An 81,076-nucleotide genomic window follows, 5' to 3' on the forward strand; every position below is an offset into this window, starting at 1 on the left:
GGTCTTCGGCGGCCCCGGTGCGGCCCGTACGGCCGCCGGAAGGACCGTCGACATCGCCCTCACCGCCCCCGTCAGCGTCACCACCGTGGGCCTCGCCGTCCTCCTCGCCCTCGGCGGCGGGCTCGTCGCGGGCGCCTTCGGCGCCTGGCGTGCCTCACGGCTGCGCCCCGCCGACGCGCTGCGCCGCGTCGAGTAGCAGCCGAACGACCGCACCCACTCACGGACCACAGGAGTCCCACCATGTACGAACTCATCGGCGTCACCAAGCAGTACCGGCGGGGGCAGCAGAGGGTCGACGCGCTCGCCAGGATCGACCTCACCCTCGCCCAGGGGGACCGGCTGGTCATCCAGGGGCCCACGGGCGGCGGCAAGTCGACCCTCCTCCAGATGCTCGGCGGGCTCGACCGTCCCACCTCGGGCCGGGTCCTGCTCGACGGCACCGACCTGGCCGCGCTCTCCGAGCGCCGGCTGACGGCCGTGCGCGGCGAGAACATCGGCTTCGTCTTCCAGAGCTTCAACCTCATCCCCACGCTCACCGCCCAGGAGAACGTGGAGACCGCGCTCGTCCCGCTCGGCGTCAGGGCGGCCGAGCGGCGTACCCGGGCCGCCGAGGCGCTGGAGTCGGTCGGGCTCGGCGAGCGCCTCGGGCACCTGCCGTCCGAGCTGTCCGGAGGACAGCAGCAGCGCGTGGCGATCGCCCGCGCCCTGGTGAAGCGGCCCAAGGTGCTCCTCGCCGACGAACCCACGGGCAACCTCGACGAGTCGATGCGCGACGAGATCGTGGACCTGCTCGAAGGGCTCTGCGCGGAGCACGGGCTGACCTTCGTCATGGTCACCCACGACAGCGCCGTCGCCCGCCGGGCCCCTCGTCTGGCCACGATCCGGAAGGGCCGGATCACGGTCAGGGAGAACCGGCGGACGACGGCGGACCGGAGCGTGGTCGAGGCCTGAGCGGTCCGAGGGGCGGCACGGACCTACACGGAGACTCCGTGGCTCCGCAGATAGGCCAGCGGGTTCACGTCCGAGCCGAAGTACGGCGTGGTCCGCACCTCGAAGTGCAGGTGTGGACCGGTCACCCGCCCGGTCGCCCCCGACCGCGCGATCCGCTGCCCGCCCGACACGCTCTGCCCGGGCCTCACGTCGATCCTGGAGAGGTGGGCGTACTGGGTGTAGCGGCCGTCCGGATGACGGATGACCACCTCGTAGCCGTACGAGCGGCCGTACCCGGCCGTCACCACCCGGCCGGGACCCACCGCGCGGACGGCCGTGCCCGACGGCACCGCGAAGTCCTGCCCCGTGTGGTAGCCCTTCGACCAGGAGCCCCGCTGTCCGTAGTGCCCCGTGTAGACGTACGAGGAGACGGGTGCCGTCCAGCCCCGCGAGGTGGGTGGCGTGGGGGCGGACGGCTGCGCGGGGCGGCCCGTCCGCTGCGCGTACGTCGAGGCGTGACTGGTCCAGTACCAGTGGCCGCGCGACGGGTACCAGTAGACGCGGCACCGCGGGTCCCAGCCCTGACGGCCGTGGAAGACGGGTTCCCGTGTGCGCGCACCGCCCCCGGAGGCGCCGGCGCGCTTTTGGTACGTGGCGTAGTGGCTGGTCCAGCGCCACTCGCCCGCCTCGTTCCGGAACCAGTACTTCGAGCCGTCCCAGCCGGCGTGCGCCGGGGCGGGTTCGGCGGCGGCCGTGCCCGTGCCCGCGCCGGTCAGGGCGACCACGCCGACGGTGGCCACGACCGCGCGGCGCACCCCGTGCAGGGCGCGCTGCCCGCCGGGTGTCCGGCCGGAGCGGGCCGCGTCCGCGCAGCCCGCGCACGCGCAGTCCCGGGGTGTCTCGTCGGCGAAGGCGGGCGCGTCGAATGCGGGGGTGCGGTCGTTCGGGTCCATGGTCCTCGTCACTCCTGGTTCGGGTCGGCCGGGCCGCCGCTCCGGGTGTAGAAGGCCACGGTCAAGTCCTTGACCAGGGCCTGGCGTTCGAAGTCGTCGAGCTCGACGAGCCCCCGGGTGGTCAGCCGGGTGACGGTGTCGTCCACGGCGTCGATCACGCCGGTCAGGACCGAGTCCCGGTGCTTGGCGTCCAGGACGGCGATCTGCCGCCGGCGCATGGCGGCGGCGACCTCGGGGGCGTACTCGATGCGGGTGGGCTGGGCGGAGAAGACGGCGACGCCGACCGGCCGGCACTCGGCCGCGAGCATCCGGGTCAGCGCGTCGCCGACCGCCTCGGCGTCCCGCAGGGTCGGCGCGTCACCCCGGAAGGCGTCCGCCGGCAGTTGGGACAGCACGCGCGCGGTGGCCGCCTCGACCTGCTCGCGCAGATAGCCGAGGTGGTCGTCGACCGCGAGCAGTGCGCGGGCCGTGTCCCGTACCGACCACACGACCAGGACCACCACGCGCAGCGCGGAGCCCTCGGCGTCGACGACGGCGATGGGTTCGCTGCGCCAGTGCCGCAGGCGTACGTCGATCCGGCGGCGCAGGACGAAGGGGCTGATCCAGACGAGGCCGGTGCGCCGGACGCTGCCCCGGTAGCGGCCGAAGAGCGAGAGGACCCAGGCGGAGCCCGTACGGCCGCGGGTCAGCCCGCCGAAGGCGACGACGGCGACGACCGCGCAGCCGGCGAGCGCGGCCCACTGCCACGGCGGCAGTTCGGCCGTGCGCAGGGGGCGGGCCCGCCACAGCGCCGCCGCCGCGCCCCCGAGGGCGGTGAGGCCGGTCAGGACGGCGACCCAGCCGGGGACGGCGGGACCCGGACGCTCCGTCAGGTCGGGCTCGGCGGGCGGCGGTCGGCGGGGGAGGGTGACGGCCGTGGCGGTTCCGGCGGCCGGTGTCGCGGACGTGGGTGCGGTCCGGGCGGGCCGGGCGGGCCGGGCGGGCCGGGCCGGGTCCGACCGGAAGAGGTCGTTCATCGGTATGCCGTCCGTGCTCCGGCGGATGCGGACGGGCAGGGGCCGCTTCTGCGTCTCGGTCATGAGGCCCTTCCGGCCGTTCCTGAGGTGACGGCTCGTCGGATGATCTTCACGCACCATCGTCACAGGGGTGAATGTCCGGAATGCCGCGGTGAAAGTCCCGAATGCCCGGGTCTTTGGTCCCTTGGTCACGGCTTCACCCCGGGCCGTTGTCAGTGGTGCCCCCTACCGTTTTCACCATGACGACGACGACCTATCTGGAGCTGTCGCAGGACGGCGGCGGTGCCCACAAGTTCTACGAAGTGACCGTCGAGGACCTCGCGGTGTCGGTCCGTTACGGCCGGATCGGCTCGGACGGACAGACCCAGCGCTCCACGTTCGCGACGGCGGCGAAGGCCCAGGCCGCCGCGGCGAAGAAGATCGGCGAGAAGGTCCGCAAGGGGTACGCCCCCGCGGTCAGGGGCCAGCGTGCCGCGCGCGCCGTCACGCGCCGCGAGGTCACCTCCGCGCCCTCCACCGCGCGGGCCGTCGCCCCCGTCCTCTGGCGCTTCCGCACCGGTTCGGCCGCCTTCGGCATCCACGTCGACGAGGAGCGCTGCTGGGTGGGCAACCAGGCGGGGGACGTCTTCACGCTCGACCGGGCGGGCGAGGTGCAGGCCCGGTTCAGCCTGCCCGACGGCGTCAAGTGCCTGGTCGCCGACGACTTCTGGATCTACGCGGGCTGCGACGACGGCAAGGTGTACGACCTGTCGTCCAAGCTCCCCTTCGCCGCGTACGACATCGCCACCGACGTCGACATCTTCTGGCTCGACATCCACGAGGGCGTCCTGCACGTCGCCGACCGCTCCGGCCGGCTCACCGTCATCGATCACGAGGACGAGCACCAGTGGGCGCGCTCCGGTGCCGGGGAGCACGCCTGGATGGTCCGCGCCGACGGGGACGCCGTCTACTACGGGGACACGAGGGGCGTAGCGGCCCACGCCCCGGACGGCGGCGGCGAGCTGTGGCACACGGCCACCGAGGGCGGGGTCCTCTTCGGCTGGCAGGAGGACACCGCGGTCTACGCGGGCACGTCCCGCAAGAAGGTGCATCGGCTCGCGAAGAAGGACGGGCGCGTGGAGGCGGTGTACTCCTGCGACAGCCCGGTCTACTCCTGCGCGACCTCGCCCGGCGGCCGGTTCGTCTTCGCGGCCGACTCGGCCTCCTCCGTCTACTGCTTCGCGGAGGACGGCACCCGGCTGTGGAAGCTGGGCACGGGCGGCGGTTCGGCGCTCTCCATGCAGTACCGGGACGAGCGGCTCTACCTGGTGACCACGGACGGTTCGCTGGTCTGCGTGGACGCGAGCGAGGCGGCGATCGAGGCCGCCAAGGAGGGCACGGTCCCGGTCGCGCGGGACATCAAGCTCGCCGCCGCGCTCCCGGTGTACGAGCCGGCGACGACCGTGACCGCGGTGACCGCCGTCAGCGACGCCCCGGCCGGCTCGGTGGTCGTGGAGTGCGTGACCGAGGGCGGCAGGACCCGGGTGCGGGTCGTCTCCCAGGGGTACGACTCCGGGTGGAACGTGCAGTTCCCGCGGGCGATCCGGGAGCCCGGAGCGCGGTACGTGGTGGACGCCCTGCACCCGGCGGCGGGCGGGTTCTACCGGGTCCGCGGCGACATCCGGCGGCTGCTGTGACCACCGGAGCGGGGGGAGCCCCGGGCGTCTTCGAGGCGGCCACGGGCGACGGGCCGCCGCTGTCCCCGGCCGAGGCCGAGCAGCGCTCGCGGGAGGTTCGCGCGGCCGTCGACGGACTGCTCCAGATCAGGCGGTTGACCCTGAGCCGGGGCGGCGACCCGAGGACCGTGCCCGCCGACTGGGAGCGGCGGAGACCGGTTCGGGCGGTGGCCCTCGCCCTGGAGTCCGGCGGGGTCACGCCCTCGTCGGTGGACGCCTCGGGGACACGGCTCTCCACCGGGTACCGCGTCACGGCGGGGGAGCGGCCCGGGACGGCCGTGGTGGAGTGGCTCGGCCCGCCGGGGGCGGGCGCCGCCCAGGAGGAGGCGGCGGCCCTGGGCGACTGCGTGCCGGCCCTGGCGCGGCTCGGCTGGGAGGCGCTGCTCTACAAGGGACCGCGCGGCCGCCGCTTCCTGGAGGTGGAGCCCGTGTCCCCGTGAGGCGCGGGCGTCAGGCGATCGAGGCGGAGACGATCGCCGAGACCGCGATGTTGCAGGAGGCCGTCACCCAGACCGCCGGGTGCGGCTCGGGATCGACGAGCGTGGCGCCGAGCTTCCCCGGCGTGACCAGGTCGACGACGAGGAAGGCCACCGCCATCATCACCAGGCCGAGCAGGCCGAACGCGGCGGTCGAGACGAGCCCCTTGCCGAAGTGGTCGTACGTCGTCCAGATCGAGGTGAAGACGATGCCGCCGATGCCGAGGAGCGCCGAGCTCAGCAGGATCGCGGCGTTGCGGTTGCGGTCCTCCCAGATCTGGCGGCCGAGCTTGCCGGGGGTCAGCAGGTCCACGAGCACGATGCCGAGGATCAGCAGGACCACGCCGAGTGCGCCGTAGGCACCCGCCCGGCCAAGGCCGTTGACGATGTCACTCATGAAGGGCCGGCTCCGAAGGGTTGCGATCGCGGGGATCGATGGTCAAGGACCGGCAAAATGTAGCGTACGGGTGAACGGGGTCCGCCGCCCGCCCGGAGCTCGGGCGGACGGCGGACGGAGGCGGTGCGCATCCGGCTAGGCGCCCGGCGGGAGGTCCTTGGCGCGGGAGCGGACCATGAAGGCCGTGACGAGCTCGACGACGCCGACGACGAGGAGCCAGATGCCGGCGAGGACCGTGAGCACCGTGGCCGACTCCAGCGGGGCGACGATCAGCACCACACCGGCGACCGCGCTGACGATGCCGAGGAAGATCTGCCAGCCGCGCGCCGGCATCGCCGGGTCGGAGGCGGCCGCCACAGTCTGTGTGATGCCGCGGAAGAGCCAGCCGATGCCGATCCACAGCGCGAGCAGCAGGGTCGACTGCGTCGCGCCCCGGAAGCAGAACAGGCCGAGCAGGATCGACAGCGCGCCGCTGATGAAGGCCATGACCCGCAGGGCCGTGGTGGCGTGCGTGCCGAACGCGGCGACCAGTTGCATCACACCGCTGAGCAGCAGGTACAGGCCGAAGAGCACCCCCACCACCCGCAGGGTGGCCTCCGGCCAGGCCAGCACCATGACGCCGAGGATCAGCGAGGCGAGGCCGGCGACGAGCAGGGCCTGCCAGGCGAAGCCCGCGAGGAGTCCCACGGGCCCGGGTGGCACGTCCCCGCGTGCGTCGCGGCCGTACGGACTGTCGTGAGTCTGTGTCATGGAACCGCACCGGTCCTTTCGTTGCGGTCGGGGGAGGGGAGAGCCGGGAAGGGGCGGGGTCAGAGGGGAGTGGCGTACGAGCTCAGGAAGAGGGCCTCGGCCAGCGCCATGTGCTCGATCTCGGAGGGGTCCACGCTCTCGTTCGGCGCGTGGATGAGGCAGCCCGGCTCCTCGACGCCGATCAGGGCGATCTCCGCCTCGGGGAACTGCGCGGCGAGGACGTTGCACAGCGGGATCGACCCGCCCTGCCCCGACTGGACCATGTCCTTTCCGTACGCCTCGCGCAGCGCCGAAGCCAGGGCCCGGTAGGCGGGTCCGTCGGTGCGGGCCCTGAAGGGCTGGCCGGCGCTCTCCGGCTCCACCTCCACCCGCGCGCCCCACGGGGCGGCCGAGGTCAGATGGTCGGTGAGGGCGCGCAGGGCGTCGTTCGCGTCGATCCCCGGCGGCACCCGCAGGCTGACCCTGGCCCGTACCTTCGCCTGGATCGCCGCCGAGGAACCCACCACCGGCGGGCAGTCGATGCCGAGGACGGTGACGGCGGGCCGGGCCCACAGCTCGTCGGCCACCGAGCCCGTGCCGACCAGGGACACCCCGTCGAGGACGCCCACATCGGTGCGGAACTGCTCGACGGGGTAGTCCACCCCGTCCCAGGTGCCGTCGCCGGCGAGCCCCTTGATCGTCGTGTTGCCGTGCTCGTCGCGGAGGCCGTCGAGGATCCGGACGAGCGCGGCCAGGGCGTCGGGCGCGGGGCCGCCGAACATGCCGGAGTGCATCTCGCCCTTGAGGGTGGAGACGGTCACGACGACGTTGGTGAGCCCGCGCAGCGAGGTGGTGGCGGTGGGCAGACCCAGCGCGAAGTTGCCGGTGTCGCAGACCAACAGGGTGTCGGCGGCGAACAGTTCGGGCTGGAGCGGCACGAGCTGTTCGAGCCCGCCCGTCCCCTGCTCCTCCGAACCCTCCGCCACGAACTTGATGTTCACGGGGAAGCCCCGGCCCTCCGGCCCGCCGAGCGCGCGCAGCGCCGTCAGGTGCATGGCGATGTTGCCCTTGCAGTCGGCGGCGCCGCGGCCGTACCAGCGCCCGTCGCGCTCGGTGAGCTCGAAGGGAGGGGTCTCCCAGGCGGCGTCGTCGAGCGGCGGCTGCACGTCGTAGTGGCAGTAGAGCAGCACCGTCGGCGCGCCCTCGGGACCCGGCGCGTGCCCCACCACCGCGTCCGTGCCGTCCGGGGTCGTCACCCGGCGCATGCCGCGGAGTCCGGCCTCCGTGAAGGCCCGTACGAGGAAGTCGGCCGTCTTCGCGCACTCCTCGGGCGGGAACTGGCGCGGGTCGGCGACGGAGCGCATCGCCACCAGAGCGGTCAGGTCCTCCTTCGCCCGGGGCATCAGTGCCCGGACCTTCTCCCGCAGGGCTGCGGTCTCGGTGGACTCGGCGGACATGCGCACCCACTTCCCTCGGGGACGAAAAGCATCCTCAGTCAAGCAACAGTGGGCAATCGCCGCAAAACATGACTCATATGGCCTATTCGGAAGGTGCTCCGGAGGGCGCCGGGGAGCGGGCGGGACGAGAGTGGACGGCGTACGTGTCCGCCTCCCGCACCTGGAGAACCCCATGGGCCACCCCAACCGACGCGATCTCGGACTGCTCGTGCTGAGAGTCGGCACCGGTGCCGTGCTCGCCGCGCACGGCACGCAGAAGCTCCTCGGCTGGTTCGGGGGAGGCGGCATCGAGGGCACCACCAAGGCGATGGAGGCCATGGGCTTCCATCCGGGCCGCGAGAGCGCGGTCGCCGCCGGCCTCGGCGAGGCCGGCGGCGGAGCCCTCCTCGCCCTCGGTCTCGCGACCCCGGCCGCCGGCGCCGCCGCGGCGGGTGCGATGGCGGGAGCCGTCGCCGTGCACGCCCCGGCCGGCTTCTTCGCCATGAAAGGCGGCTACGAGTACCCGGCGTTCCTCGGCTTCACGGCAGCCGCGATCGGCCTCACCGGTGCCGGGCGGTACTCCCTGGACCACGCCACCGGACACGTCCTCGACCGGCCCTGGGTGGTCGTCACCGCCTTCCTCGGCACCGCGATCGCCGCCGCGGCCGTCGTCAACCGCCGTGCCCAGTACCAGGCGTCGCCCGACCTCGACCCCGACTCCGGCCCCGACTCCGGCCCGGACTCCGACTCGGACTCCGGCCCGGAGCCGGAGTCGGATCCGGCGTAGGACGCGTCCCGCCGGGGTGCTCGAACGCGTTAGGCTCGCGGCAGAGGAAGGGACGGGCGCCGCACATGAAGATCGATCTGACGGACACCGACTCCAGCAAGATCAACAAGGCGATCCTGCAGGGCCGCCGGGCCGTCGGCACCCCCGCCGTCGGCGCCGTGCTCACCCTCGTCGTCGTCACCGACGAGGAGAACGCGTACGACTCCGTCAAGGCGGCCAACGAGGCCTCCCGGGAACACCCTTCCCGGACCCTCGTCGTCATCAAGCGGCACGCGCGCACTCCGCGCGACCGGCACGAGAACCGGCTCGACGCCGAGGTCCGGCTCGGCACCGACGCGGGCTCCGGCGAGACGGTCCTGCTCCGGTTGTACGGGGAAGTCGGCGCCCACACCGACTCGGTGGTCCTGCCGCTGCTCCTGCCGGACGCGCCCGTCGTCGTCTGGTGGCCCGTCGACGCGCCCGAGGTGCCCTCCCGGGATCCGCTGGGCTCGCTGGCGCAGCGACGCATCACCGACATGTACGCGGTCGAGGACCCGCTCGCCGCCCTGGCGAAGCGCGCCGCCTCGTACGCGCCCGGCGACACCGACCTCGCCTGGACCCGGCTCACCCCGTGGCGCTCGATGCTGGCCGCGGCGCTCGACCAGGCGCCGCTCACCGTCACCTCGGCCGCCGTCGAGAGCGAGGCGGAGAACCCGAGCGCCGAACTCCTGGCCCGCTGGTTCGAGGTGCGGCTCGGCGTCTCCGTCGACCGGGTCGTCACCGACGGGCCCGTCGTCACGGCCGTCCGCATGGGCACCGCGGACGGCGAGATCCGCATCGACCGGCCCGAGGGCCCGGTCGCGCGGCTCGCCATCCCCGGCCAGCCCAGCAGGGTCCTCGCCCTGAAGGTCCGGACCACCGCGGAGCTGATCGCCGAGGAACTCCGCCGCCTCGACCCCGACGAGGCCTACGCGGCGGCACTGCGCGGCGGCGCCTGACGGACCAGCGCCTGTCGCGGCGGCGCCTGACGGGTCGGCGCCTGACGGGTCCCCCCTTGCGGGTCCGCGCCGCCTGGCGGGTCCGCCCCTGACCGGTCGGTGCCTGACGGGCCCGGCCGGTCCGGCCGCCGGGCCTCGCGGGCCCGGCCGTCAGGTCTTCCGGGTGAAGACCAGGACGACGTCCGCCGCCTCCCTGACCCGGGGGACATCCGGGTCGGGGAGGGCGAGCAGCCGGGATCTCGTCTCGTCCACCAGGGCGGTGGCCTCGTCGCCCACCGCCCAGGCGCCGGTGAACAGGCCGCGCGTCAGCGACTCGGCCATCGCCCGGGGCGTCACCTGGAAGGACGTGGGGCGCTCCGACGCCGTCCCCTCGTAGACGAGACCCCGCGCCGCGGCGATCGGGGCCAGCCACTCCGGTCCGTCGCGGCGGCTGCCCTCCGGATCGAGGCGGTCCTCCAACGCTCCCACGAGGACGCCGACATCGTCCGCCGGGCGCGTGCCGCCCGCCGGGATCACCAGATAGCGCCCACCCGGCCGCAGCACCCGCGCGGCCTCGGCCAGGACGGCCCTGTTGTCCGGGCCCGCGTGCAGCAGCCAGGTCGAGACCGCCTGGTCCACCGACCCGCTCCGCACGGGCAGCCGGCAGGCGTCGCCCACGGCCACCCGCGCGCCGAGCCGGGCCTCCGCCCGTGCGAGCATCCCGGGCGAGAGGTCGACGCCGAACACGGTGTGCCCCCGCGCCGTCAGCTCGGCCGCCACGATGCCCGTACCGACGCCGATGTCGAGCACCGGCCGGGCCGGGTCGAGCAGCGGCGCGAGCTGCTCCGCGAAACCGGCGGCACGCGCCGTACCGCCGCGCGACTCGTCGTACCCCGGGGCGATCTCGTCGAAGTTCGCCGCTGTCACCGTCGTCCCCCTCACGCCTGCGGGGTGAAGGTCACGGGCAGCGTCGCCATGCCGCGCAGGATGCCCTCGCGCCGGCTCAGGTCGGCGTCCGGGTCGGCGAGCCGCAGGTCGGGGAAGCGCCGCAGCAGGGTGCCGATGGCGATCCTGGCCTCCGCGCGGGCCAGCGGAGCGCCCAGGCAGAAATGCACACCATGGCCGAAAGCGAGCTGTTGCGGGACCTCGCGGCGGGCCACGTCGAGGATGTCGGGTCGGTCGTAGCGCGCCGGGTCGCGGTTGGCCGCGGCGAGTCCGATGATGATCATCTCGCCGGGCGGGACGGTGACCCCGCCGATCTCGTACGCGTCGACCGTGAAGCGCGCGACGCCCCGGCTCACCGGTCCCTCGTAGCGCAGGAGTTCCTCGATCGCCCCGGGCAGCAGCGAGGGGTCGTCGCGCAGCGCGGCGAACTGCTCCGGGTGGCGCAGGAGGGCGTGGACGCCGTTCGCGATGAGGCTCGCCGTCGTCTCGTGGCCGGCGAGCGTGAGCAGGATGGCCATGGCCGTCAGCTCGCGGTCGCTGATCTTCTCCTCGGCCTGCGCGGCGCAGAGCGCGCTCAGCAGGTCGTCCTTCGGGTCCGCCTTGCGTGCGGCGATCAACGGCTCGAAGAACTCGGTGAGTTCGGCCCGGGCCCTGGCCCCCTTGGCGAGCCGCTCGGGAGTGTTGGGCGGCATGATGAGGCCGACCGCGAGGCGGGCGAAGTCCGGCTGCCCCTCGGCCGGGATGCCGATGAGCTCGCTGAGCACGGCCATCGGCAGCGGCAGCGCGAACTCGGAGACCAGATCGGCGGATCCGCGCGCGGCGATCGCGTCGAGGAAGGCGTCGGTGTGCGCCTGGACGCGGGGCGCGAGCGCCTCCACGCGGCGGAAGGTGAAGGCCTTCGAGACCAGGTTGCGCAGCCGGGTGTGGTCCTCGCCGTTGGCCACGAGCATGCTGGCCATCAGGACGTTGGTGCGCTCCTGGTGGGCCATCTCCTCCTCGAGGCCGTTGACCCCGACGGGGCTGCTGCTGAGGCGCGGGTCGGTGAGCGCGGCCACCGCCTCGTCGTAACCGGTGACCATCCAGACTTCAAGGGTGGGATTCAGCCGGACGCGCTGCACGACTCCGTGCTCGCGGATGCGTTCGAAGAGCGGGTAGGGGTTGGGCTGTTGAGCAACGTTTACCGGGACATCGTGGACGATTGTCTGGTCTTGACCGGTCATCTTCCGTAACTCCCCGAAGCTTTGTGAAAGATCTGTGGCAGGTAGTCATACCAGCCACCCCAGTTGCGTGGTAGCGTCACCGGCGCTCGGCTCGGATGATGTTCGAAGAAGCACCGACCAACAATCGGTGAAGCACCAACGAGGCGTTCCACCCACCGGTGATCCGGCGTCTCGTGCGCTCAACTCGGTCAGCAGCCAAGGCCTCAACCAGGCCCGATGCGCAGGGGGAGACGTTTCGTGGAGCAAGCGGCAGCCGTGGACCCGATTCTGGATCTGGCCCGTCCGTCGATCCTGCGGAACCCCTACCCGGCCTACGCCCGCATGCGGGAGGCGACGCCGGTCCTCTGGCACGAACTGCTCGGTTCCTGGGTCCTGACCCGCCATGCCGACTGCCTCGCGGTGCTCACCGACAGCAACCGTTTCGCCTCCGACTGGCGCCGCGCCGGCGAGGACATCCCCGCACCGCTGCTGAGCGTCCAGACCCTCGACCCGCCGGAGCACACCGCCATCCGGCACCTGCTGCTCGACGGCTTCCGCGCCCAGGACCGGCAGGCCCTGCACGACGGCCTGGAGCTCCAGATCGCGGACCTGCTCGCCGAGCTGGCCCGGCGGCCCTCCTTCGACTTCGTCGGAGAGCTCGCCGAGCCGGTCGCCCTCCGCTTCGTGACCGCGTTCCTCGGCGTCCCGGCGCCCGAGCTCGACTGGTTCGTGCCCATGTCCCGTACCGTCGTCGACGGCATGGACGCCGGGCTCTGGCCCGAGAAGCACGAGCCCGCCGTCGCGGCCCGGGCCCGGCTCGCGGAGTACGCCGGCGGCTGGCTCGCGGACCCGCCCAAGGAAGGCCTCATCGCGTACGTGGCCGAGCACGCGGCGGACAGCGGAGTGGCAGAAACGGTTCTTCGGAACAGTCTGCGCGCCGTCCTCCACGCCGGCTACGAATCCGCCTCGCGGCTCCTCGGCAACGCCGCGGCCGCCCTCCTCACCACCCCCGGCGCGCTCGACGCGTTCCGGGCGAGCCCGGGCGCGGCCGTGGACGAACTCATCCGGTACGACGCACCGGTCCAGGCGGACGCCCGGGTCTGCGTCACCGACACCGAACTGGGTGGCGTCACCATCAAGGCGGGTGATCCGGTCACGCTCTTCCTGGGCGCGGCCAACCACGACCCGCTGCGCTTCGACCACCCCACAGAGCTGCGACTCGACCGCGCCCCGAACCCACACCTCGGGTTCGGACGCGGGGCCCATGCCTGTCTGGGCGCGTCCATGGCGATCCGGCTCGCCGGATCGGTCCTCGGGGCCTTGGCCAGGGACTACCCGGACGCACGGGCGGTCGCGGAACCGGACCACCGGCGCAATCTGACCCTCCGCGGTCTCGACCGCTTCGAGGTCACCCTGCGCCCACGAGCGGGGGAGGAGGTTCGACCATGAAGTACTGGCACTGAAACCCATGAGCGTGACGCCCGTCCGGGAGGCGGGCACCACGCCGGTGTACGCCTGACGTGCACCCCCGCCGGAGCCCGAGCCCGCTGCACGGCTCGGGCTCCGGCCCATCCCGGACACGAAGGCCTCGGCCACGTCGCCATGTCCGGCGCCCTGCCATGTCCGGCGCCCCGGCATGACCGCCGCCCCGCCACGGCCGGCACCCCGGCATGTCCGCCACCCCGGCGCGGCTGGCACGCGGCAGGGCCGCCGCCCCGCCACGGCCGCCGCCCCGGCGCGGCCGGCACCCCGGCGCGGCCGGCACCCCGGCATGCCTGCCGTGCCGGTAGAGCGGGGCCGCCTCCTGTGACGTGCCACCGACACTCCGCGCGGTGAACGCCCCGAGAACGCCCTCGGGCCACCACTCGTGACATCCTCGGACGAACCGCCCACACCGACCGTCCGGCCGTGGGCCTCCTCGTCCTGCGCGGAGGGACACCTTGCTCATCAGCCACGCCGTACGCCACGACGCCCTGCACGTCACGCTCCACCGCGACCTGGACGTCACCAACCGCGCCGCGGCGGCGCTCCAGATCCAGGCCCTCGTCCAGGAGCACCGGCCCGTCCGGGTCGTCATCGCGGTCCCGGCCGCCGACCCCAGCCCCGCGACCCTCAGTGCCCTGGCCCGCGCCCACCGCATGTGCGCCGGCATCGGCGTCCCCCTCACCCTCAGCGGCGCGAGCGACCGCACGCGCCGCCTGCTGGACGCCAACAGCGTCTGAAACGGGTACGACGCCCTGCACGGCATCCCCGGCGGCCCGCACGACACGGCCCGACGGCGTCCTGGGCCACCTGCTGCGCGTCGGCGACGCGGCCGGCCTCACCGTCCGCGACGCCCCCCGGCCTGCAGACCGCCTTCCTCACCCGCTGCCGTCCCGCCGCGCCGCCTGGCACGCCTACCGCACGCGACCTCCACATCCTGGGGCGCAACCTTCCCGCGCTGCTCGTCCAAGTCGGGCTCCAGTCACGGCTGTTCACGTCCGGGGCGTGGTCGGGAGCGTGTACCGGGGTAACATCTGCCCTCGCGATCAAGCGGCTTGGGGGAACTTACGTTGAGCATCCGGGTGTTACTTGCCGAGGACATGCACATGGTGCGAGGCGCCCTGGTGGCGCTCCTCGAGTTGGAAGAGGACATCGACGTCGTCGCGGAGCTGGCGAACGGCGACGAGATCGTCCCCACGGCCCTGGAGAAGCGGCCGGACGTCGCGGTCCTCGACATCGATCTGGCGGGCATGGACGGACTCACCGCGGCGGCCCAGCTGCGCGACGTGCTGCCGGAGTGCCAGACGCTGATCCTCACCAGCCTCGGCCGGCCGGGAACGTTCCGGCGGGCGCTGCGCGCAGGGGTGCGCGGGTTCATCCTGAAGGACGCGCCGCCGCGTCAACTCGCCCAGGCCATACGCAGGGTGGCGCAGGGCGAACGGGTCGTGGACCCGGATCTCATGGTGGCCGCGTGGGACAGCGGGGACAGTCCGCTGACCGAGCGGGAGACGGAGGTGCTGCGGCTGGCGGCAGACGGCGCCGAGGTCGCGGAGATCGCGGGCCGGCTCTACCTGTCGGTGGGCACCGTGCGGAACTACCTCACCGCGACCTCGGTCAAGCTGAACGCCCGCAACCGGCTGGACGCGGTACGGATCGCGCGCGAGGCCGGCTGGCTCTAGGTGTATTGACCTGCAGCGTTGTTGACGCGGGTGATGGGTGGGTGTCCGTCGAGTGCGGTGTGGCAGCGGTGGTGGTTGTAGGTGTGGAGGAAGTCTGCCAGGGCGTCGGTCCGCTCGGTGTTGGAGGTGTAGGGCCGCAGATAGGCCCACTCGTCGAGGAGGGTGCGGTTGAAGCGTTCGACCTTGCCGTTGGTCTGGGGCCGGTAGGCGCGGGTGAGTTTGCCCGTGGCGCCGAGTTCCGCGAGGGCGGCCTTCCAGGCCAGGCCCTTGCGGTAGGCCCGGGCGTTGTCGGTCAAGACCCGCTCGATCCGGTCGATGCCCTGGGAGTGGAAGAAGGCGGCCGCGCGGATCAGGAAGCCCGCGCAGGTCGCGACCTTCTCGTCGCCGTGGATCTCGCTGTAGGCCGGACGGGAGTGGTCGTCGACGGCGGAGTGGATGTAGTCGAAGCCCATGTTGCTGCGGGTGGCCCGGCCGGCCTGGCGGCCCAGGGTCCTGTGGCCGCCGCCGTCGGGGATCCGGCCGAGCTTCTTCACGTCCACGTGGATCAGCTCGCCGGGACGGTCGCGTTCGTAGCGGCGGATCACCGTGCCGGTCGACCGGTCGTGCAGACCCGCCTCGCCCTCGGCCCGCCACCGGCGGATCCATTTGTGGGCCGTGGCCCGGGAGATACCCATCTCGGCGGCCACATGCGCGACCGGACGGCCTGAGCAGACACGTTCGACCAGCAGTCTCCTACCGAAGACGGTCAGCCGGGCATTACGGTGGGCCACGAAGACCTCCGGGCGGTGAGTTCCTAGACGGCTCCCACCACACCGGAGGTCTTCGCGATGTTCAAGAGCACGGCCGTGTCAACAACGCTCGTGATCAATACACCTAGGCGGTGTGTCGCCGGTCGGGCCGGGCGTCGCGAGCCCGGCCCGATCGGCAGGCCCCCAGGGGCGCTCGCCCCGATCGCGTCGGGCTCGGAAGCCCGGGGCCGCTCGACCGGATCACGTCCTCCGGCCCGGCGGGGTCCCGGAGCAGGACCCCGTGCTCACCCCACCAGGCTCTCGTCGTCGGAGGCGTCCGCGTCCGGCGCCGGCGTCTCGTGGGCGTCCGCCGCGGCCGAGGCCTCCAGGTGGAACCAGCCGTCCTCGCGCACCTCGGCGGAGAAGGTGCCGCCGACCTCGGAGAGCCGCAGGGCGAGGTTGGACAGGCCGCCGTTGTCCCGGGCGAGCTGCTCCGGGCGGCACCGGCCGAGCTCGCGCAGCCGCGGCGGCACGCCGTCGTTCGCCAGGCGCAGGCTGATCACGCCTTCCTGGGCGACCGCGTCGATGGTGCAGCGGGAAGCCTTGCTGTGCCGTATCACGTTGGTGACACCCTCACGCAGCACCGTCGCCAGCACGGTGTCGGCGCTCCCCGACAACCGGCCGCAGTCCACCCGTAGATGGGCGTCTATGCCGGCCGCCGACAGCACGGAGCGGGCCGAGGACAGTTCCGTCAGGAGCGACATCGAACGGTAGCTCCGGGCCACCTCGCGGACGTCCCGCAGGGCTTGGCGCGACAGCTCGACGATGCTCTCCAGCTCCGTCCTGGCCCGCTCGGGCGAGCGGTTGACCATGGTGTGGGCCAGTTCGCTCTTCAGCGTGATCGCCGACAGGGTGAAGCCCAGGAGGTCGTGCAGGTCCCGGGCGAACCGCAGCCGTTCCTTGATGACGGCGACGCGGGTGATGTCCTCCTGTGCCTCGTGCACGGCCAGCGTGAGGTCGGACAGCAGGGTGAGGCTGTACACGATGATGCCGGTGACCAGCGTCGACATCATCATGTACAGAACGTTGACGACGGTGCCCTGCTCGGTGTGGGCGGTGCCCACGCCGATGGCCACGATCAGCGCGCCGAACGCCGGGAGCGCCACTCGGCGGGGCAGCAGGATCAACATGGACGCGCCGGTGAAGCCGCCCATCCCGCCCCACGGCCCGCCGAGTAACAGCACGGGCACGACCGTGAGCAGTGCCTGCCCGAGCAGCGTCCAGCGTCCGTATCTGGCGCGCAGCCGGCGGAACCGCGGGAGGGTGTGGACCAGTTGGAGCCCGAGGATCGCGGGCAGCACGGTGGCGCTGCAGGCGACGGTGACCGCGGTGATCCCTTCGTTGAGGATGTCGACGACCTGCATCGTCAGGAACGCCGCGATGACCGTCCAGACCACGACCAGTGCGAACCGCGGCGCCGGAGCCTCGATGCCGAGGACCCGGACTCCGGGTTCCTGCCTGACGGGGCTCTCCGTGTAACGGTCTGTCATGGCTCTCCCTCTGGTCACACCGGACGGGGGCAACGGTCGATGGTAATGCCGTACCTTGACGTTGCAGCCAACTATGCGTGGTGTGACGGTTGTCGGTCAGTCCCTTGAGGACACTTCGCGTTCCTCCGGGAGGGCACCGAGGATGAACTCGCCGACCGCCGACTCTTCCCGCCAGTCAAGACCGAACGCCTCCGCCGACAGCTGGGTGGTGCCGGTGCCCAGCGCACACGGTGCCAGACCCATGCCGGTCGCCAGCAGATACAGCGTCTGCTGCACCACGCCGGCGTGCTTCAGCGTCAGCGCGTACGCGAGCCCGCTGTACTTCCAGGAGACCCGGGCGAACCTGGCCGTCAAGGTGAGCAGCAGCGCGGGCTGGGCACTCATGCCCGTACCGGCCTGTGCCTCGTCGAGGAGCGCGGTGGTCAGCTGTGCGCGGGCGGGCAGCCGGATCAGCGCGTGGTCGAGGGGGTCGTAGTAGTAGGCGCCGGGTTCGAGGCCGGCGCATCGGCCCACGGTCAGATAGCACTCCAGCTCGTAGCGCGCGCCGCCGCTCGGGTACGGGCGGCGCTGCGGCTCGTGCGGGGCGCCGGGCACGGCGGGCTCCCGGACCCGCAGGGAGCGGTGGAGGACCTCACCGAGCTGGTGGAGCGTCAGACCGGTGGATCCGTGGTCGCGAACCGAACGCCGCCGCTCCAGGACCTCGGTCAGGGAGGTGTCCCAGTCGGGGACGCCGGGGCCCGGCCGGGGCAGCTTGATCCGGGGCCCGCTCGGTGGCTGCTTGAGCCGGGGCGGCTCTTCCTGGCGGCCCCGCAGGGGGTAGGTGGCGCCGAAGTCGCCGTCGCGGCCGCCGGGGCGGCTGCTCCAGTGGAAGCGCAGGTCGTCGGCGGACCACGGGAGCAGCGCGGGGTCGTGGTCCTCGGGGAAGACGGCGTCGTGGGGCGCCGTGGGCTGTTCCGCGACCTCCACCATGCCGGTGGCGACGAGGTGGGAGACGAGCGCTCCGACCACCGGTGCGGCCAACGGCATCCGTGCGGCTGCTCGTTCGAGGGTGACGGGCCGGCTGAGCGAGCTGATCAGCCAGCCCGCCTCGGGCCGGGCGAAGACGGCGCGGAACTGCGACAGCGGCGACTCCAGCACCATGTCGTGGCCGCTGGAACGCAGCGCGGCGAACCGCGACAGCCGCATCATGTGCCCGGCCGGCACCGGAACCGGATCGAGCCGGGCGCCGGTGACCGTCGGCACCACGGACAGCAGGGGCCGCTCGCCGTCCGGCGCGCCGACGGAGCGTACGACGAGCCCGGTCAGCTGCCGCAGCGCTTGCAACAGGCGGAGCCGGGCGGCGAGTTCGTCGACACCGGGCACGTTGTCCAGCTGGACGGGGCCGAGCAGCATGCGGCGCAGCGTCTCGGTGAGCACCGTGCCGGGGCGCGGGATGCGCAGGGCACCCCACCGGGAGTGCAGCACCAGGGCGGAACCCTCCGGGAGTTCCTCCAGCAGGGTCTCCTCCCGCAGTGACCACAGTTCGATGGAGGGGGTGGGCGCTGAACTGCCCTGGGGTTGCACGGGTGGCACGATCGCTCCTGCTCGGGCTCGGCGTTACGCGGCTCGGCATTGCTCAGACAAACAGCGGTATCGGGTTCAGCTCCTCGTACGGCGTCGGCTCGGGCAGTCTGCCGAGGGACACCGGGACGTCGTAGAGCCTCCCCGGGGCGAACCGGGGCCAGAAGTGCCGCAGACCGGGAACCAGGATCCGCACCACGGGCAGGCCCAGGTCGGGACGGGTCTGGTCCAGTATGCACACCTCCAACCCCTTGCCCTCGATGGTTCGGCGCAGGTTCTGGAACTCCTCGAGCACGCCTCCGACACCGCTCAAGGCGTAGTCGAGCGGGGTGCGGGCGGGGACGCCGGGATCGGGGGCGAGGTAGGGCATGGCGTCCCGGGCGGCGGTGCGCCACCAGTGCAGGGCGACCGGGTCGGTACAGGCGTACCCGGTGCCGTCCGGGTGGGAGTCGAGGACCGGCGGGAGCATCTGGTTCAGTTCGGTGACCGCCCGGGAGAGGGCGATCGCCGGGTCCGGGTGGGCGCCGAAACCGAAGACGATGTCCTCGGGGGCGCCGACGCCCCGGTCGGTGCGCCGGGACAGCGCGGCGAACACCGGCACGCCGAGGTCCGAAGTGAGGTCCAACGCCCATACCTCGCGGTGGAGTTCCCGGTGCGTCCGGAGCACCTCGGCGGTCCAGTGGTCGTCGAAGGCGGTCAGGTCGACGCCCGGCTGGCGGGTGCGGTTGTACCACCACAGGGCGACGGCGTCGCGTTCGACGAGTTCGAGGAGGCCCTGCAGGGCCGCGTCCTCCAGCGAGCTGCCGGCCGCGCAGCCGTTGGAGTCCGCGCGGACCATCCGCCGGCCGGCCGCGTCGGGGGCGTGGTAGTAGAGCAGCGCGGCCGGCAACAGCACGTGTCGTTCCCGGGTGAGGGACCAGACCGGCGACCAGTCCAGCTCCGCGTCCGGGTCGAACGCCTCGGCCACCTGGTGGAACGGGTGGCCTCCGGCGTTCCACCGGGCGCGCTCGGCGATCTGGCGCTCGTGCCAGAGCTGGCAGTCGGCGGGGTGTACGGCGTCCGGTCCGAGCGTGCGCAGCGAGCCCCGTACGACGGACTCGTCGCCCTGCCACCGGCCGCTGATCCGCTCCAGCGCCTCGCACAGCGCGCCGACCCGGGCGTCCAGCGCCGTCCTTCCCTTGCCCGAACTCTCCTGGCGCAGCGAGGCGTTCAGTTCCGTCATGTGGCGGGGAGTCAGGGCCAGGTTGTGTCCTGCCCGGTAGACGTTGAGCAGTTCGGGACCGCGCCGGTCGCGGCGGATCTCCTTCACGACGCCGGTCACCGGGTCGACCAGGTGGCCGTACCGGTCCAGCATCGCCTGCGCGGACAGCGCGCGGTGGCCTCCGGAGGTGCGCACGGTGCGGTGGCGGCCGGTCAGGACGACCGGCCGGGCCGCCTGGCGGGCCATCAGGGAGGGGTCCCCGCACTCGGGGCACTGCGGGCGCCGGGTGAGCGGGTGCGACCGGCTGGTCAGGTTCAGCGTGTCGAGGGTGACCACGCGGTCGTGCTCCTCGCCGCGGTGTCCCGCCAGCCACTTGACGCACTCCAGGGCGGCGATCTGGGCGCCGAGAGCGCGGGTGGCCGGAAGCCCGGCGTGCGGCACGTCCACCGCGGCCCCGACGTGCGCCCCGCGGACCGGCGCCTCGGCGCAGCGGTGGGCGCGAAGCCGGTGGGCCAGGCAGTTCCAGCAGGCGCCGGCCTCCGTGCCGGGCCGGAACACCGGTCCCACCCACAGCGTGGTGCCGCACAGCTTGGCGAGCAGCCACGGGCGGCCGTCGTCGCGGTGGGCCGCGTCCACGGCGGCCAGCCGCGGGTCGAGGTAGTCGGTACAGACGACCAGGTCGAGGGTGGCGGGGGCGCCGGACTCGGCGACGGTGACCCCGGCGCGACGGCACGCGGCGGCCAGCCCGGAGTCGTCCAGGTCGCCGACGGTGACGATGCGTACCGTTCCGGTCCCGTCCGGGGCCTCGGTGCCGGCGAGGTCCCAGTACGCGCGGGCCGCGGGGTCCTCGGCGCCGCTCTCCTGGGGCGGGTGGTGGCCGAGCAGACCGCAGCGGGTCAGCTGCCCCACGATCTGCGCGACCTGCGCAGGGGGAACGAGGGGCGCCGCGGCCTCCAGCAGGGTGGCGAGGTCACGCGTGCCGTCCAGCAGCGGCGCGAGGGCCGCGAGATGGGGGCCGCGGACCGCGGCGACCCCGTGCTCCGACATCAGGTAGACGGCGTCCCCCGAGATCACCTCCAACCGCAGGTGGCGCTTGAAACCGATCAGTGGCGCCCGCTCGTTCCTCCTGCGCCCGGTCATATCGTCAGGGCCTCCGCGCCGCGGCCGGCGGTGTCGGGCTCGACGTCGCAGATGCTCAGGCAGGCACCGGCTGCCGGGGCGTCGGCGGGCAGCAGTTCGAAGCGGTCCACGACCACGTCGAGTTCCTCGGCCAGCGGCAGCGCGGGCGCGCTCTCCCCGGGCAGCGGCCGGATGCCCGCCTCGGCCAGCACCTGGTACGGGTTCTGCTCGTACCGGCGGCGCAGGGCCGGGTCGGTCCAGGCTCGGACGATCAGCTCTGCGAAACGCCAGTCCTTGTCGATGGACATGCTCTTCCTCCGTTGATCCGGCCGGATCCGGCCGCGAGTCGATGGACGCTGGAGCCGTGTTCAGGCAAGGAGTAAACGAAATCCGAGCGATCCTTGACCAGTGCCGCTCTCACGGGCGCTCCGTGAAAAAGTCATAGCCGGAGCCGGGAGCCCCGCACTACCGGCCGGCTCCGGGCGGGTGCCAAGCTGCGCGCCGCGCGTGTGCGGCCCCCGCCGGGCCCGCCGGGCGCGTGTCGACCGGGTCTCCAGCCTGTTCCGAGGTGCCTCTCCCAGCGTGACCGCAGCCGTCGCGCGGAGGAGGATGCCATGACCGCAAGGGAACGGGTCGCCGAGCTGCACGAGATCCGGGAGCGGATCCTGCGGGGCCCCGATGACAAGGCCACCGAGGCGCAACACGCCAAGGGCAAGCTGACCGCGCGCGAGCGCATCGGACTGCTCCTGGACGAGGGTTCCTTCAACGAGGTCGAGCCGCTGCGCCGGCACCGCGCGCAGGGCTTCGGCCTGGAGGCGAAACGGCCCTACACCGACGGTGTGATCGTCGGCTGGGGCACCGTGCACGGGCGGACGGTGTTCGTCTACGCACACGACTTCCGGATCTTCGGCGGCGCGCTCGGCGAGGCGCACGCCCAGAAGATCCACAAGATCATGGACATGGCCATCGCGGCCGGCGCGCCGCTGGTCTCCCTGAACGACGGCGCCGGCGCCCGCATCCAGGAGGGGGTCACCGCCCTCGCCGGCTACGGCGGCATCTTCCAGCGCAACAGCCGGGCCTCCGGGGTGATCCCGCAGATCTCCGTCATGCTCGGCCCGTGCGCCGGCGGCGCGGCGTACTCGCCGGCGCTGACCGACTTCGTGTTCATGGTCCGCGAGACCTCGCAGATGTTCATCACCGGCCCGGACGTCGTCAAGGCGGTCACCGGCGAGGAGATCACCCAGAACGGCCTCGGCGGCGCCGACGTCCACTCCTCGGTCTCGGGAGTGTCCCACTTCGTCCACGACGACGAGCAGACCTGCATCGACGAGGTGCGCTATCTGCTGTCGCTGCTGCCGCAGAACAACCGGGAGGCGCCCCCGGCACGGCCGGCCGACGACCCCGTCGAGCGCCGCAACGACGTGCTGCTCGACCTGGTGCCCGCCGAGGGCAACCGCCCGTACGACATGCGGGAGGTGATCGAGGAGATCGTCGACGACGGAGAGTACCTGGAGGTCGGCGAGCACTGGGCGACCAACGTCATCTGCGCACTCGCACGGATCGACGGCCAGGTGACCGGCCTGATCGCCAACCAGCCGAAGTCACTGGCGGGCGTGCTGGACATCGACGCCTCGGACAAGGCCGCGCGCTTCGTCCAGACCTGCGACGCGTTCAACATCCCGCTGGTGACGCTCCTCGACGTGCCGGGCTTCCTGCCGGGCGTCGACCAGGAGCACGGCGGCATCATCCGGCACGGCGCCAAACTGCTGTACGCCTACTGCGCCGCGACCGTCCCGCGCATCTCGCTGATCCTGCGCAAGGCCTACGGCGGCGCCTACATCGTGATGGACTCGCGCTCGATCGGCGCGGACCTGGCGTACGCCTGGCCGACCAACGAGATCGCCGTCATGGGAGCCGAGGGCGCGGCGAACGTGATCTTCCGGCGGGACATCGCCGGGGCGGAGGACCCCGAGTCGATGCGGGCGCAGCGGATCAAGGAATACCAGAGCGAGCTGATGCACCCGTACTACGGGGCCGAGCGCGGTCTCGTCGACGACGTCATCGACCCCGCCGAGACCCGTGCCGTACTGGCCGCCGGACTCGCCATGCTCCGTGCCAAGCACGCGGAGCTGCCCAGCCGCAAACACGGCAACCAGCCCATGTGAGGAGACACCCGACGATGTTCGACCTCCGCATCGAACGCGGCACACCCACCGCCGAGGAACTCGCCGCACTCACCGCCGTACTGGCCGCCCGCCTCGCCGCCGCCGACCCGCCGCGCGCACCCACGCGCCTGCCGGGCCCGCGCCTGCCGGAGTACGAGTCTCCCCTGAGCTGGCAGCGCGCGGCCTGAGTACGACTTGAGCGCCTGGTGCGAGGCTGTTGCAGCTCCATCCAGGCCCCCACCAGCCACGTACGAGGAGGAGGAACCATGTCGCCCGTCACCGAGCGCTCCCTGGCCGGCTTCCTGCGGCAGCTTGCGATCCTCGGGGTGATGTACGGCTTCATGCCGCCCCCTTCGGTCATAGCCGAGCTGCTGGGCCCCCCGAACGAGGCACGGGTGCGCCGCCCGCCCGGGGCGGCCCACCCCGAGAAGGTCGTCGTCGACCGCCCGCTCAGCGAGGCCGAACGGGGGTTGGCGCGGCAACTGCGCCGGGTGCGCGTGCTGTCCCGGCTGAAGGGCTGGTGAACGGAGCGGACGCGGTCCCCCCGGCTTCGAGCCGGGCTTGAGCGATGGCACACACGCTCGACTGGTGCAGGGAGACCGGACGTAGAGGAGTTGTGGTGGCCAGAGCTGCTGATTTCACCGACCTGCTGCTTCGCCGGGGCGCGGAGCTGGCGGACCGCGAGGCGTACCGTCTCACCGGGGACGGCGACGACGTCATGGTCACCTACGGCCGGCTGGACCGCACGGCGAAGGGGATCGCCTCCCGGCTCCAGCAGCACCGGCCGGGCGGGTCGCCGGTGGTGCTCTGCCACGGCGACACCGCCGGCTTCCTGCCCGCCTTCCTGGGCTGCCTGTACGCCGGGGCGATCCCCGTCCCCGCACCCGTCCCGAGCGGCACCCGGCAGTCGGTCGAACGGCTGGTCGGCATCCTCAAGGACGCCGCCGCCGCGCTCGTGCTCACCGACACCCACCACGCGCCGGCGGTCTCCCAGCTGCTCGCGGCGGCCGGCCAGTCGCACGTCCCGTGCCTGGCGACCGACCGCCCGCACCTGGGCGACCCGGACACCTGGGAACGCCCCGCCGTCCCGCCCGACCAGCCGGCGTTGCTGCAGTACACCTCCGGCTCGGTCAGCCGGCCCAAGGGCGTCGTGGTCAGCCACGCCCAGCTGCTCGCCAACCAGGGGGCCATCCAGCGCGCCCTCGGCACCGGCGAGGACTCCCGGTTCGGCGGCTGGCTGCCGTTCCACCACGACATGGGCCTGATCGGCCAGTTGCTGCACCCGCTGTTCCTCGGCGCCTCGACCGTGCTGATGCCGTCGCGCTCCTTCGCCCTGCGACCGCTCCGCTGGCTGCAGATGATCGACCGGTACGGCGTCACGGTCTCCGGCGCGCCCGACTTCGCCTACCGGCTGTGTGTCGAGCGGGTCACCGATCAGCAGGCGGCCGAACTCGACCTCACGCGCTGGGAGGCGGCCGTCAGCGGCGCGGAGTCCGTCCGGGCCGACACCCTGGACGCCTTCGCCGCGCGGTTCGCCCCGGCCGGCCTGCGTCCGGAGGCCCTGCGCCCCGGATACGGCCTGGCCGAGGCCACCCTGCTGGTGGCGGTCGGCGGCACCGGCCCGCGACCGGCCCGGCGCACCGTGGACGCCGCCGCCCTGGCCGACAACCGGATCGAACCGACCGTGCCCGGACGGCCGTCCCGCACCTTCGTGCCCGTCGGCCCGGTGATCGACGAGGTGGAGGCGCTGATCGTCCACCCGGAGACGCTGTGCCCCCTGCCGGAGGGCGAGGTCGGCGAGATCTGGCTGCGGGGCAGCAGCGTGGCCGGCGGGTACTGGAACCGCCCCCTGGAGAGCGCCGAGCTCTTCCGGGCCGCACCGGCCGGGGCCGCCCCGGAGGAGGACGGCTATCTGCGTACCGGCGACATGGGCTTCCTCGACGACGGCGAGCTGTTCGTCGCCGGCCGGCTCAAGGAGGTGCTGGTCGTCGCCGGGCGCAACCTCTACCCCCAGGACATCGAGCAGCAGGTGCAGAGGCTCAGCGTGCTGTTCGGATCGGGGGCCGCCTTCGCGGTGGGGGAGGAGCAGGACCAGGTCGTCGTGGTCCAGGAGGTGCGGACCAGCACGAGCGGAGGGGCCGAGGAACTCCCCGCGCTGGCCGACACCGTACGGAGTTGCGTGGCCGAGGAGTTCGGCATCGCCGTGCAGCACGTGCTGCTGGTGAGGCCCGGCACCGTACGGCGCACCACCAGCGGCAAGCTGCGGCGCACCGCGATGCGCCAGCTGTTCCTCAGCGGCCGGATCAAGCCGCTGCACGCCGTGGCCTCCGGCCCCGTGGCGACGGTCGGCCGACCGGGCCGTCCCTGAAGGTGAGAGAGGGCAGCCGTGGGCGAGCAGGAGCAGGAGGTACGGCGACGGGTCGCCGAGCTGGAGCGCGGATTCGGGAATCCCGCCGACGCGGACAACCCGGTCGGCACCTCCGCGTTCGTCGCCGCCGACGCCCGCGGGAAACCCTTGGCGGCGGCCGAGCTGCTGCTCGAACGGTACGGTCTGAACGCCGAGTTCGTACCCCGTGACCTCGGCGGCCGGTTGACCGGACTCGACACCCTCGCCCGGGTGACCCGGGTGGTCTTCCGGCGCGACGCCGCCCTCGGCCTCGGCCACGGCATCACCAGCTTCCTCGCCGCGGTGGTGGTCTGGGCGGCCGGCAGCCCGGAGCAGCGGCGGACCGTGGCCCGCCTGTTGCTCACCGGGCACCATCTCGTCTCCGCGTACCCGGAGTTGGCGGCCGGCAGCAGCTTCCTGTCCAACGAGCTGACCGCCACCGCCACCGCCACCGCCGGCGACGGATCCGGCGGCTTCCGGATCAGCGGACGCAAGGAGGCGCTCAACAACGTCGAACGGGCCGCCGCCCTGGTTCTGTTCGCCCGCACCGGTACCGGCCGGCACAGCCACTCCGCGTTGCTCGTGGAACGGGACGCGCTGCCCGCGGGCGGCGTCACCGCGCTTCCCCGGCACCGGACCTCGGGCATCCGCGGCTGCCAGGTGGCGGGGATCGGGTTCGACGACAGTCCGGTGCCGGCCGACGCGCTGATCGGCGAGCCCGGACGCGGACTGGAACTCGTCCTGCGGATCTTCTCCGTGACGCGCGGCGTCGGCCCCTCCGCGGCCCTCGGCTGCGCGGACACCGCACTGCGCACAGCGGTCGCCTGCGCCGTGGACCGCGGCGTGGTGGGCGACGCCGCCGACGACGACGTCGCCGGCCCGCAGCGCCTCTCGCACGCCAGGAGCACCCTGACCGGCGCCTTCGTCGACCTGCTGCTGTGCGACTGCCTGGCACTGGTGGCGACCCGCGCGGTCCATCTGGTCCCGGAGGACGCAGGACTGTACGCGGCGGCCGTCAAGTACCTGCTGCCGCAACTGCTCACCGACACCTCCTACGAGCTGTCGACCCTGCTGGGCGCCGACTTCCACGCCCGCAACGGCGCGTACGCCGCCTTCCGCAAGAACGTCCGCGACCTGCCGATGATCGGCCTCGGCGCGGCCGGCTCCGCGGCCTGCCGGGCCACGGTGATCCCCCAACTGCCCCGCCTCGCCCGCACCGCGTGGTCCGCGTCCGCCGCCGCGCCCGTGGACGGCCTGTTCCGGCTGGAGGCCGACGGGCTGCCCCCGCTGGATCTCGGCCGGCTCAGCCCGGCGGCCGGCGGCGACCCGCTGGCCGCCTCCCTGGCGCTCGCCGCCGACGCCCCGGACCCCGAAAGCGACCGGCCCGCCGAACTCGCCCGGCTGCTCGCGGGGGAACTCGCCCTGCTCCGGGACGGCTGCGCGGGGCTCGACCGGGACGGCCGCTCCGCGCTCGGCGACCCGCGCGGCCACGCCCTGGCCGAGCGCTACGCGCTGATCCTGGTCGGCGCCGCCTGCCTGGGCGTCTGGCGCCACCAGCGGTCGGCGGGCACCGGTTTCCTGGCCCGCCCGGAGTGGCTGGAGGCCGCTCTCACCCGGGTGCTGCGGCGCCTCGGCACCACCCTGCCGAAGGCCACCCCCGACCACGAGGAGCCGCTGCTCGCCGAGGTACTGGCGAGGTACCGCGAGCACCGCAGCTACGACCTCTACGACACACCCCTGGCCGGTGCCCCCGGCGCACCCGGAGCAGAGCGAGAGGCACGAGAGGAAAGGGAAGACCGATGACCCACCGGACGTGGCACGGGCGGCACCTGGTGCTCACCGCGCTGGACGGTACCGAGTACGAACTGCACGCATGGCTGGGGGAGCGGCTCCAGGCGGGCGCGCCGCCCGGAATCCGCGGGGACGACGCCGGCCGGCCGCTGCTCGACTTCGGAATGGACTCCGTGCGGCTGCTCGGCCTGATCGGCACGCTCGACGAGGTCTTCGGACTGGAGCTGGAGCCCGACGAGATCTACGCGTCGGAGACGGTGGGGGGCCTGGCCGCACACCTCGCGGACCGGGCGACCGCCGCGGGCCGCGGCGGGCGGGCCACGTCATGACGGTCGGCACGACCACCGTCGGCACGGTCGCACCGAGGCTGCGCCTCGCCCTGCTCGGCGTCAGCGGAGTGACACCGGAACTGCTCGACGGCGACGCGCCCGAGGAGGACGACGGCGCGCTGGACGAGGAGCTCCAGCTGGTGGACGACCTCGACTTCGACTCCGTGATGCTGCTGGAACTCAAGTGCCAGCTGGAGCAGCGGTTCCCCGAACTGGGCGAACTGTCGATGCCGGAGATCCTGCCCGAGCTGCGCACCGTCGGCTCGATCCTCGGACTCCTCACCCGGCGGCTCGCCGCGGTAGGGGCGGTCTGAATGGTCTCCCCACTGGACCCGGTGACCGACCCGCGGATCCTGCGGGTGTTCGCCCGTCCGATCCAGGTACGCGGACCGGACGGTCCCTGGGCGGAGGTGCGCGAGGCGATCTCCCGGCACGGCAGCGCGCTGGTGCACGCCCGGCTGGACGACTGGCTGCCCGCCGACCTCGGCGACCCCGGCCTGTCCGAGCAGCTCGGGCAGGACCACGCCCGTTTCCGGCGCATGCGGCACCCCACGGTGAAGGCCCGGTTCGTGGCCTCCCGGCTGATGCTCAAGCACACCGCCGGAGCGGTGGTGGGCGAGCCGCCAGGGGCACTGGAACTGGCCTACAAGCTGGGCGGACGCCCGTATCTGCGCGGTCACGAGCAGCTCGACATCAGCCTGACGCACACCGCCGACCTGATCGTGGTCGGGCTCACCCGACGGGGCTGGATCGGGGTCGACGCCGAGCTGAGCGACCGCCGGATGACCGGCCTCGGCACCGAGGGCCAGATGTGCACCCGGCACGAGCTGGAGGAGCTGGCGAAGCTCCCCGAGGACGCGCGGAACAGCGCCCTCGTCCGGCTGTGGACCCTGAAGGAGGCGTACAGCAAGGCCATCGGCCAGGGCATGCGGTTCCGCTTCACCGAGTTCGGCTTCGGGCCGCAGGACCGTCACGCGCGGGAGGTGCTGCTCCCGGACGGCTCGCCCGGTACCGGCGAGGAGTGGAGTTTCCACACGTGCGAGGTGCGGGGGCGCTACACGATCAGCGTCGCCCTGTACGACGCCGGATTCGGCGAAAGCGGCGACGGTCTCGACGCCCTGCGCGTGTCCGGTGTGCTGCTGGCGGAATTGTTGACGGGACCATCATCCGGTGGTCGGCCGGAATCAGCCAGTGCGGAGTTCACGCCCGCCACATGAAGATCTCACCTCCGCCCGCAGACGCACACTCCTGTCCGACTCCTGAAGATCTCACTGTTCCCGGCACGCTCCCCGTGCCACGATCCGGAATGACCGGACGCACCCGCAGCCCGGCAGATCGCGGAAAGATACGGGGGAGCCACGAATGGAAATTCAGGTGCTGGGCCCACTGACCGCTGCCGTGTCCGGAGGGTCCATCGTCCCGACGGCCGCCAAGCCGCGCCAGATCCTCGCGCTGCTCGCGCTGAACGCCAACCGGGTCGTGTCGGTGGCGCAGTTGATGGAGGAGCTGTGGGGTTCGGACCTGCCCCGCAGCGCCGCCACCACGCTGCAGACCTACATCCTCCAGCTGCGCCGCATGCTGCGTGCCGCCGCCGCCCGCAGCGGGCTGCCCGGTGGCGCCGAGCACGTGCTGGCCACCCGGCACGGCGGCTACGTGCTGGAGGTGGCGCCCTCCGCGGTCGACGCGAACGAGTTCGACCGGCTGACCGCCGCGGGCCACGCCGCGTTCGGCGCGGGCGACATGGAGCACGCCTCCGCCCTGCTCGGCGCGGCCTCCGCGCTGTGGCGCGGCTCGGTCCTGGTCGACGTGCGGCACGGATCCCAGCTGCGCATCGAGGCCACCCGCCTGGAGGAGTCCCGGATCGGGGTGCTGGAACGGCGGATCCGCGCCGACCTGCGGCTCGGCAGGCACCACGAGGTGATCGGCGAACTGTCCGCGCTGACCGGACACCACCCGCTGGACGAGGCGCTCCACGCGCACCTGATCGTCGCGCTGTACCGGGCCGGCCGCGCACCCCGGGCGCTCGGGGTGTACCGCCAGTTGCGTGAGACGCTGATCGAGGAGATCGGCCTGGAGCCGTCCGCCGTGCTCCAGCACCTCCAGCGGGCCATCCTGCGCGGCGAGTCGGTCGACGACTACGGCCTGGAGGGCACGGCACCCGCCATGCCGGCCCGGGGCAGCCTCGCCGTGTGAGACGGCCCGTACGCCGAAGACCCTTCGATCGCTTCTCCAGTTCATGTCCAGTGACCTTCCAGAGTCCTTGGCCACCATCGTCGGGCACTGCCTCCCGGTGGTGCCGACGGGGCGAAGGAGGCCGCGTGAACCGGTATTTCGCAGCCAGACCGCGGGACGGGGCGCCACTTCGGCTGTTCTGCTTCCACCACGCCGGGGCCGGGGCCATGGCCTTCGCCGGCTGGGCCGGCCGGATCGGCCCGCAGGTCTCGGTGGTACCGGTCCGGCTGCCGGGCCGGGAGAGCCGGCTCGGCGAAGCCCGGATCACCGATGTCGCCTCGCTCTTCGACGAGTTCGACGAGCACCTCGGCCCGCTCCTCGAACAGGGCCCGTACGCCTTCTACGGCCACAGCCTGGGCGCCCTGGTCGCCTACCGTTTCGCCGAGCACCGGATCGGCTCCGGACGACAGGCGCCCGTCGGCGTGGTGGTCGGCGCCTGCATGCCGCCCGACCTGCCCAATCCGCTGATCGGGGCCGGCCACCTGGACGACGAGGCGCTGCTGGCCCTGCTGTCGTCCTTCGGCGGGGTGCCCGAGGAACTCCTCGCACGCCCCAAGTGGCTGCGCGAGATGCTTGCCACCACCCGTGCCGACCTCAGCCTCGGCCGGGCGCTCCGCGAAGGGGCCCGTACCCCGTTGCCGTGCCCGATCTGGGCGTTCGCCGGGAAGAGCGACCGAGTCGCCACCCCGGGCGCCGTCGCCCAGTGGGAGCGCTGGACCACCTCGTCCTTCCGCTTCCGCACCCTGGCCGGCGGTCACTTCTTCGTCCGCGACGACGAACTTCCCCGGGTGCTGGGCGAGTTGCTCGCCGAGGAGCACCTGTTCGCCGCCGCTGACTGACCCCGGCACCACCGCGAACCTCGAAGGGAGAAGGCGATATGGATATCGGCCTGCTCGGCCCGCTCCGGGTCGACCAGTCGGGGGTGTCCGTCGTGCCGACGGCCGCCAAGCCGCGCAAGGTGCTGGCCCTGCTGGCCTGCCGGGCGGACCGGCTGGTCTCCGTGGAGTCACTGATCGAGGAGGTCTGGGGCGAGGACCCGCCGCGCAGCGTCCAGACCACCCTGCAGACGTACGTGCTGCAGCTGCGCGGCTGCATCTCCGCCGCGCTGGACGGGCAGCTGCCCGCCGATCTGCCGCTCGGCTCCAAGAGCGTGCTGGTCACCGAGCCCGGCGGCTATCTGCTCGACACCCAGGGCGGCACGCTGGACAGCGCCGAGTTCGACCGGCTCGCCCGGCGCGGACACTGCGCGATGGAGGCCGGTGACTGTGTGACCGCCTCCGCCGTCTTCCGGCAGGCGCTGGCGCTGTCACGCGGGCCCGCCCTGGTCGACGTGCAGTGCGGCCCGCTCCTCGAGGCCGAGGCGCGCGCCCTGGAGGAGTCCCGGCTGAGCATCCTCGGCCGGCGCATCGAGGCCGACCTGCGGCTCGGGCGCCATCACGAACTGCTCGGCGAACTGGCGGGACTCTGCGCCCAGTACCCCCTGCACGAGGGCCTCCAGGCGCAGTTGATGATCGCCCTGTACCGGGCCGGACGCCGCAGCACCGCCCTGGAGACCTACCAGCGCCTGCGCACCCTGCTCAGCCGCGAGCTCGGACTCGATCCCTCCCCCGAACTGCGCGAGTTGCAGAGCGCCCTGCTGGAGGCCGACCCGGCCCTCGCCCTGCCGCCGCAGAGCCCCGCCTCCACCCGGCTGCTGCGGGCCATCTGAGCTTTCGCCCGATCCCGTCCATCCCTCAGGAAGGTGCCCGATGAGCACGTTCACCCTGCCCGAGCTGATTGCGAAGCTGCGCGAGTGCGCAGGCGACAGCGACACCTACGACCTCGACACCGACGACGTCATCGACGTCCCGTTCCTCGAGCTCGGCTACGACTCCCTCGCCCTGCTCCAGGTCACCGGTGTCCTCGACCGGGAGCTCGGGATCGAACTGTCCGACGACGAGGTGGCCGCCGTCGAGACCCCCCGGCTGTTCCTCGGCCTCATCAACGACACCCTCGGTCTGCGAGCCGCGTGATGCCGTACGCAGCGATCACCTACCGGGTCAAGCCCGGCCACGAGGACGAGATAGCCGCGGTCTTCGCGGACTTCCAGCGGGTCGACACCCCCGACTACACGGCCGAGGACGGCGGTTCCGCCGGGCGGCTGCTCGGCACCGGCGTGTTCGTCAAGGACGACGTCCTCGTCCGGGTCATCCACTACGAGGGCGATTTCGCCGCGATCGGCCGGCACATGGCGGCCCAGCGCGGAGTGCACGTGCTGGAGGAGCGGCTGGCCCCGTACCTCGCCGAGGAGCGGGACACCACCACCGCCGAGGGCTTCGCGGCGTACTTCCGCGACGCCGTCATGCGGCCCATCGCCCAGCTCACCGTGGACACCCATCCGGCCCGGCGCTGAGGGACGGCCCATGACCACGGTACTGGGCGTGCTGGCGCTGCTCGGCAGCGGCGTCACCGCCGGAGTGCTGTTCGCCGTCGCGCTGAGCGTTCTCCCCGCGCTCTTCGCGATGCCGGCCGGCACCTACGTCTACGCGCACCAGCTGCTGGGCCGGAACTGGGACCCGACCATGCCGGCCATCGTCCTCGGTTCGACGCTGGCGGACGTCCTGTGGGCGGTGTCCGGAGACGGGGGAGTGCCGGCCGCGGCGGCGGCCGTCCTGCTGCTCGGGGTCTCCGCCGTGTCCCACCTGTGCAACGTCCCGATCAACCGCCGGGTCAAGGCCGTCACCGACCCGGAACGGCTGCCCGCCGACTGGACGGACCCGCGCCCGCTGTGGCGGCGATGGCACCTGCTGCGCTGCGCTCTCGCGATGGTGGCGCTCGCCCTCAACAGCGTGGCGGCACTGCACGGTTGACGGATCGGGCCGGCCCCCGGGGAGGGGGCCGGCCCGATCCGCGCGTACGGTCAGGACGCCGCGGGCACGTCCCGTACCGAGATCTGTGCCACCGTGCGCAGCAGGCTGCGCCGGAAGGTCGCGACGAACCCCTCGACGGTGTCGGTGTCCCGGGGCCGGGTCAGGTACGGCTTCAGCTTCCGTTCCACCTCGCGCACCCCCGGCTGGGACGCCATGTGACGCGCCACCGCGTCCAGGTCGCCCTCGTACTCGATGACCCGCACCAGGGTGTCGTCCCGGAGGAAGACGGCCGTGGCGAGGATGCGGCCGGCGTCCTGCCCGCCCGCGTCGCGCACCCGGTCGGACGTCACGCGGCGGAAGCCGCCGAAGATCTCGGCGAGTTCGGCCTCGCAGCCGGGCTTGATGTCGTAGGTGATGGCGGCGAATGGCATGGGCTCGCTCCACAGGTCGGCACACGGGACGCCACGATGCCAGCACCCGCGACTCGCGTTCGCCTCAAGTCCCTTGTCTGGACGCGTACTTGAGCCGGTCTCCAGGTTGCCCGGGGACAGTCTGGCATGTCGGTGTCGGCACCCCATCCCCAGGAGGACAGCAGTGCACCGCACCTTGATCGTCGCCCGGCTGAAGCCGGGCAAGGCCGATGACATCGCGAGCATCTTCGGTGACTCCGACGCGACCGAGCTGCCCCACCTGGTCGGCGTCTCCCGACGCACCCTGTTCCGCTTCCACGACCTGTACTTCCACCTGGTCGAGGCCGATCAGGACATCTCGCCGGACCTCTACAAGGCCCGCAGCCACCCGCTCTACCAGGACATCAACAACCGTCTCGCGGCCTGCGTGAGCCCGTACGACCCGGACTGGAAGGAGCCCAAGGACGCCATGGCGAGCCCGTTCTACGTGTGGACCAAGGACGAGGGGCGGCTCCAGTGACCGACACCGACCGCACCTCCATCACCCGTACGGTGAAGGTCTCCGCCGGACAGGTCGAGGCCAACACCAGGCGCGGCGGCGACATGCGGGTGACCCTCAGCCCGAAGACCGTCGGCTGCACCTCCGGCTTCGGCGGCACCCTCAGCCTGGCACCCGGTGACCACGTCACCGAGCACTACCACCCGTACTCCGAGGAGTTCCTCCACGTCACCACCGGTGAACTGGAGATGACCCTGGACGGCAGGCCGGTGCGGCTGACGGCCGGGGACTCCCTCCTCGTCCCGATCGGCGTGCGCCACCGCCTGGTGAACACCGGCACCGAGACGGCCGGGTGCGTCTTCCACCTGTCCCCGCTGGCGCCGCGCCCCGAGCTCGGGCACGTCGACACCGAAGCCGTCCGGAACCCGGAGGCGGCCAACCCGCGGGTGGGTGGCGGCACGTGAGCGGCGGCGGTGAGCGTCGCGCGGTGATCACCGGCATCGGCGTGGTGGCGCCCGGCGGCGTCGGCAGGGAGGCGTTCTGGCAGCTGCTCACCGAGGGCCGGACCGCGACCCGCCGGCTCAGCCTCTTCGACCCCGCCGAGTTCCGCTCCCAGGTCGCCGCCGAGGTGGACTTCGACCCGGCCGGCGCCGGTCTGACCGCCAGGGAGATCCGGCGCATGGACCGCGCCGCCCAGTTCGCCGTGGTGTCCGCCCGCGAGGCCATCGCCGACAGCGGACTCGACCTGGCCGCCGTACGCCCCGAGCGGATCGCGGTCGGCCTCGGCAGCGCCGTCGGCTGCACCATGGGCCTGGAGGAGGAGTACACCGTCCTCAGCGACCAGGGCCGGAACTGGCTGGTCGACCACGAGTACGGCGTCCCGCACCTGTACGGCTACATGGTGCCCTCCACGCTCGCGGTCGAGGTGGCCTGGGCCGCCGGCGCGGAGGGCCCGGTCTCCCTCGTCTCCACCGGCTGCACCTCCGGCATCGACGCCGTGGCGCACGCCGTCCAGCTGATCGAGGAGGGCAGCGCCGACGTGGCGCTGGCCGGTGCCACCGACGCACCGATCTCCCCGATCAGCGCGGCCTGCTTCGACGCGATCCGGGCCACCACCGCCCGCAACGAGGACCCGGAGCACGCCTCCCGGCCGTTCGACCGTGACCGCGCCGGGTTCGTGCTCGGCGAGGGCTCCGCCGTCCTGGTCCTTGAGGAGAAGGCGGCCGCCGAGGCGCGCGGCGCCCATGTCTACGGTGAGATCGTCGGCAGCGCCGGGCGCAGCAACGCGCACCACATGACCGGCCTGAAGCCGGACGGCCGCGAGATGGCGGAGGCCATCGGCATCGCCCTCGACCAGGCCCGCCTGGACCCGACGGCGGTCGGCTACGTCAACGCCCACGGCTCCGGCACCAAGCAGAACGACCGGCACGAGACCGCCGCCTTCAAGCGGGCCCTCGGGGACCACGCGTATCGCGTCCCGGTCAGCTCGATCAAATCGATGATCGGGCACTCGCTGGGCGCCATCGGCTCCATCGAGGTGGCCGCCTGCGCGCTCGTGCTCGACCGGCAGGTGGTGCCGCCGACCGCCAACCTGGAGAACCCCGACCCGACGTGCGACCTGGACTACGTCCCGCGCACCGCCCGCGAGCACCGCACCGACGTGGTGCTGACGGTCGGCAGCGGCTTCGGCGGGTTCCAGAGCGCGATGGTCCTGGCGCGGCCCGGGACGGTCGCCCACGGGAGGAGCTGACCATGTCCAACGGGCACCGCCCGCCGGTGATCACCGGCATCGGCGTCACCGCGCCGACCGGGCTCGGCGTAGAGGCCCACTGGGCCGCCGTGCTGGCAGGCAAGTCCGGCATCGACCGGATCAGCCGGTTCGATCCCACGCCCTACCCGGTGCGGCTCGCCGGCCAGGTGAGCGGTTTCAGCGCCGCCGACTCGGTGCCCAGCCGGGTCGCCCGCGAGACCGACCACTGGACCCACCTCGCCCTCGCCGCCGCCGAGGCCGCCCTGGCCGACGCCGGGGCCGACCCCGCCACGCTGCCCGAGTACGAGATGGCCGTGGTCACCGCCAGCTCATCCGGCGGCACCGAGTTCGGCCAGCACGAGATGGAGGCGCTCTACCAGCACGCGCCCGCATGGGTCGGCGCCTACCAGTCCATCGCCTGGTTCTACGCCGCGACCACCGGGCAGCTGTCCATCCGGCACAAGATGCGCGGCCCGTGCGGCGTGCTCTGCGGCGAGCAGGCCGGCGGACTCGACGCCATCGGCCAGGCCCGCCGGCTCACCCGGCGCGGCGCCCGGCTGGTACTCACCGGCGGCACCGACGCCTCCCTGTGCCCGTACGGACTGAGCGCGCAGCTGTCCACCGGCAGGCTCTCCACCGTCGTCGACCCGGCCCGCGCCTACCTGCCGTTCGACCGCTCGGCCGCCGGCTACCTGCCCGGCGAGGGCGGCGCGATCCTGGTTCTCGAGAGCGACGCCGGAGCCACCGAACGGGGTGCAGGACAGCGGTACGGCACCGTGCTCGGCTACGCCGCCGGCTTCGACCCGGCCCCCGGCTCCGACCGGCCCCCCGCGCTGCGGCGCACCATCGAGGCGGCTCTCGTGGACGCCGGACTGAGCCCCGGCGACATCGACGTCGTCTTCGCCGACGGCGCCGGCACGCCCGCCGAGGACCTCGCCGAAGCCCGGGCGATCAGCGCGGTGTTCGGCCCGGGAGCCGTACCCGTCACGGCGCCCAAGGTGCTCACCGGCCGGCTGTACGGCGGCGGCGCGCCGCTGGACGTGGTCACCGCGCTGCTCGCGCTGCGCGACGGCGTCGTCCCGCACACCGCCGGCGTCGAGCAGCTCGCCCCCGGCTGCGACCTCGACCTGGTCACCGACGAACCCCGCACCACACCGCTGCGCCGTGCCCTGGTCCTGGCCCGCGGCCACGGCGGCTTCAACTCAGCTGTCGTCCTCGGACGTTGACGAAAGGTTGGCGCACCCATGGCAGGCCACACCGACAACTCGATCCTCATCGACGCACCGCTGGAGACCGTCTGGGAGATCACCAACGACCTGGAGAACTGGCCGAACCTGTTCAGCGAGTACGCCGCCGCCGAGGTGCTGGAGCGCGACGGCGCCACCGTCACCTTCCGGCTCACCATGCACCCCGACGAGAACGGCACCGTGTGGAGCTGGGTCTCGCGCCGCACCCCCGACCCGAAGAGCCGCACGGTCGAGGCGTACCGGGTGGAGACCGGCCCGTTCGAGTTCATGGACATCCGCTGGGAGTACACCGTCGAGGACGGCGCGGTGCGGATGCGCTGGATCCAGGACTTCCACATGAAGCCGCAGGCCCCCGTGGACGACGCGGGCATGACGGAGCACCTCAACCGCAACACGGCCGTCCAGATGAAGCTGATCAAGGACAAGGTCGAGGCCACCGCCCGCCGTGAGCCGCGGTGACCGCGGTCCTCGCCCCCCTGGTGGTGCTCCTCAGCGGTCTGGGCGCCGGGGTCCTGCTCGGCACCCAGCTCGGCGGCTGGCCCCTGCTCGCCGCCCTGCCGCCCGACCGCTACGTCCACGCGCACGCCTTCTTCGCCACCCGCTACGACCCGGCGATGCCGATCTGCCTGCTGGGCACGCTCGTCGGCGACCTGGTGCTCGCCGTCGGCGGCGGGCAGCCCGCGGCCCGGCTGCTGTACCTGGTTGCCGCGCTGCTCGCCGCCGCCACCGTCACCATCTCGCTCGTCAAGAACGTCCCCATCAACCGGTGGATCCAGGGCGTCGACCCCGGCCGGCTCCCGGAGAACTTCGACGAAGTCGACCCGCGCCCCGTCTGGGGCCCGTGGAACCGGCGGCGCAGCGCGCTCGCCATCCTCGCCTTCGCCGCCAACTGCGCCGCACTGTCCGTCCTGCTCTGACGCACCCATCGCCCAGCCTCACGGAGGAAGACCATGAACCTGGCCCTGGAGGGAAAGAAGGCCCTCGTCACCGGCGGCACCCGAGGCGTCGGCCGGGGCATCGTGCTCGCGCTGGCCCGGGCCGGCGTCGACGTGGTGACCTGCTACCGGCAGCCCAGCGACCACGTCGGTTCGCTGGAACGAGAGCTGAAGGAGACCGGCGGCGACCATCACGTCCTGCGGGCCGACCTCAGCAGGCCGGAAGAGGCCGCCTCCCTGGTCGAGCGGGCCGGAGCGGCGTACGGCCGCCTCGACCTGGTCGTCAACAACGCGGGCACGATCAGCCACGTCCCCTACGCCGACCTGCCGGTGGAGGAGTTCCAGCGGATCTTCACCACCAACGTCACCGCCGCCCACCTCGTGATCCAGCACGCCCTTCCGCTGCTGCACGAGGGCTCGTCCGTCGTCAGCATCGGCTCCAAGGCGGTGGAGGCCGGCATCCCGCTGCGCTCGCACTACACCGCCACGAAGGCGGCCCTGGTCGGCCTCAGCAGGTCGCTGGCCAAGGAGTTCGGCGCGAAGGGCATACGGTTCAACGTCGTCGCCCTCGGCGTGGTGGAGACCGAGAACCTGCACCGGCTCCCCGAGGACCAGCGGAAGCTGATGGTCGAGCGCTACAGCGCCAAGACCGCGCTGGGCCGGCTCGGCACCCCGGACGAGGTGGCCGGCGCCATCCTCTGGCTCGCCAGCGACCTGTCCCGGTACGTCACCGGGTCCACCGTCAGCGTCGACGGGGGGATCTCCTGATGACGTTCCGGGTCACCCTGCGGATGGAGCTCAAGCCCGGCGCCGAGCACGCCTTCGTCGAGGAGTGGCACCGCGGCACCGACGCGGTCACCGGCCACCCGGCCAACCTCGGGCAGTGGCTGTGCAAGGACGCCGGCGCGGACGACGTCTACTGGATCATCAGCGACTGGCTGGACGAGCCGCGCTTCCGCGCCTTCGAGAACAGCCCCGCCCACCTGGAACACCGGGCCAGGCTGCACCCCTACCGCAGCGGCGGCTCGTTCCACACCATGGAGGTCACCGCCCACATCCCCGGACAGGCGGCGGGCGCCGATGCCTGAGGTACGGGTGCTGGTGTACCAGTTCGCGCGCGACGACGCCGAACTGGCCGCCGTACGCGCCGCCTACCACCAGGTCAGCGAACGGCTCGCCAAGGTGCCCGGGATGCTCGGCAACGAACTGCTCCTCCGGCTCCACGACCCCGGCTCGCTGGTGGTGGTCAGCCGCTGGGCGAGCACGACCGCCTTCCAGGACTGGGAGGCCGGTCCGGAACACCGCGACGACACGGCGCCGCTGCGCCCCTACCGGGACACCCGCACCGGCACGCCGTTCGCGGTCTACGAGGTCGACGCGGCCTACTGAACGACCCGCACCCCGCGACCGCTGTCCCCGGCGCCCTCCCCCCGGCGCCGGGGACAGCCCCCTGTCGCGGCAACCCCCTCCCCGCAAGGAACACGAAGGAAGGCGGCACGATGAGCCCCACCACTCTGGCCTTCATCGGACTCGGCAGCATGGGCGGCGGCATGGCGCACCGCCTGCTCGGGGCCGGGTACCGGCTGACCGTCCACAACAGGACCGCGGACAAGGCCGCACCGCTCCTCGCCCAGGGCGCCGTGGCCGCGGGCTCGCCGGCCGAGGCCGTGGCAGGCGTCCGCACCGTGCTGCTCAGCCTCAGCGACGAGGCCGCCGTCGAGAAGGTGCTGTTCGGCGAGGTGGTCCCCGCGCTGGAGCCCGGCAGCACCGTCATCGACACCTCCACCGTCTCCCCGGAGTACGCCCGGCACAGCGCGACCCGGCTCGCCGAGGTCGGGCTGCGCCGGGTCGAGGCGTGCGTCGTCGGCAACCCGCTCCAGGCCCGGGAGGGCCGGCTGCGGGTCTTCGTCTCCGGCGACGACGCCGACATCGAGGCGGTGCGGCCCGTCCTGGACACCATCGGCTCCGAGGTCGTGCCGCTCGGCGCGCCGGGCGCCGCCGCCACCGCCAAGCTGATCCTCAACCTGCTGCTCGGCGCCCAGGTCGCCGCGCTCGCCGAGGCCGTGACGTACGGCCAGCGGGCCGGCCTCGACCGGGACCGGCTGCTCGCGACCATCGCCGGGAGCGGGTTCAGCTCCGAGGTCCTGCGGTTCCGCGCCGAACTGATGCGCAAGGGCAGCTACCTGCCGGCCTTCTTCCGCTCCGCGCTGATGGAGAAGGACCTGCGCCTCGCCGTCACCGACGCGGCGCGGACCGGTGTCGCGATGCCCGTGCTCGACACCGTACGGGCCCGCTTCGCCGGCGTCGTCGAGGCCGGGGACGGCGACCGCGACGCCGCGGTACTGATCGAGCACACCTGAGCCGGGCCGCCGGGGCGGGCGTCAGCGGCAGAGCATCCGGGCGAGGGCGGCGTGCAGGGCGTCCTCGGCGTCGTCCTGCGTCCCGGCGGACCGCCAGGCCACCACCCCGTCCGGGCGGACCAGCACCGCCCCCGCGTCCGTCGTGCCGTACGCCTTCGCCCAGTCGCCGTCCGAGTCCTCGTACGCCCCGTCGCCGCCGATGCCGTGCACCCGGAGCGGCACGCCGAGGCGCCGCGCCGCCGCCTCGGCCGCCGCCGGCCACGGTCCCGGCCGGGAACCCGTCAGCAGCACCGGGCCGTCCCCGAACAGGTCCAGGGTCGAGCACTCCGCACCGTCGCGCAACAACGGCACGTGGGGGGCCCGCGTCCCCGGCAGGCCGCTCGGATCGGTCACCCAGACGTCGCCGCCCACCGCGTAGCGCCAGCCGAACCACACGGTGGTGTCGTCCACGAGACCGGGCGGCAGCACCCGCCGCGCCCCGCGCTCACCGCCGCGCGGCCGGTCCCGCTGGCGCAGCACCGCCTGCCGCACGGTGGCCGCACCGAGCGGCCGACGTTCGGCGTCGTAGCTGTCGAGCAGACCGGGGGAGGCCTGCCCGGCGAGCACCGCGGCCAGCTTCCACGCCAGGTTGTGGGCGTCCTGGACACCGGAGTTCGAGCCGAAGGCGCCGCTCGGCGGCATCACGTGGGCGGCGTCGCCCGCGAGGAAGACCCGGCCGGCACGGAACCGGCGCGCCACCTTGGCGGCGGCCTCCCACGGAACGGCGCCCAGCACCCGCACGGCGAGGTCCGGCACGCCCGAGGCGGCCCGCACCAGCTCGGCGCACCGCTCGGGAGGGAAGGCGGCGAGCACCTCCTCGGGCGTGCCGGGGTCCTCGGGGCCGAGGATGACGTCCAGCCGCCATTCGCTCGCGTTGTCCAGCGGGATCAGCGCCCCGCGTACCCGGTCGTTGAACGTGTAGCACATGACGAACCGCCGCTCACCGAGCTCCTCCGCGAGATCGGCGCGGAAGTGGATCGCCAGGAACCGGCCGAGACCGCCCGTGCCGTCGAACGGGATGCCCAGCCGGCGGCGCAGTCCGCTGCGGGCGCCGTCGGCCGCGACCAGATAGCGCGTCCGCAGCCGGCTCGTCGTACCGCCCGCGCCGTCGCGCACCAGAGCCGTCACACCGTCGGCGTCCTGCGCGCACGACACCAGCTCGCTGCCGAAGCGGAACTCGGCCCCGGCCCGTTCGGCGGCCCGGCGCAGCACGCCCTCCAGCTCGTTCTGATGACACAGACACCAGCTCGTGGGCGACAGCGCGCCGAGATCGGAGGAGACCTCGCGGTAGTACTCCTCCTGGAACGAACCCAGTTCCGGCCCGGCCAGCGACCTCGCGAGCCGCAGACCGCTGTTGCGGGCCAGCGCCCGCGCGGACGGCAGCGCGCGCAGCTCGTCCTCGAGCCCGGCGGCGCGCAGCAGCTCCATCGAGCGCGGGTTGACGCCCCGGGTACGCGGGTGGGCGGACAGGCCCGCGCGCTGTTCGAGGACCAGGCAGGCCACGCCGCGCCTCGCGAGGAAGAGCGCCGTCGACAGCCCGACCAGGCTGCCTCCGACGACCAGTACGGGAACCTGCGGCTGCTCGGTCATCCGGATCTCCTCTGCCGGGGACGTCAGGGGCCCGAGGATCGGCACAGGGCGTCGAGGACGGCTCAAGAGGGGCCCCATCGAGCGCGATTCGAGTCGGGACGGGCAGCCTGGCACCGCAGGCGACCGGCCGGATCCGCCAGAAGAGTGGACGGGCCGGACGAGCCGGAAGAGCGAGGGGAGCACGGAGATGGCCGAGTACGCGCGGGGGCCGGTGCGGGTGGTCCTGCGGATGGAGATCGCCCCGGGCCGGGAGGCCGAGTTCGAGGCGGTCTGGCTGGAGATCGGCACGATCATCGCCCGGCAGCCGGCCAACCGGGGCCAGGTGCTGGTCCGCGACGAGGACCAGGACCGGCCCGTCTACCACGTGTTCACGGACTGGGCGGACGAGGCGAGCTTCCGTGCCTTCGAGCTGAGCGCGGAGCACGTGGAGCACCGACGCCGGCTGGCCCCCCTGCGCACGGGCGGCGCCATGACCGTCAACCGGATCGTCCACGACCTCCGCCCCGCGCCCGCGTCCTCCCCCACCTAGGGCCCGTCTGACCGTTCCCGTCGGGTCCGGCCCGCCCGGCACGCACGCACCGGACGACCCGGCCTGATCCGACACGAAGGGTCAGACAGGCCCTCGGGCCTGTCTCTAGACCCCGCCGTCCACGTTCAGCGTCACCCCGCTGATGTACGCGGAGGTGTCGCCGGCCAGGAACAGCACCGCGCCGGCCACGTCCTCGGGGCGGCAGATCCGGCCGAGGGCGGTCATGCCGACGATGCGGGTGACCGCCTCCGGCGGCAGCCCGGCGCCCGGCTCGGTCTCGGTCAGGCCGGGCGCCACGGTGTTGACGCGGATGCCGCGCGGCCCCAGCTCCTTGCAGAGCGCCCGGGTCAGACCGATCAGCGCGGCCTTCGACGCCGTGTAGTGCACCCCGCGGACACGGCCGCGCAGCGCCACCGACGAGCCCACGTTGACCACGGACGCACCGTCGGCCAGCAGGGGCAGCGCCGCCTGCGTGACCAGGTACGCCGAGGTGACGTTGGCGTCCATCACCCGGTGCCACTCGTCCTCGGGCAGCTCCTCGAACCAGACCTGCCCGTCCACGCCGACGTTGTTCACCAGCGCGTCCAGGCCGCCCAGCGACTCCCGCACCCGCTCGGCCAGCTCCGCCGCCCCCGGACCGGTGGTCACGTCGGCCCGGACCACCAGATGCCCGTCACCGGTCTCCTTCAGTTCGCGCACCAGCGAGTCGGCGTCCGCGCCGCCCGTCCGCGAGCACACCGCCACGCGCGCGCCCGCACGGGCGAACGCGAGTGCCGTCGTCCTCCCGATGCCCCGCGTCCCGCCGGTGACGAGTACGCGCTTGCCCGCGAGTCCCTGTTCCATCCGAGTCTCCTTCCGCTGCCGTCATGCCCGGGCCGTGCAGGGCCGGGCACACCCTCCCGCGCCGTTCTCGCGAACTCCTGGACGGCAGCTCGAGCAGGCCGCGATCCATCCGAGAGCCCGATGGGGGACCTTCCGGACCGTCAGCTGAACCTCCGAAGAGGGTGGGGCGGATCGATGCGGGTACTGTTCACGACCTGGGCGTGGCCCTCGCACCTGTACGGGCTGGTCCCGATGGCCTGGGCCTGCCGGGCGGCCGGGCACGAGGTGCTGGTCGCCGGCCAGCCCGGGATCCACGACGAGATCGTCCGGACCGGGCTGCCCGCGGCGACGGTCGGGCACGACGTGGACGCGGTGGGGCTGGTCCGCGGCTACGTGCTGCCGTCGCGGACCCTGCCCGCGCCGGCCGCGCCGGCCGGACCCGAGGGGCGCGGCCCGCGCGCCCTGCGGATGTTCCACGCCCACGCGGACTCCATGGTCGACGACCTCACCGCGCTGGCCCGCGACTGGCGGGCCGACCTGGTGGTGTACGAACCCACCGCCCTCGCCGGTCCGATCGCCGCCGCCGCCACCGGAGTCCCGGCCGTACGGCTGCTCTACGGCACCGACCTGATGCTGCGCGCGCGGCCCCTGCTGCCCGACGTGCTCGCGCCGCTCGCCGCGCGCAACGGCGTACACGCCTTCGACCCGTTCGGCGACCTCACCGTCGACCCGTGCCCCGACGAGTTCCAGCTCCCGACGGACCAGCGGCGGCTCTCCATGCGCTACGTGCCGTTCAACGGGCCCGGCGACGGCACCCCGATCGCACCGCCCCCGCCCGGCCGGCGCCGCGTGGTGGTGACCTGGGGCCACACCATGGCCCGGCTGTCCCCGGCGCACTTCTTCGCCCCTGAGGCGGCCCTGGCCGCCCACGGCCCCGACACCGACGTGGTGCTGGCCGTCTCCGCCGACCAGCTCCCGCTCCTCGGCGACCTCCCGGCCGACGTCACCGTCACCGTGGACACCCCGCTGCGGCAGCTGCTCGCCGACGCCGACCTGGTCGTCGCGCACGGCGGCGCCGGCACCGTACTGACGAGCCTCCAGGCCGGCGTGCCCCTCCTGCTCGTCCCCCAGCTCCCCGACCACGCCGGACACTCGGCGCGCGTACTGGCCACCGGCACCGGCGAGGTGCTCAGCCGCGACGAGGCCGACCACGGCCGGCTGCGCGGCGAGATCCGGCGCCTGCTCGAATCCGACCGGGAGCGCGCAGCGGCCCGGCGCCTCGCCGAACGCAACCTGGAGCGGCCCGCCCCCGCCGACCTGGTCGCCGCGTTGGAGCGGCTCACCGACACGCGGGCGGCAGCCGCCCGCTGAGCGCACACCAGAAGGAGAGAGAGCCTTGGAGATCGGACTGGGTCTGCCCACCACCGTCCCCGACATCGACGGCCGGACGCTGCCGCAGTGGGCCCGCCGTGCGGAGGAGTGCGGCTTCGCCAGCCTCGGCGTTCTGGACCGGCTGGTGTACGCCAACTTCGAGCCGTTGATCTCGCTCGCGGCGGCGGCGGCCGTCACCGAACGGATCAGACTGCTGACCACCATCCTGATCGCGGCCTACCGGGGCGACACCGCGTTGCTCGCCAAGCAGGCCGCCACCATCGACGCCCTCTCCGGCGGCCGGCTGGTGCTCGGGGTCGCCGCCGGCGGCCGGGAGGACGACTACGCCGCCACCGGCACCGGCTACCGCGACCGCGGGGCACGCCTGGACGCCGCGCTCACCGAACTGCGGGAGATCTGGGCGGGCCGAGGCAAGGTCCCCGGCATCGGCCCCGCCCCGGTCCGCCCGGAGGGCGTACCGCTGCTTGTCGGCGGTCACTCGCCGCGCGCGATGCTGCGCTCGGCGCGGTTCGGCACCGGCTGGATCGCGGGCGGCAACTCCGTCACCGCGTACGCCGAACTGGTCCGCCAGGCGCGGCAGACCTGGATCGACGAGGGCCGCACCGAGCGCCCGCGGATGGTGGCCATCCTCTACGCCCACCTCGGCCCGGACGCCGCCCGCGTCGCCGGTGACTACCTGCGCTCCTACTACTCGTTCGTCGGCCCGAAGGCCGAGCGGACGGCCGCCGGCGTCCTCACCGATCCGCGCCGCGTCCGCGACGCCGCCCAGGCGTACGCCGAGGTGGGCTGCGACGAGCTGATCCTGCTGCCTTGTACGGCGGACCTCGCACAGGTGCGGCTGCTGGCCGACGCCGCACTCTGACCGCGACGCAGAAGGGCCCGCTCCGGAAGATCCGGAGCGGGCCCTTCGTCGTGCGATCAGCGGAGTCCGGCCGACCGGCTCAGCACGTCCGCGAGCACCTGCCCGGCGTCCGCGCCGCCCGGGCCGGTGGCACGCCAGGCGACGAAGGCGTCCGGGCGGACCAGCACCGCACCGCCGGCGCCGACCCCGTACGCCTCGGCCCAGTCGCGGTCCTTCGGCCGCAGCTCGCTCTCCGGGCCGACGCGGTGCACCCGCAGCGGCACGCCGAGCCGCTCGGCCGCCGCGACGGCCGCCTCGGCCCAGGGGGACCCGGCGTCGTCGGTGAGCAGTACGTACGCGTCCCAGAAGAGGTCGATCGTGGAGACGATCCCGCCGTCGCGCTCGATCCAGACGTGCGGGGCGCGGGTGCCGGGCTCTCCGGTGAGCGTCAGCTCCGGCGTGAGCACCGGGCCGGTGGTGTCGCTGACGATCGACGGCGACGCGTACCGGTAGCCGAGCGTGATGATGATGTCGTCCACCATGTCCGCGCGGTCCTGCTCGGTGGCGTGGCCGTGCCGGATGCGGTTGCGGACCATCGCCTGCGCGGCCATCGCCGAACCGACCGCGTGCCGCTCGTCGTGGTAGCTGTCGAGCAGCGGGTCGCCCGCCCAGCCCTTGAGCACGGCCGCCAGCTTCCAGGCCAGGTTGTGGGCGTCGTGGATGCCCGTGTTGGCGCCGAAGCCGCCCGCGGGCGGGTGCAGGTGGGCGGCGTCGCCGGCCAGGAAGACCCGCTGGGTGCGGAACCGCTCGGCGACCAGCTGGGCGCCCTGCCACGGCACCTTGTCGACGATCTCCACCGCCAGGTCCGCCTTGCCCGCCGCGGTCCGGACGATCTCGACACAGCGCTCGTCGGTGAAGTCCTCCGGCTTCTCGCCGCGCTCGGGGTGGTAGATCGGCGCGGCCAGGTACGGGTCGCAGCCGTGCAGCCGGGACAGCCCCATCAGGGTGCCGTCGACATTCGCGTAGCAGAGGATGAACTTGCGGCCTTTGAGCACGGTCTCCAGTTCGGGCGCCTTGAAGTAGATGCTGAGCGCGTTGAACACCGTGCCGCGCCCCTCGCGTTCCACCCCGAGGTGTCGGCGGACGCTGCTGTTCGCGCCGTCCGCGCCCACCAGGTAGCCGGCGCGGATGGTGAAGCGCCGGCCGGTGGCGTTCTCCTCGGCGACGGCGGTCACCCCGTCCGCGTCCTGGGTGAACTCCACGAGCCGGGTGCCGAACCGGACGTCGGCGCCGAACTCCCGGGCCTTCTCCACCAGTACCTTCTCGTACCGGTCCTGCCCGCAGCCCATCACCCGTTCCGGGCTGACGGTCGGGCCGTCCAGCGACGGCGACTCGAGCACCACGGCGTCGTCGATCCCGGAGAAGGTGTCGACCTGGATGATGCCGCCCTCGAAGTAGGGGTGCGAGTCGCCCATCTCCAGCGCCCGGATGTCGGCGGAGACGCCGGCCGCCCGGAACAGCTCCAGGGTGCGTGCCTGGAGACCCGGGGCGCGGGGCAGCAGCGACGTGCCGTCGCGCTTCTCCAGCACCATCGTGCGGATCCCGTGCCGCCCGCTGAACAGGGCGGTGGAGAGACCGACCGGCCCCGCTCCCACGATCAGCACAGGGATGTTCACGTCATACATGCGTGTCCCCTCATGAACAGACGAACAGTGCCGGGTTGATCCGCCGCACTGCGACCGGGGAAAGAGTTACCGGCGGCGCCTCGAGGATTCCTGGCCTCGCGGTCGGGCGCCCTCGGGCCGGCGGCCGGCGCTCCGGGTCTCCAGGGAGGTTCGAGGGGCGCTCCACGCCTGGCTGACAGCCTCTCAGGCCGACAGGTGCGGCGCCTGGCAGGCAGGCGTCCAGGAAGGAGTCCTCACCATGACGACCAAGGCCCCGGACGTCGGCACTGCCGCCGGGATCCTGCGCCTCGGCAACGCGTTCTGCGACGCCAAGGCCCTGCTGACCGCCGTTGAACTCGACCTGTTCACCCACTTGCACGAGGCCCCGGGCGGGTCGGCCGGCGAGGCCGAGATCAGGCAGGCGCTCGGGCTGCACGGACGCGGCCTGCGCGACTTCCTCGACCTGCTGGTGGCGCTGCGGATCCTGGAGCGCCAGGACGGCCGTTACCGCAACGCCCCCGGCGCCGACCGGCACCTGGTGCGCGGCGCCGGCGAGTACGTCGGCGGCTTCCTGCTGCGCTCCAGCCGCAACCTCTACCCGGCGTGGGGCCGTCTGGAGGAGGCCCTGCGCACCGGGAAGCAGCAGTCGGGCAGCCACTACGACGAGGTGACGCAGAACCCCGCGATCCTGCGCCAGTTCATCGGCAGCATGGACGCCTTCACCAACGTCCTCGGCGCCCAGCTGATCGAGGCGTACGACTGGTCCGGTCACGCCTCGGTGCTCGATGTCGGCGGCGCCCGGGGCAACCTCGCCTCGCAGATCGTCCGGGCCCGGCCGCACCTCGCCGGGCACGTCTTCGACCTGCCCGAGATGGAGCCCTTCGCCAAGGAGCTGATCGAGGACCTCGGCCTCGGCGGCAGGCTGGAGTTCCACGGCGGCAGCTTCTTCACCGATCCGCTGCCCTCGGCCGACGTGGTGATCCTCGGGCACGTCCTGCACGACTGGGACCCCGGGCAGCGGAGCATGCTGATCCACAAGGCGTTCGACGCGGTCAACCCCGGGGGCACCCTGCTGGTCTACGACCGGATGCTGGACGACGAGCCCGAGCACGCCGAGAACCTGGTGATCAGCCTCGACATGCTGCTCGTCACCGACGGCGGCTCGGAGTACCCGGCCGCGGAGATCGTCGGTTACGCCGAGCACGCCGGCTTCGCCCGTACGGAGGTCGGTCCGCTCGGCGACTACGACACCCTGGTGGCCTGCCACAAGGCCTGACGGGCGACAGGAGCGGCACGAGCGCGGCAGCGCCCCCGGAAGGGCTTCCGGGGGCGCTGCCGTGTCGTGGGAGGTCAGGGCTTGCGGGCGACGACCAGGGTGTCGAACGCGGCGAGCGGCCGGTGGGTGATCCCGGTGAACCCGGCGTCGCGGGCCTCGGCGGTCAGCTCCGCGACGGTGTACTCCGCGCCGCCGTCGGTGACGAGCAGCATGTTCAGGCTGGCGACCAGGTTCTCGGTGTCGTCCCGCCGCTCGCCGAGCATCCGGTCGTAGATCAGGACCGCCCCGCCGGGACTGACCGCGTCGAACGCCTTGCCCAGCAGGTGGCGGCGCTGCGCGGGGTCCCAGTCGTGCAGGATGTGGCCGAGGACGAGGACGTCGGCCGGGGGCAGCGGGTCGCGGAAGAAGTCGCCGGGGTGGAACACCGCCTGTCCGGTGCGGCCCAGCTCGGCCATGTGCTCGTGGAAGAACGGCTCCAGCTGCGGCAGGTCGAAGACGTGTCCTTCCAGCCCGGGCCGGGCGGTGAGGAGCTGGCCGAGCAGTCCGCCCCGGCAGCCGCCGACGTCGAGCACCGAGCGGTGGCCGGAGAAGTCGTGGGCCTCGGTCAGCCGGGCGCCCAGGCCCTGGGTGAGCCCGTCCATCATCCGTACGAAGGCGCCGGTCGCCTCGGCGTCGTCGAGCATGCCCGTGTAGTCGGTGTACGCCTGCGGCTCGCCGGTGCGCAGGGCCTCTGCCAGTCGCCCGTACACCGGGTACAGGTTGAGGTCCGAGCCGCGCAGGAAGCCCCCGACGGCGCCGGGCCGGCCGGAGACCAGGAAGCGGGCGGCGCCTTCGGCGTTGCGGTAGCGGCGCCCCTCGTCGCGGCGCAGCAGGCCCAGCGCGGTGAGCAGGTCCAGGAAGTCGGTCAGGCCCCGCCCGTGCAGCCCGAGCCGCACGCGCAGCTCCTCGGCGTCGGCCGGGCCCTCGTCGAGGACGGTGAACAGGTCCAGCCGGACCGCGGTGAGCAGCGCCTTCGCGTCGCAGAACCGATTGCCGAGCCGGAGGATGCCGGCCGCCGTGCCGGTGTCCCAAGCGGTTGCTGTCATGCCGGGTCTCCTTCGTGTGGGCGAGCCTGTGGCCCGGAATCTTCCGGCGCCGGAGGGCGAGCGGCGCGAGCGGGGAGCAGGAACACCAGCAGGAAGGCCGCGGCGAGCAGCCCCGTCTCGTACCAGAGCACCTGGGAGAAGGAGACGGAGAAGCCGCGGTGACCGGCGAGCAGGCCGAAGAACAGCACGCCCAGTACGGCGACACCGGCTGCCGAGCCCAGCTGGTTGACGGTGTTGAGGACGCCGGACGCCGCGCCGGCGTCCCGGTCGGGCACCCCGGACAGCACCAGCTGGACCAGGGGAGAGGCCACCAGGCCCATGCCGAGGCCCGTGACCAGCAGCCACGGCGCGAGCTGCCAGGTGCCGGCGGACGAGCCGAGGTGCCGGACCGTCAGCAGGAGCGCGACCGTGCCCACCGTCATCACGGCGATGCCGGCGGCCAGCACCACCCGGCCGAAGCGCCGGGCGGCCAGGGGGGAGACCGCGGACGTGGTCATGGCGCCGAGCGCGTAAGGCATCACCGCCAGGCCGGCGTCGAACGGCGAGAAGCCCAGACCGTTCTGCAGGTAGTAGGTGAACGGGAAGAAGAACCCGGCCACCGCGGCGAAGAACACCGTCAGCAGCGCCAGCCCCACGGTGAAGGTCCGCCGTTCGAACAGCGCGGGCGGCACCAGCGCGAAGCCGTCCCGTCGCTCCTTGGCCCGCTCGTGGAGCGCGAACCCCACGGCGAGCGGGACCGAGCCCGCCATCAGCACGAACGACCAGGCGGGCCAGCCCAGTTCGCGGCCCTGCACCAGCGGGAACAGCACCGCGAGCAGGGCCGCGGTCACCAGCAGCACCCCCATGAGGTCAAGGCGTCTGGCCACAGGGGCCCGCGTGTCGCGGACACAGCCGGCCACGCCCGCCAGCGCGAGGAGCCCCACCGGCAGGTTGATCAGGAAGATCGGCCGCCACGAGAGACCGAACAGGTCGGCGTTGATCAGCAGGCCGCCGAGCATCGGGCCGAGCGCCGAGGACAGCCCGGACAGGGCGCCGAACAGCCCGAAGACCCGGGCGCGTTCGTGGTCCGGGAACGACACCTGGAAGGTCGACATCCCCTGGGTGACCACGAGCGCGCCGCCGAAGCCCTGGAACGCCCGGGAGGCGATCAGGACGCCGGCGTTCGGCGCGGCGCCGCAGCTCAGCGACGCCACGACGAACACCACGATCCCCGTCAGCAACACGCGCTTGCGCCCCAGGAGGTCGCCGATCCGCCCCGCCGTCACCAGGCTGAGCGCGAACGTGAGGGTGTACGCCTCCACCACCCACTGCAGGGTGGCCCCGCCGGCGTGCAGCTGCCGCTGGAGGCCGGGGAGGGCCACCACCACGATGGAGGTGTCGATCAGGTCCAGCGCCATCGCGACCAGGACGAAGACCGCGGCCCTCCACCGGGCCGGGTCGAGGCCGCTCGGATCGGTCAGGGTCACGGAGTCGGATGAAGTCGTCATGCGGTTCTCTCGGTGGGGGCTTGCGGGGGCGCGGGGGAGGTCAGGACGCGGCCGGCGCGGCCTCCAGCGCGTGGTACTGGTAGGGGCACGGCAGCGGGGTGGTCGCGGTGAGCTCCAGACCGGCCGCCGCGAACACCCGGCGGTACTCCTCCAGCGTCCGCTCCCGGCCGGTGGTCATCACCAGCATCTCGATGTCCGAGATGGCGGCGCCCAGCGCGTCGGCCGGATCCGCGTCCGCGCCGTTCTCGGGCAGCACGGAACTGAACACCACCACGCGGCCGTCGGCGGGCAGCACCTCGCGGATGTTGCCGAGGATGCGCACGCTCTCCTCGTCGTTCCAGTCGTGCAGGATGTTCTTCAGCAGGTACAGGTCACCGCCCGCGGGCACCGACTCGAAGAACGAACCCTCGGTGATGCCGCAGCGCTCCGAAAGACCGGCCTCCGCGAGCACGCCCGCGGTCTCCGCCAGTCCGTTGTCGGTGTCGAAGACGGTGCCGCGCAGCTCCGGGTTGGCCCCAAGGACGGCCGAGAGCAGGGTGCCGCGGCCGCCGCCCACGTCCACCACGTGGCGGAACCGGGTGAAGTCGAAGTGCCGCACGATCGCCGGGGACTGCACGTCGCTGCCGCCGGTCATCGCGGCGTGGAAGGTCGCGGCCAGCTCGCCGTCCTTCTCGAAGTAGTCGAACAGCGGGGCGCCGTTGGCGATCTCGAACGCGGAACGCCCGGTGCGCACCGACTCCTCCAGCACCTCCCAGGCCCGCCACACCGGCGCCGCCGCGTGCATGTCGGACAGCGGCCCGAAGTGCTCGGCGACCGGGGTCGCCCGGTATCCGTCGGCGTCCAGCGAGAGCACCCCCGCCCGGACGGCCGCGTACAGCAGCCGACGCAGACTGCGCGGGTGGGCGCCGGTGGTCTCGATCAGCTCCTCGGCGGTGCGCGGGCCGTCCTGCACCGCGGCGAGGACGCCGAGGCTGCTCACGGTCGCACCGATCTGGTGGAGGGCGAATCCGAAGGCCAGCGGCAGGTACTCCGCCGCGGTCGCCGGCTGCGTCGGGATCTGACTGCTCATTGCTCTCCCTCTGGGTCCGTACGGAGGTGTACCGGGGGGAATCTCGCAGCGCCCGATGGAGTCTCGCTCGACCTGCGCTGGGCCGTACCGCGTCCGCGGCGTTCGACCGCGCTTCGAGCGGGTCCCCAGGACGGATGCGCACGCTGGCCCGGTCCGAGCAGTGCGCACAGGAGAGGGCGGTTCAGACATGAGCGGCGATCGGTGCCCCGTCGGGTATCCCCTTGCATGGGCCCCCGCCCCCGACATACCGGAGGGCTGGACGACGCTGCGCGAGCAGCCACTCCTTGAGATCACGCTGCCCAGTGGCGAACCCGCGCTGCTGGTCACCCGGTACAAGGACGTACGGCGGCTCTTCGCCGACGAGCGGCTCAGCCGCAACACCTTCGGCCGGGCCTCCCGCGTCTCCGCCAGCAACGACCTGTTCGGCGACCCCCGGATCGACAACGACCCGCCCCGGTATCTGACCGAACGCGCCGTCGTCATGCGGGCCTTCAGCGCGCGCCGGATCGAGGCGCTGCGCGTGGTGGTCAAGGAGATCGTCGGGCAGCTCCTCGACGAGATGGCCGCGGGACCGCAGCCGGTCGACCTGATGGAGGCGTTCGCCTACCCGCTGCCGATCCTGGTGATCTGCCACATGCTGGGCGTGCCGCCGCAGGACCGCGCCAAGTTCCGCCGCCTGATCGACGGCTTCCTGTCCGTCTCCCGGCTGCCCGAGGACGAGGTCGAGGAGTGCCGGCGGCAGTACTGGGACTACCTGACCGAGCTGATCGACGCCAAGCGCGAGCGGCCGGGCGACGACCTGATCAGCGAGCTGATCGAGATCAGCCGCGAGGATCCCACGAAGCTGACCGACTATCAGCTCCAGCACTGGGTGAAGACCCTGCTGATCGCCGGCTACGTCACCACCGCCTCCCAGCTCGGCACCGGCATGGCCGTGCTGCTGCACCGGCCCGAGGCGGCCGCCGAGCTGAAGGCGGACCTGTCGCTGGTGCCCTCGGCCGTCGAGGAACTGCTGCGCTACCAGATCATGGGCACCTCGCTGGGCACGCTGCGCTACGCCGTCGAGGACATCGAGCTGCTCGACGGCACCACGGTCATCCCCAAGGGCTCCACGGTGCTGCTCTCCCAGGAGTCCAACATGGACGCCGACGAGTTCGAGAACCCGCTCGACCTGGACATCCGCCGCACCGAGAACCACCACCTGACCTTCGGCGCGGGCATCCACTTCTGCGCCGGCGCCGCGCTGGCCCGGATGGAACTCCAGGAGGCCACCGAGGGCCTGCTGTGCCGTCTGCCCGGTCTGCGGCTCGCGGTGCCCGGCGAGGAGCTGAAGCGCCCGGAGGGCGGCTTCCTGGCCGGCTACACCGAGATCCCCGTGAGCTGGTGACGGCGATGGGCTCCCTGCGCGTCTCCGCCGAGCGGGAGACCTGTGTGACCAGCAGCCTGTGCGTCTACCGGCTGCCGCAGGTGTTCGACCAGGACGAGGAGGGCCGCGTCGTGGTCCTGGACGACCGTCCCCCGGACACCCTGCGCGACGAACTCCGACGCGCCCGGCGAGGCTGCCCGACCCGCTCCATCCAGGTCGAGGGCCTCCCTTCCGAGGAGGGCGACACCACCCCATGACCAGCGAACCGCTGCACACCGGGTCCGCCGCCGGCGAGGCACCGGCCCCGGCTCCCTTCCGCGTCATCGTCATCGGCGCCGGCACCGGCGGCATGGCGCTGGCGCACGGCTTGCGGCGGGCCGGGTTCGACGTCGTCGTCTACGAGCGGGACCGGACCCGGAGCGCCGGACTGCACGGGTATCGCGTCGGGATCGGGCCCGACGGAAGCGCGGCCCTCAAGCAGGTGCTGCCCCCCGAGCTGCACGAGACGTTCAAGGCCACCTGCGCCCGGCCGCCACGCCACTTCGTCATGCTCACCGAGCGGCTGCGCACCAGCGTCGACCTGCCGCTGCGCCCCGCCGTGGACGAGGAGAGCGGCGAACGCTCGGTCAGCCGGATGACGCTGCGCCAGGTGCTGTTCACCGGCATGGAGGACGTCATCCGGTTCGGCCGGACGTTCACCCATTACGAGCAGCGCCCCGACGGCAGGGTCACCGCGTACTTCGCGGAGGGCGGCGAGGACACCGGCGACCTGCTGGTGGCGGCGGACGGCGTCGGCTCCCGCGTGCGCAAGCAGTATCTGCCGCACGCCCGGGTCGAGGACGCCGGCATCATCTCCATCGCCGCGAAGCTCCCGCTCACCCCGGAGTCACGCGCCCTGCTCCCGGAGGCCGTCGCCGACGGCATCGGCCTGGTCCTCGCCCCCCGGGGGTACAGCTGCATCCTGCACACCATGGAGTTCCCGTGGGACGGGGACGGCCGGCCCAAGAACGGTGTCGGCGGCAACGACGCCGACCTGGTCCGGCAGTGGCCCGGCCTGCTCTTCGACAACACCCGCGACTACGTCAACTGGGGCTTCTGGGCGTCCACCGACAAGTTCCCGCCGGACGTGCTCAAGCGTGACGGCCGCCAACTGATCGAGCTCGTCCGGGAGATGACCGCCGACTGGCACCCGAACCTGCGCGAGCTGTTCCGGCTCGCGGACCCGAGCACCTGCTTCCCCATCAACATCCGCACCTCTGTGCCCGTGCCCCAGTGGCCCACCGGCAACATCACCCTCATCGGCGACGCCATCCACACCATGACGCCCGGCCAGGGCGTCGGCGCCAACACCGCGCTGCGCGACGCCGCCCTCCTGACCCGCAGGCTCACCGCCTTCCGGGACGGCCGCAGCAGCCTGCACGACGCCGTCCGCGGCTACGAGACGAGGATGATCGACTACGGCTTCGAGGCCGTCCTCGCATCCAAGGCGCAGACCGGCGGCGACCAGCTGATCCACCGGCCGTACCTCGGCCGGCTCGCCCTCGCGGCCCTGCGCACCCAGCTCCGCATCGCGTCCCGGATCCCGTCCGTGAAGCGACGGATGGCCGATGCCATGCACACCCGTCGCGGCGGCGACCGCGACGAGGACTGACCGACCCCCGTACCGTCACCCGAGGAGGAACCACCGTGGACATCGGCGTTTGCCTGCCGATCGGCGTGCCCGGCGCCGAAGGCAGCCAGTTGATCGAGTTCGCCCGCCGGGCCGACCGCCTCGGCTTCAGCAGCCTGACCGTCACCGACCGGGTGGCGTACGACAGTTACGACAGCATCGTCGCCCTGTCCGCCGCCGCCGCGGTCACCACCCGGATCAAGCTGGTCACGGCCATCCTGCTGCCCGCCTACCGGCCCAGCGCCGTCGAGCTGGGCAAGCAGCTCGCCAGCCTCGACCGGATCTCCGAAGGCCGCCTGGTCGTCGGTGTCTCCGCCGGCATGCGCGAGGACGACTACGCCGCCACCGGCACCGACTTCCACACGCGCGGCCGACGCCTGGACACCACGATCGAGGAGATGCGGCAGCTCTGGGCCGGGGAGGGACCCCACGCCGGCGTCGGACCCCACCCCGTCCGCGGCGACATCCCGCTGTGGGGCGGCGGCCACTCCCCGGCCGGCCTGCGCCGCGCCGCCCGCCACACCATCGGCTGGATCTCCCCCGGCGGCCCGCCCCAGCGGTACGCCGAGCAGGTCGAGGGCTTCCGCAAGCTCTGGGCGGAGGAGGGCCGCGAGGGCACCCCCCGGATGGGCGCCAACTGCTACGCCGCGCTCGGCCCGAACGGCGCGGAAGACGCCCGCGCGCACCTGCTCTCGTACTACGGCTACATGGGGCAGCTCGCCGAGCACCTGGCGAAGGGCGCCATCACCGAGGGCGAGATGCTCCGCGCGGTCGCCGACGGCTACGCGGCGGCCGGCTGCGACGAGCTGTTCCTGCTGTCGGTCACGGCCGACCCCGGCCACCTGGACCTGCTCGCCGAAGCGGTCCTGCGCTGATGGCGCGGATGCCCGCCACCGGGCGCAGCGCCGTCGTGGTGGGCGGCGGGATCGGCGGCCTGGCCGCCGCCGTCGGCCTGCACAGGACCGGGTGGCGCGTGACCGTTCTCGAACGCGCCCCCGAACCGCGCGAGACCGGTGCGGGCATCTCGCTGCTCACCAACGCCCAGCGCGCGCTCGACCTGCTCGGCGTCGGCGACGACGTACGACGGCGCGCTGCGTTCATGGCACCCGGAGGCGAAGGCCTGCGCCTCGCTTCCGGTCGCCGCCTGCAGCCGCCCGCCGACCCGGCGTTCCTCCGCGCGCACGGCCTCTCCCTGATCGTGCTGACCCGCCCGGAGCTGCACGCCGCGCTCCGCGCGGCCCTGCCGGACCGCGCCCTGCGCACCGGTGCCGAGGCCACCCGCGTCGTCGACCTCCCCGACGGCGCGGAGGTCGTCCACCGTACGGCCGTCGGCGAGCGGACCGTGCGCGCCGACCTGGTCGTCGCCGCCGACGGCGCGTTCAGCCGGATCCGGCGCGCGCGGTGGCCACGGGTCCCGCCGCCCGTGTACAGCGGCCACAGCGTCTGGCGCGGCATCGCCGAGGGCGTCGACGGCGCGGCCGAGCCCGGCGGCAGCACCTGGGGCCGCGGCCTGGAGTTCGGCCGCATGCCGCTCGGCGGCGACCGCGTCTACTGGTTCGCCGTCGCCAACACCCCGGAGGGGCTGCGCCTCGCCGACGAACACGCGGAAGTGCGACGCCGGTTCGGCCACTGGCACCACCCGGTGCCCGAGCTGATCGACGCCACCCCGGCGGGCCGCGTCCTGCGCCACGACGTCTACGAGCTGGCCCAGCCGCTGCCCTCGTACGTCTCGGGACGGGTCGCGATGCTGGGCGACGCCGCCCACGCCATGACCTCCGACCTCGGCCAGGGCGCCTGCCAGGCCCTGGAGGACGCGGCCGTCCTGTGCGCGGCGCTCGCCGCCGAGCCCGACGTCCCGACGGCCCTCGCCCACTACGACGAGCAGCGCCGGCCACGTTCCCAGGGCATCGTCGAAGCCTCCCGCCGCATGGGCGAGTTCAAGCTCACCGAACACCGCTGGCGCATCCTGCGCCGCAACGCCCGCCTCCGCCGCACCCCGCCCACGGCAAACCAGCAGGGCCTGGTCGCGGTCGGCGACTGGCACCCCCCGGCCCTCGCCCCGACCCCCTGAGGGAAGCGACGTGACGCAGAGAGAGGAACCGACGTGTTTGTCGTGATCGGTGCCGGCGGTACCGTCGGGCGCGAGGTGGTCGCCGGGTTGCGCAGCGGCGGCCGGGCGGTCCGGGCGTTCGTACGGGACGCGGGCCGGGTCCGGTTCGGGCCCGGTGTCGAGGTGGCCGTCGGGGATCTGGGACGGCCGGAGACCGTGCGGGCCGCGCTGGACGGGGCCGAGGGGGTCTTCGTGCTGTCCGCCGGGCCGGACGCCGCCGCGCAGGAGGCGGTGGTCGCCGAGGAGGTGCGCCGGTGCCGGGTCGGCCGGGTCGTGAAGGTCTCCTCGGTCGCCGCGGACGGGCCCGCCCTCGGCTCCTACGGCCGCGCCCACGCGGAGGCCGAGCAGGCGTTCGCCCGTACCGGTGCCGAGTTCACCGCGCTGCGCCCCGCCGCCTTCATGTCGAACGTGCTGCAGTGGCGGGCCTCGATCGCCGCCGAGGGGACCGTGTACCAGACGTACGGGCACATTCCGCGTGCCGTGGTCGACCCTGCGGACGTCGCCGCCGCGGCCGTCGTCTGCCTGACCACCGCCGGGCACGGTGGCCGGGTCCACCGGCTCACCGGACCCGAGGCGCTGACCTCGCCCCAGCAGGCCGCCCGCGTCGCCAGGCTCCTCGGCCGCCCGCTGACGTACGTCGAGGCGCCCCGTGAGGCGGCGGCCGAGGCGATGGCGGCGGGCGGCCTGCCGGCCGGGTTCGCCGCCGGACTGCTCGACGCCCAGGCCGACCCCGACCCGCGCAGGGGCGGCCTCCCGCTGCCCACCGTACGGAGCCTGACCGGACGGGAACCGAACGGTTTCGACGCCTGGCTGTCGCGCCACAGGCATCTGTTCGAGACGGGCTGACGCTCCGGCGGGACTCAAGCCGTACTCGATCGACGTGGTCGAGTTTCGAGGGGATCCACACCTGGTAGAACTCGCCCGACGGGGCAGGAGGGGGACGAGTCGCATGACGTTACGTCAGCGGTTGTGGGCGCGTGCCGAGCCGCTGCTCGCGCAGGTGCACGCACACCCCTTCTGGACGGGCCTGTGCGACGGCACCCTGCCGCCCGAGGCCCTCTGGCACTTCGCCGAACAGGACTTCCGCTTCACCGTCCCCGCCTACGCCCGCGCCCTGGCCCGTACGGCCGCCGTCGCGCAGCGCCCCGAGCAGGGGGCGCTGCTGGCGGGCGCGGCCGGCGCGACGTTCGAGTCGCTCGACCGGATGGCGCGCGAACTCGACGTGCTGGCAGGCCGGTTCGACACCCTGAAACCGGCCGACGGCATCAGCCCGACGACGCTCGCCCACACCTCCTTCCTCACCGCGTCCTCGACCGCCTCCTTCGCCGCGGCGATCGGCGGCCTGCTGCCGATGACCTGGTTCCACCAGCAGGTCTGCGTCGAGCTGCGGCGGCGCCTGGTGCCCGGCACGCGCTACACGGACTGGATCGCCCAGTACTGCCCGGGAGACGGTTTCGACGGCTACGTCGAGGCCTACCTCGCGCTCGTCGACGACTTCGCCGCGACCGCGCCCGAGGCCGAACTCGCCCTCCTGGAGGACGGTTTCCTGCACGGAGCGCTGTACGAACTCGCCTTCTGCGAGGCGGCCTGGCGGCTGCAGAGCTGGGCCGAAACCACATCGGAAAGGAATGCATGAAGTGACCCCGTACGACGAGACCGTGCCCGTACTGATCGTCGGCGGCGGCTATGCCGGGCTGGCGACCTCGCTCTTCCTCTCGCACCAGGGAGTGAGGTCGCTGCTCGTGGACCGGCACGCCGGTGTGGCGGTCCAGGGACGTGCCCGCGGCATCAACCCCCGTACGATGGAGATCTACCGGCCGCTCGGCCTGGAAGCGGAGATCAAGGAGGCCGGCCGCCCCTTCGACGCCGACTCGGGCGTCGTCCGCTGCGCGAACCTCAGCTCCGACTGGCACTGGATCATGGCGCAGGACTCTCCGCGCGCCCTGCCCGAGTTCACCGCCGGCGAGTTCGGCATGGCCGACCAGAGCACCGTGGAACCGGTCCTGGCCGAGAGCGCCCGCGCCCATGGCGCCGAGATCCGGCACAACACCCAGTGCGTGTCGGTGGAACAGGACGCGGACGGCGTCACGGCGGTGATCGAGGACCGCGGCACGGGCGAGCGCCGCACCGTGCGGGCCCGCTACCTGGTCGCCTGCGACGGCTACCGGGGCACCATCCGCGACGGCCTCGGCATCGCGCGCACCGGCCGCGGCACGATCCGCTCCTACGTCTCCTTCGTCATCAAGGCCGACCTGTCGGACCTGATCGAGAAGACGGCGCTGTTCTGGATCATCGGCGGCGACGGCGTCGCCGGCGGATTCGTCACCCACGCCCTGCCGGACCACTGGGGCGTCGCGCTCACCTACGACCCCGCCGAGGAGTCTCCGGAGGACTACACCCTGGAGCGGTGCGCCGCCGCGGCCCAGGCCCTGATCGGCCGGGACGTTCCGGTCGAGGTCATCGACAAGGCCTCCTGGGAGGAGGCGGTCGGGGTCGCCGACCGCTACCGCGCCGGCCGCGTCCTCCTCGTCGGCGACGCCGCGCACGTCTGGCCGCCGGCGGGCGCGCTGGGCGCCAACTCGGCGGTGCAGGACGCCCACAACCTGGCCTGGAAGCTCGCCGCGGTGATCAAGGGGCAGGCCGGCGACGGCTTGCTGGACAGCTACGAGGACGAGCGGCGCGCCGTCGCCGTGGAGCTGGCCGACCTCACCGTGCGCAGCCAGGAGTCGCGCTTCGGGCCCACCCCGCAGGAGGACCCGCTGGAGCCGACGCTGTGCATCCTGGCCCAGCGGTACCGCTCCTCGGCGATGATCGGCGCGGAGCACACCGGCGTCATCGGCGAGCAGGTCGACCAGTACGCCAGGCCCGGCACCCGCGCGCCGCACCTGTGGCTCGACCACGGCGGCCGCCGCATCGGCGCGCACGACCTGTTCCACGACGCGTTCGTCCTCCTCACCGGTCCCTCCGGCGACGAGTGGAAGAGCGCGGCGGCGGAGGCCGCGGCGCGCGCCTCGGTGCCCGTGCGGGCCTACCGGGTCGGTCCGGCCGCCTCCGGCGCCGAGCTGACCGACGTCGAGTCCGAGTGGGCGACCCGTTACCGCCTCGGTCAGGGCGGTGCGGTCCTGGTCCGCCCCGACGGCTACGTCGCCTGGCGCGGCGAGGAGCTTCCCGCCGACCCGGCGGCGGCGCTCACCGACGCGCTCCGCCAGGTCCTCTCCGTCACCGCCTGAGCACCACGAGGGCGCCGGTCCCACACGGGACCGGCGCCCTCGGCATTCCCCGCCGGCCTCAGCCGGCCGTCGCCCGGAACACCGCGACCGCGCCGCGGATGCGCACTCGGTACTCCGGGAAGTACTTCGCCAGCTGGCGCTCCAGACCCTGCGGATCGTCGCCCTGGTTCTGGAAGTTGCCGCGCCGGTGCTGCTCGAGGAGCAGCTTGTGCGTCAGCCGGTTCATCGGCACGCCTTCGGCCAGCACGGTCGTGCCGAACAGCACGCCGCCGGGGCGCAGCGTCTGCGCGACGTGCTTGAGGATGACGCCCTTGCCGTCCCAGCCGCCGGGGATGGTGTGGAACACCAGGTTCATGGCGGCCGAGTCGAAGTGCTGCGGGGGCAGCGGCAGCGGCTCCAACAGGTTGGCCCGGCAGGTCCGCGGCCGGTAGCGGGAGATCCGCGCCGCCGACATCTCGAGGCACTCCTCGTTGAGGTCGAGCAGCGTGATCTCCGGATCGGGGTCCGGGAACCGGCACTTGTCGACGAAGTAGCCGGTGCCGGGCCCGATGTCCAGATGGCGCCGGCCGACGGAGGTGTCGTAGAGGCGGCGCATCACGTGCGCCGGGCAGCGCCACACCGCTGAGCAGAACAGCCCCAGCACCCACTTGTCGTAGATCGCCAGCTTTCCGCGCGTGTACACCTCCTGGGCGTGTGCGATGCGGGGATCGAGCGGCTCGGGCGCGAGGTCGGTCATAGGGGGTCTCCGTTCAGATCGCCAGTTCGATGCCGTAGTGGCGCAGCCAGGTGTTGAACTGAAGGGCCATTTCCAGGTGCATCCGGCTCGGCCAGTCGTGCGCGTCGCCGGGGTGGTCCAGCGTGCGCCGCACCGCCTCGTGGTTGAGGTACGGCTGGATCGGCGCGCTGTCGTCGGCGGCCAGGGCGGCCAGCTCCGCGTGGAGCATCCGGGTGTACGCCGGGTCCTGGGTGACCGGCCACGGGCTCTTCTTGCGCTCCAGCACGGAGGCCGGCAGCAGGTCCCGGGCGACGGCCCGCAGGATGGACTTCTCCTGGCCGTCGAAGGTCTTGAAGCTCCACGGGGTGTTGTAGAGGTACTCCACCAGCCGGTGGTCGGCGTACGGCACGCGCAGCTCCAGGCCGTGCGCCATGGAGAGCCGGTCCCCGCGGTCCAGCAGCATCGGCAGCCACCGGGTCAGGGTGAGGTGGCCGATGGTGCGCATCCGGGCCTCCTCGGGGCTCTCGCCCGTCTGGTGCGGCACCTGCGCGACCGCCTCGCGGTAGGTGTCGGCGTAGTGGCCGGCCATGTCCAGCTTCTCCAGGAAGCCGACGGAGAACAGGTCGCGCCCCTGGCCGCCCCGGTTGCTCGGGTGCAGACCCTCGTTGACCACCCAGGGGAAGACGTCGGCGCCCACGCACTCCGGCTTGAACATCCAGTTGTAGCCGCCGAAGATCTCGTCGGCGACCTCGCCGACCAGCGCCACGGTCGAGTGGGTCTTGATCTCGCGCGCGGTCAGATAGTTGGAGGTGTCCATGTCGCCCAGCGTGGAAGGGGCGTCCTGCGCGAGCACCACGTCCAGCCGGGTGCCGGGGTCCATCAGGGCGTCCGGGTCGAGCCTGATGTTGACGTGGTCGGAGGAGACGTGCGCCGCGACCTCGGCCGCGTACGGCTCGTCCGGCGAGAACCGCACGTCGTCCTTCTGGAAGTTCTCCACGTAGCCGTCGAAGGTGGTGACGAAGGTCCGGATCCGCTCGCCGTCCTGCTTCCACCGCAGGCCGGCGGCGACCGCGGTGACCGTGCTCGAGTCCAGGCCGCCGGAGAGCGCGGTGCACAGCGGCACGTCGGCGACCAGCTCGCGCCGCACGATGTCGTCCAGCAGATCGCGCACCGTACCCACGGTGTTCCGCAGGTCGTCGGTGTGCTCGCGCGCCGTCAGCGTCCAGTACGTGCGCAGCCGCGCGCCGTCGCGGCCGATGGTCAGCGTATGGCCGGGCAGCAGCTCCCGCATGTCCCGGAAGACCGCCCGGCCCGGCTGCTTGGCCACCGTGAACAGCTCGCGCAGGCCCTCCAGGTCCACCACCGGGCGGACCGCGGGGTGGGCGAGCAGCGCCTTGGGCTCGGAGCCGAACAGCACGCCCTGCGGGAGGTCGGTGTAGAACAGCGGCTTCACGCCCAGCCGGTCGCGCACCAGCACCAGTTCCTCGCGGCGCACGTCCCAGATGGCGAACGCGAAGATGCCCTCGAGCCGCTCGGCGAAGGACGGCCCCCACTCCAGGTACGCCTGGAGCGCCACCTCGGTGTCCGTCCGGGTGCGGAACCGGCGCCCGCGCGCCTGGAGTTCGCCGCGCAGCTGCTGGAAGTTGTAGATCTCGCCGTTGTGCACGATCACGGCCGCCGTGCGGCCGTCCTCCTCCACCGCCAGCGGCTGTGCGCCGCCCGCCACGTCGATGACGGCCGTCCGGGTGTGCCCGAGCGCCGCGTGGCCGTTCAGCCACAGCCCCTGGCCGTCGACGCCGCGGGCGGCCAGGGCGTCGGTCATCGCCTGCAGCACCGGCCGTTCCCGTGAGAGGTCCTGTCCGAAGTCCACCCAGCCCGTGATGCCGCACATAGGCGTCCCCTTCGTCGATTGGCACTACCGCCCCGAGCGTCCGGCAGCCGCTTCGAGTACTCCTCGACCGCCGGTGGAACCCGCCGCCGCGACCTGGGGGTGTCCCGCCGGTCATGCCGGGCCCGCGGCCTGATCGACGGGACACCCCCAGCACCGTTCCACCCGGATTCGAGCCGGCGCCGGGAGGCTGTCGGCGGCCGGAGCCCCCCGACGAGAGGTGGACAAGGATGAACGCGCAGGACGGCCCTCCGCAGCCCGCGGGCATGGACGGATGGTTCGACCGCGGCCTGCCGCCGCGCCAGCAGGTGCTCGGATTCGTCTACGCGAAGTGGGCGATCGGTGCGCTACGGGCGATCGTGGAGGTCAAGGTGCCCGACGCGCTGGCCGACGGCCCGCGCACGGTGGCCGAGCTCAGCGCCGCCACCGGCACCGACCCCGACGCCCTCTACCGGGTGCTGCGGGCCGTCGCCGCCGCCGGCGTGCTCCACGAGGGCGAGGACGGCCGCTTCGCGCTGCTGCCGGTCTCCGAGGGCCTGGTCTCGGACGCCGAGGGCGGCATCCGCGACATGTTCCTGTTCGCCTCCGACCCGATGCTCTGGCGTCCCTACGAGGACGTCGCGCACACCCTGCGCACCGGCGGATCGGCGTTCACGCACGCCTTCGGGATGCCGTTCTACGCCTACACGAAGGCCAACCCCGACAAGGCGGCGGTGCTGGACCGGGCGATGCTGCAGAACCGCTACCCCGGCACGGAGCGCGTCTTCGACCAGTTCGACTTCGGCAGGTTCGCCAGGATCGCCGACGTGGGCGGCGGACGCGGCCACTTCCTCGTCGAGCTGCTGCGCCGCAACCCCGGCACCACGGGAGTGCTGGCCGACCAGCCGCACACCGTCGCCGAGGCCAAGGAGGTCCTCGACGGCTCCGGCGTGGAGGACCGCGTCACCGTCGCCCCGATCGACTTCTTCACCGAGGTGCCGTCGGGCTGCGACGCGTACTTCATCAAGAACACGCTGCACAACTGGGACGACGACAAGGCCGTGCTCATCCTGCGCAGCATCCGGGCGGCGATCGGCGCCACCGACGCCCGGCTGCTGATCGTGGAGAACCTGCTGCGCGGCCCGGGCGAGTGGGACATCGGCAAGCTGATCGACGTCGAGTCGCTCGCCGTGCTCGGCGGCCGGGAGCGCGGTCGCGCGGAGTGGAACCGGCTGGCCGCCGACGCCGGGTTCGCCCCGGCCAACGACCCGGCGCCCGGCGACGTCGCGCTCCTCGAGTACCGGCCGGTGTGACGAGCATGCCGAAGCCGCTTCCCGACCCGATGACCCTGCCGGCGCGGCGCGGTTGCCCGTTCGACCCGCCCGAGGAGTACGCGCGGCTGCGCGCCGAACGGCCGATGAGCCGGCTGCGGCTGCCCGGCGGCCGGATCGGCTGGCTGGTCACCCGGTACGAGGACGTACGGGCCGCACTGGCGGACCCGCGGACCAGCCCGCCGCTGATCCAGGTCACGCCGGCGACCGAACTCCCGCTCCCCGAGGAGGAGCTGGACGTGCCGCCCGGGGTCTTCTCGGCGCTCGACCCGCCGGAGCAGAGCCGCTACCGGCGACAGGTGAGCCGCTACTTCACCCGCAAACGCTGCCGCGAGATCACGCCCCGGCTGGAGCAGATCATCGACGAGCAGCTGACCGGGATGATCGAGCACGGCTCGCCCGCCGACCTGGTCGAGTGGTTCGCGCAGCCGATCCCGACCAGGGTCATCACCGAGATGCTCGGCATCTCCGAGAAGGAACGCCCGGACTACCAGCGCTGGATCCTCGCGATGCTGTCCCTGGACACCGCCGAGGAGCCGCTGCGCGAAGCCCGGGACGGGCTGTACGGCGGCCTCGCCGAGCTGGTCCGGGACCGCAGGGTCCGGCCCCGCGACGACATCCTCAGCGACCTGCTGCACGGGGCCGGCTCGCTGACGGACGAGGAGGTCGTCGGGATCGGCGCGCTGCTGCTGATCGCCGGCCTCGAGACGACCGCGAACATGCTCGGACTCGGGGCGTTCGCGCTGCTCCAGCACCCCGGCCAGCTGGCGGCGCTGCGGGCCGACGAGAGCCTGTGGGACACCGCGGTCGAGGAACTCCTGCGCTATCTGACCATCGTCCAGTTCGGGCTGACCCGTACGGCCCGCGAGGACCTGGAAGTGGCCGGGCAGACGGTGCGGGCGGGGGAGACGCTGATCGTCTCGCTCGCCTCGGCCAACCGCGACTCGGCGTTCTACACCGCCCCGGACCGGCTGGACCTGTCCCGCGACGAGGCGCCCCACCTGGCCTTCGGGCACGGTGTGCACCAGTGTCTGGGCGCCCAACTGGCCCGGTTCGAGATGAAGCTGGCCTTCCGTGCACTGCTGCGCCGGCTGCCGGGCCTGCGCCTCGCCGTCCCGCCGGAGCGGGTCCCGACGGCCGGCGAGGACAAGGTGTTCCACGGGGTGCACTCGCTCCCGGTCGCCTGGTAGCGGCGGCCTCAGCCGCGCGACGGGTCGTCGACGGTGGTGTGCCGGCGCTCCTTGAGCGCGCGCCGGGCGTCGTCCAGGTACTCCCGGGAGAGCATCGCGGACACGATGGCCACGCCGCCGCGGTGGACCCGGATCTCGCTGTCGAGGGCGGTGCCGTACAGGTGGATCCGGCGGCCCGTCGTGCCGTCGGGGCCCTGGGCGTCCTTCAGCCGGCCCTTGGCGGGCCAGGTGACGTCACCCCCGTCGAGGACGTCGCCGTCGCCCACCAGCAGCTTCAGGGTGCTGTTCCGGAGGTCCACGGTGATCTGCAGGTCCCCGGGGACGTCCGGGGCGCGCAGGTCGAGCACGATGCCCGCGTCCTGGCCGCGGACGTCGAAGGCGTCGGCGGCCGTCCATGTGCCCAGCCGCTTGGTCACGATGCCGCGGGCGGTGATGCGCTCGGTGGTGGTCATGTCGGTGGTCCTTTCCGTCGACCCGTCGTGTCTTCTCCGTGCCGTTCTGCCGTCTTGCCGGCTCTTTCTCCGGCTCCTCAATGGTTGCATGGCAACTAGTGTCAGTGCAACTAGTTACGGTGGGGCTTAGACTGCTGCCATGTCCGCCCCAGCGCCGCGCAGTTCCCCGCTCGCCCTGACCGTCCTGTCGCTGCTGCACTACCGGCCGCTGCACCCGTACGGCATGCAGCGGCTGATCAAGGAGTGGGGCAAGGACCAGGTCGTCAACGTCGGCCAGCGCACGAGCATCCACCGGACCGTCGAGCGGCTGGTCGCCGCCGGACTGGTCGAGGTGCACGAGGTGGAGCGCGACGAGCAGTACGCCGAGCGCACCGTCTACCGGATCACCGAGGAGGGCCGCCGGGTCGCCCGCGAGTGGCTGCTCGACATGCTCGGCACGCCCAAGCCGGAGTATCCGCAGTTCCCCGTCGCGCTCTCCTTCGCGCTGATGCTCACCCCCGAGGAGGCGCTGACCGTCCTGGACGGCCGCGCCGCGGCCCTCGCCCGCACCGTGGACGCCCTGGACGCCCGGCTCGCCGACGAGGACGACGACGGCCTCGGCCGCGTCATCTGGCTGGAGACCGAGTACCAGCGCGCCATGGCCGCGGCGGAGCTGCGCTGGCTCACCGCCGTCACCGACGACCTGCGCGCCGGACGCCTGCGCTGGTCGTGGGAGGAACTGACCGGCCTCGCCGGACCCGGAGCCGGCTAGGGCCTGTCCGGCGGATCAGGGCCGGACAGGCCCGACCGGTCGAGAGCGGCACCAGCCTCCTTCGAGCGCGCGTCACTAGCGTCCCGAGCCGACGGACGACACGGCGAGAGGGAGAGCGATGCGGCAGGAGCTCCGCGAGATCTGCGCACCGGTGCTGCACGAGGTGCTGAACCATCCGTTCTGGACCGGCCTGCGCGACGGGACGCTGCCCGCCACGGCGCTGGCCCGGTTCGTCCACCAGGACACCGCGTACCTGCTGCCCGCCTACGCCCGCGCGCTGGCCCGCTGCGCCGCCGACGCCCCCGACGACGCCGGAGCCCGCCTGCTGGGCCAGTCCGTCGTCGGCACCCTGGACGCCCGCGACGGCCTGCGCGCGGCCCATGCCGCCCTCGCCCCCGGCCTCGGCCTGCCCGAGCCGGACTCCGTCGAGGAGCCCGTCGCGCCGGCGGTGGCGGTCCACGCCGCCTTCTTCACCTCCTCCGCGGCCTCCTCGTACCACGCCGGCATCGGAGCGCTGCTGCCCATGGTCTGGTTCAACGCCGAGGTCTCCGACCACCTGCGCGACCACGCCGTACCGGGCAACCGCTACCTGCCCTGGATCACCGCCTACCACCCCGGCGAGTCGTACCGCTTCGCCGTCGAGGCGTTCGCCGAGCTGGCCGACCGCCTCGGCGAACGCTCCACGCCCGAGCAACGCCGCCTGATCACCACGCACTTCACCCTCGGCATCCACCACGAACTCGCCTTCGCCGACGCCTGCGCCGCACCGGCCGCGCGGCCGGCCGGAAGGGGCGCGCGATGACCGCCTTGAACCTCGACCTGATGGACCCGAAGTCCTTCGCCGACGGAGTCCCGTACGAGCACTTCCGCCACCTGCGCGACTCCGCGCCGGTCAGCCGCGGCACCGACACGGACGGCGAGCCGCTGTGGCACGTGGTGCGGCACCGGGACGTGTCCGCCGTCTCCCGGGACGCGCGGACCTTCTCCTCCAGCCCGACCACCATGACCTCGATCCGCAAGGTCGACCCGAGCCCGCCGATCATCACGTTCCTGGACGGCGCCGAGCACACCCGGGTGCGCAAGCTGACCTTCAAGGTGTTCGCCCCCGCCCGGCTGGCCGCCCTGCGGGCCCCGATCCGCGGCATCGTCGACTCCCTCCTCGAAGAGGCCCGGGACAAGGGCGAGTTCGACCTCGCCGAGGACATCGCCCTGCGCCTGCCCTTCGAGGTGCTGCTCGAACTGCTCGACATCCCGCGGCAGGACCGCGCCACCATGCTCGGCTGGGCCCGCCGGACGGTGAACCTCGGCGACCAGGAGTACGGCGACGACGCCGGACCCAACCCCTTCCAGCAGATCCACGCCTACCTGCACGACTTCGCCCACCACCGGGCCGCCCACCCCGCCGACGACTGCTTCTCGCTGCTGCTGGACGCCCGCCTGGACGGCGCCGAACGGCTCGGCCTGCCCGACCGGCTCACCCCGGACGAGGTCGGCCTGTTCGCCTCCACGCTCATCACCGCGGGCATCGAGACCACCTACTGCTCCGTCACCGGCGGCGTCCTGGCCCTGCTCGACCACCCCGACCAGCTCGCCCGGCTGCGCGAGGACCGCGGCATGCTGCCGAGCGCCGCCGCCGAGGTGCTGCGCTGGGTCACACCGGTCACCCACTTCGCCCGGCGCGCCGTCACCGACACCGAGATCGCCGGGCAGCCGGTGGCGGCGGGGGAGAAGGTCGTCGTCTGGTACAGCTCCGCCAACCGCGACGAGCGGGTCTTCACCGATCCCGACCGGTTCGACCTCGGCCGCACGCCCAACCCCCAGCTCAGCTTCGGCGGCGGCGGACCGCACGTCTGCATCGGCAACGGCCTGGCGGTCCTGGAGCTGCGCGAGTTCCTGGACGGCGTCGCCGACCTGCTGCCCCGGCTGGAACTCGTCGAGGCCCCCGCCCGCCCGGAGACCAACTTCATGAACAGCGTCAAACACCTGCACGTGCGCCTGCACTGACCGGCGCCGGACCCCAGGAGAACCGATGACCACCGGCACCGCCCTGATCACCGGCGCCAACCGCGGCATCGGCCGCGCCGTCGCCGCCGAACTGCACCGACGGGGCCTGGACGTCGTGCTCACCGCCCGCGACCCCGACCAGGCCCGCGCCGCCGCGGCGGAGCTCGGCACCCGATGGACGGACCTCGACACCACCGACCCGGACAGCGTCGCGCGCGCCGCGAAGACCGTCGGCGCGCCGGACATCCTGCTGTGCAACGCCGGCGTGCTGCTCGACGCGGGCACCGAACCCCTCGCCGTACCGCTGGAGCTGGTCGAACGGACCCTGCGGGTGAACCTCCTGGGCACCTGGCGGGTGCTGCAGGAGTTCGTGCCGGCCATGGTCCGGCGCGGCAGCGGCCACGCCCTGGTCGTGTCCAGCGGCACCACCTCGGAGTTCGGCGGCCGGCTGTTCCCCGGCACCCCCGGCTACTCGCTGTCCAAGAGCGCGCTCAACGGCCTCACCACCATGCTCGCCGCGACCACCGAGGGCACCGGCGTCCGCGTCAACGCCGTCAACCCGGGCCGCGTCCGCACCCGCATGATGCCGGGCCCCCACCAGCCTCCCGAGCAGGCCGCCCGGTACATCGCCGACGTCGCGACGCAGCCGCACGGCGGCCCCACCGGACGCTTCTTCGCCGCACACTCGTCCACGACACAGGAGTAGCCATGCGATTCGACCTGACCGGCAGAACCGCCGTGGTCACCGGAGCCGGCAGCGGGATCGGGCTGGCCTGCGTACGCGCCCTCACCGAAGCGGGCGCGCGGGTGCTCGGCGGCTCCCGCACCGTCGGCCCCGACCTGCGCGCCGCCACCCCGTACACCCGCACCGTCGACCTGGCCACCGAGGACGGCGCACGGACCCTGATCGCGCACGCGCTGAGCGAGTTCGGCGGCATCGACATCCTGGTCAACAACGTCGGCGGCGGCGTGAAACTGGCCGAGGGCTTCCTCGACATCGACGACGACACCTGGCGCGAGGCGTTCGGCCTGAACGTCCTCACCGCGATCCGCACCACCCGCGAGGCACTGCCCAGCCTGGTCGAGCGCCGCGGTGCCGTCGTCAACATCGGCTCGATCAACGCCACCCTCGCCGACCCGCGTCTCGGCCACTACTCGGCCGCCAAGGCCGCGCTCGCCAGCGTCGGCAAGTCGCTGGCCGCGGAGTTCACTCCCAAGGGCGTCCGCGTCAACACCATCTCGCCCGGCCCGGTCCGCACCCGGGTGTGGACCAACCCGCAGACCGCGCGCAGCGCCGGACTCACCCCCGAGGAGTTCATCGAGGCCGTCCCGAAGATGACGGGTCTGGCCACCGGCCGCATCATCGAACCCGAGGAGGTCGCCACCCTGGTCGTCCTCCTCGCCTCCGGCAAGGTCCCGAGCATCACCGGCTCGGACTACACCATCGACGCCGGAATGACCCGCCCGGCCCTGCGCTGATCCGTCCGGACCCGCTCGCGCCGGCGTCACGCCCTCCGGCGGCTCCCTGACGCGCCACCGCCTCCCACCGGAGCACCGGTGGGAGGCGGTGGCGCGCGGGTCCGTCCGGAGCCGGAGTCACACCCGGCCCTCCGGGACCAGATCCGTTCGGCTCGCCGGGCCGGGCTGGGCCCGGTGGGTGCGGGGGCGCATCCAGAAGGCCGTCACGAAGGCCGCCGCGAGCAGGCCGGCGGCGAGCCAGAAGGTGACGCGGAGGGCGCCGTCGGCGCCGTACCGCGCGTCCGGCAGGTAGCTGAAGAACACCGTGCCGAGGAGTGCGTAGCCGATGCTGTTGCCCAGCTGCTGGAAGGAGTTGAGCAGGCCCGAGGCCGCGCCGGTCTCCGGCAGGGCGACCAAGGAGAGCGAGATGTCGTAGTACGGGGTCAGCACGCCGCCCATGCCGAGGCCGAGCAGCGAGAGCGGAACCAGCAGCTGCCACGTGGTGACGGCGTGGTCGCGCGAGACCACCGTGATCACCCCGACCGCCCCGACCACCAGCAGCGCGAGGCCGCCCAGCAGGGTGCGCCGGCCGCCGAAGCGCCGTACCAGCAGGCTTCCGGCGACGGCCGATCCGACGGCGGAGCCGAGCGTCCACGGCACCATGGCCAGGCCGGCGCCCAGGGCGGTGAAGCCGTGCGCGGTCTGCAGCTGGACCAGGAGCGCGAACATCATGCCGCTCAGCGCCGTGTAGTACAGCACCCCCATCAGCAGCGCGGCGACGAACCTGCCGTCGCGGGCGAGACGCGGCTCGACCAACGGAACCCGGCCGGCCCGTGCCCGCCGGCCCTGGTGGACGCCGAGCACGACCAGCACCGGCAGCGCCGCGGCCATGCTGACGAAGCACCACGCCGGCCAGCCTTCCGTGCGCCCCTGCATCAGCGGGTACGCGACCAGGACCATCGCGCCGACGGCCAGCGCGGTGCCGATCCCGTCCAGACGGCGTACCGACGCCCCGTCGGCGGGCGGCTGGTCGGGTATGTACCGGACAGCGCCGAACAGTGCCAGGACACCGAGCGGCAGATTGACGAAGAACACCGCGCGCCAGCCGAGACCGAACAGGTTCCCGGTCGTCAGCGCACCGCCCAGCACCGGCGCGACGATCGCGGCGATGCCCACCACCGGGCCCATCAGACCGATCGCCTTGGGCAACTCGCGCGGCGGGAACAGCTCGCGCATGATGCCGAGTCCCTGGGGCACCATCACCGCGGCACAGGCCCCCTGCACCATCCGCGCGACGATGATCATCCCCGGGTTCACCGCAAGACCCGCGAGCAGCGAGGCGCAGGTGAACCCCGCCGTGCCGATCAGCAGCATCCGCTTGCGGCCGGCGATGTCTCCGAGCCGCCCGCCGGTGATCAGGAGGGAGGCGAACGCCAGGGCGTAGCCGGCGCCCATCCACTGCAGGACGGCGTAGCTGCCGTGCAGTCCCTCGCCGATCGCCGGAGCGGCCGTGTTCACCATCATGCCGTCGAGCAGGTCCATGCAGTGGGTGATCAGGATCGCCGAGAGGGCGTACCAGCGCAGTCTGTCCGCGGGAGTGGGGTCCATGGCCGAGCCTTTCGGGAATCGATGACGCGAATCTGGCGCGAATTGTGCGGCCGGCAGCTCCACATCCGGTCAAGCCGCGCTCGAGCGCCGTTCCCGAAGGTGGGGTCGGGGCCCGGCTGACGGGACCCTGCCGCACGACGTACGAGGGGACATGCCATGGATCTGGGACTGACGGACAAACGGGTACTGGTCACCGGCGCCACGCGAGGCATCGGCCGGGCCACCGCGAAGGCCTTCGCCGCCGAGGGCGCGCGGGTCGCGGTCACGTACAACCGGTCCGAGCACGCCGCGAAGGAACTGGTCGAGGAACTCGGCGGCGCCGACCGCGCCTGCGCGCTCCACTACGAGCTGGCCGACCCGGCGTCGGTCGCCGCGACGGTGAGCGCCGTCGAGGAGCGGTGGGGCGGAGTCGACGTGGTGGTCGCCAACGCCCAGACGTGGGTGTGGATGAACCCCGAGGAGATGGTGCCGTACCACGAGTTCCCGATGGACTTCTGGCTGAGCCGCTACCGGGAGAACGTCGAGGGTCACCTCTGGACGGTGCGTCAGGCCCTCGGCGGCATGCGCGAACGCGGCTGGGGCCGCATCGTGCTGCTGTCCTCGGTGACGGCGACGTACGGCAATCCCGGCTCGGAGGTCTACAGCGCCGCCAAGGCGTCCCTGCACGGCTTCGTCCGTGGCCTGATGTGGACGGGCGACGGCGTGCTCGCCAACGTGGTCGCGCCCGGCGGCACGATCACCGAGAGTCTCGACGCGGTCGACCCGGCGCTCCTGGAGAAGGCGGTCGCGGACACCCCCAGCGGCCGTCTGAGCACGGCGGACGACGTGGCCAGGCTGATCGTCTTCCTCGGTTCGGCGGCGAACGGGAACACCAACGGCCAGATCATCCACCCCGCCGGTGGCCGGTGATCCGCTTCGCGTTCGAGGGCGGCTCGACTCCCGCTCGAGCGGTTCTCGGCCGGGCGACCGCACCATCTCAGCCACGCTGAGACAGCGTCACGCCAGCAGAAGGAGCACCAAGCATGCGATCCACCCGAATACCGAGAACAGCGGCCGCTGGAGCGGCGATGGTCCTCACCCTGTGCGCCACCCCGCTCGCCGTGGCCGGCCCCGCCTACGCCGACGGCCGGCAGTACTACGTCGACTGCTCCGCCGGCGACGACTCCGCGGACGGCACGTCCGCCACGACCGCCTGGCGCAGTCTCGCCAAGGTCAGCCGCACCACCTTCGGCCCGGGCGACTCCGTCCTCCTGCGCAGCGGCGTCACCTGCAACGGCGTCCTCGCGCCGCAGGGTTCCGGCACGGCCACCGCGCCCATCACGGTCAGCACCTACGGCGGCAACGCCCGCGCGTTCCTCGCCGGCGGCGGCGCCCGCGCCACGGTCTACCTGCACAACGTGCAGGGCTGGGAGCTGCGCAACCTCGACGTCTCGGACACCACCACCCCGGACTCCACCGCGCGCACGGGCATCTACGTGCTGCTCAGCGACTACGGCACCGGCAGCCACTACGTCATCGACAACGTGAACGTGCACGACGTCACCGGCATCGACAGCACGGGGCCGGACAACGAGGACAGCGGCGGCATCGTCCTGAAGGCGGCCGGCTCGGCCAAGCCGACCACCTTCGACGGCATCACGGTGTCCAACAGCACCGTCTCCGGCACCGACGGCTACGGCATCGCCACCGAGTCCCAGTGGTCCAAGCGCGACCTGTTCCCGGGCGGCGAGAACACCTACGTGCCGATGACCAACGTCCGCATCACCGGGAACCGGCTGTCGAACCAGGGCGGCGACGGCATCGTGGTGCAGAACGGTGCCGCCCCCAGGATCGACCACAACGTCGTCAACGGCTTCGGTCTGCGCGCCACCGCCTACCACTCCGGCGTCTGGGTCTGGAACTCCGACAAGGCCGTGATGGAGTACAACGAGGTCTCGCACGGCGCCTCCGCGCCGCCGATGATGGCCTTCGACGCCGACGGCGCCAACTCCGACGTCACCTACCAGTACAACTACAGCCACGACAACGGCGGCGGCTTCCTGGCCTTCTGCACCGCGCCCGGCCAGCTGAGCGACGGTGTCGTCGTCCGGTACAACGCCAGCGTCAACGACCACGACGCCAGCTACAACGGCTTCACCTTCCCGGTGATCTTCAACGGCTGCGGCGTCACCATGACCAACCTCGCCTTCTACGGCAACACCGTCCACACGTCGGTCGCCAAGGCACTGATCGGCAACTACGGTCAGAGCGTGGTCAATTACCACGACAACGTCTTCGTGGGCGCGCCGGGCGGTTCGACGATCACCGACCCCGTCAGCACCTTCAAAGGCAACGTCTACTACAACATCACCCAGGTCCCGGCCGGCGACAAGAGCCCGGTGTACAAGCGCTAGTACCGCGTCGCATCGCCCGCGTACCTCCCGTACGCGGGCGATGCTCCGCCGTCTTCAGTCCCGCGCCCGCTTGATCGACCACTCCGCGATCCGCAGGGACATCTCCACCCCCTCGGTCGCGTACTCCACCATCGCCTTCTGGTAGTCGCCGACGGCCTCCGCCAGTTCGCGCTCCCCGCGGTCCACCGCGGCCAGCAGACCGCTGAGCGCCGCCGCGTCCCGCGCGGCGGTGTTCGCCCCCACGCCCCCCGACGGCGGCATCGCGTGCACCGCGTCACCGAGGGGCACCACCGGGCAGGTGTCCCACGCCTCCACGGGCCGGGTGGCCCGCAGCGCCACCGCGAACGACGTCGCGGGATCGGCGAACCGGAAGATCTCCCGCAGGTCGGGGTGCCACGCCCGGGTCCGCTCGACCACCAGCGCGCACAGCTCCTCGCCGCTCATCGCGAAGAACCCCTCGTCGGTGAGGCCGAGGTCCGCCAGGTGCACGTTGAACACCGACATGTAGTAGTCGTCGGCGTCCTGGAGCCCGGCGTCCGGCCACAGCCGGGCAGCCGCCCGCGACGGGCGCTCGCGGAACAGCATCGGCATCAGGCCCAGGTGGTGGCCGTCGGTGCCGATCACATAGCTGAAGCGGTCCCGCAGCGCCTCCGGCAGCCCTGCCTCGATGGCCTCCCGCCGCGGAATCCGGGAGAAGATCGTCCGGATGCCCAGGTCCTGGGGCGCGTCCCAGGGCCGGAGTTGGGCACGGACCCGCGAGTGGGTGCCGTCCGCCGCGATCAGTACGTCACCGACGGCCTCGCTGCCGTCCGCGAAACGAGCGGTCACCCGCCCGTCGGGCGTCCGCTCAAGCCGCTCGAAGTTCTTCCCGAAGTGGACGACCTCGTCGAGACCGGCCAGCAGGATCCGCCGCAGCGTCACCCGGTCCACGGCATCGATCTTGTCGTCCCGGCCGGCCCGCGGGTCCTCGAAGGCCGGCGCCCACTGCGCCCTCAGGTGCTCGTCGTAGGCCGCGAGTCCGCTGTCGTCGCGGGCGTTCGCCGTCGCCGTCAGCAGCTCGGTCAGCCGCGGCGGCAGACAGGCCCTGAGCGCCGCCTCGCCCTCGGGGCTGATCCGGAGCCGGTAGCCCTGCCGGCGCCCGTCGGCCGACTCGTCGCGCTCGTACACCTGGACGTCGACACCGGCCCGCCGCAGCCCCTGGGCCACGCAGAGACCACCGATACCGCCGCCGATGACCAGGACCCGGATGGGTGATCGGCTCGTCGTCCCCGCCATGGACACCTCTCTCGTCGCAGTGAAGTCGCCGCGTGGTTGCCGCGTACGGAACCAGGGCAGCATGCGCCGTCCCGCTCAGGTCTGGCTGGAGGCGCCCGCTCCGCCGCCGCGTCGAGCGGAATTCGAGCCCGCTTGAAGAGTCCCCTCCCACCCTGTACGGGCCCAGCAGTCCACGGCCCCGCGAGCTCACGGAGGAATCGTGTCCCGTCGTCTCTTCACCTCGGAGTCCGTGACCGAAGGTCACCCCGACAAGATCGCGGACCGGATCAGCGACACCGTCCTGGACGCCCTGCTCGCACAGGACCCCGGGTCCCGCGTGGCGGTCGAGACGCTGATCACCACCGGCCAGGTCCATCTCGCCGGCGAGGTCACCACCACCGCCTACGCCGACATCGCCGGCCTGGTCCGCGCGGCCGTGCTCGACATCGGCTACAACTCCTCGACCAAGGGATTCGACGGCGCCTCCTGCGGCGTCTCCGTCTCGATCGACGCCCAGTCGCCCGACATCGCCCAGGGCGTCGACCAGGCCCACGAGCACCGTGTCGAGGGCCTTCAGGACGAACTCGACCGGCAGGGCGCCGGCGACCAGGGCCTGATGTTCGGCTACGCCTGCGACGACACCCCCGAACTGATGCCGCTGCCCATCTCACTGGCGCACCGGCTCGCCCAGCGCCTCACCCAGGTCCGCAAGGACGGCACCATGCCCTACCTGCGGCCCGACGGAAAGACCCAGGTCACCATCGAGTACGACGGCGACCGCCCCGTCCGTCTCGACACGGTCGTCGTCTCCTCGCAGCACGCCTCCGACATCGACCTGGAGTCGCTGCTCGCCCCCGACATCCGCCAGTTCGTCGTCGAACCCGTCCTGGCCGACGCCGGCATCGACACCACCGGCTACCGCCTGCTGGTCAACCCCACCGGCCGGTTCGAGATCGGCGGTCCGATGGGCGACGCCGGCCTGACCGGCCGCAAGATCATCGTGGACACCTACGGGGGCTACTCCCGGCACGGCGGCGGCGCCTTCTCCGGCAAGGACCCCTCCAAGGTCGACCGCTCGGCGGCGTACGCGATGCGCTGGGTCGCCAAGAACATCGTCGCCGCCGGACTCGCCCGCCGGGCCGAGGTACAGGTCGCCTACGCGATCGGCAAGGCGGAGCCGGTCGGCCTGTTCGTGGAGACCTTCGGCACCGAGACCGTCCCCGTACCGAAGATCCAGGAGGCCGTAGGCCAGGTCTTCGACCTGCGGCCCGCCGCGATCATCCGCGATCTCGACCTGCTCCGCCCCATCTACGCCCGCACCTCCGCCTACGGCCACTTCGGCCGGGAACTGCCCGAGTTCACCTGGGAGCGCACCGACCGGGCGGACAAGCTCCGCGCCCTCGCGCTGGCCTGACCTCCCGCCATGTCGCCGCTGCCCAGAGGAGGCACCGCCGTGCACATCGCCGTCACCGGTTCGATCGCCACCGACCACCCGATGGCCCGTCCCGGGCACTCCGCGGACCAGCTGATCGAGGGCAGCCCCGGCAGGACGTCTCCGGCGTTCCTCGCGGACGAGCGGGGCTGCGCCCTCGCCACGGAAGTCCCGGGGGCCGTCGGCACCCAGGAGCACCGCGTGAGCGCCGCGGAGCTGATCCGCCGGATCGAACGCAGCCCGGTGGGTGCGCCATGAGCCCCCTCGCACAGGCGCAGCGCGCCGACGCGCTGCGCGAGGCCCTCGCCACCCGGGTGGTCGTCGCCGACGGCGCGATGGGCACCATGCTCCAGGCCGCCGACCCGACGCCGGACGACTTCCAGCAGCTGGAGGGCTGCAACGAGATCCTCAACGTCACCCGGCCCGACCTCGTCCGCGCCGTGCACGAGGCGTACTTCGCGGCAGGCGTCGACTGCGTGGAGACCAACACCTTCGGCGCCAACCACACGGCGCTCGGCGAGTACGACAGCGCCGACCGGATCTTCGAGCTGTCCGCGGCCGGCGCCCGCGTGGCCCGCGAGGCCGCCGACGCCCACCGGGACGGCCGGATCCGCTGGGTGCTCGGCTCCATCGGACCGGGCACCAAGCTGCCGACCCTCGGCCACGCTCCGTACGAGACCCTGCGGGACGGCTACCAGCGCAACGCGGCCGGCCTGATCGCCGGCGGCGCCGACGCGCTGCTCGTGGAGACCAGCCAGGACCTGCTCCAGACCAAGGCCGCGGTGCTCGGCTGCAAGCGCGCCCTCGCCGAGGCCGGGCTCGACCTGCCGGTCTTCGCGCAGGTGACCGTGGAGACCACCGGCACCATGCTGCTCGGCTCGGAGATCGGCGCGGCGCTCACCGCGCTGGAGCCGCTCGGCATCGACATGATCGGCCTCAACTGCGCCACCGGCCCCGCCGAGATGAGCGAGCACCTGCGCCACCTGGCCCGGCACGCCCGAGCCGGCCTGTCGTGCATGCCGAACGCGGGTCTGCCCGTGCTCGGCAAGGACGGCGCCCACTACCCCCTCGGCCCCGCCGAACTCGCCGACGCGCACGACGCGTTCACCCAGGAGTACGGCGTCTCGCTCGTCGGCGGCTGCTGCGGCACCACCCCCGAGCACCTGCGCGCCGTCGTCCGGCGCGTGCGGGGGCGCGCCGTCACCCCGCGCCGGCCCCGCCCCGAGCCGGCCGCCTCCTCGCTCTACCAGCCGGTGCCGTTCCGCCAGGACACCTCCTACCTGGCGATCGGCGAGCGGACGAACGCCAACGGGTCGAAGAAGTTCCGCGAGGCCATGCTGGCCGAGGACTGGCAGGGGTGCGTGGAGATCGCCCGGGAACAGATCCGGGACGGCTCGCACCTGCTCGACCTCTGCGTGGACTACGTCGGCCGCGACGGCGTGGCGGACATGAGGGAGATCGCCGGGAGGCTGGCCACCGCGTCCACGCTGCCGGTCGTGCTGGACTCCACCGAACCCGACGTGCTGCGCGCCGGACTCGAGGTGCTGGGCGGCCGGGCCGTGCTGAACTCGGTGAACTACGAGGACGGCGACGGCCCGGACACCCGGTTCGGGCGCATCGCCGCACTCGCCCGCGAACACGGTGCCGGCCTCATCGCGCTCACGATCGACGAGGAGGGGCAGGCCCGCACCGCGGAGAAGAAGACGGAGATCGCCGAGCGGCTCATCGCGCAGCTCACCACCGAGTACGGCATCGAGGAGTCGTCGATCCTGGTGGACTGCCTGACCTTCACCCTGGCCACCGGGCAGGAGGAGTCCCGCCGCGACGGCATCGAGACCATCGAGGCCATCCGCGAACTCAAGCGCCGCCACCCCGAGGTGCAGACCACCCTCGGCCTGTCCAACATCTCCTTCGGCCTGAACCCGGCGGCCCGGCAGGTCGTGAACTCGGTGTTCCTGCACGAATGCGTGCGAGCCGGCCTGGACTCCGCGATCGTGCACGCCTCCAAGATCCTCCCCATGGCACGCATCCCGGAGGACCGGCGCGAGGCCGCGCTCGACCTGGTCCACGACCGCCGCAGGGAGGGGTACGACCCGCTGCAGCGGCTCCTGGAGCTGTTCGAGGGCGTCTCCGCGTCCTCCAGCGCCGCGTCCAAGGCCGAGGAACTGGCGGCACTGCCGCTCGGGGAACGCCTCGAACGGCGTGTCGTCGACGGGGAGCGCGGCGGGCTGGAAGCCGACCTCGACGCGGCGCTGGCCGAGCGCCCGGCCCTGGAGATCATCAACGACACGCTGCTGTCCGGGATGAAGACCGTCGGCGAGCTGTTCGGCTCCGGCCAGATGCAGCTGCCGTTCGTGCTCCAGTCCGCCGAGGTGATGAAGGCCGCGGTCGCGTACCTGGAGCCGTACATGGAGAAGGCGGCCGACGGCGGGAACGTGGCGGGCAAGGGCACGATCGTGCTGGCCACCGTCAAGGGCGACGTCCACGACATCGGCAAGAACCTCGTCGACATCATCCTGTCCAACAACGGCTACGACGTCGTCAACATCGGCATCAAGCAATCGCTTTCGGCCATTCTGGACGCCGCCGAGGAGCAGGACGCGGACGTGATCGGCATGTCCGGCCTGCTGGTGAAGTCCACGGTGATCATGAAGGAGAACCTGGAGGAGCTGAACCGGCGCGGGCTCGCCGCCCGCTTCCCGGTCATCCTCGGCGGGGCCGCCCTCACCCGCGCGTACGTCGAACAGGACCTGCACGAGATCTACGACGGCGAGGTCCGCTACGCCCGCGACGCCTTCGAGGGCCTGCGCCTGATGGACGCGCTCGTCGCCGTCAAGCACGGCGTCCCGGGCGCGGCCCTGCCCGAACTGCGGCAGCGGCGCCACCCACGCGCCGAGGTCACCCGGCAGGAGGAGCCCGGCCGCGGACCCGCCCGCTCCGACGTGACGGTGGACAACCGGATACCCGTACCACCGTTCTGGGGCGACCGGATCGTCAAGGGCGTCCCGTTCGCCGACTACGCCTCATGGCTGGACGAGGACGCCCTGTTCAAGGGCCAGTGGGGGCTGAAGGCCCCGTGCGCCGGGACCGGCCCCTCCTACGAGGAACTCGTCGAGACCGAAGGCCGGCCGCGGCTGCGGATGTGGCTGGACCGGCTGCAGACCTCGGGCTGGCTGGAGCCGGCCGTCGTCTACGGCTACTACCCGGTCAATTCCAAGGGCGACGAGCTGATCCTCCGCGACGAGGACGGCTCCGAACGCACCCGCTTCACCTTCCCCCGCCAGCGCCGGGGCCGGCGGCTGTGCCTGGCCGACTTCTTCCGCCCGGAGGAGTCCGGCGAACAGGACGTGATCGGCCTGCAGGTCGTCACCATGGGCAACCGGGTCTCCCGGGCCGCAGGCGAGCTCTTCGAGGCCGGCTCCTACCGCGACTACCTCGAACTCCACGGCCTGTCCGTCCAGTTGACAGAGGCCTTGACCGAGTTCTGGCACGCCCGGGTGCGCCGCGAACTCGGCTTCGGCGACGAGGACCCCGAGGACCTCCGCGACATGTTCGCCCTCAAGTACCGCGGCGCCCGCTTCTCCCTCGGCTACGGCGCCTGCCCCGACCTCGAGGACCGCGCCAAGATCACCGGACTGCTGCGCCCCGAGCGGATCGGCGTCGTCCTCTCCGAGGAGTTCCAGCTCCACCCCGAACAGTCCACCGACGCCCTCGTCGTCCACCATCCCGAGGCCACGTACTTCAACGCGCGGTAGACCCCGGCCCCTTGACCGCCGCGTGACCACCGACCCGACCGTTCGACCGACCCGATCCCCAGGAGTTCCGGATGCCTTCCCCCTTTTCCGACTACAAGGTCGCCGACCTCTCCCTGGCCACCTTCGGCCGCAAGGAGATCACCCTCGCCGAGCACGAGATGCCCGGCCTGATGGCGATCCGCCGCGAGTACGCGGAGACGCAGCCGCTGGCCGGCGCCCGGATCACCGGCTCGCTGCACATGACGGTGCAGACCGCCGTCCTCATCGAGACGCTGGTGGCGCTCGGCGCCGAGGTCCGCTGGGTGTCCTGCAACATCTTCTCCACCCAGGACCACGCCGCGGCCGCGATCGCCGCCGCCGGGATCCCGGTCTTCGCCTGGAAGGGCGAGACCCTGGAGGAGTACTGGTGGTGCACGGAGCAGGCGCTGACCTGGCCGGGCGCCGACGGTCCGAACATGATCCTGGACGACGGCGGTGACGCCACCCTCCTCGTCCACAAGGGGGTGGAGTACCAGAAGGCGGGCAAGGTCCCGGACCCGTCGACCGCCGACAACGAGGAGTTCCGGATCGTCCTGGAGCTGCTCGGGAAGACCGGCCTCGACTGGTCGGCGATCGCCGCCGGCATCCGCGGCGTGACCGAGGAGACCACCACCGGTGTCCACCGTCTCTACGAGATGATGCAGGCCGGCACCCTGCTCTTCCCGGCGATCAACGTGAACGACGCCGTGACGAAGTCGAAGTTCGACAACAAGTACGGCTGCCGCCACTCGCTGATCGACGGCATCAACCGCGCCACGGACGTCCTCATCGGCGGCAAGACGGCCGTCGTCTGCGGCTACGGCGACGTCGGCAAGGGCTGCGCCGAGTCGCTGCGCGGCCAGGGCGC

The 81,076-nt window shown here is 72.9% G+C and carries 82 protein-coding genes (1 of these 82 cut by a window edge); 58 read left to right on the plus strand and 24 right to left on the minus strand.

From position 1 onward, the window contains the following. A protein-coding gene (locus GGE06_RS39170) for an ABC transporter permease (protein WP_184933046.1) crosses the window boundary here: on the plus strand, positions 1-196 show its end. It extends 1,262 nt beyond the left edge of the window; the window shows 196 of its 1,458 coding nt (coding positions 1,263-1,458); its start codon lies beyond the left edge, outside the window; the stop codon is at positions 194-196. A gap of 44 nt (positions 197-240) precedes the next feature. Continuing rightward, positions 241-951 (plus strand): ABC transporter ATP-binding protein, encoded by a 711-nt coding sequence (locus GGE06_RS39175; protein ID WP_184933047.1) that lies wholly within the window; start codon positions 241-243, stop codon positions 949-951. A 23-nt stretch (positions 952-974) separates the two neighbouring features. Here GGE06_RS39175 and GGE06_RS44195 read toward each other — a convergent pair whose 3' ends face one another. Beyond that, positions 975-1,883: a M23 family metallopeptidase gene (locus tag GGE06_RS44195; RefSeq protein WP_116157743.1), complete on the minus strand. Its 909-nt coding sequence runs from the start codon at positions 1,881-1,883 to the stop codon at positions 975-977. Between the two features lie 8 nt (positions 1,884-1,891). Then, the gene (locus GGE06_RS39185) at positions 1,892-2,962 is read right to left on the minus strand and encodes an SPFH domain-containing protein (protein WP_312883465.1); all 1,071 of its coding nucleotides are present in this window, start codon (positions 2,960-2,962) and stop codon (positions 1,892-1,894) included. A 176-nt stretch (positions 2,963-3,138) separates the two neighbouring features. On the opposite strand from GGE06_RS39185, the gene GGE06_RS39190 reads away from it, so the two are divergent. Together GGE06_RS39190 and GGE06_RS39195 are read left to right on the plus strand one after the other, a co-directional pair. Next, positions 3,139-4,575 carry a WGR domain-containing protein gene (locus tag GGE06_RS39190; RefSeq protein ID WP_116157742.1) on the plus strand — a complete coding sequence of 479 codons (1,437 nt, stop codon included), beginning with the start codon at positions 3,139-3,141 and terminating at the stop codon, positions 4,573-4,575. Beyond that, positions 4,572-5,054 carry a hypothetical protein gene (locus GGE06_RS39195; protein WP_184933048.1) on the plus strand — a complete coding sequence of 161 codons (483 nt, stop codon included), beginning with the start codon at positions 4,572-4,574 and terminating at the stop codon, positions 5,052-5,054. Before GGE06_RS39190 ends, GGE06_RS39195 begins: the two co-directional genes overlap by 4 nt. Positions 5,055-5,064: 10 nt before the next feature. Here the strand turns inward: GGE06_RS39195 and GGE06_RS39200 are convergent, their stop codons facing one another. The 3 genes from GGE06_RS39200 to GGE06_RS39210 all read right to left on the minus strand — a co-directional run bounded on the left by GGE06_RS39200 (position 5,065) and on the right by GGE06_RS39210 (position 7,673). Beyond that, positions 5,065-5,487 carry a DUF350 domain-containing protein gene (locus GGE06_RS39200; protein ID WP_030694261.1) on the minus strand — a complete coding sequence of 141 codons (423 nt, stop codon included), beginning with the start codon at positions 5,485-5,487 and terminating at the stop codon, positions 5,065-5,067. A 135-nt stretch (positions 5,488-5,622) separates the two neighbouring features. Further along, positions 5,623-6,237 (minus strand): HdeD family acid-resistance protein, encoded by a 615-nt coding sequence (locus tag GGE06_RS39205; protein ID WP_184933049.1) that lies wholly within the window; start codon positions 6,235-6,237, stop codon positions 5,623-5,625. A gap of 59 nt (positions 6,238-6,296) precedes the next feature. After that, on the minus strand, positions 6,297-7,673 hold the full coding sequence (locus GGE06_RS39210) for a dipeptidase (protein ID WP_184933050.1): 1,377 nt from the start codon (positions 7,671-7,673) through the stop codon (positions 6,297-6,299). Positions 7,674-7,845: 172 nt separating this feature from the next. On the opposite strand from GGE06_RS39210, the gene GGE06_RS39215 reads away from it, so the two are divergent. Next, positions 7,846-8,439: a DoxX family protein gene (locus GGE06_RS39215; protein ID WP_246533038.1), complete on the plus strand. Its 594-nt coding sequence runs from the start codon at positions 7,846-7,848 to the stop codon at positions 8,437-8,439. Between the two features lie 65 nt (positions 8,440-8,504). Beyond that, on the plus strand, positions 8,505-9,416 hold the full coding sequence (gene opcA, locus GGE06_RS39220; protein ID WP_116157738.1) for a glucose-6-phosphate dehydrogenase assembly protein OpcA: 912 nt from the start codon (positions 8,505-8,507) through the stop codon (positions 9,414-9,416). Between the two features lie 150 nt (positions 9,417-9,566). On the opposite strand, the gene GGE06_RS39225 is transcribed toward opcA, so the two are convergent. Both GGE06_RS39225 and GGE06_RS39230 read right to left on the minus strand, forming a co-directional pair. Continuing rightward, entirely contained in the window at positions 9,567-10,322 is a 756-nt protein-coding gene (locus GGE06_RS39225; RefSeq protein WP_181924437.1) for a class I SAM-dependent methyltransferase, read from the minus strand. A gap of 11 nt (positions 10,323-10,333) precedes the next feature. Beyond that, positions 10,334-11,560, minus strand: coding sequence for a cytochrome P450 family protein (locus GGE06_RS39230; RefSeq protein WP_184933051.1), 1,227 nt, complete (start codon positions 11,558-11,560; stop codon positions 10,334-10,336). A 237-nt stretch (positions 11,561-11,797) separates the two neighbouring features. Between GGE06_RS39230 and GGE06_RS43920 the strand changes: the two genes are divergently transcribed. From GGE06_RS43920 to GGE06_RS39245, 3 genes are all read left to right on the plus strand, one after another. Then, positions 11,798-12,988: a cytochrome P450 gene (locus tag GGE06_RS43920; protein ID WP_181924436.1), complete on the plus strand. Its 1,191-nt coding sequence runs from the start codon at positions 11,798-11,800 to the stop codon at positions 12,986-12,988. 491 nt (positions 12,989-13,479) lie between these two features. Beyond that, the gene (locus GGE06_RS39240; protein ID WP_116157734.1) at positions 13,480-13,761 is read left to right on the plus strand and encodes a hypothetical protein; all 282 of its coding nucleotides are present in this window, start codon (positions 13,480-13,482) and stop codon (positions 13,759-13,761) included. A gap of 330 nt (positions 13,762-14,091) precedes the next feature. Then, positions 14,092-14,700, plus strand: coding sequence for a response regulator transcription factor (locus GGE06_RS39245; protein WP_116157733.1), 609 nt, complete (start codon positions 14,092-14,094; stop codon positions 14,698-14,700). Here the strand turns inward: GGE06_RS39245 and GGE06_RS39250 are convergent. The 5 genes from GGE06_RS39250 to GGE06_RS39270 form a co-directional block, all read right to left on the minus strand. Then, the gene (locus tag GGE06_RS39250) at positions 14,697-15,470 is read right to left on the minus strand and encodes an integrase core domain-containing protein (protein ID WP_184933052.1); all 774 of its coding nucleotides are present in this window, start codon (positions 15,468-15,470) and stop codon (positions 14,697-14,699) included. The genes GGE06_RS39245 and GGE06_RS39250 overlap by 4 nt on opposite strands. Before the next feature lie 263 nt (positions 15,471-15,733). Next, entirely contained in the window at positions 15,734-16,978 is a 1,245-nt protein-coding gene (locus GGE06_RS39255) for a sensor histidine kinase (protein ID WP_184933053.1), read from the minus strand. 96 nt (positions 16,979-17,074) lie between these two features. Next, positions 17,075-18,550 (minus strand): SagB/ThcOx family dehydrogenase, encoded by a 1,476-nt coding sequence (locus GGE06_RS39260; protein ID WP_184933054.1) that lies wholly within the window; start codon positions 18,548-18,550, stop codon positions 17,075-17,077. Positions 18,551-18,593: 43 nt separating this feature from the next. Then, positions 18,594-20,879, minus strand: a complete 2,286-nt coding sequence (locus GGE06_RS39265) for a TOMM precursor leader peptide-binding protein (protein ID WP_184933055.1) — start codon at positions 20,877-20,879, stop codon at positions 18,594-18,596. Beyond that, the gene (locus tag GGE06_RS39270) at positions 20,876-21,166 is read right to left on the minus strand and encodes a hypothetical protein (protein WP_116157728.1); all 291 of its coding nucleotides are present in this window, start codon (positions 21,164-21,166) and stop codon (positions 20,876-20,878) included. Before GGE06_RS39270 ends, GGE06_RS39265 begins: the two co-directional genes overlap by 4 nt. 306 nt (positions 21,167-21,472) lie before the next feature. Here GGE06_RS39270 and GGE06_RS39275 point away from each other — a divergent pair, with 306 nt between their 5' ends. The 14 genes from GGE06_RS39275 to GGE06_RS39340 all read left to right on the plus strand — a co-directional run bounded on the left by GGE06_RS39275 (position 21,473) and on the right by GGE06_RS39340 (position 32,610). Then, positions 21,473-23,023, plus strand: coding sequence for an acyl-CoA carboxylase subunit beta (locus tag GGE06_RS39275; RefSeq protein ID WP_184933056.1), 1,551 nt, complete (start codon positions 21,473-21,475; stop codon positions 23,021-23,023). Positions 23,024-23,037: 14 nt separating this feature from the next. Continuing rightward, positions 23,038-23,211: an acyl-CoA carboxylase epsilon subunit gene (locus GGE06_RS39280; RefSeq protein WP_184933057.1), complete on the plus strand. Its 174-nt coding sequence runs from the start codon at positions 23,038-23,040 to the stop codon at positions 23,209-23,211. Positions 23,212-23,289: 78 nt separating this feature from the next. After that, positions 23,290-23,547 (plus strand): DUF6059 family protein, encoded by a 258-nt coding sequence (locus GGE06_RS39285; RefSeq protein ID WP_116157725.1) that lies wholly within the window; start codon positions 23,290-23,292, stop codon positions 23,545-23,547. Between the two features lie 95 nt (positions 23,548-23,642). Further along, the gene (locus GGE06_RS39290) at positions 23,643-25,391 is read left to right on the plus strand and encodes a fatty acyl-AMP ligase (protein WP_181924435.1); all 1,749 of its coding nucleotides are present in this window, start codon (positions 23,643-23,645) and stop codon (positions 25,389-25,391) included. Between the two features lie 18 nt (positions 25,392-25,409). Continuing rightward, positions 25,410-27,212 (plus strand): acyl-CoA dehydrogenase family protein, encoded by a 1,803-nt coding sequence (locus GGE06_RS39295; RefSeq protein ID WP_184933058.1) that lies wholly within the window; start codon positions 25,410-25,412, stop codon positions 27,210-27,212. Beyond that, positions 27,209-27,529 (plus strand): acyl carrier protein, encoded by a 321-nt coding sequence (locus tag GGE06_RS39300; RefSeq protein ID WP_116157722.1) that lies wholly within the window; start codon positions 27,209-27,211, stop codon positions 27,527-27,529. Before GGE06_RS39295 ends, GGE06_RS39300 begins: the two co-directional genes overlap by 4 nt. Then, positions 27,526-27,843 (plus strand): phosphopantetheine-binding protein, encoded by a 318-nt coding sequence (locus GGE06_RS39305; protein WP_116157721.1) that lies wholly within the window; start codon positions 27,526-27,528, stop codon positions 27,841-27,843. The genes GGE06_RS39300 and GGE06_RS39305 overlap by 4 nt, the downstream gene beginning before the upstream one ends. Beyond that, positions 27,844-28,746, plus strand: a complete 903-nt coding sequence (locus GGE06_RS39310; RefSeq protein WP_116157720.1) for a 4'-phosphopantetheinyl transferase family protein — start codon at positions 27,844-27,846, stop codon at positions 28,744-28,746. Between the two features lie 145 nt (positions 28,747-28,891). Continuing rightward, on the plus strand, positions 28,892-29,722 hold the full coding sequence (locus tag GGE06_RS39315; RefSeq protein ID WP_116157719.1) for an AfsR/SARP family transcriptional regulator: 831 nt from the start codon (positions 28,892-28,894) through the stop codon (positions 29,720-29,722). A 125-nt stretch (positions 29,723-29,847) separates the two neighbouring features. Beyond that, the gene (locus tag GGE06_RS39320) at positions 29,848-30,600 is read left to right on the plus strand and encodes a thioesterase II family protein (RefSeq protein WP_184933059.1); all 753 of its coding nucleotides are present in this window, start codon (positions 29,848-29,850) and stop codon (positions 30,598-30,600) included. Positions 30,601-30,638: 38 nt separating this feature from the next. Then, positions 30,639-31,469, plus strand: coding sequence for an AfsR/SARP family transcriptional regulator (locus tag GGE06_RS39325; protein WP_116157717.1), 831 nt, complete (start codon positions 30,639-30,641; stop codon positions 31,467-31,469). Positions 31,470-31,509: 40 nt separating this feature from the next. Then, complete coding sequence (locus tag GGE06_RS39330; protein WP_116157716.1) at positions 31,510-31,773, plus strand: acyl carrier protein; 264 nt, start codon at positions 31,510-31,512, stop codon at positions 31,771-31,773. Then, positions 31,773-32,153, plus strand: a complete 381-nt coding sequence (locus GGE06_RS39335) for a SchA/CurD-like domain-containing protein (protein ID WP_116157715.1) — start codon at positions 31,773-31,775, stop codon at positions 32,151-32,153. Before GGE06_RS39330 ends, GGE06_RS39335 begins: the two co-directional genes overlap by 1 nt. Positions 32,154-32,163: 10 nt before the next feature. After that, the gene (locus GGE06_RS39340; protein ID WP_116157714.1) at positions 32,164-32,610 is read left to right on the plus strand and encodes an anthrone oxygenase family protein; all 447 of its coding nucleotides are present in this window, start codon (positions 32,164-32,166) and stop codon (positions 32,608-32,610) included. Positions 32,611-32,660: 50 nt separating this feature from the next. Here GGE06_RS39340 and GGE06_RS39345 read toward each other — a convergent pair whose 3' ends face one another. Continuing rightward, complete coding sequence (locus GGE06_RS39345) at positions 32,661-33,041, minus strand: SchA/CurD-like domain-containing protein (RefSeq protein ID WP_116157713.1); 381 nt, start codon at positions 33,039-33,041, stop codon at positions 32,661-32,663. A gap of 163 nt (positions 33,042-33,204) precedes the next feature. Between GGE06_RS39345 and GGE06_RS39350 the strand changes: the two genes are divergently transcribed. The 10 genes from GGE06_RS39350 (at position 33,205) to GGE06_RS39395 (ending at position 39,811) form a co-directional block, all read left to right on the plus strand. Then, positions 33,205-33,540, plus strand: coding sequence for a TcmI family type II polyketide cyclase (locus GGE06_RS39350; protein WP_116157712.1), 336 nt, complete (start codon positions 33,205-33,207; stop codon positions 33,538-33,540). Next, on the plus strand, positions 33,537-33,983 hold the full coding sequence (locus tag GGE06_RS39355; RefSeq protein ID WP_312883467.1) for a cupin domain-containing protein: 447 nt from the start codon (positions 33,537-33,539) through the stop codon (positions 33,981-33,983). Before GGE06_RS39350 ends, GGE06_RS39355 begins: the two co-directional genes overlap by 4 nt. Beyond that, positions 33,980-35,269, plus strand: a complete 1,290-nt coding sequence (locus GGE06_RS39360; RefSeq protein WP_147321053.1) for a beta-ketoacyl-[acyl-carrier-protein] synthase family protein — start codon at positions 33,980-33,982, stop codon at positions 35,267-35,269. The genes GGE06_RS39355 and GGE06_RS39360 overlap by 4 nt, the downstream gene beginning before the upstream one ends. A gap of 2 nt (positions 35,270-35,271) precedes the next feature. Continuing rightward, entirely contained in the window at positions 35,272-36,495 is a 1,224-nt protein-coding gene (locus GGE06_RS39365; RefSeq protein ID WP_116157711.1) for a ketosynthase chain-length factor, read from the plus strand. An 18-nt stretch (positions 36,496-36,513) separates the two neighbouring features. After that, positions 36,514-36,975, plus strand: coding sequence for an SRPBCC family protein (locus GGE06_RS39370; RefSeq protein WP_116157710.1), 462 nt, complete (start codon positions 36,514-36,516; stop codon positions 36,973-36,975). Continuing rightward, positions 36,972-37,433, plus strand: a complete 462-nt coding sequence (locus GGE06_RS39375; RefSeq protein WP_184933060.1) for an anthrone oxygenase family protein — start codon at positions 36,972-36,974, stop codon at positions 37,431-37,433. The genes GGE06_RS39370 and GGE06_RS39375 overlap by 4 nt, the downstream gene beginning before the upstream one ends. 33 nt (positions 37,434-37,466) lie before the next feature. Further along, complete coding sequence (locus GGE06_RS39380) at positions 37,467-38,219, plus strand: SDR family NAD(P)-dependent oxidoreductase (RefSeq protein ID WP_116157708.1); 753 nt, start codon at positions 37,467-37,469, stop codon at positions 38,217-38,219. Beyond that, positions 38,219-38,539 (plus strand): antibiotic biosynthesis monooxygenase family protein, encoded by a 321-nt coding sequence (locus GGE06_RS39385; RefSeq protein WP_116157707.1) that lies wholly within the window; start codon positions 38,219-38,221, stop codon positions 38,537-38,539. Before GGE06_RS39380 ends, GGE06_RS39385 begins: the two co-directional genes overlap by 1 nt. After that, on the plus strand, positions 38,532-38,840 hold the full coding sequence (locus GGE06_RS39390) for an antibiotic biosynthesis monooxygenase family protein (protein ID WP_116157706.1): 309 nt from the start codon (positions 38,532-38,534) through the stop codon (positions 38,838-38,840). The genes GGE06_RS39385 and GGE06_RS39390 overlap by 8 nt, the downstream gene beginning before the upstream one ends. 110 nt (positions 38,841-38,950) lie before the next feature. Beyond that, a complete protein-coding gene (locus tag GGE06_RS39395) occupies positions 38,951-39,811 on the plus strand; it encodes an NAD(P)-dependent oxidoreductase (protein ID WP_184933061.1) in 861 nt (286 codons plus the stop codon). Between the two features lie 21 nt (positions 39,812-39,832). On the opposite strand, the gene GGE06_RS39400 is transcribed toward GGE06_RS39395, so the two are convergent. Then, entirely contained in the window at positions 39,833-41,440 is a 1,608-nt protein-coding gene (locus GGE06_RS39400) for an FAD-dependent monooxygenase (RefSeq protein WP_184933062.1), read from the minus strand. A gap of 187 nt (positions 41,441-41,627) precedes the next feature. Here GGE06_RS39400 and GGE06_RS39405 point away from each other — a divergent pair, with 187 nt between their 5' ends. Then, entirely contained in the window at positions 41,628-41,969 is a 342-nt protein-coding gene (locus GGE06_RS39405) for an antibiotic biosynthesis monooxygenase family protein (RefSeq protein ID WP_116157703.1), read from the plus strand. A 105-nt stretch (positions 41,970-42,074) separates the two neighbouring features. Here GGE06_RS39405 and GGE06_RS39410 read toward each other — a convergent pair whose 3' ends face one another. After that, complete coding sequence (locus GGE06_RS39410) at positions 42,075-42,812, minus strand: SDR family NAD(P)-dependent oxidoreductase (protein WP_116157702.1); 738 nt, start codon at positions 42,810-42,812, stop codon at positions 42,075-42,077. 174 nt (positions 42,813-42,986) lie between these two features. Here GGE06_RS39410 and GGE06_RS39415 point away from each other — a divergent pair, with 174 nt between their 5' ends. After that, positions 42,987-44,162, plus strand: coding sequence for a nucleotide disphospho-sugar-binding domain-containing protein (locus GGE06_RS39415; RefSeq protein ID WP_184933063.1), 1,176 nt, complete (start codon positions 42,987-42,989; stop codon positions 44,160-44,162). A 25-nt stretch (positions 44,163-44,187) separates the two neighbouring features. Then, complete coding sequence (locus GGE06_RS39420) at positions 44,188-45,045, plus strand: LLM class flavin-dependent oxidoreductase (protein ID WP_184933064.1); 858 nt, start codon at positions 44,188-44,190, stop codon at positions 45,043-45,045. A gap of 56 nt (positions 45,046-45,101) precedes the next feature. Here the strand turns inward: GGE06_RS39420 and GGE06_RS39425 are convergent, their stop codons facing one another. Next, entirely contained in the window at positions 45,102-46,709 is a 1,608-nt protein-coding gene (locus GGE06_RS39425; RefSeq protein ID WP_184933065.1) for an FAD-dependent monooxygenase, read from the minus strand. 238 nt (positions 46,710-46,947) lie between these two features. Here GGE06_RS39425 and GGE06_RS39430 point away from each other — a divergent pair, with 238 nt between their 5' ends. Further along, complete coding sequence (locus tag GGE06_RS39430; RefSeq protein WP_184933066.1) at positions 46,948-47,964, plus strand: methyltransferase; 1,017 nt, start codon at positions 46,948-46,950, stop codon at positions 47,962-47,964. Between the two features lie 74 nt (positions 47,965-48,038). Here GGE06_RS39430 and GGE06_RS39435 read toward each other — a convergent pair whose 3' ends face one another. Genes GGE06_RS39435 through GGE06_RS39445 form a run of 3 tightly spaced genes read right to left on the minus strand, consistent with a single transcriptional unit; the run spans position 48,039 to position 51,605 of the window. Beyond that, the gene (locus tag GGE06_RS39435; RefSeq protein WP_184933067.1) at positions 48,039-49,049 is read right to left on the minus strand and encodes a methyltransferase; all 1,011 of its coding nucleotides are present in this window, start codon (positions 49,047-49,049) and stop codon (positions 48,039-48,041) included. Next, positions 49,046-50,536 carry an MFS transporter gene (locus tag GGE06_RS39440; protein ID WP_184933068.1) on the minus strand — a complete coding sequence of 497 codons (1,491 nt, stop codon included), beginning with the start codon at positions 50,534-50,536 and terminating at the stop codon, positions 49,046-49,048. Before GGE06_RS39440 ends, GGE06_RS39435 begins: the two co-directional genes overlap by 4 nt. Positions 50,537-50,576: 40 nt before the next feature. Next, positions 50,577-51,605, minus strand: a complete 1,029-nt coding sequence (locus GGE06_RS39445; protein WP_184933069.1) for a methyltransferase — start codon at positions 51,603-51,605, stop codon at positions 50,577-50,579. A gap of 187 nt (positions 51,606-51,792) precedes the next feature. Here GGE06_RS39445 and GGE06_RS39450 point away from each other — a divergent pair, with 187 nt between their 5' ends. The 8 genes from GGE06_RS39450 (at position 51,793) to GGE06_RS39485 (ending at position 59,980) form a co-directional block, all read left to right on the plus strand. Continuing rightward, positions 51,793-52,992, plus strand: a complete 1,200-nt coding sequence (locus GGE06_RS39450) for a cytochrome P450 (RefSeq protein ID WP_184933070.1) — start codon at positions 51,793-51,795, stop codon at positions 52,990-52,992. 5 nt (positions 52,993-52,997) lie between these two features. Continuing rightward, a complete protein-coding gene (locus GGE06_RS39455) occupies positions 52,998-53,228 on the plus strand; it encodes a ferredoxin (protein WP_181924840.1) in 231 nt (76 codons plus the stop codon). Continuing rightward, the gene (locus tag GGE06_RS39460; protein WP_184933071.1) at positions 53,225-54,622 is read left to right on the plus strand and encodes an FAD-dependent oxidoreductase; all 1,398 of its coding nucleotides are present in this window, start codon (positions 53,225-53,227) and stop codon (positions 54,620-54,622) included. The genes GGE06_RS39455 and GGE06_RS39460 overlap by 4 nt, the downstream gene beginning before the upstream one ends. Positions 54,623-54,657: 35 nt before the next feature. Further along, positions 54,658-55,515 carry an LLM class flavin-dependent oxidoreductase gene (locus GGE06_RS39465; RefSeq protein ID WP_184933072.1) on the plus strand — a complete coding sequence of 286 codons (858 nt, stop codon included), beginning with the start codon at positions 54,658-54,660 and terminating at the stop codon, positions 55,513-55,515. Next, a complete protein-coding gene (locus tag GGE06_RS39470) occupies positions 55,515-56,711 on the plus strand; it encodes an FAD-dependent monooxygenase (RefSeq protein ID WP_246533035.1) in 1,197 nt (398 codons plus the stop codon). Before GGE06_RS39465 ends, GGE06_RS39470 begins: the two co-directional genes overlap by 1 nt. A 33-nt stretch (positions 56,712-56,744) precedes the next feature. Continuing rightward, positions 56,745-57,596, plus strand: coding sequence for an NAD(P)H-binding protein (locus tag GGE06_RS39475; protein ID WP_116157692.1), 852 nt, complete (start codon positions 56,745-56,747; stop codon positions 57,594-57,596). Positions 57,597-57,699: 103 nt separating this feature from the next. Continuing rightward, positions 57,700-58,386: a TenA family protein gene (locus tag GGE06_RS39480; protein WP_184933073.1), complete on the plus strand. Its 687-nt coding sequence runs from the start codon at positions 57,700-57,702 to the stop codon at positions 58,384-58,386. A 1-nt stretch (position 58,387) separates the two neighbouring features. Next, the gene (locus GGE06_RS39485; RefSeq protein ID WP_116157690.1) at positions 58,388-59,980 is read left to right on the plus strand and encodes an FAD-dependent monooxygenase; all 1,593 of its coding nucleotides are present in this window, start codon (positions 58,388-58,390) and stop codon (positions 59,978-59,980) included. 58 nt (positions 59,981-60,038) lie between these two features. On the opposite strand, the gene GGE06_RS39490 is transcribed toward GGE06_RS39485, so the two are convergent. Both GGE06_RS39490 and asnB read right to left on the minus strand, forming a co-directional pair. After that, the gene (locus GGE06_RS39490) at positions 60,039-60,716 is read right to left on the minus strand and encodes a class I SAM-dependent methyltransferase (RefSeq protein WP_116157689.1); all 678 of its coding nucleotides are present in this window, start codon (positions 60,714-60,716) and stop codon (positions 60,039-60,041) included. Positions 60,717-60,729: 13 nt separating this feature from the next. Then, the gene (gene asnB / locus GGE06_RS39495; RefSeq protein WP_116157688.1) at positions 60,730-62,586 is read right to left on the minus strand and encodes an asparagine synthase (glutamine-hydrolyzing); all 1,857 of its coding nucleotides are present in this window, start codon (positions 62,584-62,586) and stop codon (positions 60,730-60,732) included. 227 nt (positions 62,587-62,813) lie between these two features. On the opposite strand from asnB, the gene GGE06_RS39500 reads away from it, so the two are divergent. Next, entirely contained in the window at positions 62,814-63,875 is a 1,062-nt protein-coding gene (locus tag GGE06_RS39500; protein WP_181924433.1) for a methyltransferase, read from the plus strand. A 5-nt stretch (positions 63,876-63,880) separates the two neighbouring features. Next, positions 63,881-65,083: a cytochrome P450 gene (locus GGE06_RS39505; RefSeq protein WP_116165194.1), complete on the plus strand. Its 1,203-nt coding sequence runs from the start codon at positions 63,881-63,883 to the stop codon at positions 65,081-65,083. An 8-nt stretch (positions 65,084-65,091) separates the two neighbouring features. Here the strand turns inward: GGE06_RS39505 and GGE06_RS39510 are convergent, their stop codons facing one another. Then, complete coding sequence (locus GGE06_RS39510) at positions 65,092-65,535, minus strand: hypothetical protein (RefSeq protein ID WP_116157686.1); 444 nt, start codon at positions 65,533-65,535, stop codon at positions 65,092-65,094. Positions 65,536-65,674: 139 nt separating this feature from the next. On the opposite strand from GGE06_RS39510, the gene GGE06_RS39515 reads away from it, so the two are divergent. The 5 genes from GGE06_RS39515 (at position 65,675) to GGE06_RS39535 (ending at position 69,769) form a co-directional block, all read left to right on the plus strand. Then, entirely contained in the window at positions 65,675-66,286 is a 612-nt protein-coding gene (locus tag GGE06_RS39515; RefSeq protein WP_116157685.1) for a PadR family transcriptional regulator, read from the plus strand. A 118-nt stretch (positions 66,287-66,404) separates the two neighbouring features. Further along, positions 66,405-67,088, plus strand: a complete 684-nt coding sequence (locus GGE06_RS39520; protein WP_116157684.1) for a TenA family protein — start codon at positions 66,405-66,407, stop codon at positions 67,086-67,088. Continuing rightward, positions 67,085-68,290 carry a cytochrome P450 gene (locus tag GGE06_RS39525; protein WP_116157683.1) on the plus strand — a complete coding sequence of 402 codons (1,206 nt, stop codon included), beginning with the start codon at positions 67,085-67,087 and terminating at the stop codon, positions 68,288-68,290. The genes GGE06_RS39520 and GGE06_RS39525 overlap by 4 nt, the downstream gene beginning before the upstream one ends. Positions 68,291-68,315: 25 nt before the next feature. Continuing rightward, entirely contained in the window at positions 68,316-68,996 is a 681-nt protein-coding gene (locus GGE06_RS39530; RefSeq protein ID WP_116157682.1) for an SDR family NAD(P)-dependent oxidoreductase, read from the plus strand. Positions 68,997-68,998: 2 nt separating this feature from the next. Then, a complete protein-coding gene (locus tag GGE06_RS39535) occupies positions 68,999-69,769 on the plus strand; it encodes an SDR family NAD(P)-dependent oxidoreductase (protein ID WP_116157681.1) in 771 nt (256 codons plus the stop codon). A gap of 117 nt (positions 69,770-69,886) precedes the next feature. Here the strand turns inward: GGE06_RS39535 and GGE06_RS39540 are convergent, their stop codons facing one another. Continuing rightward, on the minus strand, positions 69,887-71,356 hold the full coding sequence (locus GGE06_RS39540; protein WP_184933074.1) for an MFS transporter: 1,470 nt from the start codon (positions 71,354-71,356) through the stop codon (positions 69,887-69,889). A gap of 156 nt (positions 71,357-71,512) precedes the next feature. On the opposite strand from GGE06_RS39540, the gene GGE06_RS39545 reads away from it, so the two are divergent. Beyond that, complete coding sequence (locus tag GGE06_RS39545; protein ID WP_116157679.1) at positions 71,513-72,265, plus strand: SDR family NAD(P)-dependent oxidoreductase; 753 nt, start codon at positions 71,513-71,515, stop codon at positions 72,263-72,265. 113 nt (positions 72,266-72,378) lie between these two features. Next, positions 72,379-73,749 (plus strand): right-handed parallel beta-helix repeat-containing protein, encoded by a 1,371-nt coding sequence (locus tag GGE06_RS39550; protein WP_116157678.1) that lies wholly within the window; start codon positions 72,379-72,381, stop codon positions 73,747-73,749. Positions 73,750-73,803: 54 nt separating this feature from the next. Here the strand turns inward: GGE06_RS39550 and GGE06_RS39555 are convergent, their stop codons facing one another. Then, positions 73,804-75,024, minus strand: coding sequence for an FAD-dependent monooxygenase (locus tag GGE06_RS39555; protein WP_184933075.1), 1,221 nt, complete (start codon positions 75,022-75,024; stop codon positions 73,804-73,806). Positions 75,025-75,223: 199 nt separating this feature from the next. Here GGE06_RS39555 and metK point away from each other — a divergent pair, with 199 nt between their 5' ends. The 4 genes from metK to GGE06_RS39575 all read left to right on the plus strand — a co-directional run. Beyond that, the gene (gene metK / locus GGE06_RS39560) at positions 75,224-76,417 is read left to right on the plus strand and encodes a methionine adenosyltransferase (RefSeq protein WP_116157676.1); all 1,194 of its coding nucleotides are present in this window, start codon (positions 75,224-75,226) and stop codon (positions 76,415-76,417) included. Between the two features lie 39 nt (positions 76,418-76,456). Then, positions 76,457-76,693, plus strand: coding sequence for a hypothetical protein (locus GGE06_RS39565; RefSeq protein ID WP_116157675.1), 237 nt, complete (start codon positions 76,457-76,459; stop codon positions 76,691-76,693). After that, the gene (metH, locus tag GGE06_RS39570; protein ID WP_184933076.1) at positions 76,690-80,190 is read left to right on the plus strand and encodes a methionine synthase; all 3,501 of its coding nucleotides are present in this window, start codon (positions 76,690-76,692) and stop codon (positions 80,188-80,190) included. The genes GGE06_RS39565 and metH overlap by 4 nt, the downstream gene beginning before the upstream one ends. A gap of 71 nt (positions 80,191-80,261) precedes the next feature. Continuing rightward, positions 80,262-81,076: adenosylhomocysteinase (locus GGE06_RS39575; protein WP_184933077.1), on the plus strand; the 815-nt coding region annotated here is incomplete at its 3' end.

The sequence above is a fragment of the Streptomyces nymphaeiformis genome (assembly GCF_014203895.1).
GTDB lineage: Bacteria > Actinomycetota > Actinomycetes > Streptomycetales > Streptomycetaceae > Streptomyces > Streptomyces nymphaeiformis.

Excerpts from the sequence above, each read along its gene's own strand:
- GGE06_RS39175 (WP_184933047.1), top strand. The coding sequence starts at position 241 with ATGTACGAACTCATCGGCGTCACCAAGCAGTACCGGCGGGGGCAGCAG.
- GGE06_RS44195 (WP_116157743.1), bottom strand. The coding sequence starts at position 1,883 with ATGGACCCGAACGACCGCACCCCCGCATTCGACGCGCCCGCCTTCGCC.
- GGE06_RS39185 (WP_312883465.1), bottom strand. The coding sequence starts at position 2,962 with ATGACCGAGACGCAGAAGCGGCCCCTGCCCGTCCGCATCCGCCGGAGC.
- GGE06_RS39190 (WP_116157742.1), top strand. The coding sequence starts at position 3,139 with ATGACGACGACGACCTATCTGGAGCTGTCGCAGGACGGCGGCGGTGCC.
- GGE06_RS39200 (WP_030694261.1), bottom strand. The coding sequence starts at position 5,487 with ATGAGTGACATCGTCAACGGCCTTGGCCGGGCGGGTGCCTACGGCGCA.
- GGE06_RS39205 (WP_184933049.1), bottom strand. The coding sequence starts at position 6,237 with ATGACACAGACTCACGACAGTCCGTACGGCCGCGACGCACGCGGGGAC.
- GGE06_RS39210 (WP_184933050.1), bottom strand. The coding sequence starts at position 7,673 with ATGTCCGCCGAGTCCACCGAGACCGCAGCCCTGCGGGAGAAGGTCCGG.
- GGE06_RS39215 (WP_246533038.1), top strand. The coding sequence starts at position 7,846 with ATGGGCCACCCCAACCGACGCGATCTCGGACTGCTCGTGCTGAGAGTC.
- opcA (WP_116157738.1), top strand. The coding sequence starts at position 8,505 with ATGAAGATCGATCTGACGGACACCGACTCCAGCAAGATCAACAAGGCG.
- GGE06_RS39230 (WP_184933051.1), bottom strand. The coding sequence starts at position 11,560 with ATGACCGGTCAAGACCAGACAATCGTCCACGATGTCCCGGTAAACGTT.
- GGE06_RS39255 (WP_184933053.1), bottom strand. The coding sequence starts at position 16,978 with ATGACAGACCGTTACACGGAGAGCCCCGTCAGGCAGGAACCCGGAGTC.
- GGE06_RS39265 (WP_184933055.1), bottom strand. The coding sequence starts at position 20,879 with ATGACCGGGCGCAGGAGGAACGAGCGGGCGCCACTGATCGGTTTCAAG.
- GGE06_RS39270 (WP_116157728.1), bottom strand. The coding sequence starts at position 21,166 with ATGTCCATCGACAAGGACTGGCGTTTCGCAGAGCTGATCGTCCGAGCC.
- GGE06_RS39275 (WP_184933056.1), top strand. The coding sequence starts at position 21,473 with ATGACCGCAAGGGAACGGGTCGCCGAGCTGCACGAGATCCGGGAGCGG.
- GGE06_RS39280 (WP_184933057.1), top strand. The coding sequence starts at position 23,038 with ATGTTCGACCTCCGCATCGAACGCGGCACACCCACCGCCGAGGAACTC.
- GGE06_RS39285 (WP_116157725.1), top strand. The coding sequence starts at position 23,290 with ATGTCGCCCGTCACCGAGCGCTCCCTGGCCGGCTTCCTGCGGCAGCTT.
- GGE06_RS39300 (WP_116157722.1), top strand. The coding sequence starts at position 27,209 with ATGACCCACCGGACGTGGCACGGGCGGCACCTGGTGCTCACCGCGCTG.
- GGE06_RS39305 (WP_116157721.1), top strand. The coding sequence starts at position 27,526 with ATGACGGTCGGCACGACCACCGTCGGCACGGTCGCACCGAGGCTGCGC.
- GGE06_RS39310 (WP_116157720.1), top strand. The coding sequence starts at position 27,844 with ATGGTCTCCCCACTGGACCCGGTGACCGACCCGCGGATCCTGCGGGTG.
- GGE06_RS39315 (WP_116157719.1), top strand. The coding sequence starts at position 28,892 with ATGGAAATTCAGGTGCTGGGCCCACTGACCGCTGCCGTGTCCGGAGGG.
- GGE06_RS39325 (WP_116157717.1), top strand. The coding sequence starts at position 30,639 with ATGGATATCGGCCTGCTCGGCCCGCTCCGGGTCGACCAGTCGGGGGTG.
- GGE06_RS39330 (WP_116157716.1), top strand. The coding sequence starts at position 31,510 with ATGAGCACGTTCACCCTGCCCGAGCTGATTGCGAAGCTGCGCGAGTGC.
- GGE06_RS39335 (WP_116157715.1), top strand. The coding sequence starts at position 31,773 with ATGCCGTACGCAGCGATCACCTACCGGGTCAAGCCCGGCCACGAGGAC.
- GGE06_RS39340 (WP_116157714.1), top strand. The coding sequence starts at position 32,164 with ATGACCACGGTACTGGGCGTGCTGGCGCTGCTCGGCAGCGGCGTCACC.
- GGE06_RS39345 (WP_116157713.1), bottom strand. The coding sequence starts at position 33,041 with ATGCCATTCGCCGCCATCACCTACGACATCAAGCCCGGCTGCGAGGCC.
- GGE06_RS39365 (WP_116157711.1), top strand. The coding sequence starts at position 35,272 with ATGTCCAACGGGCACCGCCCGCCGGTGATCACCGGCATCGGCGTCACC.
- GGE06_RS39370 (WP_116157710.1), top strand. The coding sequence starts at position 36,514 with ATGGCAGGCCACACCGACAACTCGATCCTCATCGACGCACCGCTGGAG.
- GGE06_RS39380 (WP_116157708.1), top strand. The coding sequence starts at position 37,467 with ATGAACCTGGCCCTGGAGGGAAAGAAGGCCCTCGTCACCGGCGGCACC.
- GGE06_RS39385 (WP_116157707.1), top strand. The coding sequence starts at position 38,219 with ATGACGTTCCGGGTCACCCTGCGGATGGAGCTCAAGCCCGGCGCCGAG.
- GGE06_RS39390 (WP_116157706.1), top strand. The coding sequence starts at position 38,532 with ATGCCTGAGGTACGGGTGCTGGTGTACCAGTTCGCGCGCGACGACGCC.
- GGE06_RS39395 (WP_184933061.1), top strand. The coding sequence starts at position 38,951 with ATGAGCCCCACCACTCTGGCCTTCATCGGACTCGGCAGCATGGGCGGC.
- GGE06_RS39400 (WP_184933062.1), bottom strand. The coding sequence starts at position 41,440 with ATGACCGAGCAGCCGCAGGTTCCCGTACTGGTCGTCGGAGGCAGCCTG.
- GGE06_RS39405 (WP_116157703.1), top strand. The coding sequence starts at position 41,628 with ATGGCCGAGTACGCGCGGGGGCCGGTGCGGGTGGTCCTGCGGATGGAG.
- GGE06_RS39410 (WP_116157702.1), bottom strand. The coding sequence starts at position 42,812 with ATGGAACAGGGACTCGCGGGCAAGCGCGTACTCGTCACCGGCGGGACG.
- GGE06_RS39415 (WP_184933063.1), top strand. The coding sequence starts at position 42,987 with ATGCGGGTACTGTTCACGACCTGGGCGTGGCCCTCGCACCTGTACGGG.
- GGE06_RS39425 (WP_184933065.1), bottom strand. The coding sequence starts at position 46,709 with ATGTATGACGTGAACATCCCTGTGCTGATCGTGGGAGCGGGGCCGGTC.
- GGE06_RS39430 (WP_184933066.1), top strand. The coding sequence starts at position 46,948 with ATGACGACCAAGGCCCCGGACGTCGGCACTGCCGCCGGGATCCTGCGC.
- GGE06_RS39435 (WP_184933067.1), bottom strand. The coding sequence starts at position 49,049 with ATGACAGCAACCGCTTGGGACACCGGCACGGCGGCCGGCATCCTCCGG.
- GGE06_RS39440 (WP_184933068.1), bottom strand. The coding sequence starts at position 50,536 with ATGACGACTTCATCCGACTCCGTGACCCTGACCGATCCGAGCGGCCTC.
- GGE06_RS39445 (WP_184933069.1), bottom strand. The coding sequence starts at position 51,605 with ATGAGCAGTCAGATCCCGACGCAGCCGGCGACCGCGGCGGAGTACCTG.
- GGE06_RS39450 (WP_184933070.1), top strand. The coding sequence starts at position 51,793 with ATGAGCGGCGATCGGTGCCCCGTCGGGTATCCCCTTGCATGGGCCCCC.
- GGE06_RS39455 (WP_181924840.1), top strand. The coding sequence starts at position 52,998 with ATGGGCTCCCTGCGCGTCTCCGCCGAGCGGGAGACCTGTGTGACCAGC.
- GGE06_RS39460 (WP_184933071.1), top strand. The coding sequence starts at position 53,225 with ATGACCAGCGAACCGCTGCACACCGGGTCCGCCGCCGGCGAGGCACCG.
- GGE06_RS39470 (WP_246533035.1), top strand. The coding sequence starts at position 55,515 with ATGGCGCGGATGCCCGCCACCGGGCGCAGCGCCGTCGTGGTGGGCGGC.
- GGE06_RS39480 (WP_184933073.1), top strand. The coding sequence starts at position 57,700 with ATGACGTTACGTCAGCGGTTGTGGGCGCGTGCCGAGCCGCTGCTCGCG.
- GGE06_RS39490 (WP_116157689.1), bottom strand. The coding sequence starts at position 60,716 with ATGACCGACCTCGCGCCCGAGCCGCTCGATCCCCGCATCGCACACGCC.
- asnB (WP_116157688.1), bottom strand. The coding sequence starts at position 62,586 with ATGTGCGGCATCACGGGCTGGGTGGACTTCGGACAGGACCTCTCACGG.
- GGE06_RS39500 (WP_181924433.1), top strand. The coding sequence starts at position 62,814 with ATGAACGCGCAGGACGGCCCTCCGCAGCCCGCGGGCATGGACGGATGG.
- GGE06_RS39505 (WP_116165194.1), top strand. The coding sequence starts at position 63,881 with ATGCCGAAGCCGCTTCCCGACCCGATGACCCTGCCGGCGCGGCGCGGT.
- GGE06_RS39510 (WP_116157686.1), bottom strand. The coding sequence starts at position 65,535 with ATGACCACCACCGAGCGCATCACCGCCCGCGGCATCGTGACCAAGCGG.
- GGE06_RS39515 (WP_116157685.1), top strand. The coding sequence starts at position 65,675 with ATGTCCGCCCCAGCGCCGCGCAGTTCCCCGCTCGCCCTGACCGTCCTG.
- GGE06_RS39520 (WP_116157684.1), top strand. The coding sequence starts at position 66,405 with ATGCGGCAGGAGCTCCGCGAGATCTGCGCACCGGTGCTGCACGAGGTG.
- GGE06_RS39525 (WP_116157683.1), top strand. The coding sequence starts at position 67,085 with ATGACCGCCTTGAACCTCGACCTGATGGACCCGAAGTCCTTCGCCGAC.
- GGE06_RS39530 (WP_116157682.1), top strand. The coding sequence starts at position 68,316 with ATGACCACCGGCACCGCCCTGATCACCGGCGCCAACCGCGGCATCGGC.
- GGE06_RS39535 (WP_116157681.1), top strand. The coding sequence starts at position 68,999 with ATGCGATTCGACCTGACCGGCAGAACCGCCGTGGTCACCGGAGCCGGC.
- GGE06_RS39540 (WP_184933074.1), bottom strand. The coding sequence starts at position 71,356 with ATGGACCCCACTCCCGCGGACAGACTGCGCTGGTACGCCCTCTCGGCG.
- GGE06_RS39545 (WP_116157679.1), top strand. The coding sequence starts at position 71,513 with ATGGATCTGGGACTGACGGACAAACGGGTACTGGTCACCGGCGCCACG.
- GGE06_RS39550 (WP_116157678.1), top strand. The coding sequence starts at position 72,379 with ATGCGATCCACCCGAATACCGAGAACAGCGGCCGCTGGAGCGGCGATG.
- GGE06_RS39555 (WP_184933075.1), bottom strand. The coding sequence starts at position 75,024 with ATGGCGGGGACGACGAGCCGATCACCCATCCGGGTCCTGGTCATCGGC.
- metH (WP_184933076.1), top strand. The coding sequence starts at position 76,690 with ATGAGCCCCCTCGCACAGGCGCAGCGCGCCGACGCGCTGCGCGAGGCC.